Here is a 111,414-nt window from a genome sequence, read left to right as displayed (position 1 = left end):
TGGGCCAAGATTGGCCGGTCCTTCAAGCCCCATCGATCTACTCCCTTTGAGCTAGGCCGCCTGCGCCCTGGCGCGAGACGACCTTCTCCCCGCTATGGCTGGGTGCGGGCTGAGGGGAAGGATTGTTCCGGCGCCAAATCACCAGTGTCATTATGCAATCGAAATTCATGTGCCTGGACTGCGCGACCTACCCATTGGTAGTCCAAGTTCCCTCGGAAAATGAATCGCCAATGACCGAACTCTCTCTTCCTTCCGTTGAGGAAAGCCGCCACCTACTACTGTGGCCAGGGCTCGCGGCGCTCCTCGTTCATCGGCTTCTCTTACGCCAACCAGGAAGCAAACGTCATGCTTCTGCTTTCCGGCGAACGTTGATTTCGGATCTGATGCTTCTGCCCTGCACCTTGATGGGCGGACCGAGAATATGCGCGGCCAAAGATCAGGCACTGTTCGGCGTCATGGCGGCGTTTCTTTATTTCGGAGGTCTGGCTCGCCATGGAGCAGAACGTTCCCGCCGGGCTGGTCACACTGATTGCAGACCCTGAACTACAAAGAGCGAGCAATTCCGCAGCGCGTCGCCGAGAACAATCTGCCTCCCAAAACGTTGATGAGTAACCTGCCCTGAGCAGGGCGCTTCCCAACCGTTCATGGAGGACATATGAACACCGGTACACTTTCGGGAAAGGTCGCACTGGTCACCGGTGCAAGCTCGGGGATCGGCCGTGCGTCGGCGGTGGCGTTAGCCGAGCAAGGCGCACGTGTCGGTCTTCTCGGCAGGAGCCTTGAAGAACTGGAAAAAACCGCTTCCGAGATCGCCTCCATTCCCGGTTCGGCGGTTTCGCTGGTTGCCGATATCTCAAATGACGTACAAGTCGAGTCGGCAGTAGTAGATCTCATTGCTCGTTTCGGACGCCTCGATATCCTCGTCGCGAATGCAGGGATTAACGGGGTGTGGGCACCAATCGACGATCTCGCCCCGAACGAGTGGGACAAGACACTGGCGGTCAACCTCCGAGGAACATACTTGTGCATTCATTTCGCCGTGCCGCACATGAAAGCAAACGGCGGCTCCATCGTGATCGTGTCATCGATAAACGGCACCACAACCTTCACCAGTCCCGGGGCGACTGCCTATGCGGTGTCAAAAGCTGGGCAGCTAGCGATGACCAAGCAACTAGCCCTGGAACTGGCTCGTCATCGCATCCGCATCAACGCAATATGTCCCGGCGAAATTGAAACCAACATTGACGCGAGCACGCGCGTACGCGGCGAGAAAGAGACCGCCATTCCGGTTGTCTGGCCCGAAGGGCAGGTACCAATTACGGGCGGAAAACCAGGCAAAGCGGCGGATGTCGCCGACGCGGTTATCTTTCTCGCCTCTGATCGGTCCAGACACATAACCGGCTCACCGCTGTGGGTGGATGGAGGGCAGGGATTGCTCAGGTAGACGCGGCTAGGTGGATCGGGCCGGTCGCTTGCCCGAGCCATTGGACGCACCCGGCAACCTCACCGGAGTTTGTGCAACCGTACACCGGTGCACTGCACGTTAAAGCTGCACTGGCCTTATTGTGGCCACCGAGACGTCTCCCAGTATTACACCCCTTTGCACATCTGTTCGTCCTCGCTCAATTTCGACGACTGAATAGAGCTTCTCAGAGCGAAAGGCGCTTGCTGAGGTGGTCGTTACATCTTCCGCAGGTGCAGCATCGACTTCCATAAAGTCCAGTTCGCGTCCAGCGGCTACGATCCTGGCATCGCCAGCCGTTCGTGCCGCCACAACAACCTCACCTTGAAAAGGGGAATTCTGCCACCGGGGATCGTCCATTTGCGCTGTCGGAACGAGCCTGTAGATATTGAGCGGCTCGCCAAAGTCGGCAGAACCAATGATCTGGGCATCCGTTCTTTGCCCTTTGCTCTCCACCGAGGTTCCGAACGTGGTCCCGCTCGTACCCGTGTCGTCAGATTCGATTTCAATTCCCGATTCATTTGACATCCGACATTCTCCTTAGGGCTTCTGCAACAATAATTGTCTCGGCTCGCTGTAGTTCCAATTTGCTTCAGCGTTCGTATCGTCGGCCCGTCTTAGGCCCTAGGACGCTTTCTGGTGCCAGAACCCTGCCGGGGTGAGGCAAGACGCCTGTCTCTCAATGTCCGGTGTCTCTTGGAACTCTGCGCCACGGCAGCCGTTTTCGATGCATTCAACACGCAAATCGCTCTGGAAGGCAGAACTATGCTCACAGCCAAGTGGCTTCACTTATGCGTGGACGTACAGCGCATGTTTGCCGAAAACACACCGTGGCGGGTTTCTTGGATGCCCAAAGCGCTGGACGGAATTCTCGAGGTCGCATCGCGCTTTCCCGAACGGACCGTGTTCACCCGCTTTATTCCACCGCCTTCGTCGGCCGATGCACCTGGGATGTGGTCAACCTACTATGAGAAATGGCCGATGATGACCCGCACGCGACTGGAGCCAGCCCTCGTGGATCTCGTTTCCGACTTGCAGCGTCTGGTGCCGCCGGCGCGCATTTTCGACAAGGCCACTTACTCACCTTGGACCAACGGACGCCTGCATAGCATCTTGTCCCAGCAAGGTATCGGCACAATCGTGCTCACGGGCGGTGAAACCGATGTCTGCGTTCTAGCCGCCGCGCTGGGAGCGATTGACCTCGGATACAAGGTGATTTTGCTGAAAGATGCAGTATGCAGCACGGCCGATCACACGCACGACGCTGCCGTAGAGCTTTTGGGGGGACGATTTTCCGTGCAGGTCGAAATCATGCTAGTCGAGCAATGGTTATCGTCTGTGCAACGCTCCTAGAGTGCGAGGGGCAAGCTTTCGCGCCAGCGACCCCCCACAGGGCGCGTCTCAGGCGTCGGACAGATATTTTGGCAGACATGTGCATCGATGCGCCATGCCGTAACGCAAAATGCCGGCGGTATTCGCCGCCGGCAAGTTGTCCTCATACTTGCCGATCGGGGCCGATCAGCCGAGCGAGAACCTTGTGATGGGACGTTTGTTCCGCAGGCGGCGGGAGGTCAGACTTTGGTCTGGCGAAATGTCGACAAAGGTCCCTCTGAGGAACCCCAACCCGGGATCAGGCTTTATCTGGGTGGAAAGGAGTTGCCCAATGATGAAGACGATTGCGCTATCTGCGGCTCTGTTTGCCGCTGTTTATTCTCTCCCCGCCGTTGCAGATGATGACAATGACGGTGCCGTTACCGGCGCGGCCGGAGGTGCCGTTACGGGAGCGATTGTTGGTGGACCAGCTGGGGCGGCCGTCGGTGGAGCGGTGGGGGCGGTCGCGGGCGCCGTCCTTGACCCACCTCCGCCCAAGGTGGTGACCTACGTCGAGCAACAGCCGGTGCCGGCTAACCCGGTTATTATCGAGGAGGTCGTGGAAGTCGGTCGGCCCTTGCCGAAGTCAGTGGTGCTTACGCCTGTTCCCGAGGATCCGACCTACGCGTATGCCGTGGTTAACGAGAGACGGGTCATTGTCGATCCGAAGACTTATACGGTCGTTCAGGTCCTCAATTGACCCGCGTGCGCCTGCCCCTGCCGGCAACGGGGCAGGCGCGTGAGGGAACCAAAATGCAGACCCGGCGTTTGTCCATCAAACAAATTCCCCGTCGCGGACGCGGGAGGAACGTGTGCTGTCAGGCGCGGATCTGCACGACAACTACTTCTCCCGGCAAAAGGTGGTGCCACCTGTAGATGACCGGGGCTACACGCTGGCTGGCCGATTTTTCATCGTGGGCAGCATATTTTCGCTCTGCGCAATGGTGCTTGTCGGCGTTTTGGTGACGAAACTGATTGAAGAAATTGTCACGCGTAATGCCGCTTCTTCCACCGCGCTTTATGTAGACAGCATCATTGCCCCCCTGCTTCCCGACATGGCAAAAGCTGAAAAGCTTGACGAGGTCAGCTCGCGCGCGCTCGACGAAACCCTGTCCCAGGGCGCCCTTCGAAGGCGGCTCCTTGCCTTTCGCATTTGGGGAAGCGACGGCAAGATCCTTTACTCGAACGACAATGGCCGCGTCGCGCGGCAGCATGTCGCGCCAGGCGATGGCCTGAAAGCAGCGCTTGCCGGGCACCTTGTCGCGCAATTTGAGCCCGAGATGTCGTTTTTCAGCCAGCATCAAAGTGACCTTCCGCTCCTCGAAATCTACAGTCCGGTGCTGCAACCCTGGTCCGGCGAGGTCGTTGCAGTTACCGAGTTCTATGAGCGCGCCGAAGACCTACAGAGTGATCTCTTTCGGGCAAGATTGCAGAGCCTTACCGCCGTGGCTGGCGTAACGGTGTTGTTCTTTCTCGGCTTGTCCACGATTGTCGTTCGAGGAAGCCGCACGATAACCCAGCAGAGTGTCGAGTTACGCCGGCGCATCGATGAACTTTCGCTTCTGCTCGCTCAGAACACTGCGCTGAAGGCGCGAATCCAGCGAGCTTCGGCGGCCACGACGACGCTCAACGAGAGATACATGCGCCAGCTGGGTGCGGATCTTCATGATGGGCCCGCCCAACTCATCGCATTGGCGGCGCTTCGTCTCGACGGCGGCGCCCTTTTCGATCCCAACACGTCGGCCCAACGCCGAAACAAGGAACTGAACATTATCACGAGCAGCCTCGACGAAGCATTGCGCGAAATTCGTGACATCTGCACGGGCCATGTGCTGCCCCATGTTGAAGCCGCGGGCATGACAGAAATCCTGCTGGATCTGGTAAGTTCTTATAAAGAGCGAACCGGCCACCCTGTCGAACTTCGCTGCATGGCCGGACCCGAGGGGCTGCCCACCGCAGCAAAGATCTGCATCTACCGCTTCGTTCAGGAAGCATTGAACAACGGATTGAAACATGCCGGGGGCAAAGGCCAATGGCTCAGCGTTAACGGCGATGCATCATTCGTAAGTGTGAGGGTAGGGGATGAAGGATCCGGTATATCACCGGAGGCGGCCCGCGACAAAGGTATCGGCCTCAGAGGCATGAGAGACCGGGTGGAAAGCTTGGGTGGCAGGTTCTCCGTGGCGTCAGACAGCACTGGAACTGTCGTTACGATGACATTGTACCTTGAGGAGATGGAGAAGTATGAATGACCTACATTCGCGTTGCGATCGTGGACGATCATCCAATTTTCCGGGAAGGCGTGGCAAGATGCCTTGGTGAGATCGGCGGCTTTGCGATCGTCGGCGAAGGCAATTGTCACAACGACGCTGTCTTACTTGCCGAACGGGTGGCGCCCGACATCATGCTGATAGACATCTCGATGCCAGGCGGTGGCCTTGATGCTGTAGCCACGATATTGACACGGCGACCAGAGCAGAAGATTGTCTTGCTCACTGTGTCTGAATGCAGAGCCAACCTGGCGCTAGCACTTAAGTATGGCGCCAAGGGCTACATCCTTAAGGGTGTCGGGGCCCGAACGCTCGCGGGAGCTCTCAGGGTGGTACAGGCGGGAGAAATATACCTTTCGCCCAGCCTTTCCGCGCGCATGGTCACAAGTCTGCTGCTCGGCGAGAATGGGGCCACACCTCGAATCCAGAAGCTGAGCAAACGCGAGCAGGAGGTTCTGAGACTTGTGGCCGACGGTCTCAGCAACAAACACATCGGCCGAAAATTGGGCCTACACGAAAAGACTGTTAAGCACCATATGACGCGAATCTTCGCCAAACTGGAAGTCCGCAATCGGACAGAGGCGGCGATGGTTCTGCGTGATACGATTCAAGCCGCCTAGCTCTTTGTCAGTGTGTTACCTGCTTCAACCAGAGACGGAGGCGATCGAGTCCCGTGGCGGGACGATCAATAATAGTACGGCCCTTGGCATCCTTCATGGTAAATCGACCCCTTTCTACCTGCTCTAGGAAGCCGTTTTCGTACCGGACCTGCACAGAATCGTCTTTTACCTCCTTGGCCACGACGGAATCTCCTGGCTTTTCGGCAGCTGGGCGGCGACCATCCCCAACGCCATTCTGCGGCCCACCGGTCTTGCCCTTTCCCTGGTTCCCGGGGTTATTATTGCCGACGTGGTCGCTCTTTCCGGGACTATCACCACCGCTCCCGACACCTTTACCGCCGCCCTGATTTCCTCCGCCATTGTTATTGCCGTTGTTTGCGTTCTTGGCTTGGGCAAAATCAAGAGACAGCAAGGGAGCCGAAACCCGCACCGGGGCTGCCGCGGCAAAAAGGGCGATCAGAAAAAGTGTCGCGGGTTTCCCACTTTCCATGGCTCTACTCGCAGACTTTGAACCAGGACTATAACGCGCACCGAGCGGTTTGTGTTCGATCATCGGGACTTTAGTCCCATCCCGCAGGAAATCTGGGCAGCCGAGCGTCGCGGCGGCAGTTCCGAGAGACTGCAATTCGTGAGCCGTCACGATGACATCTCTCCGTGACAAGAGCGATTTGTCTTCGAACCAGAGCGAGGCCACTTTCGTGTACGCAATTGCCCGGAGAACGCTCCGGACCGCCAACGGATCAATGACCGGACCGTTTGGTTGCGCCATCTTATTCCTCGAGCGCACGGCCGCCAAATCACGAAGCTAAGTGAACACTCAAGCCCATAGGCGGCACGCCAACGTTGAGCGGCGTGCGATGCGGGTTTCGGCTCTGACCAAGGTATTAGGGATCCAACCTGGCAAAACACAGGGTTGTTATAGGGTTGCCCTGCGCTATTCAATCCGCTGCCAGCGGGATCGATTGGGCCTCCTCCCGCTGGCAGCGCGGGCTACGTGCCATTGCCCACTGCGACACATCAAAAACGGGTGTCGCATTACCGGGTCGGCCGATGGGGGTCGCCGCTCCGGCAGACTTCTAACGAGTTAAAGCGTCGGAGGTTCCCTCAAAATGCAAACATTTCTGCTCCGCATATGGGGCTGCTTTTGTGCGCAGACTACCCCTTGCGCCGTTACGGCACCGTTCCGCACCCGGTCAGGAACTTACGATCGCCCCAAGGATTAAGGTGATTGAAGTTGGAGGAACCCTCATGCCTGAACATACCGACATCTCACCGGCGGTCCAGTCGTTGACACGAGAAAGGGCACGCCCCGCGTCCGAAAAGGACGAACTTGAACGAGGGTTGGAAGATACCTTCCCGGCCTCGGATCCCGTCTCAATAACTTTGCCGACCCCCAACGAAAAAGATGCGTACAGGACGGAGGAAAATGCGGCTGTGAACGAACATTCGCATGCCATCAGTCTTAGCGACGAAATAGCTGCGATGCGCCGAGAATTGGACCAGTTGAAAGAAGTTATGTCCCATCTCGGACCGACGTCCGTTCGGATCGCGAAGTCCGGCGCCTCCGATATTGCAGATAAGGCGCGATCGACAGTGCGACTGAGGCCACTTTGCTCGATCGCCATCTCTGCTGTCATTGGATATTTGTGGGCATTGAAGCGTGCTCGCAGCTGACCCCGCCGAGGGCCAACAAAAGGCACGACGCTGGGTCCAACCCCGAAAGGGCCTAGCGAAGACGAAATTATATGGTTCCGTGGTCACTCAAGTTTCTACGCCGCGGAACTAAGCCCTTTTCTGGCTTTCGTCCGGGTTTGGCAATGGCGTCTCATCCGGAGATCCGGTGGGACCGGCTCTTTAACGGGCTTAGGGTCGAACGGAGGTGGCGCGGGATGAAGGGGAGGTCATCTCCAGGATTCACGGTTAGGCTCATCGGGAAACTCCTTCTGAAAAAAAATCACGTAGCCGTTCAGATCTTCCCCAAAGCGTTCTAATGAAAGAATGTCTTGCGGGCTCCCGCAAAACTCCACGATCACTGCCGTGGGCGTAACGTCAGAGCCGCCGCACAAGGCTATCGTGCGTCGCCGAACAGCCCCTGTTCGGCTGTGCCGGCCATGGCGAGGAGCTTTTCACCATCTCTGATACCTTCTTGATAAAGGCTGATCAGTCTGCCAGCAAGCGCATGTGCCGGCTCAGTATCTGCCTCGATTTGGCGTTGTCGACATATTTCGTCAAAGACGTGCCCCAATATCGAAAGGCCAGCAGGATCGACGAAACTTTCCCTTGGAAGGTGACGATGGATCATGACGGTTCTCCACATCGGACGCGCCTACCCGTTGCGCTCCGGCAAACGGTGCTAAGATGAGAAAAGACCGTTCGGATTTCAAGATCTTCCCAGTTCACGGCCTGCACGACCATTTGGCGGTTAAAGCAAACACCCGTCGCGCATAACTGCATGCGTCAATATGGGCAGGCAGCGGTGTTCCGATTGCGGCAGGACCAGGAGTTGACGCTGTCGAGCTCATTCTGCCCGGATTAAGATTCCAAGTGCCCCCTGGCCCTATGGAAAACGTACTTCGATGATCTAATTCATTTCGAAGGGACGTAGCCGTTGCACAAGCGGGCGGTCTGCGAAGGATACAAGCGTAGATGTCATTGAATGACCCGTACAGAATTTTCGAAGGCAGCCACATCGAGGCTCGAGGGGTGGTCAACCCCATCAACCAGCCGGTCGTTGTTCTCGACGACAATCTCTGTGTCACGACCGCGTGGATCCGGGATACGATCGAGGGCGGCCGACGTGGTCTGCATTGTGAATGGCAAGACGAACCGGGACGACCGCATCGCCGCCATAGCAAGCAGGTTGAGGAACCGCGCGAATTGAAAGAGCCTCCGTCCATCCGGAGGAAAAGAACCAGAGCATCACGGGCGCGCTGATCTCAGAGCGACAACGTAAACCCCGGTAGCAGCATGACTGGACCACCTGGAGCATCCTTGCAGAGTAGTTTCAATGTCCTCGTTGTTGAGGATGAGTTCTTCCTCGCGCTGGAGATGGAACATGCACTCGTCCAGGCGGGCTATCGCGTTCTCGGACCGGTCTCCACGATTGGAAATGCCCTTGATCTGCTCGGCCGTGAGCTCCCCGACGCCGCAGTACTTGATGTCCGCCTTGGGAGCGAGAGGGTCACACCGGTTGCTATTCAACTGAAGGCGCTGGGTATCCCGTTTTTTCTTGCCAGTGCCAGTAGCGATGCCGAATTGGCCGCCGATAACATCCTTGCCGAGGTCGTCAATTTCGGAAAACCTACGGACTTGAAGCGTCTTATCGGCGCAATAGACGCTCTTCGAAGCGGATAGACGGGATACGCCAGCCACTGTCGACGGCGCGCCAATCTGCTGGGGATTGTCGCACCCGCTGTCCGAAGCTCCGTACCTGAACCAGCCGCGCCGCGACTACGACGTCGCCCTAACACTCAACCATCAGCAAGCAATTCTCGCCAGATGTGCGCGACGTTTGTGCCCACGTGTTCATTGCGATCGCAGTTCGCCTTCGCCCGGAGATAGGCGTGTCAGCCCGCCGACAGTGAGAACTCCAGGTTCGATGGTTGCAGGCTGGATGCAGCCAAGGCGTGCACTCGCAGTCGAATCTGCTCGCCGGTTCCATCGGCATCTCGGCGCGTAGCGCCTCGGCTCGTGAGTGTCAAAGTCAGTTAAAGTGGAGAGCATTCCGGAGAGAATGCAAGAACAAATCCGTGCGGTGCAAGCAGGACGGAATCGTAATTCCACTCCTGCAAATTACAAGCATGCAAAGGCGCGCCCGATCGGATTGGTTGCTTGCTGACGCTGTCCTCGAAATTTGCACGCATCTGCAAAACGCCTTCGTCGAGTGGCCAATCCACTGCAATTACACCATCATTCTCGAATGGAACTGTGCCTCTTCCCAAATTCTTCAAAAGTGGCACAATTCTATCATGTCTGAGTGCGATCAAATCTCTAATCTTGTGCCAAAGCGAGTTTTTTGTCGGAAAGCCCAGCTTAGACCTGTAGAACGTCAAAGGATCATTCGCATCGGGCATATCGGCCATCGATTTGCCCGGCGGAAAGCCGCCGAAGTTACTTGCCTCCCTCTTACGTCCCACACCGATCGCCTTTGCGCGATCTTCGGTCGTGTCCACAAAAAAATGAAAAGGTCGGTTTTCGCCATAGTCGTCACCTTGAAACAAAAGCGGAATTTGCGGAGATAACAATAGTACCTGAAGCCATAGACTATAGGTGTCCTCTCCAATCAGACTGATCAGTCTTTCGCCAAACGCCCTATTGCCCGTCTGATCATGATTTTGCAGATAGTGGACGAAAGCAGTTGGCGGGGGAGGGGCGAGCGGAGTAGGCATTCGCAACAGGGGGCGTCCAGGCAACACATAGCCTTCTGCGAGCGCTTTATTTACGTGCCGCCAAGGCGACTCGGAGAACGGCTGATAGTGCCCCGCCGTTTCCCCGGTTGCAGCTACATGCATCGCATGGTGAAAATCATCGTTCCAATCTGCATCGAACAGCGGGCTATGAGACCGGCTTAGCAGTTCTATGCTATTCGCCGGGTTCTCAGTAATGAGGTACCGCGAAGGCCCAGCGACCCGCCGGACAGCCTCAGAAAGTTCTTCCAGGATGTGAAAAGCGCCATCATCCTTCATTTGATCCACCGCATCCAATCTCAGCCCGTCCAGGTGGAATTCAGTGAGCCAGTACTTCGCGTTCTCAACGAAGTAGCTTCGCACCTCGGGGCGCCGGAAATCCATCGCGGCTCCCCACGGTGTGCTGTCCTTGCAAAAGAACTCAGGCGTATAAGATTGAAGATGATTTCCCTCCGGGCCAAAGTGGTTGTAGACAACGTCGAGTATCACCATCAGGCCCAGCGCGTGGGCCTCATCCACTAGAGCTTTGAGGTCGTCCGGTGTCCCGTATCGCCGATGCGGTGCATACTGCAGAACCCCGTCATATCCCCAGCCACGAGCGCCGGAAAACTCTGCGACGGGCATGATTTCAAGCGCCGTTATTCCTAATTCAGCAAGTTGCTTGAGGCGCCTGCTGGCAGCGTGGAACGTACCTTCCTCTGTGAAAGTACCTATGTGAACCTCGTAAATGACGGCTTCCTCCCAGGCCCGCCCTTCCCAGCCGGAGTCTTGCCAAGGATACATCTCTCTTGCCGGCACCAATGACAGGCTGTCGACCCCTCCTGCTTGTCCTCTTGATGCCGGGTCCGGAACGATCCTCCCGCCGTCCAGCTGAAAACCATAGGGGTCGCCTGGCTCCGCAGTGGCTACAAGCCAATGCCACCCCCCTGATCCATCTACCATTGGATGACTTGTCCCCTTAAGGTGAAGCCAAATTCTCTCCTGTGAGGGAGCCCATAGCTGGAACATAATTCGTCCATCGGGCTGCCAAGCGGGTCCCCAATGTCCCTCGTGACTATTTATCATTGTTATTCACCTGTGCCAGGCCCTTCACTGCAGCGGCCGCCGCCGGGCCTAAACGACGCAAATCCCGGATGGTTCCTGGCGTCAGATTTGGCTGGCCTTGTTGAGCGAGCTGGCTCCCCCCGCAACTCACAGTGATGCAGCCCTGCCTCCCGCCACATCACCGGCATACACTGATATGGACCACCGGTGGCAGGGCTGCTGCGCTGGCTCGATGGACCGCGTCATGGTCCCGGGCGAGCCAGGCTGAAGGCAACAAATGGTGTTGACGTCAACGAGCGTGTCTCTGCGGCCCGACGAGCTGATTTCACGAAAAAAGGCGGAACTCGAAGGCTTCGCCGTTGTTAATGTTCCAAGAGGAGCCTACTGATGGCAAAATGGAAACGTCCAGTTGAGATCACAGTTGATGGTGCCGGGCGCCAGACAATTCACGGCCCCTATGCGGCAGCAATGTCGCTTATGATAGGTTGGCCGACACAGGGGCCCGAAAGGGACAAGGCGCAGCAGATCTGCCTTGATGCGGCCCAGAGCCGCAGTCCCTCCGAGAATGCCCGAGACGCCTTTTTGTCCGCAGTGGAAGAAGCGGGTCTTACCATTGTCAGTGAGGAAAAGACACCATTTGCGGCGTAGCCGATGCCCGTATGCGGGTGTTCGCCGTGTTTAGGCCGGGCGACGATGGCTAGGGCTCGGCGCAGAGTAGGCCAAGTTACAGCGACCGCGGGGTAAGTTTACCGAGTGACGGCACAGTGCGCGGCACGCATCGCGGACATTGGATGGCCAGCACCAAGGGAGGTTACCAGCCGTGTTCAAAATCCTGGGCGTCCCTACGCACTGTTTGCGCGACATGGGAGACAGGTATGACTGAGGACGAGATTCCAACGGGTACCGAACCGTCTCCCGACGCGCCGCTTACAAAGCGACGAAGGCTTATAGCCGACCGGCGAGGTGACAGCTGAGCTTCGTTGAGATTGGCCTGACCGTCGACCGGAACGGCCGTCTTATCGAAATCCAAAGAATGCAAGCACGGCGAGCACAATGACGACCAACCCTACAATGTAGATGATCTGGTTCATTTTCATCTCCACTTCTGTTTTTTGACGGAATGACAACAATACAGCGGGCTATTAGTTCCGGCCCGGCGCCTGTTGACCTGATGATGGCAGGCATGCGTCCGTCCGCTGAACGTTCTCTGGAGGAAAACCAGGGCAGATCAGATATTACAGTCACTCAATTGTTCGAGGCGGCTCGGGTGTAGTCTGCCTTTCCACAAAAAACGCTAGGACAAAGTTATGAACCGCGGTTCATTATGGCTGCGCTTCTCAGCGCTATGCGATCCCATTGTGAATTGGCCCCCAAAGGCTCGGCGGCGGGTTAAGTGCAGAGTTTCTGCGCGTCAACCTTCGACGTGGACGTGTGCCTCTTTGGCAGCCCTGATGAACGACTTGCGTCCCTTTTCTGCGGACCGCTTGCCTTCCAGAACCTTGAGGCAAATCTTGCGAGCTTTGGCAAGCCTCCTGCCACGGCTGAGCGGCCAACGGTTCTGAAGGATCAAAATTGCTTCAGCAGCGCTATCCACCACCCGCCATTCGCCAGTGAGGGCGCTCTCATAGCAAAGTGGTTTATTCCAGAACTTCGGATCCATCGCGTTTTCCTCAGGTTCCTCGGCTAGCGTAACACGAGCTTGCATTGGTCCGCCGCGCTTACGAAAGCCTCACGCGCTTCGCCGGGGGTGAGCCGGCCCGCAAGTGCTGCTTTGCAAGCAATCTTGGCGCGCGTGTACTCGGCGTCCGTCCGTTTCGGCCAGATATCCTCAAGGCAGATCAGCGCCTCAAAGGCGCTGGTTACCGTACGGTTTCCGCCGAGGCCAAATCTAAGTTCGACGGGAGGGGACCAAATTCCTCTTTCCATCGCAGTCTCCCTGTATCAGGTTGTCGAGGTCGTCCATTAAACCGCGAGCGTGGCCACGAGTTCCCTCCCAAAAGACTGCGGTGTTCAAAAAGACGCGTGCTCGGATTTCCGTCAGCCTTGTGACGCGGCGCCTCTTGCACGATTAAACATGTTCTGGCGTCGGCTCCTGATCAACTTGGGTAGCAGGAGACGTACTGACGATCTTTGCGTAGGTGGGACGGGAGGTATCCATCGGGCAATAGTCACTTTTGACTTCGCCCATAGGCGGGGGACGGCGGTAGGTGCCGATGCCTCGTGCTTTCGCGTAGATCCGCATGACTTGGATCTTGTCCATCTTATCGCTTCCTTTCAGGGTTCTAAAACTTGAACGATTGCAAAGCGGCAAGGTTCCTCGTTACCGGCCAACTGAGGGTCGCCTCGGCTCGTTGCACGGCTGCATGCGACCGGGGCAGGAGCGGGCGGGGATCTTCTCGGCTCTAAGGGCCGGTTCAGCCGGAAGATAGAAACGCTGGCCCCTTTCGGTCGCGCGGCGAAGCAGCAGGCCCTTGCAAGACAGCGCAATTTTATTTTCATTTTTCGAGCCGCGAGCGCATAATTCCCAATCATCGGCAAACTGAGCGGGCGCCGGCGACAGGGAGTTGGCTTCTTCCGCCCCAATGGAAGGAGATCGTAGTGGACTCCCAAACCCATCTAGTCGTTGATCCCCAAGAACGAGACGCAGTTCTTGCGGGTCTTGTGGATGAAATCGCTTCGCATTCCTGGTTTGGATCCGAACCCTCGGAAAGACTTTGGCTGCGCCAATATCTCAAAAACCTCTATGATCGGGGGCTCGTCTACGGTGACAAGTTGGCGAGCGTGGGAATGGCAGCCGCCAAACATCGGAGGCGAGCGACACCGTTTGACGACAGTAGGCGCCGCCAAGGCACCTTCATGCCTGATGATATCAGCGTGATGCGCTCTGTCTTTGACCTTGCCAATCAAACCCCGCGGTATCACCGGGACAGTGAAGAAGCCCGCGCATTGGCGCGCCGAATTATCCATCTGTTCAGAAACGGTTGCGATGATCCGGCAAAAGCGCTCGCGATCATTGCGGCAATGCGGATAAACCCCGCCGATCTCGTCGAAGGGCAGAGGCGCGGAAGGCGGCACCAGGAGAGGGGATGACACGGGTCGGCTTTACGTTTGCGACCGCAGCGTCAAGCGGATAGTAGGTGGGTCACGGCAGAACGGTAACGCCCGACCGCCACGCCCCAAGCAACAACATGACGCCCCCGGCGGCAATCATCGCGAACCCAGGCCAGTTTCGCGCGAGCCCCAGGAATCGCAGGGCCTGACCTTTTGGTTCAAGCGTCGGCTCTCTCGCTGACGGTGAAGGGCTTCGTAGATCGCTTAGCGGCCGTCGCCGGATTGCTCCCCGAAACAAGAACAGAACCCCACAGAAGACAAGGGCTGCACCGAGCAAGATCGTTGACACAACAATTCCTCCTGACAAAGTGGCGCGAGGCTCCTCATCAACTCCGTGCCGCCCCCCCGGGAGCGACATTGGGAAAATAGGGCGCGGCAGCAAGTTGAACAGGTGCTCTGCCGTTGCCCGAAAGGTTCGCCGGCAAGCCCGATGGTCGTTTCGTTGAAAGTCGAGGCCCTGAACTGTCGCGTTCAGGAAGAAACCGGTAGCATTCCATGTCTGCCAGCGCTATCCCCATGAGTGCAGCGCTGTAGAGATAAGAGAATTATCGGCTTATCCGGCCTTCTTCAGACGGATCAACTTGAAAAAGCCAGCGGGAGCAAATGAATGGATCTCGGCGACCTCTATGTCGCAACGGGAGTTCGCCCAGTCGATGATCGTGGAAATCTGAAATGCTGAACTCAGGCCGAGACAGTGCGCCAGCGGCTCTATTGCTTTTGCGATCCTGGCCTGAGGCCCCAGACCGCTGCTCAGCCTGCTTGCAATGACAATCTGACCGCCTGGGCGAAGGACGCGCGCGCACTCGTTGAGCGCGAGCTCCGGATCGGCAAGGAGAGTGAGCACAAATGGAAGGGTGACTGCATCAAACGAGTGGTCAGGAAACCCCAGTTCGTGTGCGTCCATGATTTTCAGACTTCGAACCTGCCTTATGTCTTTTCGTGTAACTTTTTCCCGTGCTTTGGTGATCATTTCGGCGGAGACATCAATTCCATCAATTTTGCAATGGGCTGCATAGTGGGGTAGGACAAGGCCAGTTCCCACACCGATTTCCAGGATATCGCGGCCGGCATCGGAGGAAGAGGCTGCAATCGCCCGATGCGCGGCCCTCAAAAGCCGAGCGTAAAGGACGTCGTAAACCGGCGCCCAACGTCGATAGATCTTCTCTTGCCGCACAGCGGTGTCTGTGATGCTCAACATGATCACTTCCGAAACAAGAGCTACACTCTAAAGTCGGCGACCATTTCCGGAAGGAACCCGTCGATGCCTTTGCCAAGGCCATGGAGCTTGCCGCGCGACCAGTGCTCGGCCGAAGTTTTATCTAAAGGTGACGGGTTCCGATGTCCGACAGCACTACATTGCGCTTGGTGCCGAACATTCCACCAAACCAGGCAGCCACAGCGCCAAGCACAAGAGACACGAAGCCCAGGAATGCACCGGTCGAAACTGCGGCTGTCGCCGTTTCTGCAGCTTCGGCGGCCCGCTGCTTGGCAGCCTCCAGATTATCACGATAGGTCTGTTCGTACTGCTCAACCTGCGTGCGCGCCTGATCGAGAGGAATTCCCTGCGCCTTTGCAAGGGCGTCCGCAGCCCGGCCACGAGCTTCTTCTGCCTGGGCTTCGTCGCCGCTCACGAGAGCCTGGAACGAAGCAACGGCCGCGCTCTGAAGCGCCTGCGGGTCGCTGCCGGTAGACGAGCGGATCTGCTGTTCAATTCCCGCCATCGGGTTGGCCGAATTTGCGAGCGCTGGGGCAGCCGTCGCAGCAGCCGTCGCAGCGGTCTGGCCGATACCGCTGACTACGCTGGTCAATCCACTGAAGGCCCCGCCTATGAGCGTGCCGACGGACGTGGTAAGCAGGTAAACTACAATAAGGGTGGCGACCGCCCACGTAGTCAGCCCATGATAGCCACCGGTGGAATTACTCGGGCGGCCGGATAGGCGGCTGGCGACGTATCCGCCGATAAACGATGCAACAACACCGGAGGCTACGAACCAAATGCCCCCGCTGATGGAAAATGTACTGGCTTCCGGATTATCGTAACCGGACGGATCCAGCACGGCGGCTCCGATGCCGACGCCCAGGAGATTCAGTAGGACCTGGGCAGCCAGAGCGATGGCAACGCCGGCGAAGACTGCTCCCCAGGAGACTTTGTTCAGAGTAGCCGTGTCGGAGACCGCGACCGTGGCGGTGCTTTCGTGGGGAAGGGTGGAAGAAGCGGGCGTAGTCATGGCAGATCCTTCCATTTGCAGGTGCCTGTGATGGTCTTGAACTGTTTTCCGCCACACTTGTTCCAAGATGCAGGTCTGCTTGGAATACTACATCGCCTACCGAAGCGGCTCACTTGCGGATGAACCGGGCACGACCGGCCGCCAAGTCGCCGCATTGCCTCCAACTTAATGCGTGCCGCCCGGCATATGCGCGCTCAAGGCAGACATTCTGAAACCAGAGGTGCGCGAGACCTGGGAGACCGGCGGAGATGATGACTGTTGGGGGGGGTGCCCGGCGCAATGAGTAACACGCAGAGCCGAACGGCACTGGCAAAACGCGGCTGATGATCCCATTCCATCTGCACGGAGATGGAATGGGATCCATTTGCTTAGGCTATTGGCCTGCGCCAGCGCGCGCGCTCTGCGTCGACTTCATCCGGAGAATATGGATCGAGTGATGCATCGAACCCGGTCCAGCCTTCCTGCGCATAGGCAGATCGACGGCGATCGACATCGACACGGTTGGCTGCACGCATTATGCCCTCTGCTTCATTCACTCGGCTCTCGTCGACCCGGGCCACCACCATGGTGCCGCCCCGTCGCACACCCTCGGCATAAAAGTGTGCGTCTTCTTCAGAGACACCCGAATCGATCATCGCCCCGATGATGCCACCCGCCGCTCCGCCGGCCACGGCTCCTGCAGCCGCACCCGCCGCCATGGCTGCCAGCCAGCCAGCTGCGACAACTGGTCCGACCCCGGGAATGGCGAGCATGCCGAGCCCGGCGAGAAGCCCGCCTGTGCCGCCTGCAACCGCACCCAGCCCCGCACCGGTACCAGCACCTTCCGCTGCTTTGGTATCATGCTCTGGCTGGCGGCTGCGCTCATGCGATACAATGCTGATGTCATTTGACGGAATGCCGCTTGATTCCAGCTGGTCAACTGCGCGGCTTGCATCATCGTAGTTATCGAACAATCCTGTTACCGTTCTCATCATTTTGTCCTTCCTGCGTTAGTTGGCGACAACATTGCCCTGGAAATCGAGCGCGACGGCTACCGACTTGCCCTCTTTCATGGCTGTGCCACGCCAGACACCGCTTTCATCCAGCTTGAGGGCGGACACTTCACGGTATCCGGCCTCAGCGATCCGTTCTCTCGCTTGTTCTTCGGTGAAACTGTTCTCGCCAGCCACCGGCGCCGCCGGATTCTGCTCTGCAGGAGTGGCCACGGCCGGCGTGTCGCCTGAAGTTGCCGGTGGGGTTTCCTGAGCAAGCGCAACTGTGGACGCGAGCGCAATGGCGATGCCGCCCAAAATAACCTGTCTTTTCATCGGTGTTCCTCACTTTCATGCCCTTGTTGGGCACCGAGAAAGGAAGCATCGAAGCGCCCAATTGTTCCGTAATCGGAACACGAGAGAGTTGTTTGAGGCGCAAGTCATCCCGAACCCACCATATCGGCACCGTCAAGGTCGAAAGCCCGTACTTCTACTAAAGCTTTGGCGAAGGGGAGGGACGTTTGCCTCTCCTTGAGCGCTCAGGAACTGGGCTGATCGGACCGTAGCGTGAGGAAATGATGAGGAGCCATCGCGACCGACGACCCCCGTCACCATTTCAGATTCCGCAATAAAATCGAAACTGTTGGCGCAATTGTTAGCGCCATATGCTTGCGGCACTATCAGCCCGTCAGACGAACTCAGTGTCGCGTCGACGAAGAAGCCGCAGGTAGAAAAAAATGACGCAGACCTTTTCTTCCATGACATGCAGGAGCGCACTTCGTTCCGCCGGTGGCGCCATCGCAGCCATGGCGATTTCACCGTCTCTCAGTCTGGCAGCCGAGACTGCATCAGCATCCAGCTCAACCGAAGGAACCAACACAATGGCATATGTAACCTCCAAGGACGGCGTCGAAATTTTCTACAAGGACTGGGGTCCGAAGGACGCTCAGCCGATCGTGTTCCACCACGGTTGGCCGCTGTCGTCGGACGACTGGGATGCCCAGATGCTGTTCTTCCTGTCGAAAGGTTATCGCGTCGTTGCGCATGATCGCCGTGGTCACGGACGTTCCGCTCAGGTTTCCGACGGCCATGATATGGATCACTATGCCGCGGATGCCTTCGCCGTCGTCGAAGCGCTCGACCTTAAGAATGCCGTCCACCTCGGTCACTCCACCGGCGGCGGTGAAGTCGCTCGCTACGTCGCCAAGCACGGCCAGCCAGCCGGCCGCGTCGCCAAGGCGATTCTCGTTTCCGCAGTACCTCCACTGATGCTCAAGACTGAAGCGAATCCAGAAGGTCTGCCAATGGAAGTCTTCGACGGCTTTCGCTCGGCACTTGCCGCCAACCGCGCGCAGTTCTTCCGTGATGTTCCGGCTGGTCCGTTCTACGGTTTCAATCGGGATGGCGCGACGGTCCAGGAAGGCGTGATCGAGAATTGGTGGCGCCAGGGCATGATGGGCGGCGCGAAGGCGCATTACGACGGCATCAAGGCGTTCTCTGAAACTGACCAGACGGAAGATCTGAAGGCAATTGCCGTTCCAACCCTCATCCTGCATGGCGAAGACGACCAGATCGTGCCGATCGCAGATTCCGCACTGAAGTCTTCCAAGCTCTTGAAGAATGGCACGCTCAAGACCTATTCCGGCTTCTCGCACGGCATGCTGACCGTCAACGCCGATGTCCTGAATGCCGATCTCCTGGCCTTCGTGAAAGCCTGATCGATCCGACGGCGGGTGGGCCTCCCGCATCCGTCGCCACCATGAACACGCGTGCCTACCCGGCGCGCCATCATTCGATAGAGGGAACCTACGATGACGAACAGCAACCCGTCCAAGAAAGTGGAGAACCATGGCGTCGCCTGGGAGCGCGCCTTCGGATACGTTCAGGCCGTGCAGGTCAAGGATACGATCTATGTCTCGGGCCAGTTGAGCCATGATGGCAACGGCAAACTTGTCGCTCCGGCGGAACTCGATGAGAATAAGCGGCCTGCAGACTTCTCGCAGATGGAGAGCCAGATCCGCCAGACCTACGTCAATGCAAAGACTCTGCTCGCCAGATATGGTGCGACGCTAGACGATGTTGTCGAAGAGACACTGTACGTGCTTGATGTTCCCAGCGCGTTTGCAGCTGGATCCAAGGTGCGCAAGGAAATGTACGGTACGGATGTGCCTAAGTGCGCCAGCAACCTGATCGGGGTTTCGGCGCTGGCTTTCCCTGAGCAGATCGTCGAAATCACGTTCCGGGCAATCATATCCCGCTGATTGATCGGGCGGCAGCCACTCCATGAACCGCCGGAGACGATGGGCCTCGGGCGGCAAACCCGTTGAATCGGTTCACACCATGCCAAAAACACCGGCCGCCAAGGCGCCCGCGCCTGGTACCATGGAACTCACCCCCGACCTCGTCGCCACAACCATCAGAATTGTCGAAGACGAGGGACCGGAACCCAATTGGAATCCGATCTCGCCCGAGCAGCTCGACGATCTCGTCAGCAAGGTTGAGGAAGAGGCTGATGACGAGGAGATATGGGTGTTCGCGTACGGATCCTTGATGTGGAACCCGGGTTTCGAGGTGGCCGCCAGCGAAAAGGCGGTCGCTTACGGCTGGCACCGTGCGTTCTCGTTGAGGATCGAACGCCTCAGGGCAACCTCTGACGCGCCCGGTCTCATGCTTGCGCTTCGGCCAGGAGGAAGCTGTTCAGGTCTTGTCCAGAAGCTTCCGTGCACCACCAAGAGGGATCATCTGCGTACTCTTCTGGCGCGAGAGATTCGGTATGACGAAGTGTGCGACATGCTGCGTTGGGTTTCGGTGAAGACACCGACCGGTGTCCGGCGGGCACTCACGTTCTGGGCGAGTGGCAGGCAATCTCCGCTCACGGAGAAGATCCCCCTCGAAGAGGCGGCAAGGTTGATCGCCCAGGCATGTGGACCTGCCGGATCTTGCGCGGAATACCTGCATCGGACGGTTTCAGATCTGGCGGATCGCAAGATCTATGATCGAAACCTGTGGCAGCTCCAGCAACTAGTCGCAGCTAGGCTTCGAGCATTCCAAGCATGATCGAATTTGAAACGGGTGGGCGAGATCATGTGACGGGCATTTGCGTGCGTCAGTCCAACATGACCATCTTTGCCGCGACCTGCTCCTCGAAGAACTTGGAGAATGACGCAATCCTTGGCGGGAGGGCTTGGTAGGGCGGGTAGAACAGCGTCAGCCACAGGTCAGGAGGCGCCCATCCCTTGAAGACGTGGACAAGGCGACCGCTACTGATGTGATCGGCGATATTGAATCCTGGAAGCAGCGCGACACCCGCGCCATCGGCGGCCATGTCCGCCAGGACCTCTCCGCTGTTCGCGCTGAAGGCTCTGCCTGCCGAAATCGTGATGCTTGACCCACCGTCCGAGAGCACCCAGTTCTCACGCCGGCTTTCGCCGCTGTACGCGAGGCAGTCGTCGGGTTTCAGTTCGTTCGGGTGCTGCATGTCGGCGAAACTGGTGCCGGGAGCGGCGACCAGGATGCGCGGCACCACCCGGATCTTTCTCCAGATCGTGAACTTGTCCGAAGGCTGCGACGAGATGCGAATCGCCAGGTCGTAGTCGTCGTCGACGATGTTCACCAATCCATCCGACAGCGAGATCTCGAAGCTCATCTTTGGATAGCGTTCCTTGAACCCACACAGGATCGGCGGCAGCACCGTCTTGCCGAACCATGTCGGCGCACTGATACGCAGCCGACCCTCGTCCGCCTTGTGTGCGTTCATGACTTCGCGCCGCGCGTCTTCAAGCGTCTTCACCGCGGGCTGGATCTGCGCGGCAAAGATTGCGCCGTCGGTTGTCAGCGATACCTGTCTCGTCGTGCGAACGAAGAGCTGCACGCCAAGTTCGGCCTCGAGGGCGGCGATTGCCCGTGTGACGGCTGCTGGCGTCATGTCCAGTTCGCGGGCGACCTGGGCAAAGTTCCGCTTCTCAGCGGCGAGTAGAAAGGTTCGGAGAGCTTTGTAGTCGTTCATCTCATTATTTCGCAAAGCGCAATTCAATCAAAAGGAATATTGCAATTCCGAGCGGCGATCAACGGCTCTACATTCTTATCAACACCGAACCACAAAACGAGAGGCTTCAAGATGATCAAGGACATCAAGGGACTGCACCACGTGACATCCATGGCATCGGACGCGCGGCAGAACAACCGCTTCTTCACCGACACGCTTGGTCTTCGTCGTGTCAAGCAGACTGTCAACTTCGACGACCCGAGCGTCTATCACCTCTACTATGGTGACGAGACGGGCTCGGCCGGGACGGTGATGACCTACTTTCCGTTCCCGAACATGATGCGTGCCCGCCCCGGTGTCGGTGAAGTCGGCGAGACCCAGTTCGCCGTTCCCGAGGGATCGCTGAAGTTCTGGCAGGATCGCTTTACAACCCACGGCGTGGACGGTCTGGAACGCGATACTGTCTTCGGCGTCGAGCGACTCCGCTTCATGGGACCGGACGGCGACAGCTTTGCGCTTATCGAGTCCGCTGACGACAGGCGTGCTCCATGGCTCGCAGATGGAATTCCAGAAGATGCGGCCATCCGCGGTTTCGCGGGCGCACGCTTCAGCCTGCACGACACCGCTGCAACGGAGGAGCTTCTCGGCTTCATGGGCTACGAGCGGGCCGAGAAGGAGGACGATGTTGTACGCTTCATTATACCCAACGGCAACGGAGCGGACACGATCGATCTACTGGCATTGCCAAAGACGCCGTTTGCGCGACAGGGTGCAGGTTCGGTGCACCATATCGCATTCGCCGTCGACACCCGCGAGAAGCAGCTCGAGGTGCGCAAGGCGCTGATGGACACCGGCTATCAGGTCACCCCCGTCATCGACCGCGATTACTTCTGGGCGATCTACTTCCGCACGCCGGGCGGCATCCTCTTCGAGGTCGCCACAAACGAGCCCGGATTCAACCGCGACGAGGATACAGCCCATCTCGGAGAAGCGCTCAAGCTACCGGGCCGATATGAAGCTTTCCGCGATCAGATCCAGGCGAATCTCGAGCCATTGGCTGCCTGAAAAGACCACTCAGAACTGATGGCATTTCGAATTTTGGACGTCTCACACATAATTCTCGATGGAGAGATGGCAATGGATCAATTGGGAGCGATCAGAGCCTTTGTTCGTGTCGTCGAGGCGGGATCCTTTGCAAAGGCTGCAGACACGATGGGTGCGCCACGCTCGACCGTGAGTAAGCTTGTCCAGGATCTTGAGGCAAGCTTGAGCCTCAAACTGATCGAACGCACGACACGTTCAGTCAACGTGACACCTGAGGGAGTTGCTTATTACGAGCGCGCCATTCGCCTGATCGCCGATTTCGACGATATGAACAATGAGGCGACCCGTGGGCGCCTAGCCACCAGGGGAAAACTTCGGGTTGACGTAGGAGGAACCTTCGCGAATTCGATTTTGATCCCTCGGCTCCCGGAGTTTTACGCGCTCTATCCAGAGATCGAGTTGCATCTTGGTGTAACAGAACGTCAGGCCGACATCGTCGAAGAGGGCATAGACTGCGTTATCCGTGCCGGCGATCTGCCCAGCGCATCTCTCGTTGCGAGGAAATTATGCAGCGTTGAGATAGTGACCTGCGCAACACCGCTGTACCTCGAAAAACACGGCGTGCCTTCTTCGCCATCGGATCTGCAGCGTGACCATATTGTCGTGCAGTACTTTTTTGCACGTAGTCTGAAGGCTGCACCCGTCCGACTGATGAATGGCGATCAGAAAATAGAAATCTACAGCCCCATTAAGCTCTCCACCAGTGATGCGACGGCGCATTTGCATGGAATTTTAGCAGGACTGGGTATCGGGCAGACGTTTGAATTCTTGGCACGGCCCCATATCGCTCGTGGCGCCCTGGTACCAATCTTGAGAGATTGGGCGCCGCCACGTTACCCTGTCCACATTGCAAGACCAGCGGGTCGGTTTCCGAGTGTCAAGTATCAGGTCTTTGCAGACTGGGTTGCGGGTGTTTTTTCTGCCTACGACGATGAGACCGGCACACGCTAGTGGCTTTATCCATATGCATGGATAGTCACTCTACAATGACGGGCTTCTCCGATCTCTCATTTGTCCTGTATGGGAGTGTGCAGTGACATGGCGCCCGTTTCCTGGTTCGGCATAGATCGAACCATGAATTTGGAGCAACGGGTGTTGAGAGCATGCAGAAGACAAAGTGATCGCGACATGGAACCCCCGCGCTTACAGAGTGCTCACCATCTAGTCGCGTCAATGCTCAATGGCAGGCTGCCACGCATTTCGCGGCTCATATGCCGCTCTCCTGTTGTCCATGGGCTGTCTCGCCTTAGCGCAGTCAGCCAAATCGCTCCACGCCGAATATGCGTGAACAGCGACACTGCAAACTACCTCAGGGCCGCCTGTTCGAATGGAATTTTCTTGAGCAAATTTTGGACTGAATGGTCGCGTTGCGTAGCCTCGTGTGACGTCCGCAGGTCAACCGAACTTCAGAGTAATTATTGCAATAAAGGCAACTCATTCGCAATTAATATTGCCATTTTGCACAAGCGCAAATCAGACTACGTTTCCTTTCAGAAGCCGTGGCAACGAGGGAATGAAAGCATCGGTTTCGACCTACACAGGGCCTTATAAGCCCTGTTCCAGGACGTTCGTCCGACAGGCCCTGCCCAATTTAACCCGCCGCATTCGCGGTCCAAACAACCGAAGAGGAAAATCTCATGTCCAAGCTCGAAGTTCTCACTCCCGCCAACAGCCAGCTCATCTTCATCGACCAGCAACCGCAGATGGCCTTCGGCGTGCAGTCGATCGACCGCCAGACGCTAAAGAACAATGTCGTCGGCCTCGCCAAGGCCGCCAAGATCTTCAATATTCCGACCACGATCACTACGGTCGAGACGCAATCCTTCTCTGGTAACACGTATCCCGAGCTGCTTGCTGTCTTCCCGGAGAACGACATTCTCGAACGCACGTCGATGAACTCCTGGGACGACCAGAACGTGCGCGATGCGCTCGCGAAGAACGCTGCCAACGGTCGCAAGAAGATTGTCGTCTCCGGCCTCTGGACCGAGGTCTGCAACACGACGTTCGCCCTCTCCGCTCTCCATGACGTTCCGGATTACGAGATCTATATGGTCGCGGATGCTTCCGGCGGCACCTCTTCGGATGCACACAAATACGCGATGGATCGCATGGTGCAGGCGGGGGTGATCCCGGTCACCTGGCAGCAGGTTCTGCTCGAATGGCAGCGCGACTGGGCACGGAAGGAAACCTACGATGCGGTCACCACGCTTGTGAAGGAGCATTCCGGCGCGTACGGCATGGGCGTCGACTACGCCTACACGATGGTTCACGGCGCAGAGGAACGTGTCAAGCACGGCAAGCGCATCGGCCCGAACCCCGCAAAGTAAGAGCCCGATCAGGCCGCTCCGATAACCCCGTCGGTGCGGCCTTTCGCTAACCGTGGAGGACATCCCGTGAAAATCTATCTTCTTTCTCTCGGTGCAGGCCTGCTTGTGGGCATCGTCTACAGCCTCCTGAACGTCCGCTCGCCGGCTCCGCCTGTCATTGCCCTGGTCGGCCTTCTCGGCATCCTGGTCGGCGAGCAGATCCTCCCGCTCGCGAAGTCGCTTTGGGCAAAGGAGCCGGCGGCCATTTCGTGGATTTATCAGATTAAACCGCACGTATTCGGCCACATGCCGAAGGGCGGCGATCTTATCGACCTTGCCGATCAGGCGAAGGCGAATGTGGAGGAGCGGAGCTGATGACGACGCGGCGATCCTTTCTTGGAGGCGCGTCGGGCCTGGCGTTCTCGAAGCTCTTCTCCTCCGCAAAAGCCGCCGATCCCAACCAGACCGGAGTAGACACCATGCATCCCGACCTGATCCTCCACAACGGCCGCGTAACGACCCTTGACCGGACCAATCCGAATGCGACGGCGATCGCCATCAAGGATGGCCTGTTTCTCGAAGTCGGATCCGACAGCGAAATTTTGGCGCTGGCTGGTTCTGGCACTAAGATCGTTGACCTTAGGGGCAAGCGTGTTCTGCCCGGATTGATCGATAACCATACCCACGTCGTTCGCGGTGGCCTGAACTACAACATGGAACTGCGCTGGGATGGTGTTCGCTCGCTAGCGGACGCGATGGACATGCTGAAGCGCCAGGTGGCGATCACGCCCGCCCCGCAGTGGGTGCGCGTCGTCGGCGGCTTCACCGAACATCAGTTCGCGGAAAAGCGTCTGCCGACCATCGAGGAGATCAACGCTGTCGCGCCCGATACGCCCGTGTTCCTTCTGCACCTTTATGATCGTGCGCTGCTCAACGGCGCCGCTCTGCGCGCAGTCGGCTACACCCGTGACACGCCGAACCCGCCCGGCGGCGAGATCATGCGCGATGCCAGCGGAAACCCCACGGGCATGCTTCTCGCCAAGCCGAATGCAGGCATTCTCTACTCGACACTTGCGAAGGGTCCGAAGCTTCCTCTCGACTATCAGGTCAACTCCACTCGCCACTTCATGCGCGAACTGAACCGCCTTGGAGTGACAGGCGTAATCGACGCGGGTGGTGGTTTCCAGAACTATCCGGACGACTACGAGGTCATCCAGAAGCTGTCTGACGACAACCAGATGACGGTCCGGCTGGCTTACAACCTCTTCACCCAGAAACCGAAGGAAGAGAAGCAGGACTTCCTCAACTGGACGCAATCGGTCAAATACAAGCAGGGCAACGATTACTTCCGCCACAACGGTGCCGGCGAGATGCTTGTCTTCTCCGCAGCCGACTTTGAAGACTTCCGGCAGCCTCGTCCGGAGATGGCCCCGGAGATGGAAGGCGAGCTTGAAGAGGTCGTCCGCGTCTTGGCGGAAAACCGTTGGCCATGGCGTCTGCATGCTACCTATGATGAGACGATCTCTCGCGCCCTCGACGTATTCGAGAAGGTCAACAAGGACATTCCGCTCGAAGGACTGAACTGGTTCTTCGACCATGCCGAAACCATCTCGGATCGCTCGATCGACCGTATCGCCGCACTCGGTGGTGGCATCGCCACGCAGCACCGCATGGCCTACCAGGGCGAATACTTCGTTGAGCGGTACGGTCACGGCGTGGCTGAGGCTACCCCACCGATCCGTCGCATGCTCGACAAGGGCGTGAACGTATCGGCCGGCACCGATGCCACCCGCGTTGCTTCTTACAATCCGTGGGTTTCGCTGTCGTGGATGATCACCGGCAAGACGGTCGGCGGAATGCAACTCTATCCGCGAGCCAACTGCCTCGACAGGGAGACTGCGCTGCGCATGTGGACTGAGAAGGTCACGTGGTTCTCCAATGAAGAGGGCAAGAAGGGCCGCATCGAGAAGGGTCAGTTCGCCGATCTGGTGGTGCCGGACAGGGACTTCTTCTCCTGCGCCGAGGACGAGATTTCGTTCCTCACCTCGGAACTGACCATGGTCGGCGGCAAGATCGTCTATGGTGCAGGCGATTTTAAGACGCTCGACGAGAACGACATCCCACCCGCGATGCCCGACTGGTCTCCCGTACGCAGGTTTGGCGGCTACGCGGCCTGGGGCGAACCGGAGGGCGCGGGCGCTCGATCCTTGCGCCGCACCGCCATCTCCACATGCGGATGCGCCAGCGATTGCGGCGTGCACGGCCACGACCATGCCGGAGCCTGGACATCCAAGCTTCCGATCGCCGACCTCAAGGGGTTCTTCGGCGCACTTGGTTGCTCCTGCTGGGCCGTCTGACGAGCCTGAGCTCGGGTGACTGGATGCCACCCGAGCATCACCTCATAATTGTGCATTTTGCAATTGAATCGAAACTATTGCTGCAATTGTTGGCATGGCGGTTACCGGCCAATATCGCTCCATCAAAAGCAGCCGGTCGCGGCGAACATGCAGGAGCTGAAATGACCTACCACTCTCATACGTCAAATCCGATCCGGAGCAATCTGGCACGCGTCATCGGCTCTCCGGTCACTCGGACGGTGTCACTGTTGGCTCTTTGCGCAGCCTACGTCCAAGGCCCACTCACCAAAATCTTCGACTTCAATGGTGCCCTGGCCGAAATGGATCACTTCGGTCTCCACCCGGCCCCTTTCTTTGCAGTCTCTGTCATCGTCTTTGAACTGACGGCCTCCGCCATGGTGATCTCGGGCTTGTTTCGCTGGATCGGAGCGCTGGCGCTCGCTGGCTTTACGCTCATGGCAACGCTCATCGCCCTCCGTTTCTGGGAGATAGCTCCCGGCATGGACCGCACGATGGCGACCAATGCCTTCTTTGAACATGTTGGCCTCGCTGGGGCATTTCTCTTCGTCGCCGCATTCGACCTCACCAAGGGAGCAGGCAAATGAGCGCTGCAAAAGCATCCGGCGGAACCTTCGCGCCACTCGCACAGCCTGTGTTTGCGGTTCTCTGGAGCGCCACCGTCCTTGGCAATACCGGAAGCTTCATGCGGGACGTCGCAAGCTCCTGGCTGATGACGGATCTTTCGGCATCACCGGCCGCGGTCGCAATGGTTCAGGCGGCCGGAACCCTGCCGATCTTCCTGCTTGCTATTCCCGCGGGAGTTCTCACCGACATCCTCGATCGCCGCAAGTTCCTGATCGCTGTCCAGGTGCTGCTGGCCTTCGTCAGTATCTCCCTGATGGTCCTCTCGCAGACGGGAATGCTCTCGGTCAGCGCGCTGATCGGCCTGACCTTCCTTGGCGGGATCGGTGCGGCGCTCATGGGGCCGACCTGGCAGGCAATCGTTCCGGAACTGGTGAAGCGCGAGGACGTGAAGAGCGCAGTCGCTCTCAATTCGCTCGGCATCAATATCGCCCGATCCATCGGGCCTGCCGCGGGCGGTCTCCTTCTTGCCGCCTTCGGAGCCGGGATCACCTATGGGGCGGACGTTGCCAGCTACATCGTGGTCATTGCTGCTCTCGTCTGGTGGCCTCGTGCGAAGAATGCCAATGACGCGCTTCAGGAGAATTTCTTCGGTGCCTTCCGCGCAGGACTTCGCTACACCCGCTCCAGCACGCCGCTGCACGTGGTCCTCCTGCGCGCCGCGATCTTCTTCGCCTTCGCCAGCGCCGTGTGGGCGCTCTTGCCGCTCGTTGCCCGCCAATTGCTCGGTGGTGATGCCGGCTTCTACGGGATACTCCTTGGTGCTGTCGGAGCAGGCGCAATCGGCGGTGCGCTGGTCATGCCGAAACTGCGCGAACGCCTGAGTTCCGACGGTCTTCTTCTTGGTGCGGCGGTGATCACTTCCATCGTCATGAGTGTCCTATCGCTTGCTCCGCCGAAATTTGTCGCGCTCATAGCACTTCTTTTCCTCGGAGCCGCATGGATCACCGCCCTGACGACACTCAATGGCGCCGCCCAATCCGTCCTTCCCAACTGGGTGCGCGGCCGCGGTCTTGCCGTCTACCTGACCGTCTTCAACGGTGCGATGTCGGCCGGAAGCCTCGGCTGGGGTGCGGTCGGCGAGGCTGTCGGCATCCAGTCCGCCTTGGTCATCGGGGCCATCGGCCTGCTCATCGCCGGGGTCCTCATGCATCGCGTGAAACTGCCGACCGGCGACGCCGACCTCGTGCCTTCGAACCACTGGCCTGAGCCTCTTGTCGCCGAACCCGTCGCACATGACCGTGGTCCGGTTCTGATCCTGATCGAGTACAAGGTCGAGAAGCAGCACCGCAGCGCATTCCTCCACGCCATCGATCATCTTTCCAACGAGCGCCGGCGCGATGGTGCCTATGGCTGGGGTGTCACCGAGGACTCGGCTGATCCGGAGAAGATGGTCGAATGGTTCATGGTGGAATCCTGGGCCGAACATCTTCGTCAGCACAAGCGGGTCTCCAATGCCGACGCCGACCTGCAGCGCAAGGTGCTGGCCTACCATGTCGGTCCCAAGAAACCTGTTGTCCGTCACTTCCTGACGATTAATCGGCCTGGTGCCGCATAGCGAAGACTTGAGCAGGCGGCGGCTTCAGCCGCCGCCCTTTATGCCGCCACGCGCGTTGCTCTCTTCGTCAGCACGTCAGGTGCCGAACCCGATTGACACAAACTGGGAGTCAGAACTTTTCAGTTTTTTACAGAGGATACTGAAATGGACATTGGTAGTGAAGCGAGCGGTCTCGCCAACCTGATCGCTCCCGTGTTGAAACCGCTTGCAACCGGGCTCGAATTTTTCGGAGTCGGCGTAATCCTGATCGGCGTGGCCGTGGCAACGGCCGGTTACATCCGGGATCTGCTCTTGTCCGGACAACGCGATGCCTATGAGCGCTATCGCGCCAATCTCGGGCGGGGGATATTGCTTGGGCTCGAAATCCTGATAGGGGCCGATATCATCGCCACTATCATTGCTCCTCTGACGTGGGAAAGCGTCGGCCTTCTCGGGCTCATCGTCCTCATTCGAACTTTCCTGAGCTTTTCGCTCGAGGCCGAGATCGATGGTCAGTGGCCGTGGTCGAGGAATGCCCGGCGTGGGAGCGGACGATTGCCTCCGTGACTGATTCCTAGTAGCGGCGGGCTGCGAACAAGTTGCTCACGTTGAACACTTTCATCGGCATTGCTGATGAGCGCTGAAATTCGCTGCTTTGGCCCCGAATTTTCTGGCACTGGTGAATTGGCGATGGTCAGGTCTAGTCTTCCTCGGTCGTAGACGTATCTGCCCTGATCGACTGCCGAACAGGTCACTTCAGCAGCACAGTGCCGTACGGCTCGTGGCGGCTTTCCTGGCAATGTACCGCCGGTCGACTGAGGAGGGCGCATCGCGGTCTTCGTGCAATGCTGGAGAGCCACTTTCGGGGCGGCGGCGTCGGTTGTCGCAACCGAATCACGGCCTACATCAGGCGCAGCACCATGATCACCTCCTCGTTCTCGCGACCATGGCCCAGGAAGCCATTTGGGATACGGCCAGTCTCGACGAACCCATGCCGTTGATAGAAGCCAATCGCCCTCGCGTTCTCAGAATTCACCGCCAGTTCCAGCTGCAGAACGCCACGGTTTCGCGCATGCTCTGTAACCTCGTGCAAGAGGCGGGCCGCTACCCCGGTCCCGCGCGCGCCCTTCCGCACATAGACGCTCACAAGTTTTGCACGATGGGCCAGTTTCCTTGCATGCTCAAACCTGAGCCCCATCATGCCGACGGGCACCCCGCTCAAAAACGCGACAAACACAGGTTGGGCCAGGGTTTGGCGCCATTCCCGGTCGGTGAGGCGGACCCAATCGCCAAAGACACTCGCAAAGGAGAGTGGTTCGTGCGACAGCGCCTCCAGGCGCATGTGGCGAAGCACGTCTACGTCTTTGCTTGATAGGCGCCTGACCGTCACCTTCTCTTCGACAGCCACATCGATCTCCACCAGTGTACGCAGGTCAGTTTGAACACGCCAACTCGCGGGAAGCCAGCAATGGCTGCCGAAGCACTCCGGCCAACACCGCGCAGCTTCCCGGATCGCTCAAGAACCAGACAATTGCCACTCGACGGCCTCAAGGGCGATATCGCCACTGGCAATGCGCCTCGACAGATCCGCCCACATGGGATCCCTGGTGAAACTGCCAAGATCTCCGCCCGCCCGTACCAGGGGCATCCGCGCATATTTTGAAAGGGTAACAGCAGCACCACGGTCGATCTCCCGCAGCGGATAGCCGTTGGCAGGCTTCAAGACACGATGGCCCCAGACCCCGGGCCGGTCGTCTTGCCGAAGTTCCGTCAGCAGGCCGTTTTCGTCCGATTGCTGAAGGCCAACCGCTGTGAGGTGGCGCATCAGCGGATAGTAGATGGTCTGCCGACATCCACCGAGCGCTCTCACACCGGGCAAAATGGAAATCACCAGGAATGCGATGTACAGGCTGGGCACGATCACGCGCGCGCGTAGCGCGGCTGCGATGGTGTCGGGACGGAGCTTCACTTCGAAGGCCGGCAAGTTGCCAGCCCTTAGGAACTCGCCCTGAAGGTGGAGCGGAACAATTCTGCCTTTTTGCAATCCCCAGAAAAGGTCGGTCGTTCGGCGGACCCACCCTTGCCAGGGGCCTGTATTCAGACGATCGATCGCCTGCAAGCGGTTCCGTGCAACGCTGCCGTCTGCGAAGAAGTGAGCCGACAACCAGGATGCTGCCTCGTCGAGATGGGCGGCGACAAGGTCGGCGATGTCGAAGTCATCCAGTTGAAGCAGCCTGATGGGGCAGGGCATCTTACGACGCCACAGCACTTGATTGGCCGCCCTGATAGCTTCGGCGGCTGAGGCATATTCCTGCCCGGAAAGGGCATCGAGGAGACCGGCGGCTGATTTGTTTGGCGGGCGTTTTCCCGTCGCATTGGTGAAAGCGAAGCGATACGGACCATTCAGGCCGCATATGCTGAACGAATCCATCCGGCTTCGCGCAAGGCCGAAGACATTGAGAGGCTCGCCTTCGAGCCAGAGCCAGCCGGGACCCTTCTTAGCCTTCTCCGCGAAGCTGACCGTTGAAGCGTGATAGGTGATGTGCCATTCCAAGCCATGCGCCTTCAGACCTAACAGGCTGAACAGATGCGTGTAGTATGCGTCTGGCTCGATCAGCAGCAGGCAATGCGGGCCCGTCTGAAGCGCCGGTGATGCCGTCAATTGACGGCTCGCGCTCCTCGCTTCCTCCTGTCGATAGCCGGATCGACACGCAGCGCCCTCGATGCACGAGCAAAGAAGGTCCATGGCATGACGACGCACCGGGTTATCGGAACGGAAACGCTCGACATTGTAAACAGCCGACGCATAGTCCGAAAGCGGCCGGCGCCAGTACGGAGCAAGATACGGCATCAATGCTGAGAGCGCACTTTGCACCTCGGTTGGGCTGCAATGTTCGATGGCTTTCGGAGGCACCGACATCTCATGCAGCCAGACGCTTGGGCGCAACCAGCATCATGGTCGTCGGGCAACGCCACGCCAGACTCGGCGCCAAGGGGTGAGCATCGGTGTCGATGACGACGGTCGGCAATTGCGCATAGCAATAGCCAGGGGGAATAGCCGGTTTCAGCATCATCGAGGTCAGTTCCAGCACGGACGCCCGGGAATTGGACGACACGAACGTGTAAAAGTTCCCGCTGTTCCAGGTCAGCACGGAGTACCGGAAGAATGATCTCAGAGCGGCTACTGTGGCCGACAGATCGACCTGAAGCTCCGCCATCGTGTCGAGGACTTCATCCTTCTTCTCCGATATGTGCCCTGCGGAGAAGTACCTGGACTTGAAAATCTCGTTCTTCTGCCGCTCGCGCTCGTGGTAGATCTGGGGGTCAGGATGAGAGAGCTTTTGTACTTGGACGAGGAGACCGCCCGGCCGGATCCGGGGACAGATGAACTCAAGCTGGGCGCGCCGGTCGCGGTCGTACATCTGAAACGTCGTGTCCTCGAAAAGCACATCAAATCCACCCTGGAAGGGCCGTAGATCCTGGTCGGTGGCGTAACGCCCGTCATCCAATTCGAAGAACGGCCCCTGGAAGAAGTGTGCATGATCGCTCCCCCGTTTCGCGAAGAACGATGTCCGGTTGGCTGCCGTTGGGCTGCAGCACAGGGCCTCGATGCGACCATTGCCAAGCGCGGCAAGCGTTCGCGCAAGGCATCCAGTGCCAGTGCCCAGGGTGTAAATGGTCGACGGGGAGCCGCTGCGTGCCCAGGTCCTCAAGCAGAAGGAATATATCGCAGCCCCCAGCCGGCATTCCTCTTCGAGCCGGTAGGGAATGCTTGCAAAGTAATGGCCGTCAAAGGGGCCCCAGAGGCGTCGGTGCGTATCCGCGAGAACAGCACCCTCGAGATCGAAATCGAGCAGTCCCATATCCGGTTGTGGGTCGGCAAGATCCGGTGCTCCACCCTGTCCGCTTGCAGTCCTTTCAAAGAACGCGGCGAAGGATGTGAGCCTTGGAGCGTTTCGCCACCGTTCAATCACCTCACGATCCACCATAGCAATCTCCCAATATCCTCACAGATGGCGCTTGTCCGACATTCCCTCGAGACAATTGCCTGCCGCTAGTGCGGACGGCTCATTAGATTCAGGTCTTCATCTGTGAACCCGTAGGAGGCGACAGCCAACCTGCCGAATTCGGCAAGTTGACTTTCCAGGGCCGAGGGGGCCGTCTCACCTGGAGAGCGAGCGCCATCAAAATGCGATCAGTTCGAGCAGGCTTGCCTTGGCAACCGCGTGATGGCTTGTAGAAGCGCCAAGTTTGAGCCGCGCCGATCGAAGGTACAATTTGACGGCGGTTTCGGAGATGCCCAGATCCGCTGCGATCTGTTTGTGAATCCGGCCTTTAGCAAGCAGGTCAAGGCACTGATATTCGCGCCTGGAGAGGCCTCGATAACCGTCATCCTGTCGCAGACCCGTCGCCGCCAGCACTGCTTCATGGAGATGGTGGGCGAGAATATGAAGCTCATGCATGCTTGAGGCAAGCAGACGCGACCAATCACGTTTGGGCAAGTTCGACACCGCCGAAACCAGACTGCGCTCGCCCTTCGGGCCTCTGACAGGGATGGTCAAGCCATGAGGGCCGATGTTGTAGGACCGTGCTTCCTTAAACAACCGCCAGACCTGTGCGGACTGCCGATCCAACGAAGACCAGTCCACCGGCAGAAACGCCCATCGCATGACCCCGATAACCGGGTCGATTTCGAAGTACCGATTATGGGCATAAGTTTTCAACCAGGCGTCGGGATAGGTCGTGCAGTAATAGGGGTACCGGTCTGCTCTGCCTCCACTGCGAACAACAAGGAGTGTCATGTGCGACAGCCCGTATCGTGCGCAAAGTTCGTGCAGCGTGAGATTCACCGCCTCGTTACTTTTTGCCGCCTGCAGGGTCCGCAGGGACGCCGCCAGTCTACGGTGGTCGAAGATCGGAGGAATGTTACGGTTCGCTGCCACGTCGCCGGATCCTGATAGGTCCATTCCGCGACCCGAACTCTAGCGGCAGCGTGCGGACGAGCACATTGTAGGAAATACCACAGCCGGCTCTCGCCTTTGGTCCTTGTCGATACACGGCGTCATACGCTCATTGTAGGAGATTCAGAACTCCCAACACAAGAAACGCGAGTGTACCGACAACCAATATCGTTTCGATGAACTTTGCGCTACCCATGACCGTTCCTCGATCGACATCAACAACGATTCTTGCTTTCAAATGTTCCAAGCTTGCCGCAGAGCAGCAACGCTGCTGATCAGGTCACAGCGACGGTTCACTTGCGTTGTGCTGCCGTGCTGACCCTCTATCCGCAATCAGCTGTCGTCGGCGACCGGAACTTTTACTGTCCAGGCCGGGCTGTCATCTCTGGGCCGTTGCGGACTATGGCCCCGCCGATGTCGACGACTCGACACGCCTTACCGAGAAGGCCCGATTGGCGGCATGGACGTGTTCTGGAACGACGGTGTCTGCGATAGGATTTCCACCCATGACGGCGGCTTGACGCATCGAAGCGAGCTGCGCCCGTCAGATCCGATCTCGGACGTAACCTCCGTGCGTGGTCAGCTCTCGAGTTCTCGGTGACGCACGGCGGCGGAACTCGCACCTCGGGCGATCAGCAGTAACACACATGCGGCGTTCGACATGGACTGGCGGCCAGAACGTGCCTGCGTGCCGGCATCGTCTCCGAACTTGTTCTCCGTCAGCGGCGGCCATGCGTTTGCGATGTGAATTATTGCAGGCACGAACGAACACTACCAGCATCTTGATCAACACGCGCACAGCGCGTCGGCGCGATCACCGCCCATCCGAAACACGAAGGGCTCCGAACCTCATACCTTCGGAGCCCTTCTATGTCCGTTGCCATTCCTGCACTCTTCTAGGGCGGGAGTGGCAATGGGCCTACAACCCAATTACACCGAAAATCAGAGCGGGTTTCAAGACCAGCAGGCTACCCATTTCGGATGAACGCTAGCGTTCCTAGTCAGAAGCGACCAGCCAATGTGCCCGGCGCCACTCGCCAGCCATGGTAGCCTCCATTCGCGTCCGGCGTCGCGGCTTGCTACACCTCGATCCCTTGCAGCCGCATCGCGTTGGAGCGACGACCCGCTAGCTGAAACGCGCGTAAAACGTCCGTCCCAGCCACTGGACTACTTGAAGGTTCAGTGCGGCATCGTTAGCGCCCTGAGCGACATGCAGGCAGTGGCGTCAAATGTCACCGATCATCAGCTCGACCTGTCGACCTCGTTAGACATAAGCCTATCCTCAAGCCTGTGCTTGAGCCTTCCGGCTTGTGCTGAGTGCCCGGTCGGAAGTGGGGCAATTCAAAGTGTCTGGTCGAAAGTGGGGGCAGTTCAGACGGAAAGGCTGGTGACCGGATCAATCTTTCGAAGATCGACGCGATCTCGGAGACGGCGAACAACGTCGCCTTCACCTTTATCGGCACAGAGAAGTTGTCCAAGAAGGCGGGAGAATTGCGCGACAGCAAGAGATTGTCGGACACCCATTTCTATGGGATATCAATGGCGACGGCCAAGCTGGCCTCGCCGTCCACCTCGACCATCCAACGACGCTTGCGATCAACTGCTTGGTGCTCTAGATCAATCCAGACGTTATGTACTGGGCCACTCCCGGGTGAGCCCCAGCATGCTTGGCGAGACAAACCTTATGCATCTTTCGGTAGAACCTTGAAACGCTATGCTAGGTATCGGAAACGAGCACAATTTCTCTGCGTCGTAGCGTCTTCAATTTGGCTTCCACCTCATCCGACAAGAGCCGGTAGATTTGCCGAAGTGCATCAGCGGCTTCCAGATATGGCTGTGCCACGCCATCATCTCGCATTCGTCGACTGATATCCTCGATATTCTGAGCCCCCTTCTGGACAATACGCCCAAGGAGAAGTGCCTGGTCTAAAGTCAGTTCCCGGCGCCCGAGAATATGTTGAGCCTGGGCATGGAGGTGCTGAGCTGTCTCTCCTTGTTTCTGCAGTACCTGCATCCATTCATTGCTCATGTGTTACTCTCCGCCACTTGTTGAGGGTGACACCGCAGAAGCAAAGTCAGGAGAGATCGGCGATCAAATCGAGGTCCCAGATGAGACTTGCCACCACCAGTAGTGCACCGGCAATCAGCACGGCGTAGAGCCACCACGGATCACGCAAGACACCCTCTCGGCCGTTCGCATTTCGGGACTTCGGCCGATGCTCCATACAGAACCAGTCAATCGCTCCCTGGCCTCGACCGTAGCCGTAGGGGGCCCACTTCTTGCAACCCGGGTGCTGGCACCAGTGTTGTTTGTGGTCGCTGGTTGACTTCCCGCCGTTTGTCCTTTTGTCGCTCATCGTGTGATCAATCCACGGTCTCGCCCGCCAGATCATCGGTAAGAGGAGGTCGGCGGCCTCCTGCGTTGCGCTGCCGCTATGATGTCGAGCGCCTTTAGCGGGTCCTCGCAACCGTTTCGGAATACAAACATTACGCGGCGAGCCAATGCCCGTGCCTCTTTGCTGTCCACCGGATGCCGTGCGCCCTTATTCGCAAGACTAAACAAACTTCGCATCACGCTGATATCCTCCGACGTGAAGACACCTATGCGACGTCTGCTGTTCCCAGCCGGTGCCGCGCGCTTTCGGTGCTTCGCGGCCGCCAAGCCGACGCTCGCCAGTTGGTCTCCGTAGACGAGCCCTCGATCATAGAGGTCGTTGAGATAATGGCGCAGCCAAAGGCGCTCGGATGGTAAAAGATCCAAACCAGGCCTGTGAGGCAATTTCGTGCACGAGAACCGCAAGAACGGAATCTCGATCGCGTGCATCAATGATGAGATGAGTTTGGGAGTGCATTACGATCTCCTCCCGTGGGCGGAAGAAGCCACCTCCCTGTCGTCGACGCCCCTATAGTTTGCCGACGATATCCGTACTATGCGCTCACGCCCGGAAAACACAACGAAATAAAACTGTGATGACGGGAGCGTTGTCAACGTGGCATTTTCCTCGCCAGAAACGGCTCTTCCGCCGAGACGTGCGCCGGGCGCTTTTCCGCTGCAGTCTTGACGTGCAGAACGCCTTTGACCTTCTGCATGTCTCTATCAGCACTCCGCCTTCGGGGTACCAAACTTCGGCGCAGTTTGCTATCGCCACACGTGACCAGCGGAGGCCCGGTGTTGGTCCTCCGCTGGCTTCGCGGGCATCACGCCTGCGCCGACGCCAAGGGCGCCGGTGGGCCGGATGGGGGCATCGGGCCCAAAGCGTGAAACTTTTCTCTGACACAGATGTTCCGCCACAGAAAAAATGTGTGGCCTGGCTTCTCGGCAATCGCCGCACCGAATTGAACTGCGGAATGCTGGTACATTGCTTGCTCCGGAAGCGCTGGCAGTTTGCACGTTGAGTGGCCTGCGCATGGCGGGGTGTCGGTGCTTTGAAAACCGTGGGACAGCGGTCTTGGCTGGGTTGCTGCCCTAACACACGTGTGTACAATTTCCGCCATGGCGAATCTCAACGCGAGAATTTCAGACATCGGCCTGAGACCCGGTCTCGTGGCGGAGCTTAATCAAAGAGGTTTCGATCGTGTTGCTGACATGATCGACATGCCCAACTATGAAATCCTTCGTATCCCCAACATGGGAGGGACCTGTTATCGTCGTCTCTGCGCTGCCATGGGACGCGAGCCACATTCGAAAAAGTGAGTTGCCGTCGCAGCAAGCGGTGGTCAAGCGAAGATTTCGGCACTCAGCGCTCAATGCTTCCAGAGAACGTCCACGGGGCTCCTGAAACCGCGAAGCCCGACGTTGTCATGGCCCAAGCCCTTACATTGGGTATAGCGTTTCGGCGAGGTTCACGACCTGTGGCCGGAGACGGCTTCGACATTCGGAAAGTTCCGCAGAGCTCGAACAGCCGGGGCACTCGATCGTGTGGAAGGCCGTGGCAGTGCAGGGTCTTTGATGTCGAGCAAGAGGCAGGAAAGTCCCGGGCGAGAACGCGGCTATGCTCGGCAACGAGATTGGCGCACTTCATACGCGTGATTTCATCCTAACGCCTGGTCGAGAAGGTCCGACGACGCGACGCATGGGCAGCGCGTTCGGGTGGCGCGTCTCGCGATCGTCATAATGCAGCATCGGCGCGTCGAGCTCTTCGACGGTCGGGCGCCCGTCGCATTGCGTCCATCAGGATGTTAACCCAAGACGCTTCAGCAATACCGTGGCGTCAGCCATGGCGGTGCGATCAAGATCCAGGTCCAAGCGGGTTGCGATCGCGATCGCACTTGCGAGATAGTTGCCCATCGTCCTGGGGGTCCGACGCGAACTTGCGTAACTTGCAAGGCCCCATCCTGGTTCTCAATTCTATAGCCGTGTCCGAATACGGCAGCCGTAGAGCTTACCGCAACGGGCCGAAGACGAAGCTGGGGGTCGCACCAGAAGACACGGATCGCTTCGCCCGATGGCGAGAAACTTGAATTCCCATGGCTGCGGTTGCACCGCCTCGATGAGAGATCCGACTTTCATGCCATACCTTCGGCCCTAATGTATGCGATTCAGTATTCAGTCCGCCTTATTGACCGGGGGAAGTGTCCAGGAGCCGTTGATGATGGACGGATCATTCTCATCGGGCCAATAGAGGCGCATCATCAGGTAGAACTTGCCCTTGGGTGCCGGGAGCCAGTTTGCCTCCTTGCCCGCGCCAGGCGACTTGTGCTGGATGAGGATGTCGACGGAACCGTCGGCATTGGCCTTGAGGTCCTGGCGCGCGCTGATCGAGTAGCGATTGATGGGATTGTCGACGAAGAAGTAGTTCTCGTCGTACATGGTGATCGACCAGAAGCCCTTGACCGGCGGGAGCTGCCCTTTCTTGAAAGTCACGATGTAGGCGCTTGTGCCATTGTAGCTGCGAGCGAAGACGCCGTCGCCGTCCCTTCGAGACGTCGGATAGACGGCGTCCTGCGGCCGATTGGCGCCAAGTCCGATGGCGGTAACGAGCGCGCGCTGAATATAGTTCGTGCCGTAGACGCCGGTCTTGGTCGTAAATCCCCAGCCGTTGGTGTTCTGGACATCCCCACCGCTCATTTTGAAGTGCAGCATGATGCGCGCGAAGCCGATCTCCGGGACACGTCTTTCGAAGGCGGGATCGAACTTGGATTTGTTGAAAGGCTGGCCGGCGACGAGACCGATCGCCGCGAACCTTTCGAGAGCTGGTGCGTCGACCTCGGCCGGTTGATTTCGCGTCATGAGTTCGCTGAGCAGGGTGAAATACTCGATGGCGGTCATGCGATTGACCTGATCCCGGACCGCCGTTTTCATGTCTACGGACGGATCGACCTTTCCCGCAGGCGGAGTGTAGTTCGTACCCCAGGTCGACAGCGGCTGTAGCTTGCAGGCGTCTTGGATCTTATGTACGGCGGCATAGTCATCGGGCGTGCCGGTGCAATAGATGCGACCAAGGAGCCAGACGATAGCGGTCGGTGACTTGTATTCCGTGACACCTTCCGGAAGGGAGCCGGACCAGCCTGGTCCGGTGATGGCGAAGGTTTGTGCCGTCCCACCCGTGGTTCTCGAACCCGGCACTTGGAATACATTGGTCCAGCCGTCGAGCATCGGGAAAAGGAAGTACCGATCGCCCATGTCCGGGAACGAAAAGACCCAAGGCTCGTCGCCGACGTCGATGAATGTCGTCGTATAGAGCGTATCAGCATTGGGGGCCGTGACGTCCCGGAAGGACGCATTCGGGTATTCGCGGAGCTTGATGAGATGTCCCATCGGTCCGCGCGTCCCCTTGACCTCGGCGACATTCGTTATGACGCGTCGCGTCATTTCCATGGTCACCAGCGGATAACCATAGACATAGGCGTCGACAGCCGTCCAGAAGTCCTCGGAACCTGTGACCAGATCTGTGAGCGGCCCGTCAAAGGCATTTGCTGGGCGAACGGCCGTGGATGCGAGAAGGCTGGTGCCGCCGACGATCGCGGCGCGGCGTGTGATATTCATAGCTGATCTCCCTCATTCGTTGGCTAGTAGGGCAAAAGGGGCAGGTAGTTTGGGTCGGGCGGCGCCCGCAAAGGACACCGGCGTACATGGCAACTCAATGATGTCGATGAAGACAAAGGTCTGCCCGTCCGCATTAGCCGGAATTTCGCCTTCGAGTACAGCGACATCGAAGTTGATGCGACCGTCGGCGGCGTTGGCGACCTCAGCATCACCACCTCGTCCTTCACGCTCGGGCCGTCCTTTGCGAACGTCGCGACGACTGCGTTCGGTTGATTCTTTAAAGAACTGTCGGACCCCTCGTCCCGCTGCTCCAGTAGATGCGCGGTCAGCGCGTGGCCTGCCGCTGGAACCGGCCGATCGGCCAAGATGATTGCGTTGGGCGCGGCGCCGTCCAGGATCAACTTGCCGGCTTGCAGTTTCGCGCCGGTTGCGTTCATCACGATGAGCGAAGGCTCCATCTGGGGCTTGCGAGCACCGGTCGTCTTCTGAGACGGAGCCAAAATCCCATCCTGTGCGAGCGCCGGTGCCGCAGAGAGGACGCCTAGAAGCACTTTGCGCGGCAGGAGCTCGTCGCACACGTACAGAACCGCTCGCGGACCTCGGCGAGCGTCTCAATGTCCCCTGTCCTGTCCGGAAAGTGCGGATCGCTGCCCGCATCCATCAGCCTTAATGCTTGCCACGACCAACTCCGACCTCAGTGCCACCGTTGGCTGGTTTTATAGGGTGACAGCTCGCAACTTCTGCGTAACATTACGCAAAGTTTGGGGTAACATCGCCATGAGCAGTTATTTGGGAAGCGTACGGAGCGTTCGTGGGTCACGCGTGCCGCTCGTTGGTCTCGCCGGGACGACGAGTGGGGAACAGACGGCGGCGAAGGATACCACGTCCTTTGGACGTTCGGCTCAGGAGGCGCTCGATCGCATCCTGCAGAGCCCGGACTTCCATGCTACGCCGCGATCTCGCCGCTTCCTTACCTATGTGGTCGAAGAGACCCTTGCCGGCCGTGCCGAGCGCATCAAGTCGTTCTCAATCGCCACGGACGTGTTTGGCCGCGGCTCTGATTTCGACGCCCACTCCGACCCCATTGTTCGCCTTGAGGCCGGCCGGCTGCGCCGTGCGCTCGAACAGTACTACCTCAAGGCGGGGCGCGAAGACCCGCTCATCATATCGATTCCCAAAGGGGGGTATGTCCCGCTTATTCTGCCCCGCATCAAGGTGGAAACAGGTGCGCGGCGTGCCTTGGCCAAGCCCAGGCCCATCTTCCTCGGGGCCGTGGCGGCGCTCGGCCTGGCAAGCGCGGTATCCGTGGTCATGTCGCCGCCCTGGCGCAGTGATCCCACTGTACCTGCCGTGCCGCGCCTCCTCGTCCGGCCGTTCGAGGATCTGTCTCGGTCGGGCAACTCGGCCGCCTTCACTGCAGGTCTGACGCACGAGATCATCGGTCAGGTGGCGAAATTCAAGGACATCGTTACCGTCGAGGGCCGGGAAGCCACCAGTTCCGCGGGCGATAAGGCGCGCTATGAGCTTTCGGGAAATGTCAGCCTGGGCGAGGATACAGTCCGTTTGCAGGCGCGCGTCTTGAAAACAGAAGATTCCAGTGTTCTCTGGGCGCAGTCTTACGAGGCGGACTTCGAGCCTTCACAGCTGATCGCGATAGAAAAGGAGATCGCGAACCAAATTGCCACAGCGCTCGGACAGCCCTACGGGGTGATATTCAGGGCCGATGCGGAGCGCGTGGTGGCACATGCACCCGACGACTGGGCTGCCTATTCGTGCACACTGTCATACTACGCCTACCGTGCCAACATCGATGCCAGGACCCATCCCGCCGTCCGCCAATGTCTCGAAGATGCAGTTGCGCGCTTTCCGAGCTATGCGACCGCCTGGGCACTTCTGTCGCAGACCTATATCGACGAGATCCGGTTCGGCTACCCCGTTGGTTCGTCGATGTCACCCACATCTCTTGATCGTGCATTGGCCGCTGCGCGTCGTGCCATGGAGATCGACCCACAAAATGTGCGCGCCCTAGAAGCCGAAATGTTCGCACTCTACTTCAGCGGACAGGTTGACGCGAGCCTGTCTCTGGGCAAACACGCCCTCGCGACCAATCCGAACGACACAGAACTGATGGGAGAGTACGGTTCGCGCCTCGCCGTGTCGGGACAATGGGACGAAGGTTGCAGCCTCATCGCTGAAGCGCGCGGCCGCAATCCGGGCCCGCTCGGCTACTATGAGGCTATCCTGTCGGTTTGCGCCTATTTTCGCAACGACTACAAGACTGCCGCGATGTGGATATGAAAGTCGGGCGCCATTGACAATCCCGCCTATCACCTGATTGCGGCTGCCGTCCTCGCGGAAGCCGATCCCACAGGAAAAGCGGCAGAATGGGAGCGGGACTGGCTGATGGCCAACGCTCGCGGCCTTGTCGAGAATATCTGGACATGGACGGCCCTTCGTTACGCAAGGACGGAAGATCGGGAGCGCTTTGTCGGGTCGCTGCGCAAGGCTGGTCTTCCAATTCCCACTCGACCGGCCGTGCCACGCTGATCTGGCCGGCGTGTTCGACGCCGGGCCTTGTGGCTGGACAGCTCTAGTCTACTGTTCCGAACTTCCGCAACAGACCCGCAATTGCTGAAAACACTACAATCAACGCGCAGTAGCCCAGCGTTGTCAGGGTCAGGCCAACAGCACCGACCATCACCCCTGCCAACAGGGTCGGCAATCCGAAAGCGAGATAGCTGAGCGTGAATAGCGAAGCGAACAGCTCGCCACGCTCATCCGGGCGCACCAGCGGAACGATCGAGCGCAGCACGCCATAGAAGCATGTTCCAAAGCCCGTTCCGGCGATCATCAGTGCTGCCAGATATGCGGGCAGGGACGGCCAGACGATTGCAGCAAGCGTCAACGCTGTGCCGATCGAGAGCGCCAAGGTGCCGTAAAGTGTCACCCGCCGCGAGGAATGGCCCCGCGCGGCATGGCAGGCGGTGGCACCTGAGGCGCAAAGCAATACGATCACGCTTGCCTGGGTGAGGTGATCCTCCGCATTGAAGATGTGCCGGACAATCGGTGCTCCGAGCGACAGATAGAGACCGCCCGTTGACCAACCCGCGATTACGGCCGGTGCGCTGCGCCAGAATGCCCTGGCTGCCGTCGCCGGTACGCCGATCCTCGGGCGAAGGGAGGCCCACACACCCTCATGTCGCGGCGCGGTCTCAGGAATGAACCAGATCACGATGGTAAACAATGCATAGGTTGCCACCAGCGTGCCAAATACGTCGGCTTCCGCCAACTCGGTGACGTCCATCAGCATGCCCGCCACAAGAGCACCCATCGCAAGACCGCTCAAGGGAACGACAGAATTCCATACCGAAGCGCTGCCTGGTCTGTCCTTAGGCTCGAAATCGACCACTGCCGCCGAGAGCGCGGAGAGCGTTAGCCCGACCGCCACACCTTGCAATGTACGCGCGGCGAGCAAGCCTGCCACGCCATCTGCTTGCCAGAAAAGCAGCATGCTCAATGCCAGCAACCCAAAGCCTGCCGATATGACTGGGCGCCTGCCGACATGGTCCGACAAAGATCCCGTAACAAGCAGCGACGCAAGTAGCGCTACCGTATAGACGGCAAAGATGCTTGTCAGGGTCGCCGCGGAAAAGCCGATCTGCTGCTGAAGAATGGGATAAAAAGGCGAGGGTGCGCTAGCACCGGCCATCATCACGGCCATGCCGGCGAGTGTGACGCGAAAGCCCGCGAGGCCGCTGAGCGGTAGGGGGAGCGTCGTGTAAGACATGGTTCACCTGATTGTTCGAATATTTTCGAACCAATTAGTACTACCCTTTCTCTAAGAGTTCAACTAAATTCGAACCATGGCGTCTGAGGTTGCAGAACTCCCACATCCCGCTCGCAGCGAGCTTAAGCTGACCGACGTGCTCTTTGCGTTGAGCGACCCCGAGCGACTGGCGATCGTACGCCAACTGGCGGGTGGTCCGCTGGAAATGGCACAGTGCCACCTATCAGACCCTTCGATGCCGAAGTCGACAAAGTCGCATCTCATGAAGGTGCTGCGAGAAGCTGGTGTTATCCGCAACGAGCCCCTGGGGCGTGGTCGCCGCCTTACGCTCCGTCGCGAGGATTTGGAGACCCGTTTCCCAGGCTTGATTGGTTCGGTGTTGTCCACCTTTGGTGAGAGATAACTCAGTCGAAGCCTGTGATAGGTTTTTGCGCGACCCGGCCTCGCCAAGATAGTAAGCTGGGCAGCAGGCTACCCTGTTCCTTCAGCGTCCCCGCGAGACAGGGGACGTACGCAATTTGTCGCGGCAGGGAGGATGTTGTGGAGCCCACATTTCAATCGATGGAGCTCGGCGCTGGGACTGTTCCACTCTATATCGATACGCCGGGCCAGCTGAGAAAAATGGGCGTCTCTCCTCCTCTCGGCCTGTGGGAGGCGAAAATCAAGTTACGGAACTTTCCTGCGGAGCCGAAAATGGGACTTCAGTCGGTCGTGTTCACCTAATATTCAGAGCTTGGGCGCATATTTGGTTGGGCGCCGGCCTGTCACTACGTACGCTCACCTTCTGCATGGGCTCGCTTCGGCGGGCCATTTTTGTGAGATGGGGAGCCCCAGAGATACTATTTACGCCAACGCAGCCATGGAGACGCTGCGTGCGGATTACCGTCACCTCCGGCAGCAGCGCTTGAGCCGCGCGCATCATGAGCCCCGGTATGTTGTCCGGACCGTCGCCCAGCTGCGAGCGCGACGATGCCTATGAGGCATGTGAGGACTTGTTCATCCCAAGATACATACCATGTGCAACCATTGCTGAGTTCCGTCCGGTCGACATCCCGCATTTTGGTTGGCGATATCACCTTGTTGGACCTAAGGACGGTTCGGGTTTCGGTTCCCGAGTAGCAAGTGCGCAGGCAAAGCCGGTACGGATATCAAGATTGTGCTGTCGCCCGCTGCGGAATAGGTCCCAATGACTGTTGTGTACCCGCTGGGATCGACAAGCGGCGATGAGATTGATGTGTCAAAGTTAATTGCGCAATTCCAGGAGGGGCGCACATTCGACTGGGAGGAACTGAAAATGCACTCTTTCTTTCGGAATGATGCTACCCTTACGCATGCTGACCTGGCCGCACTCGATGAGGTCTTCGATGCTCTCTGCAAGCAGGAACGTCTGGCGCGACGCTCTGCGGCAGCCGATGAAATTGCCAGGCGCATCATGCAGCTCTACAAGTTCGGTGTGCGCGAAAGGGCAATACTTATGACGGTTGTACAAAGCAGTGTGAGGCGACTACACTGACCCGAGCGGTTGCAATGGCTGCCGCCCAGGGCTTGATCCAGCCCGACCTGTCATCCTCAGGAATGCGAAGAGCCTGAAAACACCTGTCGATTTGTGGGCAGAGCCCGTCAGAGGGTGCGATAGAGGGCGACCATATGATGGTCGATGTCTTCAAATCGATCATAGCATGATAGCCATGTATGCTCAGAGAAAACGTCTCTTTGGGCGCGGGATTCCATGACGAACGCCATGCGCAGGGGGCTGCCCGCCCGGTCGGCGCGGGCCTTGTGCAGCACGGTGTTCAAGATCGGCGCTTCAAACGGGTTGAAAAAATATAGAACGGAACTATCCGAATAGTCGAATTCCTCCGCTGGCGAATGGTAAGCGTCCGGTGAAGCTGCCTTTGAGATTTTCCGCGAACCCCTGAAGTTACGTCACTAATTCCGTCATTAGAGACGTCATCAGGGATGAACTATGGGCCGTATGGAGATTTTGACCGGTGTCGAGCGTCGGCGCGACTGGTCCGACGAGGAGAAGCTTTCGATACTGCAAGAGGCTGCTGACCCGGATGCCAGGATTTCCGACGTCGCTCGTCGGTACGATATCAAGCCACAGCAGATTTATACCTGGCGGCGGAAGTTCTCGGCGGGGCAGGCTGAGCCGTTGGTTTCTTTTCTACCCGTCGCACTGATCGCTACGGGAACGAGTGACGAAGCCGAGCAACCAACACCATTGGACAAGCCTGCAGCAAAGCGGGCGACACGCCCCATGCGGATCGAGATCGGCTGCAAGGGCGGCCGTGTGTTGAAGGTCGAGGCCAACATTGCGCCTGATGTCTTGAAAGCACTGATCCGCTCGGTTGAAGAGGCATGATCGCGCCGGGCGCAAATGTGCGGGTCTATCTCGCCTGCGGTGTGACGGACATGCGCAAGGGGATCGACGGCCTGATGGCGCTGGTGCAGTCGTCGCTTCGCCAGAAGCCGGCGTCTGGTTCGGTCTTCGCATTCCGGGGCCGTCGTGGTGATCGCATAAAGCTGCTGTTCTGGGATGGCCAGGGATTTTGCCTCTACTACAAGGTCCTGGAGAAAGGCTGTTTTCCCTGGCCATCCGCGACCGACGGCACTGCCCGGCTGACGGCGGCGCAGTTGTCGATGCTATGGGAAGGTATTGACTGGCGGCGACCCGCCTGGACATCTGCGCCGACACGAGTTGCGTAAGGCAGATGCCAATCTTTACAGATAGATAGGTGGTATTCTGACGCCAAATCGGGTATAGATTTTGGCATGGAAGAAGGCCATTCGAACCTGCCGGATGACGTCGATGCATTGCGAGCCATTATCGCTGCGCAGACCGATCAACTGGCTGAACAGGCTCGAAGGCTTCAATCCCGCGACACCCTGATCGACAAACTGAAGGCGCAGCTTGCGGTTCTCAAGCGGGCACGGTTCGGCTCGTCCTCCGAGAAGATGGACCGCGCCATCGAACAGCTCGAACTGGCGTTGGAAGATATCGAGGCGGCCGAGGCGGAAGCCATGGCCCCGACATCGTCGTCGACTGCCGGTCCGGCAAAGGCCAAGCCGAGCCGCCAGCCATTGCCCGATCATCTGCCACGCCATGACGTGACGCACCAGGCAACTTGCGCATGCCCGGTCTGTGGCGGCTCCGACTTCATCCGTGCAGGCGAAAGCGTTAGCGAGGTTCTCGACTATGTCCCGGCCTCGTTTCGTGTCGTGCGCCATATCCAGCCCCGCTTCACCTGCAAGGGCTGCGATACGCAGGTTAAGGTCGAGATGCCGTCGCTGCCCATAGAACGCGGCAAGCCGGGGCCGGGTCTGGTCGCCCATGTGCTGATCGCCAAATATTGCGATCACCTGCCTCTCTATCGCCAATCCGAGATTTACGCGCGAGAAGGCGTCGATCTTTCCCGCTCGACTATGGCCGACTGGATCGGCAAGGCCAGCACATTACTGGAGCCGCTGCTGGTGAAGATCAAAGACCATGTGTTCGTTGGCCATCGACTTCATGGTGACGATACGCCCGTTCCGGTTCTGGAGCCAGGCAAGGGCAAGACCAGGACCGGGCGGTTGTGGACTTATGTTCGCGACGGCCGTCCCTATGGTGACACGATCCCACCTGCAGTCTGCTACTTCTTCAGTCCGGATCGTAGAGGACTGCATCCCCGGCAGCATCTGGCCACCTTCTCCGGCGTGCTGCATGCCGACGGCTATGCAGGCTTCCGTGACCTCTACGAACCACACAAGCCAGGCGGCCCACCGACCATCCTGGAAGCCGCCTGCTGGGCGCATGCGAGACGCAAGTTCTTCGATCTGACGACTTCAGGAAAAGCGCCGATTGCGGAGGAAGCGCTGCGTCGGATCGGCGAACTCTACGACATCGAAAAGGCCATTCGTGGTGAGCCGCCAGATGTGCGGAAAGCTGCGCGGCAACATAGCAGCACTCCCAAGGTCGAAGCCTTGCGGCTATGGCTGGATGGCAATCTCAAACGCCTGCCACAAAAATCCGGGACAGCGGAAGCGATCCGATACGCACTTTCCCGCTGGAAATCGCTTTGCCGCTTCCTTGAAGACGGCACCATCGAGATCGACAACAATGCGGCTGAACGAGCGATCCGGCCGATTGCGCTCGGCCGTTAGAACTGGCTGTTTGCGGGATCAGACAAGGGCGGCGAACGCGCCGCTGCAATCCTGTCGTTGATCGAGACCGCAAGGCTCAACCGCCTCGATCCGGAAGCCTACCTGCGGGAGGTCCTCACCCGCATCGCCGATCATCCCATCAACCGGATCGACGAACTCCTGCCGTGGAACCTGCAAGGTCCGTCAGAAATGGCCTGACCGGACGCTTACGGCGAATGGGCGATTGTGACAGGAGATCTTTTTCCTCGCAATTTCAGTGCATTTCGCCTCGCGTCGTTTACCAAGGCTTGTGAATACTCAATTCCGGTAACCATAGAAACACACTGCCGTGCCGCGAGGCAAACCACACGTCCCTTTCCACATCCAACGTCCACAAATCTATCATTTGGCGATAGCTGCAATCTATCCAAAAGCGCTTGGATGCAGCGGTAGCTTATTGTGGCGTAATATACATGGCCATCGGATTCGGCGGGCGCCGTTCCCGCGGTCGAGATGTTCAGCCGCATGTCATTTACGCGACCTCTGATGCTGCGCGCCAAGCCATGCAGAAACATCGATATCAACCCTTTCAGTTGTCGTCATTTCCATCGACAAACGTTACTAAGCTAATATGTCATGGTTTTCTTCAGTGACTGACTACGACCTTGGGTGAAATTTGCCGCCTGAAAGGTGGCTTTCGCCACGTTGGCGTGTGAACAGGTAGTAAACTGCAAGCAGCGATCTACAACGCGTCGGGGGCCTGGGATGGAGCTAGAGGAAAGCGACGCAGGCAGGGGGCTGGCGTTCCGCAGGGGAAAGGAGTCGCCCAGTGGGGGAACCACCGCGCTCGCCCTAAGTTATCTCCTCTAACAGGAGGAAACAACATGCCGGCAAAATCGAAAGCTCAGCAAAAGGCAGCAGGTGCGGCTCTTTCTGCGAAGCGTGGAGACACGCCCAAGAGCAAGCTAAGGGGCGCCTCCAAGCAGATGGCCGAATCCATGACCGAGAAAGAATTGGAGGAGTTTGCCTCGACCAAGCGGAAGGGCAAACCGGAACACGTATCGGACTGAGCGGGCACGTTCAGGCTTGAGATCAACTGGAGCAACGATGCGCGGTGCCTTGGCGGGTGCACGGATGGGCGGCCGTACGATTTGCAAGCTTCCGAGTCCGCCCGGGCGCGGGGAGCCGCCTTCGGCAGCTGCCGCCCTCGCGACGCTGTCAGGCGTGAGCTCGGCGGCCGAAGCCGACGTGGACGGTGGGTCGTTTTTTATTGCCCAGCCAGATTTTGGGAGACCGGAGCCAAGGAGCCGCACGCCGCCCACACGCTCACTGGGGGTTATGGCCACCATCAAAGGCGATAAGGCTAGCACTCGCGCACTAAGGCACGGGCTTGCCAATGTGATCCGCCACAAACGCACCACGATCACCCAAGGGCAGTGGCTGCCCAGTGGTTGAATCGCACACCGTCTGGTGTTCAAGTTCCGCATTCAGTTCCGCGCCTACCAGTATGATCAAGACTGAGAGCCACATCCAGATCAAAACGCCCACAAGGCCTCCGAGGGCACCATATGTGGCTTCGTAGTCGGCGACGTTGTCGAGGTACCAGGAAAAGCCCAATGTCATCACAAGCCAAGCGAAGGTGGATAGAGCGGCACCCCAAGTCAGCCATCTAACTTTGGCTGGCTCCCGGCTCGGCCCTAATCGGTAGATCGCCGTCGACGCCGCGAACATCAGCAGCAAGAGGAAGGGCCATCTTGCAAAGAGCGCTAAGTTCTCCTTCAGGGGATCGAGCCAAACGTACGACAAGGCGATTGGCAAGATCCCAAGGGCAGCAATCACAGCGAGTGCAGCCAGCATTGCGCCAAAGGTGAACGCAAGCGCAATCACGTTCAGCCGAACGAACCCGCGCTTCTCTACTTCGTCATAGGCTACGTTCATTGCATCGAACATCGCCAACGTGCCATTGTGGGCACTCCACAGGGCCACAACCAGTCCGACGAAGAAGGCTGCTCCTAAGGCGCTTTGACGGCTTTGAATGAGCAAATGCAGTTGATCCGAAAAAACCCCGTATGCCTCCCCCGGCAATACGCTGGCCATTGCCTGTACGTGCTGGCTGATGTCGGTCGGATCTGCAAGCAAGCCGTACAGCGAAACGGTGGCGGCTAGCCCGGGAAAAAAGGCGAGGAGCAGGTAGAAGGTAACGCCTGCCGCGACGAGTGTAACCCGGTCGGTCGATAGCGAATCTATGACCCTCCAGAATACATCCCGCAGTCCTCGCGGAGGAATCTCTGCTGGTCTCTGGGCCAACCGTCCGCGGTCTTTGACCTTGCCGGCATCAAGTTTGGCAACACCCGTCCGAGAACGCCCGGCAAGGGCGCGGCCCGAAATGAGCGCGCCCGCCAGGACGGAAAGCCCGATCAAGGCCAAGGTTGCACGATCGCGTGAGCCATTCTGTCTGCGCGACATGCTTGCCTCCATCTCCTCCAAAGGCGTGATGCTCGACCTTTAAAAATGATGCAGTTCGGCAGAAGAGGCGTCCGGCGGCGGCCGAGCCACCGCAATCTCCCGCCGGCTGCCGTGTTGTCGTATCGGCTTGGTCCCGATCCCATCGTCGGCCCCATCGAGGCAGGCCACCTTTTGCGGCGGCAACGCGGTAGAAACGAGTCGACCTCGACCTCCTTCCGAGCGCTTTTCCAACGGTTGTTTTTGCCGCGACCATCTATGGCAACTCGCGAGGTATTGAGGGGACACGCGGGCTTCGTTCTGAGGACGAGGTGGGCACGTCTGTAATTTCTGACCTCGCCAAGAGCGTTCGTAACCCTACTATCCCCCCGCGGCGTACTCCAGCCGATAGCAGGTCTACTGCGATCATGGGATGCCGCTTCACAAGGCGCATGATGACCCGTGCAATTGCTGCAGTCACTGCTCGACTTTTCACGGTCTTGCTGAGACGGCTGACGATGAACGTCTCAAGCCAACTTGTTTGGATAGCGGGCGACGCCGTAGTTAATGTACGACGGCGCCGTGGCGAGGGCCCGTTTTTTTTCGGAGCTCCTTGCGTCGCTCATTCGCCGCTTTTCTCATCTTTTTTGGTAGTGCATCGTTTGCGCTATTGCGCACCACGTCGCTCACCGCATGTGCTGCGCTTCGCATCGCCTCTCCGGCCAATCCTGCCACCTTCACGCTCTTTCGAGCACCTTTTCCGGCGGCGTCGGCAATCTCGTCACGTTCACTTAGGAGAACTGCAGCTGCGGCTCCTGCGCCTGCAGTGAGTGCATTCGCCAAAATCCCGCGCCCAATATCACTCTTGAGCAAAGCATTCAGGATCGATGATTTTCGAATGACCTTTGGCACCTTGTACCCACCGACTTTTTTAGGAATCTTGTTCTTCGCCATGACGAATCCTCCTGTCGGACGGGAAACGCAGGAAACTATGAGCTGTTCCCGTTGCAACGAACGTCATCGCTATAAAGCCACCGTGTCGGGAAAAATTTCTATCAAGGGCTGGAACAGGTACAGACGTTAACCGTTCGCATCATGGGTCCGCAAAAGACCTCAAACAACCCCTTGCGGAAGGAAACGGCTATGGCAAACGATTATTATCGTCGTCAGGAACAACGTGAAGCAGGGCGATTTGGCCGAGACCAGGATGACGACCGCGGTCGACGGCACTCGCGGTGGATGCCGTCCGAGGATGACGACAGAGAACGTCGCAGATTTAGCGCCGATTGGGACGATGACAGCAGGTCAGGGCGCGAATTTGGAGGGAGGGAACGCGAAGAAGGGGGGTATCGTGGCACCTCGTTCGGTGAGCGCGTCGGCGGCGGTTTCGGCGGACAGTATCCCGGCCGCGGCTATGGTGAATTTGAGAGTGACACAACGCGTGGAAGCTACGGTGAGCGTCGGTTCGGTGGCGAGGGACGCGACCGCGGCCGAGACATGAGTTGGAACGAAAGTGGTCGGAAAGGCGGCTATAGTGGGCAGGCACGCGGACAATTTCAGGGCCGCGGTCCTAAGGGCTATGAACGGTCCGACAGCCGCATTCGCGAAGATGTATGCGATCGTCTGTGTGACGACGCGAGTATCGACGCCACCGAGATTGAGGTGAGTGTCGAAAAAGGCGAAATCACACTGAGTGGCACTGTGGAAAGCAGGGATCAGAAACGACGTGCGGAGGACTGCATCGAAGACGTCTCTGGCGTAAAGAACGTGCAGAACAACCTTCGTGTCGCGCCGCAGTCGTCGTCCGGTGCCAGCAATAAAACGAGCACCTCGGCGTCGTCAATGTCTGAAGGACGGAGTGAGCCGGGGATGGGAGGCGAAGCCACCAAACCGCATTGACTCACTGGATTTGCATGCCTGTGAAGGGGCAGAGCCCCTTCACAGGGTGCTTCTGCATACACCCGGGTAGTCGGGCTTCGCCCTCACCACACCCCAAATGTGCGCAATAGGGGTTCCACTACAAAGAAAGCAATTAATCCCGCGCACCCGAGCACCAACGCGATCGCAGTGAATGAAACTTGCATAACGAACCTTACGGTGACAATTCCTGCGGGTAGAACAACTCCAGTCGCTCGTGAAAGGTTCCCCTCCCAAAAGGCCGCCATTCAGGCGGAGCCCGCAAAGTCTATTGCGCTGACAGTCATTGAACGAACCCTCACTGTCATACCCGTTTGAAGGAGGATGGCGTCCGCGGCATTCCAGTCGAATTCGGACGCCGAAAATCCGACAGCCTTCTCATGCACTTTGAAGTGCGATGGTGGAACACTTTCAAACAGAAGCTGCGCTCAAGCCGACATAAGGGGATCTGAAGCGGCGGCCTTAGGTTGGCACCTTAGCGCAAGGGGGACGCCGTTCTTCGCGCCGTCGGCAGGGGATCCGCCAGTTCAACCTCGTTCCCCAGCTGACGATCCTCCAGGACTGTACTCTCGCCCGCCTTGGGTAAGAAGATGCCACGCGAGCGGCGGTCGAAATCGCCATGCCTACCTGAACCCGGTGCGCATTCCGGAGCAGGTAAGTATCCAAGCCAGCTCTCCGGCGCTGTCTTGGCTTGAAGCGCTGGAAGCTGGGAACGAGAAAATTCCACCGAGCCTCGCCGCGGCGCTTGAAACGCTCGCGCTGGCACATGGGGCTTCGCCGCCACCGACCGCCTACCGCGGAAAGATATCCGAGTGACCGATCAGCCCATCTTGAACGAAGACGGCGATGACACGCCTCCTCTGAAAACTAACAGCGCGACTGTCTGCAATCCTGAAGTATTATACCGAATGCAACGGGACCGGAGGGACAGCAGCATGAATGACAAGACCCGCGCCAATCAAATTGATGTCGCCGTCGGTGCAAATCTGCGCCGAGTTCGGAGCCTTCGGCAGATGAGTCAAGAAGCGCTGGCGACGCAGCTGGGCATAACGTTTCAGCAGGTTCAGAAATATGAAAAGGGCGTCAACCGCATTTCGGCGAGCAAGCTGGTTCTGATTGCCGAGGCGCTTGATTGCGACCTGTCGTCCCTGTTTGCCGGTATAGCCGATGAAAGGCACGACGAGCCAATCCCCGTCTTGAGCGCGCGAGCCGTCAGACTGGCTGCCCTATATGATCGCCTGCCTGACGAGACTGCTCGAGATGCGATTTTTAAGCTGGCTCTGACCATGGGGAGCGGGGAGACGGAGGGGACGGACCAGTAGCCGGAGAAGCGTCAAGGCGAACCGCGCTTGGCGAAAGCGGGCCCACTCTTACCGGGCAACAAGCACTTCGCCCTTGTCGCATCGGTCTGGCCGACGTGGCTCCTTCTGACGCCACGGCAAGTTGCGGATACAGCGGCAGGATGCGTGCCGGTGATCCTTCGAGATTGGCTGATCGGCCCCCCGCGTACTCGGGGTCCACGTCCTAACGAGGACAGCAATACGAAAGGGACGACTTGGTCTCCCGCGACATAAGGCGACGAGTGATCCTAACCGTCCCATCGATAGATCCGGGCCGCGAGTGTCTTCCTCGCGGCCGGACAGGGTCACAGCAAGAAGTCGCTGCTGTCCAGATTCGAAAGCGATGTGAGCTTGAATGTGAGCGTGTCACCGTTGCCGAACTCAATCGTAGCCCGTTCATCGACAACCTTGGTGAGGGCGAGGACATCATCGATCGAGGGAAAGCCAAACGCGGTCAAGTCGATCTTGTCCATCCCATCTCTGAAATCCTTCACGCGGTCGCGCCCGGCGGCTGCTGCGAAGAGGAAGACGTCAGACCCCGCGCCGCCCTTTAGTTCGTCGTTCCCCTCGCCGCCGAAGAGCGTGTCGTCACCCTTGCCCCCGTCCAGACGATCGTCGCCGGCTCCGCCCACAAGGACATCGTCACCAGCCTCACCCGCGAGCTTGTCGTCTCCGGCTCCTCCATCGAGCGCGTCTGCTCCCTTTCCACCGAAGAGCTTGTCATTGCCATCATCACCCTTCAGCAGATCATCGCCGACCCCGCCGTTCAGCAAGTCCTTCCCTGCACCACCGGAAAGCGTGTCGTTCCCAAAGGCGCCATAGAGCTTGTCGTTGCCGATGTTCCCGACGAGTGCATCGTCGCCTGCGCCACCACGGAGTACGTCGTGGCCCGCACCTCCTGCAATGTCGTCGTCGCGGTCGCCCCCCTTGAGCTTGTCACTACCCTTCTCTCCACGCAGGTGCGTTCCATCCTTGCCGTCCTCGTCGCTGTCGTCATGTCCCTTCTTTCGCTTCTCCAGCTTGGTAAGAAACCTGCTTTCAAGCGAGGATTCGATCAGATCAATGGAGTTCCTTCTCATGGCGCTTCCTCAGTTCGCGTTGTGCCGTATGCAAAGTCTGGGCCGGCGAACATTTGGGCATGATTTGTGAATCCTTACGGCAGCAACCCGTTAAATCTTTAGGGATCTGCACATTAGCTGAAAAAGCTGAGGAGCTTCTGCAATCAGCACGATACGTGCTCCGCCAGACACCAACGCGCGATATTCCCACGTGATCTGCTGAGTGGTTTGGAGGAACCCGGAGATGACATCAGCCGATCTACCAGGGGTGCTCAGAGGATGAAGTCGCCCTTAAGCAGATGCAACTTATCGTCTAGTCGCAGGGAAAAGTCGGCTTGGCTATCTCCATTGCGATCGACATAGACGAAGGTGTCACCGGAGCGGATTTCATAGCGAAGCTCGCCAGCCTTGTTATGGAAATCAGCGTTTCCGATGAATTTGAATGTCTGGTTTCCGGACGCGTTGGTATTGGCATCGATGTAGGACACATCAATTCTGTCGCCACCATCGAGGCTGAAATCATAGATCGTGTCTCGTCCAGAGGAGGCGACTGTCGATTCACCAACGGACTTGAATATGAACTTGTCGGCGCCGCCACCCCCGTAGAGCTTGTCTTGGCCGAGATCTCCACGAAGCCTGTCGTCCCCCTCGCCACCGCTCAGCCGGTCCTTTCCTCGACCGCCCCGCAATTCGTCAGCACCGTCGGACCCATAAAGGAAATCGTCGCCGCGATCGCCCTCCAGCCGGTCAGAACCGCCGGCACCGTATAGCGTATCTGCATCGTCACCGCCCTGCAGCCGGTCGGCACTCCCGCCGCCATAGAGGAAGTCGTTCCCATCCCCTCCCTGAAGCCTGTCTCTGCCATCAAAACCGAATAGCTTGTCATTTCCTCCCCGTCCCTCGAGACGATCTTCGCCTCCCGTCCCTTTGAGCGTTTCGCTTGCAGAAGTGCCGATCTTTCGAACCATGTCACTATCCTCCCGTGAAGAGACGGAGGAGAAATTAGGGCGCCATTCAGTTTGCCTCAATCGATACTATTTCGCTCCGCACTACCACCAATGTCGGACTTGCGGACGACGTGCGCGGCTCGGAATCGGCTGCACGGGGATCTGGGCGCGGATCAGGCCAGCGAAGCCGGATGGGAATGGAGAGCTGCCAGAGCAGTAGCCAACAGGCACCGCCGTTCCAGATTGTTCGGCTGCTCCATACTTCTCCGGGTTGGATGAGACCATGGCGGAAATACGCTCGCCTCGAATGCCGATCGTATGGACCGCCTACGCGAATGCGATGCGGCGGTAGAAACGCGACTGCAGGACCTCATCTGGCGCAGTGAACGCAGGATGGATGAGGTGGAGGTCTGTACGGCGATTGCTATCCTGGCCGATCACCATATCCTTGCCGTCTTGGCGAAAACTGATCGAACAGCCAAGCATGCACGGACGAAGGGATGACAACCGACCAGATCGCGATCCTCCAGGCCACACGTGCCATGATCGACAGCCTGGGCAACCTTGAGTTCGCAGGGATCTGGGTGTCGCAATGGGAAAGCGTCCGGAAGGTCAAAGAAGGATTGGTCACGACCGATCTGTTCGGCTTCCTGACAGCGGATCCGAACGGGATCGTCGGCCCCATCCACTATAAGGCGATGCCAGTCGTATTGCGGCCCGGAGACGAGGTCGAAATCTGGCTGTCAGCGCCGTGGGAAGAAGCCAAGCATTTGCAGCGCCCGCTGCCCGATGCCGAACTTACCGTGCTGACGATGTGCCGGCAGGGTAGTCTCCGCGCGCGATCGTCGATGAAGCCCGCAAGCAATACCGATCCTAATCGGGACAAAGAGAAAGCCCCGCCTTGGGGAAAGAGCGGGGCTCAGTCTCGCCGACCGTAGCACATGGCTTTGTCCCTAGTAGTCGGCGTTTAAGAATAATACTCTAACAGATGCCCCACAGCTACGTCCTCCTGGTTGCCGAATAGCGCCCCGCGAGACTTGAGACGCGAGCCGGACTGGCGGATGGTTCATAAAAGAGCCAGTCCAAAATGCGGAAAATCGATGCCTCGTCCGCTTCGTCCCCGGGGCCTTTGAACGATGTATGACGTAGCATCCTATCATTGTTCCAGGCGCGAACCTCTACCTCGGCGAGGAGCACCGGCTTTCCAAACCTTTTCGCTATCCGAGATCAATGGCAGGTTTCGGAATCGCAACCACCTCCAACTGGCGGCGTAACACGGCACTGTTCGAGCGGTGTATCGGGTTTCCGAAGCCGCCGACACAGACGAATTCTTTGCTCGAGCGGGCATCGGGTCATGGCCGAGTACATCGTGAGAACTAAGGTCCACCATGCCCAATGGCATTTGGCACGGCAGTTTTGTTCTGCACCGGAACATCGATCGCAACCGATCGTTTTTCGCCGAAGGGCCGTGACTTTTAAGGACATATCATGGAATGGAAAAGCACAACTTGCCCCATAAGCGGCCATTCCGCCACGGAGTTCTTCCCATCCATTCTACCTGGCACACGTGAGTTTGCCTGTCCCGCCTGCGGTCGCTACCGCATAATGCAAGCCGCGTTGGGGCACTCCGATCACCTTTCCCTTTCAAACAGGCACGAGGCTCTTCACGTGGCTCGAGCACGATCGAGGCATGATGGCAGCATTCCGACCATTACTATGTCGGACTTCGATGTTGCCGCGTTGTCGCAGACTGGTTCCACTCCGGCAACAAAATAGGCCTTAGACGGTTCGCGATGACGGACTCAAGCTATATCCCGACCGCCACTTGGCGTGGTACCGCCACCTCTCGGGCCGTGAAAGAGGCCTACGATGAGTGCCAGAGCAGGAAGTCGGCATTTGGACTTGCGGATCATCTCCGTCAATCAGTCAGTTCACAGTGCGCTTCAGGCGAGGAGGAAGCTCGTGAAATATGCAAGTCAGATCTGGATAGAAGAGCGCAAAGAGCGACTTTCCATTCGAGCCGGCAGAAATCGAGTTAGTCCATGCCACGAAATGGCGCCAGCAATGATTGAAGCCCACCGCTGATGCGCGCCCCTTCGAGGAGCCCACCCTCCGGCACGACCGGAGACAGTTCTCCCGGCTCGGATCTCGCGGCTTGGAGACCCCTGGCTAAACCGCTCATCAACCGGAACTTTAAGGCGCGGCCATTGTTCGGTCGGGACAACCGCGCGGAGGCGGTTAGGCGTGACCGATCCCACATATTGGACGAAATGCGTAGAGGTTGAGGCCGACGGCCCCGGCACCTATGGGCGCATACGGAGCACCAAACACGCAGAAGAATGCTTGATGGCGACGCTTTCGCCGAGGCTGTCACGCCGCGCTCACGAACGGAGCACGGCGGAGCGACGCACGTAAAGCATACCTGCAATGCTGCCGAGGAAGCCGGGATCCACATCCGAAGGCGATGATGTGCGGCCAGAAGACGTTTGCCAACGAGGAAAGCACCATGGAAGAAAAATCGCCTGCACAACGTATCGCCGAGCAACAGGCCTTAGAGGCCGGGCAAAGTGCTTTTCGAGACGGAAAATCGCTCGAAAAGGCGAATCCCTATCCGCCCGGTTCCCCTTTTCATGACCTGTGGGAACAGGGCTGGCAGGAAGAGCACGACCTTCATCTTAAGTGAAAATCGTCGCCCGCGGACGGCCATCACCCAGAGCAATCTAACCGGAGGTTCGCGAAATCACCCCTCCATCTTCGGCTCCTCGCCATCCGCGCCCCGTTTGCATATATCCTGCGAGGTCGTCCCGCCGCCGGCAAGCCGGGCGCCAGCGCAAATGCCGGCATCGTCCGCTCCGTCGCCGCTCACAATCGGCGTGTCAGCCGACGAGCTGCCGGGATCGCCGTCACCGCCGATTTCCGGCAGAGAGAATGCGAGCGCGAGTAAGCGCTCCTGGAGGTCCAGCACGACAGTGGACATAGTCGTGGCCCTAGTATGATGGAACTTGGGCCCGCGGTTGAGCGTTAATGCGCGCGATCAGATGGAGACGCCGCCATGGAAGATATCGGTATCTGGGTATTTTCAGCCCTGACGTTCCTGCTCACCGCTCTGCTGGTGGTGGGGCCCGTGACGCTTTAGAGGAATGCTGCGATGTTTGGCTGGTTTGTGGAACTGTCGACGATCGGAGCTGCGGTCTTTTTCGTGCTTATGTTGGTTCTGCTAGCTTGATGTGGCGACGGGTACGACATCGGCCCAATCGACGATTGCCGCGGCGCGTGCAGCGGAAGGTGAAATTGCGGCTTGCGCGACAGCCTTGGCTGAAAGGAGGTGCATCTCGATCGTGGCGGAAGCGATACGCCAGGCGGCTGCTTGAGCGAGTATATCGACCGCCTTCGCGACGCGCCTTACCCCGAAAGCGACGGCCACGGCGGTAACATGGGGGTTGGGCTGCGGTCCCCAGGCACGGCCTGCTGTCGCCGAAATCCGGAAATTTGACAGCACAATCCCCTGGACGCTCGGCAGATCAGGCAAGTCACTGCTTGCAGAGGCGGAAGAAGCAAAGTCTGCTGCCAGTAACCCGACCGGCGCTCTTATAGAAGGTGCAGGAGGCTTTTGGCTGCAGAGGTCGGCAAGCTTGAAGCTCAGCTCTGTGCCATGCTGTTCTTGAGCGGCAACTGCAGTCTCACAATCTGCGACTTCTTGATGAAGCTGTTTGAGCCGTTCGCGGGACGGGCAATCCAGCTCCCGCCTGTGGAGAAAGCAGACATCAAAAAATCCCATACCGCCTATTTAAGCGACCTCATCAGTTTTTGAGGTCCTCGAGCAGGTCGGCTGCGGTCGTCATCGCGTGTGCCACAAGCATATCGGGAGTAATCGAAGTGGAAGAAGCGACCAGACGGATTTCCTGCATCCGCGCGCGTTGCAACACTGACAAAGGTGTCCCCGATGCAGACTGGGCCCGTTCGATTGCGTCGAGCGCGCGCTCCAGAAGCGCGCGCCGTTCAATCTTAGGCAATCTCTGCGTTTCACGAGCCGCAAATCTCAGGTCCTGGATAATATCATCCGCGCGCATTGCTCACTGCCTATTCGCATGATCTACAAGTCCTCGGACCGCGGAAAGTTCCCTGAATGCCGGGCAGGCACGCAAAGCCAAAACGAGTCCCCGTGCGCCAGCTTGCGCGTCGCGAGCGATCGGCTGCTTTTGTCGGTCACCTCGATCAGCGAAGCTGTTCCCCAAGCTGGTGAACATCAGACCCGCTGCCAGTGAGATACTCCTGCTCAATCCTTTGGCCGCCACGGGAACCAAATACAGGCACTCGCATTCCCACTCTGACGCCCATTGACGGGTATCCCAGCAAATCGGGAGGGGCTCATGACAGTCCAGCACTCAGACCGCCATCATGCGGTAATCGAACACATGCCGGCACTGCACCGGTTTGCGCGTTCTCTCTGTCATGATCCTGCTGATGCCGAGGATCTCTTGCAAGAGACCCTTTTTAAGGCATTGAAATGCTGGCACCAATTCGAGCCTGGTACCAACCTCAGGAGTTGGCTTTTCACCATAATGAAAAATAGCTTCTGCACGGCTTGGATTCATGCACAGAGAGAAAGGACGGGAGACAGCGAAGACTGTGCCTCGCGTTCGATACCTGTCCCTCCCACCCAGGAGTGGCACGTGAGGGGACGGGAATTAGAGCAGGCCGTAGCTCGTCTACCTTCGCATGCCCGAACTATCTTCCAAGACGTAGTCTTGGAGGGTCGTTCGTATCAAGATGTTGCTCGGGAATTGGACTGCCCCCTCGGCACCATCAAAAGCCGTGTCAACAGGACGAAGCAGATACTCTCGAAGCAGCTGGACAGCGAGATTGAACCGCCCCGGCTTTGCCGGAGACAGTAGCCTCTATGACAAGCAAGACACGAACAAATCGTGAGGTCCGCGCCCGCGCCGTCCGAATGGTGACGGAGCATGAAGCCTAACATCCGTCGCAGCTGGCCGCAGTCTCTTCCATAGCCACCAAGATCGGCTGCTCGGCGCATACGCTCGTTCGACCCGCAGGCTCATGTTGACCGAGGCGGGCGAACGCTTGCTTCAGTCCATCGGCGGCAATTTCGACGCCCTTCAAACCGCCATAGCCGATGCTTCTTCGGGTGCATCCGAGCCGGCGGGCGTGCTGAAGGTCAGCCTCAGCCCGACCTTCGGTGTCACCCATATCCTGCCGCTGTTCTCCGAACTGCTACGGCGATACCCGCTGATCCGGCCTGAATGGCACTTCGAGACCCGTCCGGTCGACCTTGTCGAGGAAGGCTATGACGTGGCGATCGGCGGGGGCTTGGACTTTGCGCCGGGTATCGTTGCCCGGACGCTGGCGCCTGCTCATATGGTTGTCGTCGCATCGCCTGCGTCTTTGGCGGAACGCACGCCACCGTCCGACCCCGCAGGGCTGTCGCAGTACGACGGGACCGTCATGCGACCTCTCAGGAGCGGCCGCATCCGACATTGGGCAATGCGGAATGCAGCGGGAGCCGAGATGGCGGCGCCGTTGCGCGAGACAATTGTTGTCAATGACCCGACGGCGTCCGCGAAGCGACAAAGCTCGGCCTCGGCGTAGCGATGCTCGCCGTGCCCGACGTCCTGCCCGAACTGGCAGGTCTGCAAGAATGCCGTTAAGGTGATTGCGCATTGCGCCTGCCGCAGCTTCGGCGTCCCGGGCGTCGAGGGCCGAGATTATCGCTCCGAACACCTCCGAAACCGTGTAAGTTCCATAAATAGTATTATGTGATCTGTTATAACATAACACGATGGAGCCGATGAAGAGATTTCAGATTCCCAGCCTCCTCCCGAGGCAACTGGCTGCCGTCGACCAGGTCCCGGCGGCAGCCCTTTTTCTTGGGGCGTCGCCAACTCGCCTCCCACCGATGTTTCAATGGGGGCACTCGGTGCCACACCCTCCGCCGACCACGGCGCAACCAACCGCGATTTTTGTCATGAAGGAATGGATACTTTCGCCGCTTGAAAAGACCTCCATCCGATGGATTTCTCGAGGCAGAACCGTCGCCGAGATCGCATCCCTCGAGGGTAAGAGCGTTGTTGAAATCGAAAACTGCCTGCGAAGCGCTTTACGCACGCTGGAGGCAAAATCGATTGCGGAGGCGCTCCAGAAGGCGAACCTCCCTAACCCCGATTGAGGGGCAAATCACTCCCGACGCCCGCTCTTGACTTGAAAACGGAAGCGATCTTGTTGCCGAGAGCCGCGGGAAGCATCTGGCTCAAGTGCGAATGCCGTACCCAACAAAGCGTTTCCAGCTGGAGCAAACCAATCCCGCTCTTTTGGATGGCGTCCTGGCCCGGTGCCGGATCTTCCACGATCAACCCGCAGGGGGTCCGCTAGCAAGCTGCGGCCGCTCCGGCTTCGCTTCGCGGTGATCGCGCCCGTCCCCGGGCCTTGTGAGGAGCCATCGAGCGGGAATTGGCCCGCTCCCGATGGAGCCACTTCAAATGTCGCACGATCTTTCTCTCGCCCAGTCCCACGCCTTCCAGCTTTCCCGCGACCTGATGGTCCCAGTCACTCTGTTCACGGTCGACGGCGAATACGGCGTCCTTCCGTCCGACGAAATCGACGCCGACGACGATCTGGAGATCGTCCACGAATATGAGCCGTGGTGACTTATGGTCACCTCATGCTCGATCGCCCTGCTTTGCAGGGCATCTCGACTTTCAGCTGCACATAATCGGCTCGTTGCCCGTCAATCCTCAGCGTCGGGCACTGAAGCGAAGGCAACCTCGCAATCGCAACTAAGCCAGTCGCTCCCGGCTTGGCGTCCGGGAGCGCACCAGTTTGGGCGGCTCAACCACAGCACTTCGACGATGTGCTCACTGATCCGCAGTAGGACGATCTGGCCTGCACCTCCGCCAGCCAGCGATCCCGCGGCTTGCAGCTTGCTGGTCGAGCGGCAAGAGAGACCTCGAAAGTGCCGGCGACGAGCCGCGGTGCGGACGCGCAGTAGAGGGCCATCGGCCGCTCTCCGTCGCTAACCTCGAACGTGAGTTTTGTCGTCGGCTCAAGCTGCACATGGTCGGAGACTTTCCGGATGATCGCTGCGAACTTGCCGGCCGGCATGTGCGTCCGATCATCTTCGTCGATATCCCACAGTTGGACGAAGATCTCCGACCAGGCTTCCGGGTTGGCGCCGCAATCGACCGCCGCGAAATTGCCGGCCTTGACCTCGGTGACGTGATAGCCGGGCCGGACGGCATTACCATCATAGGTGAACACCAGCGGCGCATCCGGCGCTACTGCAAGCACATCGAGGAGATGGCCGAGACTGATGTCTGTCGAAATTGTCTTGTCGATCGCGTTCATGTGCGTTATCCATCTATCCAATAGTTCAAGGATTATTGAAATATGGATGAACGTCAAGCCCTTTCGTCATTTGCCGCGCTTTCCCAGGAGACGCGCCTTGCCATCGTTCGGGCACTGGTTGTCGCCGGACCTGAAGGACTGGCCGCAGGCGTGATCGCCGAACGCATGGGCGTCTCGGCAACAAACGTCTCGTTCCACTTAAAAGAGCTAGAACGGTCAGGATTGATCTCCCAGCGAAGGGAGTCCCGCTCGATCATCTACAGCGCCAGCTACGAGACACTTGCCGACCTCGTCAAATTCCTGATGGAGGACTGCTGCGCTGGCCACCCAACGATCAGAGAGAATGTTGAACGTCGCGACGATTGCTGCAGCCCAGCCGACACGGGTGACGTCATTGCCTAGCTCCAAAATCCATGCCGGCATTGTCTCGGCCCTCGGCCTGACGCAGATCATCGGTTACGGCACGCTCTATTACAGCTTCAGCATCCTGGCCCCCGGCATGGCGGCGGATCTCGGCTTGTCGATGGCAGAGGTGTTCGGCTTGTTCTCGGTGTCGTTGTTCATCGGTGGCCTGTCGGCGACCTATATCGGCAAGCAGATGGACCGGATCGGCGCCGCGACGATTATGACGATCGGCTCGGCTCTGGCCGCACTGACGCTCGCCCTCTGTGCTTGGTCGCCATCGGTTGCGATCTTCGCCATCGCAATCATCCTGCTCGAAGTGTCGTCCGGCATGGTCCAGTATCAGGCGGCATTCGCGGCGCTGGTCGAGAGCGATCCCCGTACGGCCTCCCGCAGCATCACCTATCTGACGCTCATCGGCGGCTTTGCCTCCACGATCTTCTGGCCGATCTCGGCGACGTTCACCGGCTATCTGTCCTGGCGTGAGATCTATCTCGTCTTTGCAGCGTTGAACCTATTCCTCTGCATGCCGCTGCACTTCTCGATCCGAAGCCGCGGACAGAAGGCCGGGACCGAGACGATCCGGACGCGGGAAGCGGTGATCGGCGCGATCCCGCCGCACGCACGCCGCCGTGCCATGGTCATTGTCTCATTTGCCTTCGCACTCCTGGGCTTCACGCTCGCCGCCATCCTCGCGCATATGGTGCCGATGCTGAGCTCGATCGGACTGGGTGCCGCGGCGGTCGTGATCGGCTCGCTGTTCGGTCCGGCGCAGGTTTTGAGCCGCCTGATCAACATGGTCTTCGGGAAGAACCTGTCGCCACCGGCACTGGCCGTCCTCTCGGCCGTACTGATCGTCTTTGGCGTCCTGATCCTGGTGATGACGGGAAGTTGGTTGCCGGGTGCAGCCGCCTTCGCCATTTGCCTCGGGCTCGGCTCCGGCATCAACAGCATCTCGCAGGGGAGCCTGCCTCTCTATCTGTTCGGATCGGACGGGTACGGAGCCATCACCGGCAAGATGGCGGCAGCCCGCCTGGCGGTCGGCGCTGGCGCGCCTTTCGTGTTCGCGGCGGTCATGGAGAATATCGGACCGAGCTTCGCTCTCGTCGCCAATGCATGCCTCGGGGCGATCAGCATCGCTGCATTCGTCGCGGTGGCAGCGTCCTGCCGGCAGCCTGCCACCGCGACGGCCTGATCCGTCAGATCGACTTGAGTGAGACCCGATTCTCCAGCTCGGCCGCCTCCTCCTTCCGCTCGCTGTAGCGGTCGGTTAGGTAGGCCGAGGCATCGCGGGTCATGATTGTGAACTTCACCAGTTCCTCGCACACGTCGACGACGCGGTCATAGTAGGAAGATGGCTTCATCCGGCCATCGGTGTCGAATTCCTGAAACGCCTTTGCCACGCTGCTCTGGTTGGGGATGGTGATCATCCGCATCCAGCGGCCTAGAACGCGCAACTGGTTAACGGCATTGAAGGACTGACTGCCGCCGGAGACCTCCATCACCGCCAGCGTCTTGCCCTGGGTGGGGCGGATGGAGCCGAGCGACAGCGGAATCCAATCGATCTGCGACTTCATGATCCCGGTCATAGCGCCGTGGCGCTCCGGGCTGATCCAGACCTGTCCTTCGGACCATTGGGAAAGCTCGCGCAGTTCCTGCACCTTGGGATGACTGACCGGAGCCTCGTCTGGAAGCGGCAACCCGGCTGGATCGAATATCCGTACCTCGCATCCGAGGCGTTCGAGCAGCCGACGGACTTCAAAGGCAAGGAGGCGGCTATACGAGACTTCTCGGAGCGATCCATACAGGATCAGGATTTTGGGCTTGTGGGTCGAGAACGCCGGCCGCAGGGATTCCGATGCGATCGTTTGAAAATGGGCATCGTGCAGTGCCGGGAATGTGTCAGACAATGCGCTTCCCTTCCTGGTCGAGAACCAGTTCGCCGTCTTCCTTGGTGAACGGTCCATTGAAGGCGTCGACCGGCAGGATGTCGAGCACGACCTCCGAGGGGCGGGCAAGCCTGGTGCCGAGTGGCGTGACAACGAGTGGCCGGTTGATTAGGATCGGGTTGGCGATCATAGAGTCCAGCAACTGATCATCGGTGAGGTCCGGATTGTCGAGGCTAAGTGCGGCATAGGGCGTGCCCTTCTCACGGATCACTTCGCGGACCGTCAGACCGGCATCTGCGATCATCTTCGAGAGCTGCTCGCGCGATGGCGGGTTCTGCAGGTACTCGATGACGGTGGGTTCGATCCCGGCGGCGCGGATCAGCGCCAGCGTATTGCGAGACGTGCCGCAGGCGGGATTGTGATAGATGGTGGCGTCCATGGTTAGGGCCTTTCGACGATGGTGTTGCGGGAAACGGCGGGCGATGCCTCGTACCAGCCCTTGGAGCGGTTCACGATCCAGACGACGGACAGCATCACCGGAACCTCGATCAGCACTCCGACGACGGTTGCGAGTGCCGCGCCAGACTGAAATCCGAACAGGCTGATGGCGGTAGCGACCGCGAGTTCGAAGAAGTTGCTGGCCCCGATGAGTGCCGAGGGGCCAGCGACGCAATGGCGCTCGCCTGCCACGCGATTGAGAAGGTAGGCCAGTCCTGAGTTCAGGTAGACCTGGATCAGGATCGGCACGGCCAGCAAGGCGATGATAGTCGGCTGGGCGATGATCTGCCCGCCCTGGAAGGCGAACAGAAGCACGAGGGTAGCGAGCAACGCGACAAGCGACATCGGCTGCAGCTTCGCGAGCAGGCTGTCGACCGCTCTCGTCGTGCCATCGGCCATCAGGCGGTTGCGCAGCATCTGGGCGATGATCATAGGCACGACGATATAGAGGGCGACCGATAGGGCAAGCGTCGCCCATGGCACTGCGATGGCAGAGAGACCGAGAAGCAGGCCGACGCTCGGCGCGAAGGCGACGACCATGATCGCGTCGTTCAGGGCCACCTGCGAGAGGGTGAACAGCGGCTCGCCCCGCGTCAGGTTCGACCAGACAAAAACCATGGCCGTGCAGGGTGCGGCGGCAAGAATGATCAGGCCGGCGATATAGGACTCAATTTGGTCCGCAGGCAGATAGGGCCGGAAGAGCCAGCCGACGAACAACCATCCAAGCAGCGCCATCGAGAACGGCTTGACCGCCCAGTTGATGATCAGTGTGACGCCTATCCCCCGCCAGTAGGAGCCGACCTGCGCCAGCGACCGGAAATCGATCTTCAGCAGCATCGGGATGATCATCAGCCAAATCAGGATCGCGACGGGGATGTTGACCTTGGCGATCTCGGCGCCGCCGATGATCTGGAAGACGCCGGGCATCAGGTGACCGAGGGCAACGCCGGCGGCGATGCAGAGAAAGACCCAGACGGTCAGGTATCGCTCAAATGTCGACATCTTACTCGACCTTCGCGGACTTGACCGATGCGCCTTCGAGCGAACCGATCTGTCGAACGTGCTGTTCGAGGGCCAGGCGGTCGATCGAGGCGATGGGCAGGTTGATGAAGGCCGTGATCCGGTTCTTCAGAAACCGAGCGGCCTGGGCGAATGCGCGCTGAATCTCGACTTCAGTACCGACGATGGCCGCCGGATCCTCGACACCCCAGTGGGCGGTCATCGGATGGCCGATCCATGCCGGGCATGCTTCGCCGGCGGCGCTGTCGCATACCGTGAAGATGAAATCCATCTCCGGTGCCTCAGGCTCGGCGAATACGTCCCAGCTCTTCGACGAGAATCCCGTCGATGCATAGCCGAGCGCATCCAATTCCTTCAGCGCGTGCGGATTGACTTCGCCCTTCGGTTGGCTGCCGGCGGAATAGGCTTTGAACCGGCCGCGGCCCTCTTTGTTGAGGATGGCCTCGGCGAGAATAGAGCGAGCGGAATTGCCCGTGCAGAGGAACAGCACGTTGTAGGTCTTGTCAGTCATGGGTCGCGGTCCGTGGTTAGGTCGGAGGCCTGTTGAGCTTCATGATGGTCGCCGACGATGGGCAGATGGAGGAAAGCTGGCGGGTTGAGAGAACGGCCGCTGGCACTTGGGCCCGCGGAACCTCGGAAAAACCGATGGTTGAAAAGAACGGTGCGGCGCTTGTCGTCGCGAGGAAGACATCGCCACCGACGCCTCGCAGCGTTGCCTCGACGATCGCGCGGCCGAACCCATGGCCTCGGTGTGCCGGCATCACGACGACGGAACGCAGCAGGTAACCGCCGGCGCAGCCTTCGAGGCCGGCATATCCGATCGTTTGGCCGTCGCCTGAGACGGCTTCGAAGAAGGCGCAGCCATCGTCTTCAATGTCATCGATCGGGAGATCCGCGGCACGGAGCGCCTCGCGGAGACCAGTGTCTTTGCCAGACACTTTGTGCAATGCGATCCCGCTCAACATGGCTTCGCCCCCGGCGCGCAGCATGGCGTCAGTTCTGCGATCAGGGGAGCGCAGAGCTCCGTCGAACCGCCACAGCAGTCCTTCAGCAGGAAGAGGGTCAGCTCACGCACGCCGTCGAGGTCGGCCCGATAAATGATCGATCGGCTTTGGCGCTCGCTCTTGACCAACCCGGCACGGGACAGCGTCGCAAGATGCGCGGACATCGTATTCTGCGGGACATCGAGGAGCCGGGCGAGTTCTCCAGCCGGAATGCCATCCGGCTCATGCCGGACGAGCAACCGAAATGTCTCAAGGCGGGTGTTCTGTGCCAAGGCCGCAAGGGCTGCTATCGCGTTGTTGCTTTCCATATATCCAGAATAATGGATACATTGGAGAAGTCAACCGCCTCTGACCGGAGGCGGATTATGTGCAGCTGAAAGTCGAGGATCCCTGCAAAGCAGGGCGATCGAGCCTGAGGTGACCATAAGTCCCCACAGCTCATATTCATGGTTATGCGGAGGTGAGCATAAGCATGAATTTTCCCTTGGGCGGCTCATTGAGCCGCCGTTCCTGAGTGCCGCTTGCGAGCGGCAGGCCGCAAGGGAGGCTTCGCCGCGGCCGACCCGGGCATTGCATGATCCGACAATTGCCAGCCGCGCCCTGGCGGCCTTTGCTCTTCGCAGCTGGTGGAAGCGTGCTCGAGAAGAGACGGGCAAGGAAATGCGAGGAAGAAGAGGCATGGACAGAAGAGAAATAGAGGCGCTCCGCGAACGGGTGAAGTGTGCTGCCGTTCTCGAGCAGACGGGCTTCGCCATCGATATGAAGGAAAGCACGCGGCGGGCAGTGAAGTTTCGACGGGGGAGCGAGATCGTCATCGTCACCCATGAGGGGCGCGGATGGTTCGATCCGCTCAGCGATGCAAAGGGCGACGTGTTCGGTCTAGTCGCGCATCTTGACCATGTCGACTTTCTCGAATGCGCCGGACGTGTTGCCGCGCTCGTCGGTTTTTCGATCACGGAACCGGAATGGCGGTCTCCAAAGATAGAGCAAGACTACGACCTCTCTTTTTCCGAGCGATGGCAAACACGCCGCCGTCCATGGCCCGGTTCGCCGACCTGGGCTTATCTCGATGGTCAGCGTTTCCTGCCGGCATCTTTGCTTCGCGCCGCGATCCGGCAAGATCGTCTGCGCGAGGGGCCATATGCCAGCATGTGGGCAGCGCATACTGACAGCGCCGGAGCCGTCACCGGTTGGGAGGCGCGGGGTCCCGAGTATCGCGGTTTTGCCTCCGGAGGGACGAAGGTTCTCTTCCGACTGGGGCAGGACACGGCGTTGCGCCTGGCTGTCACGGAAGCTGCGATCGACGCCATGAGCCTCGCCGCCATCGAGGGGCTGCGGGATGGAACGCTCTATCTCAGCACCGGTGGCGGATGGTCGCCGTCGACGGAGGCGGCGCTGCGGCAGATGGCATCGCGGCCCGAGGCTCTGCTGGTTGCGGCGACAGACGCCAATCCGCAAGGCGAGATGTTTGCCGAGCGGTTACGGGCGCTCGCTGACGACGTCGGCTGCAACTGGTCTCGCCTTCGCCCGCCGGCGGACGACTGGAACGAGGCCCTGAAAATCAGGGGGAAAGAAAAGAGGGAAAGGAAGGAAGGCGGCGTGCCGCATGCGCGCCGCCCGCGTCAAGGGAGGCTTCGCCCGGCGGAGCCGGCCCTTGACACGCCCGGCCGCGATGCCGGCGGCCCGGGAGATGTCATGAAGGACTGAAGAGGATGGCAAGGTCGGAAGGACAGTGCCGCGCTTCGGCCCGGGACCACTCCGAAGGAGCCGCAGATGAACCCCTCTTCCGCAATCCGCAAGGTCTTCCAGGGCGTCGCCTCACGCCAGCAAATGTTCCGGATGTTCGATCGCCACGCCCAGCGTCCGAACCGCTGGGACGATGACGCTGGCCCGCTCTATGCCGGCGAATGGTTCGAGATCGCCGAGACCGAGCATGACTATATGTTCGAAATCCTGCCGCCGCTCTGGATCCGCGGATCGATATTCGCGATGCGCGAGTATCTGACAGGATCGGTGACATCGGTGTTCTTTGCGCTGCGGATCGACGGTGTCATCCGGCATTTCCATGGCTATTGCGATCTTTCCGACCGCCAGGCCGTTGAACGCATGCGGGTCGAAATCATCGAGCGCGAGAGCCGGCCGGTGCGCGCCATGTCGCGCGAGCAACGGCTTGAGCATATCTGGAGTATGACGGCGGACGACTATCGCGGCTATGCAGGCGATCGCTGGCCGGAGGAGTCGCGCGGCAAGCGCACGATCATGCTTTACGGCGGCCAGACGGGCAGCACCCTGAAGCTGCTGGACGATCTCTCTGACGATGAAATCGCAGCCAAGCTCCCGGTACAGCTGCGCCACCTCCCCTCGCCGATCGCTGCGTGACGGAGGCCAGACCATGCTTTCCTTCCCCCTCTCATCCGTCCGCGCGGTGATTGCCCGCGGTCTAACCGACGCGGAGGCCAATGGTGGCTTTCGTGATCCCTATTACGGCCTGCGCCCTGGCAAGGACGAAAAGCCGGGCCTCTGGCTCGTCGGCGATCACGGCGTTTATCTGATGTCCAACGGAAAGCTGCTCGATGGCGCCAAGCCCTTGGTCGTCTATGCCGAGGGGTGCGATCCCCGCACCAATGACGATTGGTTCGACGTCAAACGCCGGACATTCGGCGGCGACGATGGCGTCGATTTCATCGACGCGGAACAGCTGGAACCGATGATGGCGGCGGCTCCGGAGGCGACGCACCTTCGCATCGCATTTCATCTGGATTCGATGCAGCTCACCCTGATCGCGAAGTCCTGAACACTGCGACCACCGACCCCGTCCGGCCACCAATCCCTGAGCCCTGAGCGCACCTCGAGCCCGCAAGGTTTCCCGCGGGGGTGATGACGCTCGCCGTTCCCTAGGAGAACTCAATGAGCAACGATCCCTTCACTCTCGACATGTTCGGCAGCAGCGCGCTGTCGTCCGGGCTTGGCCTCGGCATCACAGCGTTTGGCGGTTTCGATGCCGTCGCGGCCAATGACGACGACCCCGAACCGACACCGCCCTCTTCTGCCCCGGCCTTGCCGGTCGTGACGGAAAAGCGTCCGGCGCCCCGGCGACAGGGCAGCCGGTCCAACTTCTACCTCGATGATGCCGATCGCGATCTTGCGGCGACGTGGAAGGACCGGGCGCGCATCAACGTCGCCGCAATCCTGATCGCAAACAACATCGAGAAGCAGGACCGGCCGGCCACCCGCGAAGAGCAGCAGCGGTTGATCCGCTTCACAGGCTTCGGCGCCTCGGAGCTCGCGAACACGATGTTCCGCCGCCCTGGCGAGCCCGACTTCCGCGCCGGCTGGAGCGAACTCGGCAGCTCGCTCGAGAGTGCGGTTTCGGAGGCAGACTACGCGTCCCTTGCCCGATGCACCCAGTATGCGCATTTCACACCGGAGTTCATCATCCGCGCCATCTGGGCGAGCTTGCAGCGCCTTGGCTGGCGTGGCGGCCGCGTGCTCGAGCCTGGCATCGGTACCGGCCTGTTCCCCGCGCTGATGCCCAAAGCATTGCGCGAGCAGAGCTTCTTCACAGGCGTCGAGCTTGACCCTGTCACTGTACGCATTGTGAGGTTGCTGCAGCCGAAGGCGCGGATCATCAGCGGCGACTTTGCGCGCACCGACCTGGCACCAACCTTCGATCTCGCCATCGGCAATCCGCCCTTCTCCGACCGGACCGTCCGATCCGACCGGGCCTATCGCTCGCTTGGTCTTCGCCTACACGACTATTTCATCGCCCGTTCGATCGACCTCTTGAAGCCCGGTGGGCTCGCCGCCTTCGTCACCAGTTCCGGCACGATGGACAAGGCGGATGCGACGGCGCGCGAGCACATCGCCAAGACGGCCGACCTGCTCGCCGCGATCCGCCTGCCGGAAGGCAGCTTCCGCCGCGATGCCGGTACGGACGTCGTGATCGACCTGCTCTTCTTCCGCAAGCGCAAGACCGGGGAGGCCGAGGGAGACCTCTCCTGGCTGGAAGTCGAGGAGGTGCGGCCGGCGACGCAGGACGAAGGCGCGATTCTGGTGAACCGCTGGTTTGCGCGGCATCCTGATTTCGTCCTCGGCGATCATGCCCTGACCTCCGGCCCCTTTGGTGAGACCTACACCTGCCGACCACGTGTTGGCGAGGAGCTTGAGGCAGCTCTGCAGCGGCTCATCCTCCTGCTTCCGGAAGGTCGCTATGACGGCGAGCCCACCGAGATCGACATCGACCTCGAGACCGAGCTCATTGAGAGCGTCGATCTTCGCCCCGACAGTCGACAGGTTCGGGAGGGTAGCTTCTTCATCGATACGAGGCGCGGCCTGATGCAGATGGTCGACGGCGCGCCGGTCGAAGTCCAGGTGCGCAAGAGCCGCACCGGTGACGGCATGCCGGAAAAGCACGCCCGGATCATCAAGAAGTTGATCCCGATCCGCGACGCGGTGCGCGATGTTCTGAAGGCCCAGGAACAGGATCGGCCGTGGCGCGACGTGCAGGTCCGCTTGCGCATCGCCTGGTCGAGCTTCGTGCGCGATTTTGGCCCGATCAATCGCACCACGGTGGCGATCAGCAAGGACGAGGAATCCGGTGAGGTGCGCGAAACGCATCGCCGCCCGAACCTGCAGCCCTTCCTGGACGACCCCGATTGCTGGCTGGTCGCCTCGATCGAGGACTACGATCTCGACACCAACACGGCCAAGCCCGGTCCGATCTTTTCCGAACGAGTCATCTCACCCCCTGCCCCGCCCGAAATCACCAGCGCGGCGGACGCACTGGCCGTCGTGCTCAGCGAGCGCGGCCACGTCGATATCGACCATATCGCCGAGCTGCTGCACAAACACGCCGATGGCGTCATCGACGAACTTGGCGATGCGATCTTCCGGGATCCTGCCGACGGGTCCTGGCAGACGGCCGATGCCTACCTCGCCGGCCCGGTCCGTACCAAGCTCGCCGTTGCCGAAGCGGCCGCAGGACTGGATCCAGCCTATGAGCGCAACGTTCGTGCGCTTCAGGCCGTGCAGCCCGCCGACCTTCGCCCCTCCGACATTACCGCGCGTCTCGGTGCGCCTTGGATTCCGGCCAGCGACGTCGTCGCCTTCGTCAAGGAGATGATGGGCGCCGACATCAAGATTCACCATATGCCGGAGCTCGGGAGCTGGACCGTGGAGGCACGGCAGCTTGGCTATAGTGCAGCCGGCACATCCGAATGGGGTACCAGCCGCCGCGATGCCGGAGAGCTGCTCGCCGATGCGCTGAACAGCCGCGTTCCACAGATCTTCGATGTCTTCAAGGACGCCGGCGGCGAGCGGCGCGTGCTCAACGTCGTCGACACTGAAGCCGCGCGCGACAAGCTGCAGAAGATCAAGCAGGCCTTCCAGAACTGGGTCTGGACCGATCACGATCGCACCGACCGGCTGGCGCGCGTCTATAACGATCGCTTCAACAACCTCGCGCCGCGTAAGTTCGACGGCTCTCATCTGAAACTTCCGGGCGCCTCAGGCGCCTTCGTTCTTTATGGGCACCAGAAACGCGGCATCTGGCGGATTATCTCGTCCGGCTCGACCTATCTTGCGCACGCCGTCGGCGCCGGCAAGACGATGACCATGGCGGCCGCCATCATGGAGCAACGCCGGCTCGGGCTGATCGCCAAGGCAATGCTGGTCGTCCCCGGCCATTGCCTGGCGCAGGCGGCGCGTGAGTTCCTCGCACTCTATCCCAATGCCCGCATCCTGGTGGCGGACGAGACCAACTTCACCAAGGACAAGCGGGCGCGGTTCTTGAGCCGGGCGGCGACTGCCACGTGGGATGCGATCATCATCACGCATTCGGCCTTCAGGTTCATCGCCGTGCCGTCGGCCTTCGAACAGCAGATGATCCAGGACGAGCTTGAACTCTACGAGGATCTGTTGACGAAGGTCGACAGCGAGGATCGTGTCTCGCGCAAGCGCCTCGAACGGCTGAAAGAAGGTCTGCAGGAACGGTTGGAAGGTCTTGCGACCCGCAAGGACGATCTGCTCACCATTTCCGAGATCGGTGTAGACCAGATCATCGTCGACGAGGCGCAGGAGTTCCGGAAGCTTTCCTTTGCCACCAACATGTCGACGCTGAAGGGCATCGATCCGAACGGCTCGCAGCGCGCCTGGGACCTCTACGTCAAGTCCCGCTACATCGAAACCAGAAATCCCGGCCGGGCCCTGGTGCTCGCCTCCGGCACGCCCATCACCAACACACTCGGCGAGATGTTCTCGATTCAGCGGCTGCTCGGGCACGCAGCGCTAGCCGAACGTGGCCTGCACGAGTTCGATGCCTGGGCATCGTGCTTCGGCGACACGACCACCGAACTCGAAATCCAACCCTCCGGCAAATACAAACCCGTCAGCCGCTTCGCCAGTTTCGTCAATGTGCCGGAACTGATCGCGATGTTCCGGGCCTTTGCCGACGTCGTCATGCCGGAGGATCTCCGCGATTTCGTCAAGGTGCCTGATATCTCCACCGGCCGGCGGCAGATCCTCACCGCCAAACCGACGCCGGCCTTCAAGGCCTATCAGGAGATCCTCGATGCCCGCATCAAGGCCATCGAAATGCGCGAGGGTCCAGCACAGCCCGGCGACGATATCCTGCTCTCGGTCATCACTGACGGCCGCCATGCGGCAATTGATCTCCGCCTCGTCATGCCGGCCAACGACAACGAGGAGGACAACAAGCTCAACCTTCTCGTCCGCAACGCCTTCCGGATCTGGCAGGAGACGAGCGAGGCGACATATCGTCGCCCGGACGGCAAGGCTTACGAGCTGCCAGGTGCGGCGCAGATGATCTTTTCCGATCTCGGCACCATCAATGTCGAGAAGACCCGCGGCTTTTCCGCTTACCGTTGGATTCGCGACGAGCTGGTCAGGCTCGGAGTTCCCCCGTCCGAAATCGCCTTCATGCAGGACTTCAAGAAAACCGAGGCCAAGCAGCGGCTGTTCGCCGACGTGCGCGCCGGCCGGGTCCGTTTCCTGATCGGCAGCTCCGAGACGATGGGAACGGGCGTCAATGCGCAGCTCCGGCTGAAAGCACTGCATCATCTCGATGTGCCGTGGCTGCCGTCGCAGATCGAGCAACGCGAGGGCCGCATTGTCCGGCAGGGCAATCAGCATGATGTGGTCGATATCTTCGCCTATGCCACAGAAGGGTCACTCGACGCCTCCATGTGGCAGAACAACGAGCGCAAGGCCCGCTTCATCGCGGCAGCGCTCAGCGGGGATACATCCATCCGCCGGCTCGAGGATCTCGGTGAAGGGCAGGCCAACCAGTTCGCCATGGCCAAGGCCATCGCTTCCGGTGACGAACGGCTGATGCAGAAAGCGGGATTGGAGGCCGATATCGCCAGGTTGGAAAGGCTGCGCGCCGCCCATGACGACGACCAATATGCGGTCCGCCGGCAGATGCGCGATGCGGAGCGCGACATCGAAGTGTCGACCCGTCGCATCGCGGAGATCGGCCGGGATATCGACCGGCTGGTTCCGACGGCGGGCGACGCGTTCGCGATGACCGTTCTCGGCAAAGCCTACCAGGAGCGCAAGGATGCCGGCCGCACGCTGATGAAGGAAATCCTGACACTCCTCCAGCTGCAGCAGGAGGGTGAGGTTCATCTGGCGAGCATTGGGGGCTTCGATCTTGTCTATGAGGGCGAGCGCTTCGGAAAGGGTGATGGCTATGGTTACACCACCACGCTGCAGCGCACCGGCGCCGACTACGAGATCGATCTTACGGTGACGGTGACGCCGCTTGGCGCCGTGTCCCGCCTCGAGCACGCACTCGACGGATTCGACGAGGAGCGCGAACGGCATCGTCACCGCTTGGAGGAAGCGCACCGGCGGCTTGCCTCCTATCGCTCGCGTCAGGGCGGCGCTTTCGCTTTTGCCGACGAACTTGCCGAGAAGCGCAGACAGCTCCGCGACATCGATCAGACCCTCGCCGATGATGCGAGGCGTACGGACGAAGCCGCGGCTGTTGCCGCTTAGCTTGCCTGTTGCCGCAACTCTTCGATGAGTTCCGGATGCCGGTCGAGAAGGCGCAGCAATTGGCTGGTCGGGCCGCTTGGCTCGACCAAGCCGCGCTCGTATTTGTCGAACGCGCTTTCACCAACCTTCAGGATGCCGCCTGCTTCACGTTGCGACAGTTTTAGTTTTTTTCGCACTCTGCGGATTGTCGACGGAGAGGGAATGCCTTCGACTTCTTCCTTCAACGCCCGCAAGGCCGCGTCCGTTGCCTCCATGTCGTTGCCGACATGAACACCTTCGTCGCCGTTATCGGGATAATATCCCGGCAGGTCGACCGTTTTGCTCTTGCCCTTGTAGGTCACGACAAACGGTCGGACGTCCCGGCGCAGCGTCTCTCCGGTTTCCGGTGAGATCATCGTTTCGGGCAGGATATTTGCTGCAACCGCCATTATCATCTCTCCTTGAATGACATGACCCGGAATTCCGTGATCACATCCGCCTGGAATTTCACATAAAGCACCATGCCGTGCTCGGGGACCGGCACATGATAAACATCTTGCCATACCCGATGGTCTGCGTTCGTTGTCATCGACTTGTAGAACATACGGCGCTCGATGGTGTCGATGGTCGCGACGATGCCGGCGCGGTCGTAGCCCAATGAGGCGGCATCCCGCAGCGCCGTCGTCGTGATGGCAAGCGTCGAAATCGACCCCAAAACAGCTTTAACGGCCTCGAGATCGTATGTCGGGCGCCTTTTCTCCATGACTTTATATGACACCTTAATGGTGTCAAATCAAGCTTGTCGTTGTGGGGAAAAGATAGAGGAAAATCCGGGAGGAGAACCGGTCGCAGATCGGTCGTCCCGTCGCCGCTTGCGCTCAACCGCCGCCTCCGCATCCCGGCCACTCGTCCCGCGCAGGGCGCGAGGCACCCCGCTTGTCCTTCGCAGCAGGGACGCTCGGCCGCAGTTGCGCCGGTCCGTCCGTCCTGCGGTTCGGAAAGTGTCTTCGGAAAGAGATGAAGACAGGAAGGACCGGCAAGAGGCCGCGTCCCCGCATCCCGGAAGAGGAAAATCCCATGCAAATCATGAAGGTCGATCCGCGCTCGTTGAAGGACAATCCGGACAATACCCGGCAATCCAAATCCACCCCGCAGGCCGATGCGTTGCTGCTCGCCACCATCAAGGCCGTCGGCATCATCCAGCCGCCCGTCATTTTTCCCGAAGTTGGTGGTGGGAACGGCTACGTCATTGAAGCCGGTCATCGTCGCACCCGCATGGCCATCGCCGCAGGCCTCGAGGAAATCGAGGTGCTCGTCGTCGATGCCGCAAACGACAATGGCGCCATGCGGTCGATGGTCGAGAACATTGCGCGCGAACCGCTGAACCCGGTCGACCAGTGGCGCGGCATCGAACGCCTGGTCGCACTCGACTGGACCGAGGAAGCAATTGCGGTGGCACTCGCCCTGCCCGTCCGGCAAATCCGCAAGCTGCGCCTGCTCGCCAACGTCCTACCGGCGATGCTCGACCAGATGGCGTTCGGCGACATGCCGAATGAGCAGCAGCTCCGCACGATCGCGGCAGCACACCTCGATGAGCAGAAGGAGGTCTGGAAGGCGCAGAAGCCGAAGAAAGGCCAGCCCGCCGCATGGTGGCAGATTGCCAACGCGCTGAGCAAGACCCGCATGTATGCCAAGGATGCGAGCTTCGGTGACGATCTCAGAGAAGCCTACGGCATCGAATGGATCGAGGATCTGTTCGCTCCCGCGGACGAGGACAGCCGCTACACCACCAATGTCGAAGCCTATCTCGGCGCCCAGCAGGAGTGGATGACGAACAATCTGCCCAAGAAGGGAATGATCGCCGAGGTTTCTCAATGGGGCGAGGTGAAGCTGCCGCAGAAGGCAAGCCGCGTCTATGGCAAGCCCGGCAAGGGCGACCACACCGCCATGTATCTGGATCGGAACGGCAAGGTGCAGACCGTGCACTACCGGATGCCCGAGGAGAAGAAAACCAGAGGCAAGGGAGCGGTCGTCGAAGGTGGCGCCACCGGTGGCGAGGATGTGATCGACGCACCGAAGCAGCGTCCTGATGTCACGCAAAAGGGCCACGACATGATCGGTGACCTCAGGACCGATGCACTCCACGAGGCGCTCGCCCGCGCACCGATCGAAGACGACACGCTGACGGCCCTCCTTGTCCTCGCCTTTGCCGGCATGAATGTCCGGGTCGACTCCGGGGCGAACGACCACGTCTTCGGCGCGAAGCGGTTCGCCCGCCATGTGGCTCGGTTGCTCGACGCTGACGGCAAGCTCGCCTTCGACCGCGACACCTTGCGGATTGCCGCCCGCTCGATGCTGGTCGATGTGCTGTCGTGCCGCCGCGGCATGTCGAACAGCGGTATCGTCTCGCGCATAGCCGGCGATGCCATCGGTGCGGACGGATATCTCCCGAACATGGGCACGGAGGATTTCCTGCCTTGCCTGTCGCGGCAGGCGCTTGAAGCCTCGTGCAAAGGCACCTCGGTTCTCCCGCGCCCGAAGGTCCGCGAGACCCGTGCCGCACTGGTCGAGCACTTCAAGGACGGGCACTTCGTCCATGCGGCGGCCCTGTTCGCCCCCGATCCGAGGGATCTCGCCGAGCTGATCAAGGAAGGCGAGGCGGTGGAGGATGACGCCGCTGCCGCCCCTGGGGAAACAGCAGATGGTCTTGAAGGCGAGCTTGCCGATGGCAGCCTCGCCGACGAGGCGCCCGATCTTGATGTCGCCGATCCGGAGGCCGATGACCGCGCCGCCGACCAGGACGAAACCGCATACGGCATCGCGGCAGAATAGCCGCCGCTCTTCCAACTTTTCCGATCGACCCCCGCCGCCGGCCATCACCGGCGGCGGTTTCGTTTCCATGAACCGCAGAATTTCGAGGAGATGTCCAATGTCTGCGTCCCTGATCTACGACCTCGCCCCGATCGGCTCCATCGTTGCCTGGTCCGACGGCACACCCCGCCCGCCCGAGCGCTTCAAGAAGAAGCTCGCGGCCTGGCAGACGCGCAATAGCAAGGGCCGGCTGATCCGCAAGGAGGGTCCGCGCCAATCCCGAAACTACACCTCGCCGGGATATTTCACACTGCATGAGGCGGATTTCGGCGGGAAAAACACCATCGTCATGCGCATTCATCGAACCTTCGGCCTCGACTCCGATCTCACCTTCAAGGTGCTCGAGCGTGCCGCCCTCGGTTCGATCCGCGTCTTCGATCGCGCGGGTTCGAACGCGGAACTTGTCCATTTCGCGGACAATCGCGAGGCGGCTGCGGTCTGGCTGCAAGAACACGGCCATCCGAACGCCGTGCTCGAAGAGGTGACCGCCGACGAGGTTGCGGCTGCTCAGGTCGAAGGTAGGGCCGCCGCATGAGGACCTCAGAACTTCAGCATGAGCCGATATCGGCTTTAGAGGATTTGGGCGTGGAATTCGGCGTCAGCGCCGACGGATTTCCGGTCGCCCGGATCGGCGATACGCATCTGGCAATGGTGCCGGCGCGCGATGGCGCGAGCTTCCTCGCGAGCGCCTGGCGGCTTAACCGTCCGCTTTCCGAGCTGACGCGCGCAGATTTCTACGATCACGATGGCCGCCTCGAGGATGAGGCGGCTTTTCGCGCCCGTGTCTTCGAGACCGCCCAGCACAAGCGCGAGTTATCCGCCCTGAGGCGGATCCAGACCCGTATGACGGCCAGTACGCCCTGGGGACCGTCGCAGCTTGCGACCGTCTACGCGGAGGGGATCGTGTCCCATATGACGGCTGGCCATGGCGGGTTTCATCTGTCGGCCGAACGGAATCTTCGCGTCTCCCCGTTGCTGCGAAAGTCCTCGCACTGGTACGAGGAGGATGCCGAATGGGCCATCGTCGCCCTCTCCTTCCCGGAACTCTTCACCTCATACGAGCGCAAATGTGCGGACAAGACATTCCGCAACAGCTGGCCGACCGCATGGGAAGAGATCCACGGGCGCGAACTCGAGTCCGGCCAATCCTGGGCGAAGGACCGGCAAGCCTTCGAGCGCAGGCATGCCGGCGACTGGGTCGTCGTCTCGGCGATCTATTCCAGCCACCATGCCGATATGACGGAGGTGGTCGCCACGCGCGGCGTCGTGCGGGACCAACGTGCCGACGAGCGGCGCTTTCTTGTTCCGAGTGCCGAATATGCAACCCGTGGGCCGTTCGGCTTCGTCATCGATGAACAACGTCACGCCGTCTATGACGGTCCTTCGGACTTCATCGGCTGGCGGCGGCGGAGGACCGGGACATGAAACCGATCAGTCCGTGGGTGCTCCTTGCCCGCATGGAGGTGGCGCGGCGCGAAACGCGCCATCACCTCGATCTCATCCATCGGCAGATTGCCACACGCGCTGAGCGCCTGGCTGTGACCGAAAAGGCGAAAGCCAGAAACCGCACGCACAAGCGCTCCGGCTCACGATGGACCCGTTCCGATGAGATGCTGTTTCAAGATCACGTCGATCGCCTGTCATTCGAGCGGCGTAGCGAACTCGAGGCGCTCACCCGAAAGCTGGGGCGTCAGGACCGCGCCATCACAACGTTACGGCTGAAACTCGGCGATTCTGCTTGGCGAGAGGCTGCGTGAGAGGCGGTCGGCGGTAACGCATTGGCGGAGTGCGCCCGCGTGTTCGATGAGGGGCTTTGCGAGGATGGCCATCGTTTCCCAAATTCGGCCTCGGGGAGAGTTCAGCCCCGTGCCCGCCTGCCCTTCGTGTTCGTTGCGGTCTGAACCGGCGGCCGGTCGTTTCAAGGCCGCTGTCGCGCCGCGGGGCGGCCGAAACAGCCTCGCTGCGCAAAGCGAACCCGCGTCCCGCGCAGGGTGCCCCCGCTTGGTCGCAAGCCCGCTCCGCTCACTCAGCCGCTCCGGACCTCTGAAATCGCCCGTCCCTCGCCGGTTCCTTTTGACCGCACCGAAGGGCAGACCGGCACGGGGCCGGAACCGCTTCGGAGGAAACCGAAAAGGAAACCGTTATGGCCAAGCCCGCGACCCCCAACCGCTCTTCCGCCCGCGTCGTGCAACTCCGCAAGGGGGTGACCCTCGAAATGGTCCGCCTCACCTGCCCCGATAGCGCCCAGGCGCTCAAGATCGCCGAAAGCTTCGGAACCGCGCTGGTCGACAGCGACGGCATCCGCGGCCTACATGAGCGACTGATCGTCGAAACCGCCGACAGCCTGGCTGAAGGTCTCGGCGAACGGGCGATGCAGATCCATCTCCAGCGTGTCGTCGGCGCCTATGTCGGATCGGCGCATGGCGCCGGGCAGTTTTATAGCCGCGCCGTCACCGAGGCCCGCGACGCCACGGCCAAGGCATCCAACGATGCTCGCGACGAGGATCTCGATGGTCCCGTTGGCTACGACAGCGCCGCCCAGCGCAAGCGTGAGTTCGCGGCCGACATGGGCATCCAGGCTCATGCGCTCAGGATGGCGGCCGAGGGCGCCGTCGCGGCCTACGAGCAAGTCGTCGGCGAGACCTGGAAGCCCTTCGATCGCCCGGTCGAAAACCCCGGCGCCAATCTCGACCGCAAGGCGGCCGAGGCGCAAATGGCCGCCCTCGGGTAAAGCGGCCCGGGCGGCGCCCACGTGCCGCCCTACCCTCATCTTTCCAGTTTCCATCGGCCGGCTCCCAAGAGGGGCCGGCCTTTCCGCATGTCGCGCCGCCCCGGGGAAAAACAGGCAAGGAAATAAGGAACCGGCCTATCGCGGCCCGTCCCCGTCGGTAGTCCTGCAGGAGCCGGCTTGTGAGGTACAACGGCTTTGCCGTCCTCCACGCTGTTTCGGCCGTTCCGGTGTCCTCCAAGCCATTCCGCTCCTGCCCTCGGACCTCCGCGACGGGCCGCGATAGGCGCGGCTCCGAATAGGAGGTTTGAGACGTGAGCAGGAAAACCGAGGGCGAGCGCGCCGACATCTACACGAGGATCACCGACCGGATCGTTGCCGATCTGGAAAAAGGGGTTCGTCCCTGGATGAAGCCGTGGAACGCAGCCAACACTCAAGGCCGGATTACGCGGCCGCTACGGCACAACGGGCAGCCCTATTCGGGCATGAACGTTCTCCTTCTATGGTCCGAGGGGATGGCGAGAGGTTTCGTCTCTCCGATGTGGATGACCTTTAAGCAGACGCGGGAACTCGGAGCCGCGGTTCGCAAGGGCGAGACCGGCTCGACTGTGGTGTTTGCGAGCCGCTTCACCAAGTCGGAGGTCGACGGCAACGGCAACGAGGTCGACCGGGAAATTCCCTTCCTGAAGGCTTATTCGGTATTCAATGTAGACCAAATCGACGGTCTGCCCGACCACTACTATCATCGCCCGGAACCGGCTGTCGATCCGGTCGAGCGGATCGAGAATGCCGATCGCTTCTTCCGCAATACTGGCGCCGTCATCCGGCATGGTGGGTCGCAAGCCTATTACTCGCCGGTGACCGACCACATCCAGATGCCGCCGTTCGAGACCTTCCGCGATGCGGCTTCCTACACGGCAACGCTGAGTCATGAGGCAACGCACTGGACCGCGAACCCGCGGCGCGTGGGCCGCGATCTCAGCCGTTATGCCAAGGACAAGAGTGAGCGCGCCCGCGAGGAACTCATTGCCGAGCTCGGCAGTTGCTTCCTATGCGCCGACCTTGGAATCGTACCGGAGCTCGAGCCACGGCCCGATCACGCATCGTACCTTGCCTCATGGCTCGCGGTACTTTCCGAAGACAGGCGGGCGATTTTTCAGGCGGCCGCTCATGCGCAGCGGGCAGTCACCTTCCTGCATGATCTGCAGCCTGATGCAGCTGAGGAGAAAGTCGTGGCTTAGAAATCAGCGTCGGTCGTTGTCGCCGCCAACGGCCGACACCTCTCTCGGCTCTCTCTGCTTGAGCGCGCCCTGATCTGGTGTCAGGTCCAGCTTGCCCCAGATCGAGGTTTTGCGGTCGGTCGGTTTGAGCTTTCGGGATTGCTTGATTTCGACGGTAAACGGCTTTGTCTGCTGACGCATGTATCCTCCAGGCGACGAATCGCGAGCACACGATACCGGGTTGATTACTGGAGGCAACTCCCAGGCCGGCCGGTCCGTCGCCACTGAATTGCGGCTCTGGCATTGCGACAGAGAAACGGTTCGACCGCAGCAATGTTCCGCTGGGTGAGGCGGTGGCAGGTTGCCGTCAGCGTGTTCCTTTTGACCCGTCGGCATAGGCCACGTCCTTTGCGGGCTCGATGAGGCATGTCTGATCGGGGAGCGGCTTCGCCTCGATCGTCTTCCCGCAACGGCCATCGAAACTTTCTTCCCCTGAGCGCTGAGGCGCTCATTCCTCGCGAACAACAAAGTTTCTCCCGGCCGCCCTCCATTCCATTCCGGCCTTATCAGGTGCGGTCCGATCGTCCCCGATCCTTGCGACAGCCATCGAGGCCGCGAAGGGCGCGGCCCGAAACCAACGAAAGGAACTTGGACATGGCTACCATCGGCACCTTCACCTCCACCGAAAACGGCTTCTCCGGCTCGATCCGCACGCTGGCCCTCAACGTCAAGGCCCGCATCGCCCGCATCGAGAACCCCTCCGACAAGGGCCCGCACTTCCGCATCTACGCCGGCAACGTCGAGCTCGGTGCTGCCTGGCAGAAGACCTCCGAACAGGGCCGCGACTACCTCTCGGTCAAGCTGGACGATCCGAGCTTCCCCGCTCCGATCTACGCAACGCTCTCCGAAGTCGAAGTCGAAGGCGAAGACGGCCTCCAGCTCATCTGGTCCCGCCCCAACCGCGACTGAGGTCCTCGAGGCTCCGCCCGCCGGGCGGGGCCTCTCCCGACAACAGGGCGGCCTCCTTCGTGCCGCGGCTTTTTCCCGTTCGTTCTTTCATATTGGATGAAAATGGATGGAAAAATGGATCTCGCTATGTCATACCCCATTTGGATGGAAACGGATGGGATAATGGATGACGGCGCTCGATCTCTCCAAATTGCGTATCACGCCTGAGATCCTGTCGTTGATCGCCGAGATTGACGAATTCAAAGGCGCCTGGCGAGCGCTTGGTCGCATCGCACCCGATCGGCTGTCCAGCTTGCGGCGGGTTGCGACGATCGAAAGCATCGGATCGTCGACACGTATCGAGGGCGCGAAATTAAGCGACCGCGAGGTCGAAAGGCTGCTCTCGAACCTCCGTATCGGCTCGTTCTCCAGCCGAGACGAACAGGAGGTTGCCGGCTATGCCGAGGTGATGGAGACGATCTTCTCTGCCTTCGACGCAATCCCGCTTAACGAAAACCACATCCGCCAACTGCATCGGGATCTGCTCGCGCACTCGGTCAAAGATGAACGACATAGGGGAAACTGGAAAACCCTTGCCAACAACGTCGAAGCCTTCGACGAGGATGGACGAAGTCTGGGCGTCGTCTTCGCGACAGCCTCCCCTTTCGATACGCCGGGCCGAATGTCGGAACTGGTGGCCTGGCAACAAGCTCAGGAGAAGGATGGCACGTTTCACCCTCTGCTCGTCGTCGCTGTCTTCGTCGTCGTCTTTCTGGAAATCCATCCTTTCCAGGATGGCAATGGCCGACTGTCTCGCGCTCTGACCACTTTGCTGCTTCTTCGGGCGGGTTATTCCTATGTGCCGTACAGCTCACTGGAAAGTGTTATCGAGCAGAACAAGGAAGCCTATTATCTCGCGCTTCGCCGAACGCAGGGCACGATACGAACGGACCAACAGGATTGGAATCCGTGGGTCGAGTTTTTCCTGCGGAGCCTGCAACGCCAGAAGCAGCGTCTCGAGCGCAAGATCGAGCGTGAGCGCATTCTCCTCGGCGACCTGCCGGAGTTGTCCGTCGCGATCCTCGAACTGGCGCGTGAACGCGGGCGCGTCACGGTGATGGATGTGGCCAAAGCGACAGGCGCGAGCCGCAACACCGTCAAGGATCATCTTCGGGCGCTGACCGAGCAGGGACATCTGACCCTCCACGGAGCCGGTCGTGGGACCTGGTACGGCTTAAGCTGACGCCGGAGCGAAGCGTCCGCCGATCAGCCGAAATCGGAGCTATGGTCCAATTGTGCGCAGCCGCCATTGCCACGTGCCTTTGCCTGATATAGCGGGGCTCCATTCGCGGGCTCGATGAGGCATGTCTGACCGGAGACCGGCTTCGCCTCGATCGTCCTCCCGCAACGGCCATCCGAAACTTTCTTCCCCTGCGAACGCAACCCCACTCGACAGGCCGAGCGGGGACCCCGGCGTGCCGCATTCCTCGCGCAGCAACAAAGTTCCTCCCGGCCGCCCTCCATTTCATTGCGGCCCGGTAAGCCACCCCATGGCGCGATGCGCAATGGGGACCCCGGGGGTGCGGTCCGATCGTCCCCGGTCCTTTCGACAGCCATCGAGGCCGCGAAGGGCGCGGCCCGAAACCAACGAAAGGAACACCACAATGGCAACGATCGGCACCTTCACCTCCACCGAAACCGGCTTCAACGGCTCGATCCGCACGCTTGCCCTCAACGTCAAGGCCCGCATCGCCCGCATCGAAAACCCCTCCGACAAGGGCCCGCATTACCGCATCTACGCCGGCAACGTCGAGCTCGGTGCGGCCTGGCAGAAGCGCTCCGAGCAGGACCGCGACTACCTCTCGGTCAAGCTGGACGACCCGAGCTTCCCCGCTCCGATCTACGCAACCCTCACCGAAGTCGAAGGCGAGGACGGCTACCAGCTGATCTGGTCCCGCCCCAACCGGGACTGAGATCCGGACGAGGCCCCGCTCGCCAAGGCGGGGCCAAGCGGCCGAATAGAGAAGCCGGGAGCGGGTATCGAGCCCGCTTCCGGCTTTCCTGGTGCCATGCGGAACCGGAAATGTCTGCTCATATCGCTCCAGTTTGCCGTGCCGGCATGGCGGCCTCAAGGACGAGCGGTCAACCCCCAATTTTGCCTCCGCTCCGGTTCCCGCCGCTCCAACAAAATCGGCTCCCCCACTCGCCGCCGCTGGCGGTCGCGTTCGCGATCCCTGACCCCGCCATCCCGTCCCGCCCCGCGTCGTCGTCTTTCACGAACTCAAGGAGATGAGACGATGACGATCGAACAGCACATCGAGGAACTGCGGACCGAACTGAGGAACGCATGGGACGCGGCCGAGCGGCGTCAAATCGAGGCGGAGCTCCAACTCGCCGAGGCCGATCTAGCCGTCATGCTTGCCGAACAGGAGGGCGCCGTCGAAGCCGAGCCGCCATTCTGAGGCGGCTCGTTCCTCCTGTTATTTGAGCCGGTCCGCCGGCCTCCCGGCTGTCAGGGATTTCACCCCTCAACGCTCCCCCCGGCTCCCGCCGAATACGGTCGCGTCCCCTACGGGTCCGCGGGTCTCTTCTCTCTATTACCTCCCATTCTACTCCAGCAAATCAGGCGTCAAGGACGGCGCGGTCTCCCCCAATTTTTCCGTCGCTGGGCTCTGGAAAAATCGGTTCCCCCGCTTGCGAGCCGCGTCCCGCGGTCCTTGACCCCTCTTTGCAACAGAGTGGCCGATCTCCGTCATCAACGAAGGAGATCACATTATGACAGCCAATCAGAGCCTCACGCTTTACACCAAGCTCGCCGGCTTCCGGCTCGTCGTCCTCGCAAACCGCTTCGGCTGCGACAGCGAATTCTCGCGAGCTCTCCACGATCGCCTGCTCGAAGGACTGGAGGCAGCAATCGGGCGCGTGCGGACCATCATGGCGCTGGAGCGGAGCGCTCTCACGGGCGACGACGAGTTCGCCGACCATCAGTTGGAGGGGGAGGCCGAGATATTCGGGCGCTTTACTATCAACATGCTGGACGATCTCGAATTCGATTTCGACACGCATGAATATCGCATCAACGGCGGCGATTGGGCCATCGCTTTGACTGCGGACTATACCGGCGTTGATATCGACTATCCGGAGCTGATCGCGCTCACTGACGACGAACTCGGCTCACTTGCGCCGATCATCACGGCGATCACGCGGGAAACCGGCATCCCGGTAAATGCGTCCCATATCAGCTACGACGCTCGCGCAGGATCGTAATCAATCTTGCGGTACAGTTTCATCCGAGAGACGGCGAGAGCTGCCTCTCAATAGGGATGTCGAGGAGGCATCGCGATCGTAGCGATGGCGACCAGTTGAGCCTCTTCCTTTCGATCCTGCTGTCATCTCTCATCGGGGATGTTGCAGCCCGTTCGTCACGATGCAACCTGCCGCCGCCAGAATTTTCCCCACAGCACTGCTGCTCCTCACGGATCAAAATTCAGTCGCCGGCAAGTCCTCCACATTCGTTTCGGCCCTACGCGCCACCCCATTGCGCTCACGCAACGGGGACCCCGGGGTGCGTCCCTCCTTTCCGATCTGCCGACTATCCCCGCGATCATCGCAATTCGAAAGGAGAAACAACATGCAACAGCTCGCTCAATTCCTCGCCGCCACCGGCCGTCGGCTCCGTACTCTCTGCAAGGTGATCAGCCACTTCTTCCGCAAAGCTCGTGATCAAGATCCCCTTCTTCGTCGAGATCGAAGTGTCCCTCGAGACCGACTGGGACCGGCGTCGATAAAGCGCCCTCTTGGCCCGCTTCGGCGGGCCTTTCCCAACTTGCCACAGAGGCGCGCGGGCGGTAACCGCGTTTGCGCTTTTGTCGAAGCAGATCGAGAAACAGTTCGACAGCTTCCTCTTCCCGCCCGAAATGATGGATCATCATTTGCCCCTTCGCGCCAATGCGGCCCCACTTCCTGAGCAGGCAAACATCGCCAAAGAGGTTCGGTTCGATCGACATGGCGTAGTAGCGTGCCATGTTCTTCGCCACGTCCGTGCGTTCGACATAGAGATGGTAGGGTTGCGCGATCATGAGACCAGAATCGCCGATCGCGGGAATCGCGTCCAACGACACTTATGAATCGGCCGGGGTGGATCGATTCACATCGGTGATGATATCGGAATGTCATGACAGGCTGGGGCGAGACGCCTTCGGCGCACGGCTCTCGCGGTGCTCACGGAGCCCGCACACGGTCTCCGCCCATCGGTGACGATCCTCTCGCGGCTCTCAGTCGCACCATCCGTGTCGAGCGCCGTCCCAGCGCCGGGCGAGGCCCTCGTTGACGAGCGTGTCGCCGAGTGAGTGCCCTGCCCGCGTCACGGTACGGAGCTTGCGGCCATACTTGTCTTCGTCGCGCAACCCGGCCGAAAGCGAAAACTTGCCGGCATTCAGCAGCGCCAGCAGGCGTACTTTCGCGGCCTCGCCCTTGATCCTTTCCGCCTCGCAGCGCGGCGGGCTGAGCTCCGGTGTGTCGATATCCGCGATGCGGATTTTCTCGCCCTCGAACCAGAACGTATCGCCGTCGACGATGCAGTTCACATGGCGATCTGCACCGCAGAATGAAAATGCCGCTGACGATGAATCCCCTGTCGGTGTCCTGGCCGCAGCCACAAGCCCTGAAAGATTATTAATACCTCCGAAGGCAAGCCAGCCTCCCGCAGCAATGATCATGGCGTAGAGGATCGCGATCAGGGGTTTGCGCGGGCGGCTCGGTCCCGATCGGGGTGACTTCCCCTGCCAGCGATGTCGATCGTTCCTGCTGCCGGACTTCCGCGGCTTTCTGAACGGAACCACATTCGATTTCGTCACCTCGGTCCTCTCCTGTTTGCCCCAACCTATCTCGGCTTCGGTTTCATCCGCGTTTATGGGCAAGCGCGTTATCAGACGGTGTGCGGTAGCGAGGCACAGTCGATCCCGCCTCCCCTTCGGGCCACTTTGTTGAGGCTCCTGCGGCTGCGCTATTTCCCGCACCTCGCACGACGAGAATTCCCGAAATCCCGCCTTTTCGTGCGCCGCTCGCGCTGATTTCTCCGATACTCTTCATTTTTCTGGATCGACCTTGCTCACTGCGCTGCGGGCCGGCTCGATCAGAGAGGTTTAGGGTGGGCTTCCAAGCTTGCGAAACCTGTTCGTGCCAACACAAGCTTTCATGTCGTCGCGCCGAAACCAGATCGCGCGGCCGCATCGAAGCGGCGCGTTCCCCGCCGTGAAGACGATCTGGTCGTCAGCGCGCATGCGAAGGACTTCGTGCGGCTGGATCAACGGTCGTGCGGCCAACTGCTTCGACCGCGTCCGCGACGATCCTTTCATCTGCGAACTTCGGCTGACCTGGTCGATCTCGACCGTCGTCATGCCGCAGCGACGCGAGATGTAATCCGCTGTTTCCGGATCGTTGATCGCCGCGAAACTGATCCAGCTCGCGCTCTCGAACCACTTGCTCGCGGCATCGCGGCCGCCGTAGGTTTCCCGCATCTGGCCGATCGACTGGTAGATCATGAGAAGCGTGATGCCATACTTCCGGCCGGCGTCGCGCGCGGTCTCCAGGATCCGCATGTAGCCAAGGCGGGCAACCTCATCGAGGAGGAACAGTGCTCTGCCCTTCATCGAACCATCGCGGTTATAAATCGCATTGAGGAACGAGCCGATGATGACGCGTGCCAGGCCCGCATGCGTCTCCAGGGTCTTGAGATGGATGTTGATGAAGACGTCGGCGTTTCCCGCTGCAAGGTCGCTTGTCGAAAACGTCTTGCCCGAAACCAGCGCGGCGTAGTTCGGATAGGACAGCCAGTGGGTTTCCTTGATCGCATTGGCATAGACGCCGGAGAAGGTCTCCGGGGTCATATTGACGAAGGCCGCGACATTTTCCTTCACGAAATCCGAGTTCGAATTGTCGTAGATCTCCTGCAGGCGCTGACGCAATTGCGGTTCCGGCTCGGAGAGATTGGCGCGCACCTGGCGAAGCGTCTGGCTCTCCTTCTCCGTATGGCCGGACAGGCAAACGTCCGCGATCATCGCGGTGAGCAATTGCAATGCCGAGGCGCGGAAGAAGTCGTCGCGGACGCCACGTGTCCCGCCGCTGTCACTCATGATCCAGGACGCAACGGATGCGATATCCTCCTCCTTGGTGCCGCCGAATTGCCCGATCCAGTCCAGCGCGTTGAAGCCGGTCTCCGGTTTTTTGGGATCGAGGACGAAGACGTCGCGGTCCGCGCCGGTACGATGGGCAGTGACCATCGGCGCCACCTCGTTCGACGGATCGAGCACGATCAGCGAGCTGCCCCATTTCAAAGCGGTCGGGATTGTCACCGACGTCGTCTTGAAACCGCCGGAACCGGCGAACACGATACCATGCGACGAACCGAACGAGCCGTCGAAGCAGAGCAACGGCGGCTTGCCGCCGGCGCCCCATGTTTCGGGATTGTCGGCTCGAAACGAGCGTTCCGCAACGGTGTCCCTATCGACACGGTATTGTTCGCCGAGCACGATACCGCCGGCGTCCGAAAACAGCTTTTCGGCATCGGCAAGCTTCATCCAATCCGCCTCGCCGTACAGCGCTCGCTTGCCACGAACACGCCTTGGCTCGGCACTGGCGAACGCGGCGTTGCCGACGAGCGCAACGCGTTGCGCAAAGCAGGTCGCCATTGCCGCAACCCCCGCTCCGATCAACGTGGCGGGATCGACATAGGCGATAGTGGACTTGCCCACTGGCACCTGGTCCGTGAGTGCCGACAACCGGATCGTTTCGCGAAACGCGGCAATCAGGATCGTCGCCACGCCGCCGGCGACGACGCCCCACCCTGCGGTCTTGACCCTGATCGCGCCGGCGCTCGCGAACAGGAAGACGATGCCGATGAGCGCTGCGGTCAGATAGGGCACAGCGATGCCGGTTCGGCCGAGCGCCTGTCGTGCCGCCTCCGTCTTCCCGAAGGCAGACAGCCAGTGTTCGACCCCCGTGATGGCGACGGCGGCCAGGATCATCAATGCGACGGGCGCGATGAAGAGCATGATCCTATTCATCGCTTTTCCCGAAGGCCTCCGCGCCGATCGCAAGCAGCCGCGATCTTTCCGTGTCGTCGCTTTTCAGGCGCCGGCTCACATCGATGAGGGCGCCCAGCAAAAGCGCCCGCTTCTCGTAGCGAAGACCTGCTTTGACGATCAGGCCGCCGAGTTCGATCTTTTCCCGCGTGTCCTTTTTGCGGGCGTCGGATGTCATCGTGCGCGCCATCCGCTCAAGCCTCAGCAGTCCCGCTCGCAGCCGCGCCAGCCGCGTTCTGCGCGGACGGTGCGCTGCTTTCACCGGCGTTACCTCCCTTGTTCCCTCCGGTCGTAGCCGCCTTTCCTCCGCGAAACCGTTTTGCCAGGTCCTCGAAGGCCGCCTGCAGCTCTGCCTCGTCGACTTCGATCTCGCCGAGACCTGCCTTGAGAGCGATACGGCCGATGCGCTCGGCCTCACGGGTCTCGGCGGCCTTGAGCTGCTCCTGGAGTTTGGCGATTTCGTCGCGGATCTTGGAGGATGGTTTCTTCATTCCGTTTGTCTCCCCCGGGTGAGAAAGCTTGTCTTTCGAACTCAGTTTCAGGGAGGTGAGTGCGGAACGCACTACTGTGAATCCTGCAATCGCCAAAGCGCAAGCTTTGATGAATGATCCCGTCCGTTCCGAAGGGGCGGATCCGAAGGGCGCAATTATACGTCGCTGATGCGACGCTCTTGCTTGAGGCCCTTAGGCCGAGCCTGCCGCTCCCGACGAACCTGTTGATTTCGTTCGCAACCGGGAAAGAATTCCGCCGTGGCCGTCCCCCATTTCTCCGTCAGCGTTGTCGCCCGCGGCTCCGGCCGCAGCGCCGTCCTGTCGGCGGCCTACCGGCATTGCGCGAAGATGGCGTTCGAGCGTGAGGCACGGACCATCGACTATCGCGCCAAACAGGGCCTCCTGCATGAGGAATTCGTGATCCCTGCCGATGCGCCGGAGTGGCTCCGCAGTATGATCGCCGATCGTTCGGTCGCCGGCGCGTCGGAAGCCTTCTGGAACAAGGTGGAGGCATTCGAGAAACGATCCGATGCGCAACTCGCCAAGGATGTGACGATCGCCTTGCCGCTCGAGCTGACTGACCAGCAGAACATCGCGCTGATGCGGGATTTCGTCGAGCAGCACATCAGGTCGAAGGGCATGGTGGCAGACTGGGTCTATCACGACGCGCCCGGCAATCCGCACGTTCATCTGATGACGACGTTGCGGCCGCTGACCGAGGACGGTTTCGGTGCCAAGAAGGTTGCGGTGGTCGGGCCGGACGGCAATGCCGTTCGCAATGATGCCGGCAAGATCGTCTATGAACTCTGGGCCGGCAGCACCGACGACTTCAACAGTTTCCGCGATGGTTGGTTTGCCTGCCAGAACCGGCACCTGGCGCTGGCCGGTCTCGATATCCGAGTGGATGGCCGCTCCTTCGAAAAACAGGGGATCGATCTCAAACCGACTATTCACCTTGGCGTCGGGACCAAAGCGGTCGAGCGCAAAGCCGATAGCGCCTCCAAGCCGTTGGAACTCGAGCGCCTCGAACTGCAGGACGCTCGCAGGGCCGAGAACGCGAGACGAATCGAACGTAATCCGAAGCTCGTGCTCGACCTCATCACGCGTGAGAAGAGCGTCTTCGACGAGCGTGATGTCGCCAAGATCCTGTACCGCTACATCGACGATCCCGCCCTGTTCCAAAGCCTCATGGTCCGGATCATCCTGTACCCCGATACGCTTCGCCTTGAGCGTGAGCGGATCGAATTTGCGTCCGGTTCCCGAATGCCGGCCAAATATACGACCCGCGACATGATCCGCCTCGAAGCCGAGATGGCCAATCGCGTCATCTGGCTGTCTCAGCGTTCGTCGCACGGCGTGCGGGACGCGGTACTCGCCGCAACGTTCAAGCGCCACGACCGGCTGTCGGATGAGCAGAGCACCGCGATCGAGTATGTAGTGGGAGCCGGACGGATCGCTGCCGTTGTCGGCCGCGCCGGCGCTGGTAAGACGACGATGATGAGGGCAGCGCGCGAAGCCTGGGAAGCGGCTGGCTATCGTGTTGTCGGTGGTGCACTTGCCGGCAAGGCGGCCGAGGGTCTGGGGAAGGAAGCCGGGATCGTCTCTCGGACACTCTCGTCCTGGGAGCTCCGTTGGAACCAAGGCCGCGATCAGCTCGACAGCAAGACGGTGTTTGTCCTGGATGAAGCCGGCATGGTGTCGTCGCGGCAGATGGCCCTATTCGTGGAAGCGGTGACGAAGGCCGGCGCCAAGCTCGTTCTCATCGGCGATCCCGAACAGCTTCAACCGATCGAAGCCGGCGCCGCCTTCCGCGCCATTGCAGACCGCATCGGCTATGCGGAACTCGAAACCATCTATCGCCAGCGCGAGCAATGGATGCGCGATGCCTCGCTTGATTTGGCGCGCGGCAAGGTCGGCAAGGCGGTCGACGCCTACCGTGCCAATGGCAAGGTGACCGGCTGGGATTTGAAGGCCGACGCCGTCGACAATCTCATCGCCGCCTGGGACCGCGATTACGATCCGACGAAGACGTCGCTGATCCTTGCCCATTTGCGTCGGGACGTTCACATGCTGAACCAGATGGCGCGCATCAAGCTGATCGAACGCGGGGTTCTCGACAAAGGAACCATGTTCAAGACGGCGGATGGCGATCGCAACTTCGCTGTCGGCGACCAGATCGTATTCCTCAAGAACGAAGGGTCGCTCGGCGTCAAGAACGGCATGCTCGCCAAGGTCGTCGAGACGGCAGCGGGACGCATCACCGCGCAGGTCGGCGATGGCGAGCATGCCCGCCAGGTGCTGGTCGAGCAATGCTTCTACAACAACCTCGACTACGGCTATGCGACCACCATTCACAAGAGCCAGGGCGCGACCGTCGATCGGGTCAAGGTCCTGGCATCGCTGTCGCTTGATCGGCATCTGACCTATGTTGCCATGACGCGTCATCGTGAGGACCTGGCCGTTTACTATGGCCGCAGATCCTTCGCCAAGAACGGTGGTCTGTTCCAGATCCTGTCGCGACGCAATGCGAAGGAAACGACGCTCGACTATGAGAAGGGCGTCTTCTACCGCCAGGCACTTCGCTTTGCCGAGGCGCGCGGTCTCAACATCGTCAGCGTCGCCCGCACGCTGCTTCGCGATCGCCTGGAATGGACCGTCAGACAGAAGGACAAGCTCGCCAATCTTGGTGCGCGCCTTGCCGCCATTGCCGGCAAGCTCGGTCTCGTCCGTGGCGTCTCGCAATCCTCAACCCAAAACACCACCAAGGAGGCAAAGCCCATGGTCTCGGGCGTCACGACTTTCGCCAAATCGTTTGAGCAAGCGGTCGAGGACAAGGTCGTCGCCGATCCGGGGTTGAAGAAGCAGTGGGATGAGGTCTCGACCCGCTTCCACCTCGTCTACGCGCAGCCGGAGAGCGCCTTCAAGGCAATCAACGTCGAAGCGATGCTGAAGGACGAGACTGTCGCGAGATCCACGCTGGCGACGATCGGATCGAACCCTGACCACTTCGGTGGGCTGAAGGGCAAGACCGGGATGTTTGCAAGCCGCGCCGACAAGCAGGAGCGCGAGAAGGCTGAGACCAATGCGCCTGCGCTTGCGCGTAATCTCGAGCGCTATCTGCGGCAGCGGGCTGACGCGGAACGCAAATATGAGTTCGAGGAACGTGCCGTCCGTCTGAAGGTGTCGATCGATATTCCGGCGCTCTCGGTCAACGCAAAACACACTTTCGAACGAGTGCGTGATGCGATCGACCGCAACGACCTGCAAGCCGGTCTCGAATATGCGCTGACCGATAAGAAAGTGAAGCTGGAACTGGACGGATTTGCGCGAGCCGTAGCGGAGCGTTTCGGCGAGCGAACCTTCCTGCCTTTGGCCGCCAAGGACGCCAATGGACAGACGTTCAGCACTGTCACCGGAGGAATGACAGCCGCACAGAAGGCCGAGGTGCAATCGGCATGGAATGCGATGCGGACGATACAGCAGCTGGCTGCGCATGAGCGGACCACCGAGGCGTTGAAACAGGCGGAAACCCTGCGTCAGACGAAGAGCCAGGGGCTCTCTCTCAAATGACGGCGCAAGTCTCTGTACGTTGGTTGGGAAGTGCGCAACGATCGAATGCCGTCGCGCTCTTGCTGGGGGCGGCATCCGTCTTTGGGGGCGGTGTTGCTGCGGCCATCATCGGCGGCTATCGTATCAACCTGACGCCAAGCGAACCCCTCGGCCTCTGGCGTTTCTTTGCGCTCGATCGTCCGGTATCAGCCGGCGATCTCGTCTTCATTTGTCCGCCTGAGACGCCTGTCATGCGAGAGGCGCGAGAGCGTGGCTATCTCCGGGCCGGCATCTGCCCGAGTGGGGTCGCGCCGCTCATCAAGACGGTTGTCGCAGTTGCCGGGCAGCATGTCGAAATCGGCGCCGGCGTGACGATCGATGGGCGCCCGCTCCCGTTTTCCGATTTGGTCGAGCGGGACGGCAGGGGGCGGCCGATGGCCCCCTATTCAGGCGGTGTCGTGCCGGCAGAAAGCGTCTTCCTCCATTCATCGTTCAGGGGCTCCTATGACTCCCGCTATTTCGGTCCCCTGCCCGTGTCCGGCATTCTCGGCCTGGCGCAACCGGTGCTAACCTATGCGCCGTGAATACCTTCGACCGGCATTGTTGATTGCAGCTTCCATCATCGCCGGAACGGTCGCGTGGACTGGCCACGTCCTTCTTCTTCCGACCGCGTTGTCGTTTCCGATCCTCTGGGCGCTTGCGCGATCGAGACTGACGGCGGCGTTTGTTTCGGCCGGTTACTTCCTCGCTGCGTCGCGCGGTCTGCCGCAGGGCGTTGCAACTTTCTATTCGTCGGATCTGTGGCCGGGGTTGCTGCTCTGGCTCAGCGCATCGCTCGGGTTTGTCGGCGTTCACGCGATGCTCTGGACACGATGCGAACCGACGCGACCGTTTCGCTATTTCGCGGCAGTCCTGCTCATGGCCATTCCGCCCTTCGGTATCACCGGTTGGGCACATCCGATCACGGCCGCGGGCGTGCTGTTTCCGGGATGGGGATGGTGGGGATTGCTTGCGGCGACAGCCGGCCTCATGGGCCTCGTAACCCTCATGCGGCCGGCTGTCGCCATTGTCCTGGCAGGCTTTTGGATCTGGTCCGCCGCAACCTGGGACGAACCGAAACTACCGGATTCCTGGCAGGGGATCGACCTCGAAATGGGCGCTTCGCTGGGGCGCGACCCCAGCATTGAGCGCCACCGTGATCTGATTGCCACGGTGAAGGATCGAGCATCCGGCGGCGCCCTGACCATTGTTCTTCCCGAGAGCGCGCTGGGCTTCTTGACGCCGACGGTCGAGCGGCTCTGGGTGCGATCCCTGCAGGGAACTGACACCACCGTCATCGCCGGCGCTGCGGTCGTCGATGCAGGCGGATACGACAATGTGCTGGTCGCCATCTCGGCCGCGGGCGCCCAAATCCTTTATCGCGAGCGGATGCCGGTCCCAGGTTCCATGTGGCAGCCGTGGCGTCCCTTACTTGGGGCAAGCGGCGGCGCGAGGGCGCACTTCTTCGAAAGCCCGGTCGCGACCGTCGCCGACGATCAGATCGCACCGCTGATCTGCTACGAGCAGCTGATCGTCTGGCCCGTTCTCCAATCCATGCTGCGGGGGCCGGACATCATTGTCGCCGTCGGTAACGGCTGGTGGACCAAGGGTACATCCATCGTCGCCATCCAACGCGCCAGTGCGGAAGCCTGGGCGCGTTTGTTCGATAAGCCCCTCCTGATTTCCTTCAACACCTGAATGCCAAGGAGCCCGCGATGCTCGATGCTGCCCTCATCCAACAATGCGCCGCCCCCTCATTGAAGCCGGCGATCGTCGAACAGTTCGTGACCGCCGCGGGCTCGAACGATCCGCTTGCCGTCGCGGTCAAATCGGGTGGTAGATTGATCCTCGTCCCGAAAGCGACGACGCCGGACGAGGCAATGGCAATCGTCCGCCAGTATGTCGGCCAGGCGGTGGTTCGCGTTGGCCTGACGCAGTTCCCGGCGGGTGTCGGCGTCAAGGACGCGTCCGAACTGAAACCTGACCTCGTCGATCCTTGCGAAAACCTCCGCAAGGGAACGACCATGTTTGCCAAGATCCTGCGGATCGTCGCCAAGTGGTACGGCAATCCGAAGAGCGACGATGTCTTCCCGCAGATTTTCGAGGATGCGGTGTATGCCTGGAAGACCGGCGAGTTCGAGGGCGTGAATGTTTTCCAGGCGGACGATCCCGGAAAAAGCGTCATGACCGACAACGTGTTGCTGGCAGACCAGGACAAGGCCGGCGTGGACATACCGCCTGCGGATACAGACGCTGAAAGCGTCGAGAAAAGCGAAAACGTTGGATCGGCCGGGATGCGGATTGACCTGTCGAGGATTGGAGGAAAATGACCCCCTTGGGAAGGCGCTATGCCTCCGGAAGCGAATAGCGCGTGAGAACAGCGTCTTCGCCATCGAGGGTCACTTCGATGACTTCGTTGACCATCCTGCGTGTCTGCCAAATCCTGCAGTATGAGGGCAAACAATTCTCGTTGCTGAGCGGGAAGCACCTGCGGGACAATGATCACCAGGCCCGCATGCAATTCCTCTTTCGCGTACAGCTTCCGGAAGTCGCGGGCATTGTTCGTCACGAAGGTGAAATCCTCCTCGATGATCCGAGGCATAAGGTCCCAGTCGGTTTCGCCGCTCAGTCCCAGCCAGTTCACACGGAAACAATCGTGGCCGCGCGCTTGAGCCACGGCCACGAGAGACGTGTGAAGGCATTCATCGATAAGAAACTTCACGAGGTCGAGCCAGACGGTTTGGAGACGTTCTCGTTCCGAAGGCTCAGGTGCTTCACGGATTTCACCTTCAGGCCCTGCTCCGAAAGCTTCCTCGGGCGTCCTCTGGCGGGATGGGCGGCAACCCAGATCTCGGCAAGTTCCACCATCCGCTCGGTGAGCGAAGGATAGCCCTCGACGATTTCCGCTGTACTTGCGCCTTGGGTCTTCATCGCGGCAATCGTTCGCACGGGGACACGGGTTCCCTTGAAAACCGGCTCGCCCCCCACGACCCCTTTCACGCTTTCAATCATTCGTTCGGCTTCTCGAAGCGCCTCGGCCCGCGCGGCCAGTTGTTTTCGTGCCCGCGCAACGTCGATAATGAGATAATCGTCTGCCCTCACAGTTTCGGCATCAGGGTTCTGATCGATCGTATCGAACAAGCGCTTGCGCCGCTCCGCAGACAAGATCGATCCGACGCCATACCAGAGCTTCAACCGAAGCAGATCCTCATCGGTGAGGGCTCGCCCCCTACTACCAACGAGATGAGTCTCGATGATGCGCTTGTCGATCGCATTGTGCACCGCCTTCACAGCGATCTCGCTGACAGCCGCCGCCTCGGCGCGTCAGCAAGGCGGTTCATTTCTCTGGTGGCCATTTCAGCAGTTCAGACGCCTCTACTTCTAGAACCACTGCCAAGCGATCCACGACGTCGATGCTCGCATTGTAAACGCTGCGCTCCAGAGAACTGATGTAAGTGCGATCGATGCCTGCTCGAAAAGCAAGCTCTTCTTGCGACAGGCCTCTGGCCAGACGCGCGGCTTTCAGATTTCGCGCAAATACCTCTCGAATCTCCATGACCGAGAGACCATCGGCTTGCAGAGTATTTCACCACGGAGTATACTCGACAAATCAATTCTGTGCGTAGAATCAACGTGATGCTGTATCGGCAAATGCTCCTGTTCGTGCGAGGGGTGAAGGGCTCTGAGGCCTCAACTCCCTTCAGGCATCGAACCTAGTATCCAATTGGAAGCGCGTATGAAGCAGACTAAGCCTCAATTCTTGGCGACCGATAAAAAGAAATTGGAGGAGATACGCATGGATGGTGAAAGTTCATCTGAGGCCGAAAGACGGGAAAACCCGTCTCGCTACGATTACATGCAAAAATCGGAGCTGGTGGCACTAGCTGTTTCCGCGATCCACGAACATCGGCAGCTACTTGAAGCCGATCAATCCGTTTATGAGGAGTGGTTGCGCGTGAGCGAAGATCCATCGATCTCGAGTTCGGTTCTGCACACGCTCCAGAATGAGTATCTCAGGCGGCAAAAAAGATCTGAGGAGCAACAAGAGCAGCTTTCGGATATGATTGACGCTCTTGGTTTCGTGCCCGATGTGCCCTACGAGGATCACAACTAAATCTCAGATCAGGCCGCGGTCTTTGGCAATGGCAACGAGTTGCGGCAAAGATTGCGCACCAAGCTTTGCACGCGCTCTATCGAGATAGTGCTGCACGGTCCTTGTGTTGATCCCTGTCAGCGTCGCCGTTTCGAACGCAGTCTTTCCTCTCGTAGCCCAGGTCAGGCAAAGCACTTCCCGCGGCGACAGCACCTGCTTGGGATTGACCGCAGTCTTTGCCCCAATCATCGTCAACCGGTAGTGGACCGTCATTACGATTTGGACCGCCTTTTTGGGGTCCAGCGCGTCCGAGATATCAATGCTTCGCTTTGACGATGCGAAAGTCAACATCATCGCGGATCCATAACTTCCCTCAACGGGGATGGTGACTCCGCAGCGAATGCCGTGATCGATCGCCTCGTCGCGAAACCTCCGAAGAGGTGTAGATCCCCGCGCAGGCCAATCGTCGGCCTTCCAGAAAAATGCGTTCCATCTGCGTTTTGCTTCCGTGACAACCGGATCAATAATGGAATAGTCGCTGCCGAGATAAATGCCTTCCCATGTCCCGGGATATGAGTTGAAGGTTTTCACCTGGAATGCTTCTTTTTGCAGATAGGCGAACCAGTCATATCCACTGGAATGGGCGAAGCTCCTGAGCGCACATTTGACCGTCTGCACGTCGTTTGCTGCTTCCAGCATGTCGATGAGTGAGCGAACTTTTAGATCCACGGCCTCTCTCCTTACCTCGCGATCTGGGGGCGTTTCCTGAGTGAACGATCCACCCACATGCATCCGCATCCCGCGCGGAGGCTGGGGAGCCTGACCCGATCCGGAAATAAAACTCTCAGTACCGCCACATGCAACGCTCACCTTGAACCGCGACATGCTAGGCGCGGTTCTACCCGCTCAGCTGGCCTAAGCTGACCTTTGCCGGGAGTTTATATTTGCAGGTTGCAATGTCAAACCGAAATCAACCTGTGGAAAGAGGGTAGCCCATGCCTGGATCCTTTCTTAGTCGCGATAGGTGGACGGAAAGATGATGTCCTGATCCACAAGAACACTGAATTTATAGCCTGGTCGAATGCGCATCGTCGGCTGCACGCTCAGGTTTTTCGAGATCGTCTCTTCGGCGACGCGTCCAAAGATCTCGGCAAAATTGCGCCTGGCGGCGTCGGAGGCGGTCTCCTGTGTCGCGAGCGTCGAACTCTCCGGCAGGGACATATCGATCCCGGATCCAATCATCGCGATGAGCGCCGCCGATCCGAAGGTTCGCCACAGATGGCGGTCCACCTTGTCCGCGAAGCCCCCATACCCTTCGGCATCTAAACCCGCCATGCCACCGATCTGCAACGTTGAACCGTTTGGAAAAATGAGGTCGGTCCAGACGAGCAGCACCCGGTCCTGACCGAATGTCACCCTCGAATCGTACCGGCCGAACAGCTTGGCGCCTTGCGGAATGAGGAGCCGATGTCCCGTCGCACTGTCATAGACGTTCTGGCTGACCTGCGCGATAACGCGTCCAGGCAGGTCTGAGTTGAGACCGGTGATCAATGTCGCGGGAATGATCGAGCCGCGCTTCAATTCGTAAGGTAACATCTGTGGCACGACCTGGTTCGAAAGGTACCCGAGATGCTTAATATCCTGGTTGAAGAACTCCTCCTTGGAGACCTGACCGTTCTGGTCGGTATCTTGCCCCATGAGCCCGGATCCCATGGCGGCCGCGTACAGGTCCGTAGCGCTGTTTGTGGTCGCCGCCGCGTTCTGTCGGTCGGAACCCACGGCAGTCGGCGTCTCCTCTATGTCCGAGACGTCAACTTTCAGCGGTGAATCGAGCGCCGTCGCGCGGGCCTGAAGGCGCGCCATCCGCTGGCGTTGGGCCTCTCGGATATACTGCTCGTCCTGCTCGCGCTTCAGTCGGGCTTTCCATTCCTCCTCGGATTCGAGACTCGGCCGTCGTTCCTCCCGTTCGGCGGGGCGGCGCTCGACAGCCGGCTCCTGTTTTTCGACCTTCTGCTCAGAGATCGGCGTCGGCTGGAAAACTTCCCGTTCGACTGGCTCGCCAATAATTCCGTCCGTCACACCGCGTTTGAGTTGATCGCCGAAACTGGTGGCGGGCGTATTTGAAGCGCTTTCGATATCAGTGCTGCGGTTGAGATGAAGCCCCCGCCATGACAGGCCGATCACGACGATGCCGATGAAGAGAACGATGACGATGATGGCGACGACGCTCGGCAGGCGATTGACGCGACGCATGCCCTTCTGATCGTCGGTCTGGTTCGGCGCGCCGAGCTGCAGCGACGGGACCATGCTTCTCCTCCGGTCAGTTGCGCTGCATGACCGAAAGAGGGCTTGCCGGCGTGGCGCCGGCAGGCGTCGCCCTGTAGGCTCGGCCAAGGGCAATCGACGGAGTGGAAAGCCGTGCAAACACCTGGCCGTCCAAACGGTCGATCGAGTAGGCAAGTTCGATCGGCTTGGCCTCTTTGCCGACTTTCCCGTCGGTGATGACCGCATAGCCCCAGCCCTTCAACGCCGCCTCGAGCGCGATCCCGAATTCTGACTTGTCCTGCTCCATCTTGATGGTTCTCATTCCGACGGGACCGACCTGTTCGGCAAGGCGGCTTGCCATATCGCCGGCAATGGCGCTTGCAACAGGTCCGGTGACGGAGACAGGAGTGGGGGCGTTCAATGGATCATCAGCCGTCTGGCAGCCGGAAAGAACCGCCGTGGCGAGAATGAAGGGGAGGAGCTTCCGCATTATTCAATCTCCCCTCCGGATAGTGATCTTCTGCTGGCGCCAGCCCACACCCGAAACGAGGATCGCTTTGTCGAGCGCATAGTCGACGATCATCATGTCGTTTTTCATGCGATAGTTGACGATGCGGTTCTGGCCGCCGGAGGTCAGAGCGACCGTCGCGATCCCGCGGAACCGGCGCGTTCCGGTTTCCTTGCCCTTGCGATCCCGCTCATATTCGGTCCAGTCGATTTGGTAGGTCTGGTTCGAGAGTGCCACGATGTTGTTGACCTGGATGGCGACCGTTGCGGTTTTCGCTTTCTCGAAAGGTGAGTTGGTGCGGAACCAGGTATTGATCTTTTCTGTCGACGGATCGGAGGTGCGAAGAAGTGCGTAAGTCCGGTCGATATATTGCTTCTGCACTACAGCGTCGGGCGTAATCGAACGGAAGCTCGTCACGAAATTGCCGAGCGTTGCCCGAACCACCCGCACATCTGCATACTCAATCTGCTCGGGGAAGCCGGCCGAAACGGCCGTTCCGAGCTTGTCGACCTCGACGAGGTAGGGCACGAGCTTGACCTGCGTGCTCAGATACATCGCATAACCGAAGCCGATCACGGCCATGGTCAGGCCCAATATGCCCACGATCCGCCATGCGGCGGCCGCCTGCACATAGGACCCGTATCGTTCCGTCCATTCCTGCCGCGCGGCAAGATATGGGTTCTCGGGGGCGCGGTTCGCTGCCATTGTCCATCACTCTCTGATTGCTGTTAGTGTTTGCGTTCGGGAAGTGGCTTTTGCGCGCTGCGACTGCCCCGGCTCCCATCGAGCTTGGCGTTGGCGAGGCCGAGGATAGACCCGGCATAGGCGCCGGGAGAGCCGATCGCCTTCTCCTTCGCCGCGGATCCAGCCGCACTGCTGGCGGCTCCAATCCCCGCGCCGAAGCCCCGCAGCGCAGCGCCCGCGAGTGATGAACCCGCCGCTCGTGCGGACTGACTGGCGGCAAGGCCCGTTCGCGCGGCGCCACTCGCAAGGAACCCCGCGCCCGCGGCGATGGATGCTGCCTGTCCGCCATGACGGATCGACTCCATTCCTCCGGAAACCGCGGCGCCCTGAACCACACCCTGGATAATACTCGGTACGTACATGGCGATAAGAAAGACCACGACCGAGATGCCCGCGATCGCCAGCGTCGTGACAAACTGTTCCGAGGAAGCGGTCGGAGCCTTCGCAAGCCCCAGGAGGATCTGCGATCCAATCGTCGCGATCATCACCAGCGCCATCAGTTTCATGCCGACGCCGAAAGCGTAGACGAGATAACGGACAGCGAAATCCTTGGTGAAGGACGCGCCGCCTAGCCCGAGCATGATCATGCCGGCGAGCAGGCCGACATACATCTCCACCATGACCGACACGAAAATCGCTGCGACCAGCGAGAAGCAAATGACGACCACGACCATTGCCAGCACCGCGGCGATCGCCTGGGCATTGTCTTCAAAGAGGCCGAATTGTGCCTGCTGCGACATTTGCGAGGCGACCTGAATCCCTGCGTCGAAGATTTCGGCGGGAGACGCCGAGCCGCCGCCTGCAGCGATCTGGAAAAGGCTGTCGACCACCGCGCGCGCAAAGCTCGGACCATGGTCAAGAACGAATGCGAAGAAACCAATGAACATGATTCGCCGGACCAACTCGGCAAACCAGCTATCCAGCGACGCAGCCCGGATTGCAAGCCAGACGGCGGCAATGCCAATCTCTATCGTCGCGAGGGTCCAGAAAAGGGATGTCGCAGCATCCATGATGGTGGTCTCCCACCCCTTGGCCGCGGAGGAGACCTGGTTTTCCAATTCCGTAAGGACCTGCCCTGCCTGTGCGAAGGCGGAGCCGGCACACGTGAGGCAAAGGAGGCCCACAATCAGAACCGCCCGTTCTACAGCAGCCTTCGCCATGGCGGCCGCATCTCCTGGCCGTCCTTTGTCGGCGGCAACTCCCTGTTTGGGCCAGAGAACTCTTTCCCGGACATCATGTTTGCCCGTGACGCTGGAATTGATGATCAGTACTGTTGCGGCGGACGATGCAGCCGCGACAGCGAGAAGCACGGCAATGTGGGCGGCACGGTTCACCAGCGGGGCTCCATTTTCTGACCTTCCGGAATGCCCTTGACCTCGGCGTTGAAGAACTTTTCCCGCCTCGCCTGTGCGAGGTCCTTTTCAGTCTGTTCCGCCTGCAGCCAGGTTCCCAACATAGCCATCTGCTGCGAGACCAGGCCGCGAAGCTTCTGCATCTGCGCAACCTGCTGAGCGGCGAGCTGGTGTCCCACCTGCAGTGCCTTCATCTGGCCGTCCGCAGTGTCCGACAGGCTTCGAAGCGAGGACATGGTCGTCGCCTCACTGTCGAATTGTTCCGCAGTCAGGCTGGCAGCCTTCAGGGTGCTCGCAATCGTGGCGCGGTTCGTGTCGGACCAGGACTGATAGGTGGTCGAGAACGTCTGATTGCTCGGCAGGTTAGTCCGGAGATCGGCATAGCTCCGGAAGCGCTGATGGAGCACGTCGTCGGCGTTGCCCATTGAAAAAGCGATACCCTGACCCTGATCGACGATGCTGCGAAGCTGGTTGAGATCGTTCTCGACCTCACCCCACATGTGCATTGGGAGGGTCGCGGTGTTCTGGAGCAGGTTCTGGTAAATGCTCAGCTGCGTCTCAATCTGCTGGGCGAGCTGGCTGATCTGGGTAAGCTGGTTCTGGATCTGCTCGCCGGACTGGCCGACGAGGGATACCAGTTCGCCGTTGTTGAGCACCTGCGTCCATTCGGTTGCTGCCCCAGTCGAGGTACCGGCGTGTGCAGTTGCGACTGGAGCGACGATCATTGCCGTCGCCGTCAGGCAGGCGAGCCAATTAGACCTTGAGCAGCGTTGCGGCATCGTGAACTCCTCTCGTTTGAAGCCAATGGATCGGCCAGTCACGGCCATGCTCCAAATTCAGCGCGCGAATCCGTTTCAAGTCTGCCGTGCCGGAAGCTCCCACGAAGCTCAGGGCAACCGGCCCAAGCGACATGTCGAATAGACGCCGGCCTTCCGGCGTGGCGACGTAGTATTCGCGCTTCGGGATCGCGGTTGAGACGATCTCGATCTGACGGTCGTTGAAGCCAATCCGCTCGTAGAATTCTCGTATCCCTGGCTCTCGAGCGGCGCCATTCGGAAGGCAAATCTTGGTCGGGCAGGACTCCTTCAGGACGTCGATGATTCCGGACCGCTCGGCATCCGAGATCGACTGGGTTGCAAGCACGACAGCGCAATTTGCCTTGCGCAGCACCTTGAGCCACTCCCGGATCTTGCTGCGGAAAACGGGATGGCCGAGCATCAGCCAGGCCTCGTCGAGTAAGATCAGGCTCGGGGATCCGTCGAGGCGCTTTTCGATGCGCCGAAACAGATAGGTCAGCACCGGGACGAGGTTCCGCTCGCCCATGTTCATGAGATGCTCGATTTCGAAGGTCTGGAAGGCACCGAGGGTGAGGCCGTCCTGCTCGGCGTCGAGAAGCTGACCCATCGGGCCATCAACTGTGTAGTGAAGCAGCGCGTCCTTGATCTCGCGCATCTGTACGCCGCTTACGAAATCTGACAGCGACCGGCCGGCCGCGCTGGCCATCAGGCCGATCTGGCGGGAGATGGCGTTGCGATGATTGGGCGTGATGGTGACACCCTGCAGCGCGACGAGCATCTCTACCCATTCTGTCGCCCAGGCCCGGTCTGCCTCACTTTCGAGGGCGGCAAGCGGGCAGAACGCGAGAGCAGGTTCCGGCTCAGGCCCCTCCCCGCCGATCTCGTAGTGATCGCCTTGCGCGGCGAGCGTCAGCGGCAACAACGAGCTTCCCTTGTCGAAGGCGAAGATCTGGGCATGTTCATATCGCCGGAACTGGGCCGCGATCAGGGCGAGCAGTGTCGACTTGCCCGAGCCTGTCGGACCGAAGATCAGCGTGTGGCCGACGTCATCGACGTGCAGATTGAGCCGGAACGCCGTCGAGCCGCTTGCTACCTGGATCAGAGGCGGTGAATTGGGGGGATAAAAGGGGCAAGGTGCGACCGGGTTTCCCGACCAGACCGAATTCAGCGGCACCAGGTCCGCGAGGTTGCTGGTGTTGATCAACGGTTCGCGGATGTTGCAGTACCAGTTGCCCGGCAGGCTACCGAGATAGGCGTCGGTCGCGTTGAGTGTCTCGATCCTCGCACCAAATCCTTCGACCTGGATCAGCCGGCGGATCGCCTCGGCCTTTTCCTGCAATGCTTCGCGATCACCGTCGAAGAGGATGATCACGGGCGTGTAGTAGCCGTAGGCGACCAACTGCGATGATGCTTGGGCGATCGCATCCTCGGTCTCAGTGACCATCGTCATGGCGTCCTGATCGACCGAGCGGCTTTGCGTCTGGAATATCTGGTCGAAGAATGGCCGGACCTTCTGCTGCCACTTCTTGCGGGTTCGCTCCAGCCTCGCGCGCGCCTCTTCCGCATCGAGGAATATGAATCGAGACGACCAACGATAGGTGAGCGGCATCAGGTCGAGGCTGTTGAGGATCCCAGGCCAACTCTCAGCCGGCAGTCCGTCAATTGCCACGACACCGAGGAAGCGGTTTTCGACCTTCGGCGTCAGCCCGTGCTCGAGCTCCGCGGTCGCAATCCAGTCAAGATACATGGGGGCGTCCGGCAGCCGGATCGGGTGGTTCTCGCCGGTGATGCAGAAGCGGACGAACTGCAGTAGCTCGTCGTAGCGTGCGATGCGCTCACCTCCCCGCTCTGTAGTCTCGCGCGTTTCCATGCGCCGGATCGAGAGCGTGTTCGCGAAATATTGCTCGATCTCGCGAGTGGCGTTCTTGAAGACGAAGAGGACGGTGTCGGCATAGGTTTTCTTGCGGCTCTCCTCGTCCGAATAGATGTATTTGCTGAGCGCCGTCTTCTTGGATTCGAGCGGCCGGTAAGTGAGGATCAGCGCGTGCTTGCTCTCGAAATGTCCGCGCTCGCGCGCGAAATGCGCCCGCCGCTCCGCGTCGATCGCGCGCGTGACAGCATCGGGGAAGTGGCAACGGTCTTCCGAGGGATAATCGTATGTCGGGACACGGACGGCCTCGACCTGGATCATCCAGCCGCTTCCAAGGCGCGACAGGATCGCGTTGATCTGGCGCGACAATTCGTTGCGCTCGAGGTCGGTGGCGCTTTCGGAATCCGGCCCGGCAAAATACCAGCCGGCCATCAGGCTTCCGTCTTTCAACAGCAGGAACCCCGTTGTCGACCAGGCCCGCATAGGGGACAAGGTCCGCGAAGGATGGACCCGTGGCCCGGAAGTGTTTGAGTGCGACCATTCCAGCCTCCTCAATACCGCCGCCACGGCGAGGTGGTCGCCTTGTAGTAATGCTTGTAGGAAATGTGCCGCATGTAGACTTGCCGCATCAGCGGGTCCGACTTCGCCATCGTCCTGAGCAGTCCAACAATCACGACCCAGACGGCAGCTCCAAAAAGAGCGGAGTAGATGGTCAACACCACGAAAATCAGTATGACGGCGGCGAGACCCGTCAGCAGCACCAACTCCCGGTCGGCGCCCACCAGGAGGTTTGGACGAGAAAGTGCACGGTGGATGCGGTTGCGCTGCAGGCCGGACAGGGACTCAGCCATGCGGCCCCTCCCCTCCTGCTTTTTGCTCCTCCGACTTTTGCTCGTCGGGGAGGCCGATAGTGGCGCCGGTCGCCCCGAAAAGGCCGACGATGTTGGTGGCCCCGAGCAGGATGCCGGCGACGAGGGCAATATACACGAGCCGCCGCGCGAAATCGTTGAGCTCGCCGCCGAAGATCAGCATGCCGCCTGCGATTGCGACTGCGGCCAGCGCAATGGCGCCGGCCACGGGTCCGGTGATCGACTCCTGTATTTGCTGGAGCGGCCCCTCCCACGGGAGACCGCCACCGCCGGAACTCGCCAGCGCCGGCGCCACAGCGGAAAGGAAGCTGAACGCTGCGATGAGCGCGACAGTGATGATTGCAGCTTTGCGCGACATGGCGCGTCCCCTGTTCTTCCGTGAACTGGTCGGTTTCGATTGGTACACACCGTTCGCGAACCGATCGACCTGGATGATGTCGCGAACGCGCCGACCCCGCGGCGTCCGCTCGATGGACACAATGAGATCGACCGCTTCGCCGATCACTTCGTGCATGGGCTGCTGGCTAGCCTCGGCGGTCAGTTGCTCTAGGCGGCGCAGCGCCGATATTGCCGTGTTCGAATGAATGGTTGCCACGCCTCCGGGGTGGCCGGTGTTCCAAGCCTTCAGCAGGGTCAGGGCCGCGCCATCGCGGACCTCGCCGACTACGATCCGGTCCGGGCGCAGACGCATGGTGCTCTTCAGAAGGCGGGCCATGTCGACGTTATCACTGGTGTGCAGGACGATGGCGTTCTCGCCCACGCACTGGATTTCGGCAGTGTCTTCCAGGATGACGAGCCGCTCTTCTGGAGCGTTCTTGACGATCTCGTCGATGACAGCATTCGCGAGCGTCGTCTTGCCAGAGCCCGTTCCCCCGGAAATGATGACGTTCAGCCTGTAGGCGACTGCGCTGCGGATCGTTGAGGCCTGGTGCTCCGTCATCACGCCGGCGCGCACATAGTCGTCCAGCGGGATCAGACGCGAAGCCCGGCGGCGAATGGTGAAGGCAGGCTTGGCGACGACCGGCGGCAACAGCCCCTCGAACCGGTGGCCGCCGATCGGAAGCTCGCCGGAGATGATAGGCTGTTCCGTGTCGACTTCGGACTGAAGGGCATGCGCAACCGCGCCGATCACCACTTCGGCTGCTGCTGCAGACATCTCGCCGGCCGGCGCGACGCCATGCCCGAGCCGCTCGATGAAAAGCCTGCCGTCTGGATTGAGCATGATTTCAACAACGGTTGCGTCCTCGAGCGCCACGCAAAGCTGATCGCCGAGCGCCTCCTGAAGTTTTCGCACGAGCCGGGGATGAGAACGGGGCTGGTTCACGGATTTCTCCTTACGCCGCTTTGCAGGCAGAGGTGAATTCGGAGCAATAGTTGCGGGGGCGAAGCCTCTGGAATGTATCGGAGTCGGCGGGCAGAATGCCCGCTACGGCCATCGTCACGCCAATCTTCTTGGGCTCGCCCAATCGCTGCAGTGCCCAGCCGACACGAGCAAGTATCCGCTCGAAGCGAAGGTCCGTTACGGTGACAATCTCCGTGTATCCGTTGATCATGCACCACTCGATGATCCCAGCGAACATGGTGACGGTCACCTCATGCACTGCCCCTCCTCCCCGTGCTTCAGTAAGGGTCGTGTCTACGCAGAATCGGGAGCTTTCGATCATCGCTGAGTGCGCCTGCAACCGTCCACCTGGAAGGAGTGAGGGAAAGACGTCTGCCGCCATGGTTGGACCAAGCGCCGGAAGAAGCCTGGCGCAGCCTGCCACTTGTCCACTATTGGAAGTTGCCAGAATATAGGTCGGCCTCAACTCATCGAAGGAATCCGTCTCGCGGCCGTCGACAACGTTAACCTCCCAGCCCAGTCGATTGGCAAAGACGCGTGCCCGCAAACGATGATGTTGCTCAAGAAGTTGCTTTGTACGGCAATCCATGCATTCAGAAATCGCGACAGTTCGCATGCTTTTCTCCTGGCCAACATGATCGGCGGAGATGAGCACAGTTTACATCCCGCTGGCAGTTGTAGGATTCTACATGGTCACGGAGATGAAACGGACCTGACAGGTCAACAGGTGACTGGTACGGCAAAGCCACAAGGGTGACGATTGGAAAAAGTCTGAGAACCGTAAACGCCAATTTCTGTGCGCCATCTGAAGCGCAGTGCTCCGAGGCATGAAATGTCCATCCAAGGATGGGCGGACACCAAGTCATGGATGTAGGTGCCCCTGAACTGCAGGTGCGTCTTCTTGGCCGCAACGGCCGCCCTCGAAAGCAAGTCAGAGTGTCAAAACCACCGAAAGCGGCGGCTTTGATGCGGGAAAGGAGATCAAGGGCCGCAAGCGCGCTATCATCTTGGCCTGATGGTCGGCCTCAAGGTGCACGGGCTGATGTTCAGGATCCCTACGGAGCGCCCGATCTCTTGAAGTCCATTCCGTCACAGATGGCCTTGGGTGCTTTGCCGACGGTGACTACGCGGGCGAAAAGCTGAAGAGCCACCTGAAGAAAATCGGCAAGTGGACACTCGAGATCAGCAAGCGCTCCGATAAGACCAAGGCGTCTGAAATCCAATCCCGCTGGTGGGTTGTCGAGCGCACCTTCGCGAAGCAGGGCGATGCCGCAGGCTGGCTGTAGACATGGATTCATCGCTTCAGCTCACGCCACCCCCGCATACTCACTAGGCGGCTTGCAAGATATCGCTATCGTTGATCTCTTTTGGAGTCCGACTCTAAAAAGCGGACTGAGCGTCAACGGCAGGGGGCGGTATAGATGCGCCCCTGCGAATCCTGATAGCGGCATAAGTCGCCGTTGCGTGACCCCGTAGGCGTCGTTGCGGTCCCAACTGCTGCTCCCGCGAGCGCACCCACGCCTGCTCCCACGAGAGTGCTCTCGGTATTGCGGCCCACCGCCTGGCCCACCAGTGCACCACCAGCTGCTCCGACCAACGCTCCGGTTCCCGCTCGTCTCTCTTGCTCCGACGAAGCGCATGCGGCGACGAGTGCTGTTGCGACCAGTGCAATGCCAACTTTACGTATCATGGCGCTTCCTTCCTGGGGTTATCGGTGGATACATAGGCGGCCCTTTCCAGAAGGCAATTATTTCGTGTACGGGACCACCATGAAATTCAAAAGGGCATCGCGGAACCGGTCCTTTAAATTAGCGTTCTCTAACGTAAGGAGGGCCTCCACTCTCGTCGGAGGATCATGAGATGCATTGGTTGTTTAGTGCGGCCCTGGTCGCCGCTTTTGTCATCCTGCCCAATGGCGCCGAGGCCGGTCACGGCTGCGGCCGCGCTTCGTGGTATGCTTTGACTTCACAAACGGCATCCGGCGAACGGATGGATCCGGCGCAACTAACGGCCGCGCACAAATCAATGAGGCTGGGCACGAAGATTGAGGTCACCAACCCAGAGAACGGTCACAGCGTTGTCGTTCGCGTCAACGATCGTGGTCCATTCATCCGCGGCCGGGTGCTTGATCTTTCAAAGGCGGCCGCCAAGGAGATTGGCATGATTTCGGCAGGACACGCTCGCGTCTGTTTTGAAGAGGTCGAGGACGGTGGTTGGCATCCCTTGATGCGGCCGCCCGTGAGTATGAGGCCGGTCTGGTAGCAGACCGGCCGCGCGCCTGAGCCAGTCGCAGAAAGCTGGCCATCCGCAAGACCCGAATCCTGCGCGAAAACCTGCTGCCGGGATTATGGCCCGGCAACAAGTATTCGAGCGTACGCTCTAGCCGTGCGTAATCTTCGTTCCGAGCACATTCAGGCATTCTCGCATGAATGCGGCAAGGCCGGTCCAACCTTTGGCGGAGACCATATTGCCGTCGACGTAGGCTTCTGTCGGCTTGACGTC

General features: G+C 59.9%; 112 protein-coding genes and 10 pseudogenes (1 of these 122 running past the window's edge). 60 read left to right on the top strand and 62 right to left on the bottom strand.

The window, feature by feature from the left end:
* The first annotated feature begins 655 nt into the window (after positions 1-655).
* The gene (locus P0086_RS01665; protein ID WP_148179017.1) at positions 656-1,444 is read left to right on the top strand and encodes an SDR family NAD(P)-dependent oxidoreductase; all 789 of its coding nucleotides are present in this window, start codon (positions 656-658) and stop codon (positions 1,442-1,444) included.
* A 99-nt stretch (positions 1,445-1,543) separates the two neighbouring features.
* Here P0086_RS01665 and P0086_RS01660 read toward each other — a convergent pair whose 3' ends face one another.
* Positions 1,544-1,990 carry a hypothetical protein gene (locus tag P0086_RS01660; protein WP_148179018.1) on the bottom strand — a complete coding sequence of 149 codons (447 nt, stop codon included), beginning with the start codon at positions 1,988-1,990 and terminating at the stop codon, positions 1,544-1,546.
* Positions 1,991-2,227: 237 nt separating this feature from the next.
* Between P0086_RS01660 and P0086_RS01655 the strand changes: the two genes are divergently transcribed.
* The 4 genes from P0086_RS01655 (at position 2,228) to P0086_RS01640 (ending at position 5,723) form a co-directional block, all read left to right on the top strand.
* Positions 2,228-2,815 (top strand): isochorismatase family cysteine hydrolase, encoded by a 588-nt coding sequence (locus tag P0086_RS01655; RefSeq protein WP_148179019.1) that lies wholly within the window; start codon positions 2,228-2,230, stop codon positions 2,813-2,815.
* 310 nt (positions 2,816-3,125) lie between these two features.
* Positions 3,126-3,533, top strand: a complete 408-nt coding sequence (locus P0086_RS01650) for a DUF1236 domain-containing protein (protein WP_112599743.1) — start codon at positions 3,126-3,128, stop codon at positions 3,531-3,533.
* Between the two features lie 112 nt (positions 3,534-3,645).
* Positions 3,646-5,085 (top strand): sensor histidine kinase, encoded by a 1,440-nt coding sequence (locus P0086_RS01645; protein ID WP_345799289.1) that lies wholly within the window; start codon positions 3,646-3,648, stop codon positions 5,083-5,085.
* The gene (locus P0086_RS01640; protein WP_112608078.1) at positions 5,082-5,723 is read left to right on the top strand and encodes a response regulator transcription factor; all 642 of its coding nucleotides are present in this window, start codon (positions 5,082-5,084) and stop codon (positions 5,721-5,723) included. The genes P0086_RS01645 and P0086_RS01640 overlap by 4 nt, the downstream gene beginning before the upstream one ends.
* Positions 5,724-5,730: 7 nt before the next feature.
* On the opposite strand, the gene P0086_RS01635 is transcribed toward P0086_RS01640, so the two are convergent.
* On the bottom strand, positions 5,731-6,492 hold the full coding sequence (locus tag P0086_RS01635) for a hypothetical protein (RefSeq protein ID WP_275782188.1): 762 nt from the start codon (positions 6,490-6,492) through the stop codon (positions 5,731-5,733).
* 479 nt (positions 6,493-6,971) lie between these two features.
* Between P0086_RS01635 and P0086_RS01630 the strand changes: the two genes are divergently transcribed.
* Positions 6,972-7,397 carry a hypothetical protein gene (locus tag P0086_RS01630; RefSeq protein WP_112608080.1) on the top strand — a complete coding sequence of 142 codons (426 nt, stop codon included), beginning with the start codon at positions 6,972-6,974 and terminating at the stop codon, positions 7,395-7,397.
* 394 nt (positions 7,398-7,791) lie between these two features.
* Here the strand turns inward: P0086_RS01630 and P0086_RS01625 are convergent, their stop codons facing one another.
* The gene (locus P0086_RS01625) at positions 7,792-8,025 is read right to left on the bottom strand and encodes a hypothetical protein (protein ID WP_112599746.1); all 234 of its coding nucleotides are present in this window, start codon (positions 8,023-8,025) and stop codon (positions 7,792-7,794) included.
* A gap of 344 nt (positions 8,026-8,369) precedes the next feature.
* On the opposite strand from P0086_RS01625, the gene P0086_RS01620 reads away from it, so the two are divergent.
* Both P0086_RS01620 and P0086_RS01615 read left to right on the top strand, forming a co-directional pair.
* Entirely contained in the window at positions 8,370-8,657 is a 288-nt protein-coding gene (locus P0086_RS01620) for a hypothetical protein (protein WP_275782187.1), read from the top strand.
* Between the two features lie 57 nt (positions 8,658-8,714).
* Complete coding sequence (locus P0086_RS01615; RefSeq protein ID WP_275782186.1) at positions 8,715-9,077, top strand: hypothetical protein; 363 nt, start codon at positions 8,715-8,717, stop codon at positions 9,075-9,077.
* A gap of 353 nt (positions 9,078-9,430) precedes the next feature.
* On the opposite strand, the gene treZ is transcribed toward P0086_RS01615, so the two are convergent.
* Entirely contained in the window at positions 9,431-11,137 is a 1,707-nt protein-coding gene (gene treZ / locus P0086_RS01610) for a malto-oligosyltrehalose trehalohydrolase (RefSeq protein ID WP_162714669.1), read from the bottom strand.
* Between the two features lie 423 nt (positions 11,138-11,560).
* Here treZ and P0086_RS01605 point away from each other — a divergent pair, with 423 nt between their 5' ends.
* Positions 11,561-11,821 carry a DUF982 domain-containing protein gene (locus tag P0086_RS01605; RefSeq protein ID WP_275782185.1) on the top strand — a complete coding sequence of 87 codons (261 nt, stop codon included), beginning with the start codon at positions 11,561-11,563 and terminating at the stop codon, positions 11,819-11,821.
* Between the two features lie 763 nt (positions 11,822-12,584).
* On the opposite strand, the gene P0086_RS01600 is transcribed toward P0086_RS01605, so the two are convergent.
* The 3 genes from P0086_RS01600 to P0086_RS01590 all read right to left on the bottom strand — a co-directional run bounded on the left by P0086_RS01600 (position 12,585) and on the right by P0086_RS01590 (position 13,433).
* Complete coding sequence (locus P0086_RS01600; RefSeq protein ID WP_275782184.1) at positions 12,585-12,833, bottom strand: DUF982 domain-containing protein; 249 nt, start codon at positions 12,831-12,833, stop codon at positions 12,585-12,587.
* Between the two features lie 23 nt (positions 12,834-12,856).
* Positions 12,857-13,099: a DUF982 domain-containing protein gene (locus P0086_RS01595; RefSeq protein ID WP_112599755.1), complete on the bottom strand. Its 243-nt coding sequence runs from the start codon at positions 13,097-13,099 to the stop codon at positions 12,857-12,859.
* Between the two features lie 142 nt (positions 13,100-13,241).
* Positions 13,242-13,433: a hypothetical protein gene (locus P0086_RS01590; RefSeq protein ID WP_148189498.1), complete on the bottom strand. Its 192-nt coding sequence runs from the start codon at positions 13,431-13,433 to the stop codon at positions 13,242-13,244.
* Positions 13,434-13,771: 338 nt separating this feature from the next.
* Between P0086_RS01590 and P0086_RS01585 the strand changes: the two genes are divergently transcribed.
* Positions 13,772-14,263: a hypothetical protein gene (locus tag P0086_RS01585; RefSeq protein WP_148179025.1), complete on the top strand. Its 492-nt coding sequence runs from the start codon at positions 13,772-13,774 to the stop codon at positions 14,261-14,263.
* 52 nt (positions 14,264-14,315) lie between these two features.
* Here P0086_RS01585 and P0086_RS25265 read toward each other — a convergent pair whose 3' ends face one another.
* The 5 genes from P0086_RS25265 to P0086_RS01565 form a co-directional block, all read right to left on the bottom strand.
* Positions 14,316-14,573: a hypothetical protein gene (locus P0086_RS25265; protein WP_148179026.1), complete on the bottom strand. Its 258-nt coding sequence runs from the start codon at positions 14,571-14,573 to the stop codon at positions 14,316-14,318.
* A gap of 264 nt (positions 14,574-14,837) precedes the next feature.
* Complete coding sequence (locus tag P0086_RS01580) at positions 14,838-15,482, bottom strand: class I SAM-dependent methyltransferase (protein ID WP_275782183.1); 645 nt, start codon at positions 15,480-15,482, stop codon at positions 14,838-14,840.
* Between the two features lie 121 nt (positions 15,483-15,603).
* Positions 15,604-16,512, bottom strand: coding sequence for a PhnA-like protein (locus P0086_RS01575; RefSeq protein WP_275782182.1), 909 nt, complete (start codon positions 16,510-16,512; stop codon positions 15,604-15,606).
* A gap of 368 nt (positions 16,513-16,880) precedes the next feature.
* Complete coding sequence (locus P0086_RS01570) at positions 16,881-17,483, bottom strand: general stress protein (RefSeq protein ID WP_112608364.1); 603 nt, start codon at positions 17,481-17,483, stop codon at positions 16,881-16,883.
* 18 nt (positions 17,484-17,501) lie between these two features.
* Positions 17,502-17,819: a PepSY domain-containing protein gene (locus P0086_RS01565; protein ID WP_112599761.1), complete on the bottom strand. Its 318-nt coding sequence runs from the start codon at positions 17,817-17,819 to the stop codon at positions 17,502-17,504.
* A 545-nt stretch (positions 17,820-18,364) separates the two neighbouring features.
* Between P0086_RS01565 and P0086_RS01560 the strand changes: the two genes are divergently transcribed.
* From P0086_RS01560 to P0086_RS01550, 3 genes are all read left to right on the top strand, one after another.
* Positions 18,365-19,201 (top strand): alpha/beta hydrolase, encoded by an 837-nt coding sequence (locus P0086_RS01560; RefSeq protein ID WP_345799288.1) that lies wholly within the window; start codon positions 18,365-18,367, stop codon positions 19,199-19,201.
* A gap of 93 nt (positions 19,202-19,294) precedes the next feature.
* Entirely contained in the window at positions 19,295-19,744 is a 450-nt protein-coding gene (locus tag P0086_RS01555) for a Rid family hydrolase (protein ID WP_275782180.1), read from the top strand.
* A gap of 121 nt (positions 19,745-19,865) precedes the next feature.
* Complete coding sequence (locus P0086_RS01550) at positions 19,866-20,540, top strand: gamma-glutamylcyclotransferase (protein ID WP_275782179.1); 675 nt, start codon at positions 19,866-19,868, stop codon at positions 20,538-20,540.
* A 49-nt stretch (positions 20,541-20,589) separates the two neighbouring features.
* Here the strand turns inward: P0086_RS01550 and P0086_RS01545 are convergent, their stop codons facing one another.
* Positions 20,590-21,489: a LysR family transcriptional regulator gene (locus P0086_RS01545; RefSeq protein WP_148179030.1), complete on the bottom strand. Its 900-nt coding sequence runs from the start codon at positions 21,487-21,489 to the stop codon at positions 20,590-20,592.
* A gap of 111 nt (positions 21,490-21,600) precedes the next feature.
* Between P0086_RS01545 and P0086_RS01540 the strand changes: the two genes are divergently transcribed.
* The 8 genes from P0086_RS01540 to P0086_RS01505 all read left to right on the top strand — a co-directional run bounded on the left by P0086_RS01540 (position 21,601) and on the right by P0086_RS01505 (position 29,981).
* Complete coding sequence (locus P0086_RS01540; protein WP_275782178.1) at positions 21,601-22,533, top strand: VOC family protein; 933 nt, start codon at positions 21,601-21,603, stop codon at positions 22,531-22,533.
* 72 nt (positions 22,534-22,605) lie between these two features.
* Complete coding sequence (locus tag P0086_RS01535; RefSeq protein ID WP_112608100.1) at positions 22,606-23,523, top strand: LysR family transcriptional regulator; 918 nt, start codon at positions 22,606-22,608, stop codon at positions 23,521-23,523.
* Between the two features lie 686 nt (positions 23,524-24,209).
* A complete protein-coding gene (locus P0086_RS01530) occupies positions 24,210-24,899 on the top strand; it encodes a hydrolase (RefSeq protein ID WP_148189504.1) in 690 nt (229 codons plus the stop codon).
* Positions 24,900-24,965: 66 nt separating this feature from the next.
* Complete coding sequence (locus P0086_RS01525; protein WP_112599769.1) at positions 24,966-25,253, top strand: XapX domain-containing protein; 288 nt, start codon at positions 24,966-24,968, stop codon at positions 25,251-25,253.
* A complete protein-coding gene (locus P0086_RS01520) occupies positions 25,253-27,235 on the top strand; it encodes an amidohydrolase (protein ID WP_148179032.1) in 1,983 nt (660 codons plus the stop codon). The genes P0086_RS01525 and P0086_RS01520 overlap by 1 nt, the downstream gene beginning before the upstream one ends.
* Before the next feature lie 161 nt (positions 27,236-27,396).
* On the top strand, positions 27,397-27,840 hold the full coding sequence (locus P0086_RS01515) for a DoxX family protein (protein WP_275782762.1): 444 nt from the start codon (positions 27,397-27,399) through the stop codon (positions 27,838-27,840).
* On the top strand, positions 27,837-29,435 hold the full coding sequence (locus P0086_RS01510) for an MFS transporter (RefSeq protein ID WP_275782177.1): 1,599 nt from the start codon (positions 27,837-27,839) through the stop codon (positions 29,433-29,435). Before P0086_RS01515 ends, P0086_RS01510 begins: the two co-directional genes overlap by 4 nt.
* A 144-nt stretch (positions 29,436-29,579) precedes the next feature.
* On the top strand, positions 29,580-29,981 hold the full coding sequence (locus P0086_RS01505; RefSeq protein ID WP_275782176.1) for a DUF1622 domain-containing protein: 402 nt from the start codon (positions 29,580-29,582) through the stop codon (positions 29,979-29,981).
* Between the two features lie 334 nt (positions 29,982-30,315).
* On the opposite strand, the gene P0086_RS01500 is transcribed toward P0086_RS01505, so the two are convergent.
* From P0086_RS01500 to P0086_RS01465, 8 genes are all read right to left on the bottom strand, one after another.
* Positions 30,316-30,756, bottom strand: coding sequence for a GNAT family N-acetyltransferase (locus P0086_RS01500; protein WP_345799295.1), 441 nt, complete (start codon positions 30,754-30,756; stop codon positions 30,316-30,318).
* A 174-nt stretch (positions 30,757-30,930) separates the two neighbouring features.
* Positions 30,931-32,334: a hypothetical protein gene (locus P0086_RS01495; RefSeq protein WP_275782174.1), complete on the bottom strand. Its 1,404-nt coding sequence runs from the start codon at positions 32,332-32,334 to the stop codon at positions 30,931-30,933.
* A 1-nt stretch (position 32,335) separates the two neighbouring features.
* Positions 32,336-33,403, bottom strand: a complete 1,068-nt coding sequence (locus tag P0086_RS01490; protein ID WP_275782173.1) for a class I SAM-dependent methyltransferase — start codon at positions 33,401-33,403, stop codon at positions 32,336-32,338.
* A gap of 195 nt (positions 33,404-33,598) precedes the next feature.
* Positions 33,599-34,330, bottom strand: a complete 732-nt coding sequence (locus tag P0086_RS01485; protein WP_275782759.1) for a LuxR family transcriptional regulator — start codon at positions 34,328-34,330, stop codon at positions 33,599-33,601.
* 1,762 nt (positions 34,331-36,092) lie between these two features.
* Positions 36,093-36,404, bottom strand: a complete 312-nt coding sequence (locus P0086_RS01480) for a hypothetical protein (RefSeq protein WP_275782172.1) — start codon at positions 36,402-36,404, stop codon at positions 36,093-36,095.
* A gap of 46 nt (positions 36,405-36,450) precedes the next feature.
* The gene (locus tag P0086_RS01475) at positions 36,451-36,732 is read right to left on the bottom strand and encodes a hypothetical protein (RefSeq protein WP_275782171.1); all 282 of its coding nucleotides are present in this window, start codon (positions 36,730-36,732) and stop codon (positions 36,451-36,453) included.
* Positions 36,733-38,921: 2,189 nt separating this feature from the next.
* Entirely contained in the window at positions 38,922-40,361 is a 1,440-nt protein-coding gene (locus P0086_RS01470) for a DUF1254 domain-containing protein (RefSeq protein WP_275782170.1), read from the bottom strand.
* 23 nt (positions 40,362-40,384) lie between these two features.
* Complete coding sequence (locus P0086_RS01465) at positions 40,385-40,819, bottom strand: hypothetical protein (protein ID WP_275782169.1); 435 nt, start codon at positions 40,817-40,819, stop codon at positions 40,385-40,387.
* Between the two features lie 319 nt (positions 40,820-41,138).
* On the opposite strand from P0086_RS01465, the gene P0086_RS01460 reads away from it, so the two are divergent.
* Positions 41,139-42,659 carry a hypothetical protein gene (locus P0086_RS01460; RefSeq protein ID WP_275782168.1) on the top strand — a complete coding sequence of 507 codons (1,521 nt, stop codon included), beginning with the start codon at positions 41,139-41,141 and terminating at the stop codon, positions 42,657-42,659.
* A 292-nt stretch (positions 42,660-42,951) separates the two neighbouring features.
* On the opposite strand, the gene P0086_RS01455 is transcribed toward P0086_RS01460, so the two are convergent.
* Entirely contained in the window at positions 42,952-44,148 is a 1,197-nt protein-coding gene (locus P0086_RS01455) for an MFS transporter (RefSeq protein WP_112599781.1), read from the bottom strand.
* A gap of 1,186 nt (positions 44,149-45,334) precedes the next feature.
* Here P0086_RS01455 and P0086_RS01450 point away from each other — a divergent pair.
* Positions 45,335-45,661, top strand: coding sequence for a hypothetical protein (locus P0086_RS01450; protein ID WP_275782167.1), 327 nt, complete (start codon positions 45,335-45,337; stop codon positions 45,659-45,661).
* A gap of 107 nt (positions 45,662-45,768) precedes the next feature.
* Here the strand turns inward: P0086_RS01450 and P0086_RS01445 are convergent, their stop codons facing one another.
* Positions 45,769-45,945: a hypothetical protein gene (locus P0086_RS01445; RefSeq protein ID WP_275782166.1), complete on the bottom strand. Its 177-nt coding sequence runs from the start codon at positions 45,943-45,945 to the stop codon at positions 45,769-45,771.
* Between the two features lie 169 nt (positions 45,946-46,114).
* Here P0086_RS01445 and P0086_RS01440 point away from each other — a divergent pair, with 169 nt between their 5' ends.
* The 4 genes and pseudogenes from P0086_RS01440 (at position 46,115) to P0086_RS01425 (ending at position 49,343) form a co-directional block, all read left to right on the top strand.
* On the top strand, positions 46,115-46,513 hold the full coding sequence (locus P0086_RS01440) for a transposase (protein ID WP_275782165.1): 399 nt from the start codon (positions 46,115-46,117) through the stop codon (positions 46,511-46,513).
* A complete protein-coding gene (gene tnpB, locus P0086_RS01435) occupies positions 46,510-46,857 on the top strand; it encodes an IS66 family insertion sequence element accessory protein TnpB (RefSeq protein ID WP_045016195.1) in 348 nt (115 codons plus the stop codon). Before P0086_RS01440 ends, tnpB begins: the two co-directional genes overlap by 4 nt.
* A gap of 66 nt (positions 46,858-46,923) precedes the next feature.
* Positions 46,924-48,492, top strand: a pseudogene (locus P0086_RS01430) (IS66 family transposase).
* Positions 48,493-49,157: 665 nt separating this feature from the next.
* Entirely contained in the window at positions 49,158-49,343 is a 186-nt protein-coding gene (locus P0086_RS01425; protein ID WP_112599784.1) for a DUF3008 family protein, read from the top strand.
* A gap of 307 nt (positions 49,344-49,650) precedes the next feature.
* On the opposite strand, the gene P0086_RS01420 is transcribed toward P0086_RS01425, so the two are convergent.
* Positions 49,651-50,739 (bottom strand): YihY/virulence factor BrkB family protein, encoded by a 1,089-nt coding sequence (locus P0086_RS01420; protein ID WP_275782164.1) that lies wholly within the window; start codon positions 50,737-50,739, stop codon positions 49,651-49,653.
* A gap of 540 nt (positions 50,740-51,279) precedes the next feature.
* Entirely contained in the window at positions 51,280-51,669 is a 390-nt protein-coding gene (locus P0086_RS01415) for a hypothetical protein (RefSeq protein ID WP_112608132.1), read from the bottom strand.
* 189 nt (positions 51,670-51,858) lie between these two features.
* Here P0086_RS01415 and P0086_RS01410 point away from each other — a divergent pair, with 189 nt between their 5' ends.
* Entirely contained in the window at positions 51,859-52,614 is a 756-nt protein-coding gene (locus tag P0086_RS01410; protein WP_275782163.1) for a BON domain-containing protein, read from the top strand.
* Positions 52,615-53,567: 953 nt separating this feature from the next.
* Positions 53,568-53,954 carry a helix-turn-helix transcriptional regulator gene (locus P0086_RS01405; protein ID WP_275782162.1) on the top strand — a complete coding sequence of 129 codons (387 nt, stop codon included), beginning with the start codon at positions 53,568-53,570 and terminating at the stop codon, positions 53,952-53,954.
* A gap of 323 nt (positions 53,955-54,277) precedes the next feature.
* Here the strand turns inward: P0086_RS01405 and P0086_RS01400 are convergent, their stop codons facing one another.
* Together P0086_RS01400 and P0086_RS01395 are read right to left on the bottom strand one after the other, a co-directional pair.
* Entirely contained in the window at positions 54,278-55,051 is a 774-nt protein-coding gene (locus P0086_RS01400) for a calcium-binding protein (protein WP_275782161.1), read from the bottom strand.
* A gap of 251 nt (positions 55,052-55,302) precedes the next feature.
* Complete coding sequence (locus P0086_RS01395) at positions 55,303-55,998, bottom strand: hypothetical protein (RefSeq protein WP_275782160.1); 696 nt, start codon at positions 55,996-55,998, stop codon at positions 55,303-55,305.
* A gap of 542 nt (positions 55,999-56,540) precedes the next feature.
* Between P0086_RS01395 and P0086_RS01390 the strand changes: the two are divergent.
* Both P0086_RS01390 and P0086_RS01385 read left to right on the top strand, forming a co-directional pair.
* Positions 56,541-56,789: pseudogene (locus P0086_RS01390) on the top strand (SOS response-associated peptidase); the annotation flags it as partial.
* A 1,694-nt stretch (positions 56,790-58,483) separates the two neighbouring features.
* Positions 58,484-58,660, top strand: a complete 177-nt coding sequence (locus P0086_RS01385) for a hypothetical protein (protein WP_275782159.1) — start codon at positions 58,484-58,486, stop codon at positions 58,658-58,660.
* A gap of 57 nt (positions 58,661-58,717) precedes the next feature.
* On the opposite strand, the gene P0086_RS01380 is transcribed toward P0086_RS01385, so the two are convergent.
* The 3 genes from P0086_RS01380 to P0086_RS01370 form a co-directional block, all read right to left on the bottom strand.
* Positions 58,718-58,954 (bottom strand): hypothetical protein, encoded by a 237-nt coding sequence (locus P0086_RS01380; protein WP_275782158.1) that lies wholly within the window; start codon positions 58,952-58,954, stop codon positions 58,718-58,720.
* 240 nt (positions 58,955-59,194) lie between these two features.
* Positions 59,195-59,755 (bottom strand): hypothetical protein, encoded by a 561-nt coding sequence (locus P0086_RS01375; protein ID WP_275782157.1) that lies wholly within the window; start codon positions 59,753-59,755, stop codon positions 59,195-59,197.
* A gap of 22 nt (positions 59,756-59,777) precedes the next feature.
* Complete coding sequence (locus P0086_RS01370; protein ID WP_275782156.1) at positions 59,778-60,047, bottom strand: hypothetical protein; 270 nt, start codon at positions 60,045-60,047, stop codon at positions 59,778-59,780.
* A 300-nt stretch (positions 60,048-60,347) separates the two neighbouring features.
* Here P0086_RS01370 and P0086_RS01365 point away from each other — a divergent pair, with 300 nt between their 5' ends.
* The 5 genes and pseudogenes from P0086_RS01365 to P0086_RS01345 all read left to right on the top strand — a co-directional run bounded on the left by P0086_RS01365 (position 60,348) and on the right by P0086_RS01345 (position 62,639).
* Positions 60,348-60,872, top strand: coding sequence for an RNA polymerase sigma factor (locus P0086_RS01365; RefSeq protein WP_148187963.1), 525 nt, complete (start codon positions 60,348-60,350; stop codon positions 60,870-60,872).
* Between the two features lie 5 nt (positions 60,873-60,877).
* Positions 60,878-61,018: pseudogene (locus tag P0086_RS01360) on the top strand (IS3 family transposase); the annotation flags it as partial.
* 17 nt (positions 61,019-61,035) lie between these two features.
* Positions 61,036-61,584, top strand: a complete 549-nt coding sequence (locus tag P0086_RS01355) for a LysR substrate-binding domain-containing protein (protein WP_275782155.1) — start codon at positions 61,036-61,038, stop codon at positions 61,582-61,584.
* A 199-nt stretch (positions 61,585-61,783) separates the two neighbouring features.
* Complete coding sequence (locus tag P0086_RS01350) at positions 61,784-62,161, top strand: hypothetical protein (protein ID WP_275782154.1); 378 nt, start codon at positions 61,784-61,786, stop codon at positions 62,159-62,161.
* 310 nt (positions 62,162-62,471) lie between these two features.
* Positions 62,472-62,639 (top strand): hypothetical protein, encoded by a 168-nt coding sequence (locus P0086_RS01345; RefSeq protein ID WP_275782153.1) that lies wholly within the window; start codon positions 62,472-62,474, stop codon positions 62,637-62,639.
* 181 nt (positions 62,640-62,820) lie between these two features.
* On the opposite strand, the gene P0086_RS01340 is transcribed toward P0086_RS01345, so the two are convergent.
* Positions 62,821-63,336, bottom strand: a complete 516-nt coding sequence (locus tag P0086_RS01340) for a DUF6428 family protein (RefSeq protein WP_275782152.1) — start codon at positions 63,334-63,336, stop codon at positions 62,821-62,823.
* Positions 63,337-63,378: 42 nt separating this feature from the next.
* Between P0086_RS01340 and P0086_RS01335 the strand changes: the two genes are divergently transcribed.
* Both P0086_RS01335 and arsK read left to right on the top strand, forming a co-directional pair.
* On the top strand, positions 63,379-63,738 hold the full coding sequence (locus tag P0086_RS01335; protein ID WP_275782151.1) for a metalloregulator ArsR/SmtB family transcription factor: 360 nt from the start codon (positions 63,379-63,381) through the stop codon (positions 63,736-63,738).
* A complete protein-coding gene (gene arsK / locus P0086_RS01330) occupies positions 63,680-64,933 on the top strand; it encodes an arsenite efflux MFS transporter ArsK (protein ID WP_275782150.1) in 1,254 nt (417 codons plus the stop codon). Before P0086_RS01335 ends, arsK begins: the two co-directional genes overlap by 59 nt.
* A 4-nt stretch (positions 64,934-64,937) precedes the next feature.
* Here arsK and arsH read toward each other — a convergent pair whose 3' ends face one another.
* From arsH to P0086_RS01300, 6 genes are read right to left on the bottom strand one after another with little or no spacing between them, the layout of a single operon-like run.
* Positions 64,938-65,705, bottom strand: a complete 768-nt coding sequence (gene arsH, locus P0086_RS01325; protein ID WP_275782149.1) for an arsenical resistance protein ArsH — start codon at positions 65,703-65,705, stop codon at positions 64,938-64,940.
* Positions 65,641-66,066: an arsenate reductase (glutaredoxin) gene (arsC, locus tag P0086_RS01320; protein WP_275782148.1), complete on the bottom strand. Its 426-nt coding sequence runs from the start codon at positions 66,064-66,066 to the stop codon at positions 65,641-65,643. Before arsC ends, arsH begins: the two co-directional genes overlap by 65 nt.
* 2 nt (positions 66,067-66,068) lie before the next feature.
* Entirely contained in the window at positions 66,069-67,127 is a 1,059-nt protein-coding gene (gene arsB, locus P0086_RS01315) for an ACR3 family arsenite efflux transporter (RefSeq protein WP_275782147.1), read from the bottom strand.
* A 1-nt stretch (position 67,128) separates the two neighbouring features.
* On the bottom strand, positions 67,129-67,656 hold the full coding sequence (locus P0086_RS01310; RefSeq protein WP_275782146.1) for an arsenate reductase ArsC: 528 nt from the start codon (positions 67,654-67,656) through the stop codon (positions 67,129-67,131).
* 16 nt (positions 67,657-67,672) lie between these two features.
* Positions 67,673-68,134 (bottom strand): arsenic resistance N-acetyltransferase ArsN2, encoded by a 462-nt coding sequence (arsN2, locus tag P0086_RS01305; RefSeq protein ID WP_275782145.1) that lies wholly within the window; start codon positions 68,132-68,134, stop codon positions 67,673-67,675.
* Complete coding sequence (locus P0086_RS01300) at positions 68,104-68,457, bottom strand: helix-turn-helix transcriptional regulator (protein WP_275782144.1); 354 nt, start codon at positions 68,455-68,457, stop codon at positions 68,104-68,106. Before P0086_RS01300 ends, arsN2 begins: the two co-directional genes overlap by 31 nt.
* A 370-nt stretch (positions 68,458-68,827) precedes the next feature.
* Between P0086_RS01300 and P0086_RS01295 the strand changes: the two genes are divergently transcribed.
* The 4 genes from P0086_RS01295 to P0086_RS01280 all read left to right on the top strand — a co-directional run bounded on the left by P0086_RS01295 (position 68,828) and on the right by P0086_RS01280 (position 76,165).
* Complete coding sequence (locus tag P0086_RS01295; RefSeq protein ID WP_275782143.1) at positions 68,828-69,856, top strand: DUF3991 and toprim domain-containing protein; 1,029 nt, start codon at positions 68,828-68,830, stop codon at positions 69,854-69,856.
* 66 nt (positions 69,857-69,922) lie between these two features.
* On the top strand, positions 69,923-70,528 hold the full coding sequence (locus P0086_RS01290) for a DUF1419 domain-containing protein (RefSeq protein WP_275782142.1): 606 nt from the start codon (positions 69,923-69,925) through the stop codon (positions 70,526-70,528).
* A gap of 13 nt (positions 70,529-70,541) precedes the next feature.
* On the top strand, positions 70,542-70,943 hold the full coding sequence (locus P0086_RS01285; protein ID WP_275782141.1) for a DUF3085 domain-containing protein: 402 nt from the start codon (positions 70,542-70,544) through the stop codon (positions 70,941-70,943).
* A gap of 113 nt (positions 70,944-71,056) precedes the next feature.
* Positions 71,057-76,165, top strand: a complete 5,109-nt coding sequence (locus P0086_RS01280; protein WP_275782140.1) for an N-6 DNA methylase — start codon at positions 71,057-71,059, stop codon at positions 76,163-76,165.
* Here the strand turns inward: P0086_RS01280 and P0086_RS01275 are convergent.
* Both P0086_RS01275 and P0086_RS01270 read right to left on the bottom strand, forming a co-directional pair.
* Positions 76,162-76,593: a type II toxin-antitoxin system MqsA family antitoxin gene (locus P0086_RS01275; RefSeq protein ID WP_275782139.1), complete on the bottom strand. Its 432-nt coding sequence runs from the start codon at positions 76,591-76,593 to the stop codon at positions 76,162-76,164. The two genes, P0086_RS01280 and P0086_RS01275, sit on opposite strands and share 4 nt — an antisense overlap.
* A 2-nt stretch (positions 76,594-76,595) precedes the next feature.
* Entirely contained in the window at positions 76,596-76,907 is a 312-nt protein-coding gene (locus tag P0086_RS01270) for a type II toxin-antitoxin system MqsR family toxin (RefSeq protein ID WP_275782138.1), read from the bottom strand.
* 314 nt (positions 76,908-77,221) lie between these two features.
* On the opposite strand from P0086_RS01270, the gene P0086_RS01265 reads away from it, so the two are divergent.
* From P0086_RS01265 to P0086_RS01240, 6 genes are all read left to right on the top strand, one after another.
* Entirely contained in the window at positions 77,222-78,976 is a 1,755-nt protein-coding gene (locus P0086_RS01265) for a ParB N-terminal domain-containing protein (RefSeq protein ID WP_275782137.1), read from the top strand.
* 97 nt (positions 78,977-79,073) lie between these two features.
* On the top strand, positions 79,074-79,550 hold the full coding sequence (locus P0086_RS01260) for a hypothetical protein (protein ID WP_275782756.1): 477 nt from the start codon (positions 79,074-79,076) through the stop codon (positions 79,548-79,550).
* A complete protein-coding gene (locus P0086_RS01255; RefSeq protein WP_112600528.1) occupies positions 79,547-80,440 on the top strand; it encodes a hypothetical protein in 894 nt (297 codons plus the stop codon). The genes P0086_RS01260 and P0086_RS01255 overlap by 4 nt, the downstream gene beginning before the upstream one ends.
* Positions 80,437-80,772 carry a hypothetical protein gene (locus tag P0086_RS01250; protein WP_275782136.1) on the top strand — a complete coding sequence of 112 codons (336 nt, stop codon included), beginning with the start codon at positions 80,437-80,439 and terminating at the stop codon, positions 80,770-80,772. The genes P0086_RS01255 and P0086_RS01250 overlap by 4 nt, the downstream gene beginning before the upstream one ends.
* A 386-nt stretch (positions 80,773-81,158) precedes the next feature.
* Entirely contained in the window at positions 81,159-81,746 is a 588-nt protein-coding gene (locus tag P0086_RS01245) for a hypothetical protein (protein WP_275782135.1), read from the top strand.
* A gap of 311 nt (positions 81,747-82,057) precedes the next feature.
* Positions 82,058-82,984, top strand: coding sequence for a zincin-like metallopeptidase domain-containing protein (locus P0086_RS01240; protein WP_275782134.1), 927 nt, complete (start codon positions 82,058-82,060; stop codon positions 82,982-82,984).
* A 3-nt stretch (positions 82,985-82,987) separates the two neighbouring features.
* Here P0086_RS01240 and P0086_RS01235 read toward each other — a convergent pair whose 3' ends face one another.
* Positions 82,988-83,164 (bottom strand): hypothetical protein, encoded by a 177-nt coding sequence (locus P0086_RS01235; protein ID WP_165823691.1) that lies wholly within the window; start codon positions 83,162-83,164, stop codon positions 82,988-82,990.
* A gap of 453 nt (positions 83,165-83,617) precedes the next feature.
* On the opposite strand from P0086_RS01235, the gene P0086_RS01230 reads away from it, so the two are divergent.
* The 5 genes from P0086_RS01230 to P0086_RS01210 all read left to right on the top strand — a co-directional run bounded on the left by P0086_RS01230 (position 83,618) and on the right by P0086_RS01210 (position 87,178).
* On the top strand, positions 83,618-83,932 hold the full coding sequence (locus P0086_RS01230; RefSeq protein ID WP_275782133.1) for a DUF736 domain-containing protein: 315 nt from the start codon (positions 83,618-83,620) through the stop codon (positions 83,930-83,932).
* 166 nt (positions 83,933-84,098) lie between these two features.
* Positions 84,099-85,154, top strand: coding sequence for a DUF977 family protein (locus tag P0086_RS01225; protein ID WP_109461990.1), 1,056 nt, complete (start codon positions 84,099-84,101; stop codon positions 85,152-85,154).
* A gap of 421 nt (positions 85,155-85,575) precedes the next feature.
* Positions 85,576-85,884 carry a DUF736 domain-containing protein gene (locus tag P0086_RS01220; RefSeq protein WP_011427435.1) on the top strand — a complete coding sequence of 103 codons (309 nt, stop codon included), beginning with the start codon at positions 85,576-85,578 and terminating at the stop codon, positions 85,882-85,884.
* A gap of 324 nt (positions 85,885-86,208) precedes the next feature.
* Positions 86,209-86,373: a hypothetical protein gene (locus P0086_RS01215; RefSeq protein WP_165225628.1), complete on the top strand. Its 165-nt coding sequence runs from the start codon at positions 86,209-86,211 to the stop codon at positions 86,371-86,373.
* 313 nt (positions 86,374-86,686) lie between these two features.
* Complete coding sequence (locus P0086_RS01210) at positions 86,687-87,178, top strand: hypothetical protein (protein ID WP_275782132.1); 492 nt, start codon at positions 86,687-86,689, stop codon at positions 87,176-87,178.
* Between the two features lie 557 nt (positions 87,179-87,735).
* On the opposite strand, the pseudogene P0086_RS01205 reads toward P0086_RS01210, so the two are convergent.
* The 5 genes and pseudogenes from P0086_RS01205 to traC form a co-directional block, all read right to left on the bottom strand.
* Positions 87,736-87,990 (bottom strand): annotated as a pseudogene (locus P0086_RS01205) (WGR domain-containing protein); the annotation flags it as partial.
* 195 nt (positions 87,991-88,185) lie between these two features.
* The gene (locus P0086_RS01200) at positions 88,186-88,767 is read right to left on the bottom strand and encodes a thermonuclease family protein (protein WP_112598190.1); all 582 of its coding nucleotides are present in this window, start codon (positions 88,765-88,767) and stop codon (positions 88,186-88,188) included.
* A 288-nt stretch (positions 88,768-89,055) separates the two neighbouring features.
* Complete coding sequence (gene traG / locus P0086_RS01195) at positions 89,056-90,975, bottom strand: Ti-type conjugative transfer system protein TraG (protein ID WP_112598107.1); 1,920 nt, start codon at positions 90,973-90,975, stop codon at positions 89,056-89,058.
* Complete coding sequence (locus tag P0086_RS01190) at positions 90,968-91,183, bottom strand: type IV conjugative transfer system coupling protein TraD (protein ID WP_112598109.1); 216 nt, start codon at positions 91,181-91,183, stop codon at positions 90,968-90,970. Before P0086_RS01190 ends, traG begins: the two co-directional genes overlap by 8 nt.
* Before the next feature lie 4 nt (positions 91,184-91,187).
* On the bottom strand, positions 91,188-91,484 hold the full coding sequence (gene traC / locus P0086_RS01185) for a conjugal transfer protein TraC (RefSeq protein WP_112598111.1): 297 nt from the start codon (positions 91,482-91,484) through the stop codon (positions 91,188-91,190).
* Positions 91,485-91,742: 258 nt separating this feature from the next.
* Between traC and traA the strand changes: the two genes are divergently transcribed.
* Genes traA through P0086_RS01165 form a run of 4 tightly spaced genes read left to right on the top strand, consistent with a single transcriptional unit; the run spans position 91,743 to position 97,402 of the window.
* The gene (gene traA, locus P0086_RS01180; protein WP_275782131.1) at positions 91,743-95,054 is read left to right on the top strand and encodes a Ti-type conjugative transfer relaxase TraA; all 3,312 of its coding nucleotides are present in this window, start codon (positions 91,743-91,745) and stop codon (positions 95,052-95,054) included.
* Positions 95,051-95,617 carry a conjugative transfer signal peptidase TraF gene (gene traF / locus P0086_RS01175; RefSeq protein ID WP_275782130.1) on the top strand — a complete coding sequence of 189 codons (567 nt, stop codon included), beginning with the start codon at positions 95,051-95,053 and terminating at the stop codon, positions 95,615-95,617. Before traA ends, traF begins: the two co-directional genes overlap by 4 nt.
* Positions 95,607-96,770 (top strand): conjugal transfer protein TraB, encoded by a 1,164-nt coding sequence (locus P0086_RS01170; protein ID WP_275782129.1) that lies wholly within the window; start codon positions 95,607-95,609, stop codon positions 96,768-96,770. The genes traF and P0086_RS01170 overlap by 11 nt, the downstream gene beginning before the upstream one ends.
* 17 nt (positions 96,771-96,787) lie before the next feature.
* Positions 96,788-97,402 carry a TraH family protein gene (locus P0086_RS01165; RefSeq protein ID WP_275782128.1) on the top strand — a complete coding sequence of 205 codons (615 nt, stop codon included), beginning with the start codon at positions 96,788-96,790 and terminating at the stop codon, positions 97,400-97,402.
* 16 nt (positions 97,403-97,418) lie between these two features.
* Here P0086_RS01165 and P0086_RS25260 read toward each other — a convergent pair.
* From P0086_RS25260 to P0086_RS01150, 3 genes and pseudogenes are all read right to left on the bottom strand, one after another.
* A pseudogene (locus P0086_RS25260) lies at positions 97,419-97,794 on the bottom strand (DUF5615 family PIN-like protein).
* Positions 97,791-98,363 (bottom strand): DUF433 domain-containing protein, encoded by a 573-nt coding sequence (locus tag P0086_RS01155; protein ID WP_275782127.1) that lies wholly within the window; start codon positions 98,361-98,363, stop codon positions 97,791-97,793. The pseudogene P0086_RS25260 and the gene P0086_RS01155 overlap by 4 nt, the downstream one beginning before the upstream one ends.
* A 46-nt stretch (positions 98,364-98,409) precedes the next feature.
* Entirely contained in the window at positions 98,410-98,628 is a 219-nt protein-coding gene (locus P0086_RS01150) for a helix-turn-helix transcriptional regulator (protein ID WP_112608256.1), read from the bottom strand.
* Between the two features lie 240 nt (positions 98,629-98,868).
* On the opposite strand from P0086_RS01150, the gene P0086_RS01145 reads away from it, so the two are divergent.
* On the top strand, positions 98,869-99,186 hold the full coding sequence (locus P0086_RS01145) for a transcriptional repressor TraM (RefSeq protein ID WP_275782749.1): 318 nt from the start codon (positions 98,869-98,871) through the stop codon (positions 99,184-99,186).
* A 3-nt stretch (positions 99,187-99,189) separates the two neighbouring features.
* On the opposite strand, the gene P0086_RS01140 is transcribed toward P0086_RS01145, so the two are convergent.
* The 12 genes and pseudogenes from P0086_RS01140 to P0086_RS01095 form a co-directional block, all read right to left on the bottom strand.
* On the bottom strand, positions 99,190-99,894 hold the full coding sequence (locus P0086_RS01140; protein ID WP_162702297.1) for an autoinducer binding domain-containing protein: 705 nt from the start codon (positions 99,892-99,894) through the stop codon (positions 99,190-99,192).
* A 282-nt stretch (positions 99,895-100,176) separates the two neighbouring features.
* Entirely contained in the window at positions 100,177-101,472 is a 1,296-nt protein-coding gene (gene trbI, locus P0086_RS01135) for an IncP-type conjugal transfer protein TrbI (RefSeq protein WP_275782126.1), read from the bottom strand.
* A gap of 13 nt (positions 101,473-101,485) precedes the next feature.
* Entirely contained in the window at positions 101,486-101,920 is a 435-nt protein-coding gene (trbH, locus tag P0086_RS01130) for a conjugal transfer protein TrbH (protein WP_275782125.1), read from the bottom strand.
* Between the two features lie 3 nt (positions 101,921-101,923).
* Positions 101,924-102,073: pseudogene (locus P0086_RS25255) on the bottom strand (P-type conjugative transfer protein TrbG); the annotation flags it as partial.
* Positions 102,050-102,643: pseudogene (gene trbF / locus P0086_RS01125) on the bottom strand (conjugal transfer protein TrbF); the annotation flags it as partial. The pseudogenes trbF and P0086_RS25255, both read right to left, overlap by 24 nt.
* A gap of 23 nt (positions 102,644-102,666) precedes the next feature.
* The gene (gene trbL / locus P0086_RS01120; RefSeq protein ID WP_275782746.1) at positions 102,667-103,842 is read right to left on the bottom strand and encodes a P-type conjugative transfer protein TrbL; all 1,176 of its coding nucleotides are present in this window, start codon (positions 103,840-103,842) and stop codon (positions 102,667-102,669) included.
* A 170-nt stretch (positions 103,843-104,012) separates the two neighbouring features.
* Complete coding sequence (trbJ, locus tag P0086_RS01115) at positions 104,013-104,813, bottom strand: P-type conjugative transfer protein TrbJ (RefSeq protein ID WP_275782123.1); 801 nt, start codon at positions 104,811-104,813, stop codon at positions 104,013-104,015.
* Positions 104,788-107,242, bottom strand: a pseudogene (locus P0086_RS01110) (conjugal transfer protein TrbE). Before P0086_RS01110 ends, trbJ begins: the two are co-directional and overlap by 26 nt.
* 10 nt (positions 107,243-107,252) lie before the next feature.
* Positions 107,253-107,552, bottom strand: coding sequence for a conjugal transfer protein TrbD (locus P0086_RS01105; RefSeq protein WP_275782122.1), 300 nt, complete (start codon positions 107,550-107,552; stop codon positions 107,253-107,255).
* Entirely contained in the window at positions 107,545-107,928 is a 384-nt protein-coding gene (locus P0086_RS25250; RefSeq protein ID WP_345799287.1) for a TrbC/VirB2 family protein, read from the bottom strand. Before P0086_RS25250 ends, P0086_RS01105 begins: the two co-directional genes overlap by 8 nt.
* A pseudogene (trbB, locus tag P0086_RS01100) lies at positions 107,921-108,894 on the bottom strand (P-type conjugative transfer ATPase TrbB); the annotation flags it as partial. The pseudogene trbB and the gene P0086_RS25250, both read right to left, overlap by 8 nt.
* A gap of 10 nt (positions 108,895-108,904) precedes the next feature.
* On the bottom strand, positions 108,905-109,528 hold the full coding sequence (locus P0086_RS01095; protein ID WP_275782120.1) for an acyl-homoserine-lactone synthase: 624 nt from the start codon (positions 109,526-109,528) through the stop codon (positions 108,905-108,907).
* A gap of 313 nt (positions 109,529-109,841) precedes the next feature.
* On the opposite strand from P0086_RS01095, the pseudogene P0086_RS01090 reads away from it, so the two are divergent.
* Positions 109,842-110,273, top strand: a pseudogene (locus P0086_RS01090) (transposase); the annotation flags it as partial.
* Positions 110,274-110,311: 38 nt separating this feature from the next.
* Here the strand turns inward: P0086_RS01090 and P0086_RS01085 are convergent.
* Positions 110,312-110,602, bottom strand: a complete 291-nt coding sequence (locus P0086_RS01085) for a YMGG-like glycine zipper-containing protein (RefSeq protein ID WP_148179118.1) — start codon at positions 110,600-110,602, stop codon at positions 110,312-110,314.
* Positions 110,603-110,772: 170 nt separating this feature from the next.
* Between P0086_RS01085 and P0086_RS01080 the strand changes: the two genes are divergently transcribed.
* The gene (locus tag P0086_RS01080; RefSeq protein WP_275782119.1) at positions 110,773-111,174 is read left to right on the top strand and encodes a septal ring lytic transglycosylase RlpA family protein; all 402 of its coding nucleotides are present in this window, start codon (positions 110,773-110,775) and stop codon (positions 111,172-111,174) included.
* Positions 111,175-111,291: 117 nt separating this feature from the next.
* Here P0086_RS01080 and P0086_RS01075 read toward each other — a convergent pair whose 3' ends face one another.
* On the bottom strand, positions 111,292-111,414 hold the final stretch of the coding sequence (locus P0086_RS01075; RefSeq protein WP_275782118.1) for a DJ-1/PfpI family protein. The gene runs 465 nt beyond the window's last position; the window shows 123 of its 588 coding nt (coding positions 466-588); its start codon lies off the right edge, out of view; the stop codon is at positions 111,292-111,294.

It is taken from the genome of Mycoplana sp. MJR14, from assembly GCF_029210525.1.
Lineage (GTDB): Bacteria > Pseudomonadota > Alphaproteobacteria > Rhizobiales > Rhizobiaceae > Mycoplana.
Note: the sequence above shows the minus strand (reverse complement) of the source record. Positions and strands in the feature narration are given on the sequence as shown.

Excerpts from the sequence above, each read along its gene's own strand:
- P0086_RS01335 (WP_275782151.1), top strand. The coding sequence starts at position 63,379 with ATGGATGAACGTCAAGCCCTTTCGTCATTTGCCGCGCTTTCCCAGGAG.
- trbH (WP_275782125.1), bottom strand. The coding sequence starts at position 101,920 with ATGCGGAAGCTCCTCCCCTTCATTCTCGCCACGGCGGTTCTTTCCGGC.
- arsB (WP_275782147.1), bottom strand. The coding sequence starts at position 67,127 with ATGTCGACATTTGAGCGATACCTGACCGTCTGGGTCTTTCTCTGCATC.
- P0086_RS01540 (WP_275782178.1), top strand. The coding sequence starts at position 21,601 with ATGATCAAGGACATCAAGGGACTGCACCACGTGACATCCATGGCATCG.
- P0086_RS01420 (WP_275782164.1), bottom strand. The coding sequence starts at position 50,739 with ATGTCGCGCAGACAGAATGGCTCACGCGATCGTGCAACCTTGGCCTTG.
- P0086_RS01440 (WP_275782165.1), top strand. The coding sequence starts at position 46,115 with ATGGGCCGTATGGAGATTTTGACCGGTGTCGAGCGTCGGCGCGACTGG.
- P0086_RS01285 (WP_275782141.1), top strand. The coding sequence starts at position 70,542 with ATGCTTTCCTTCCCCCTCTCATCCGTCCGCGCGGTGATTGCCCGCGGT.
- P0086_RS01575 (WP_275782182.1), bottom strand. The coding sequence starts at position 16,512 with ATGACTACGCCCGCTTCTTCCACCCTTCCCCACGAAAGCACCGCCACG.
- arsN2 (WP_275782145.1), bottom strand. The coding sequence starts at position 68,134 with ATGCTGCGCGCCGGGGGCGAAGCCATGTTGAGCGGGATCGCATTGCAC.
- P0086_RS01105 (WP_275782122.1), bottom strand. The coding sequence starts at position 107,552 with ATGGCTGAGTCCCTGTCCGGCCTGCAGCGCAACCGCATCCACCGTGCA.
- P0086_RS01605 (WP_275782185.1), top strand. The coding sequence starts at position 11,561 with ATGGCAAAATGGAAACGTCCAGTTGAGATCACAGTTGATGGTGCCGGG.
- P0086_RS01490 (WP_275782173.1), bottom strand. The coding sequence starts at position 33,403 with ATGGTGGATCGTGAGGTGATTGAACGGTGGCGAAACGCTCCAAGGCTC.
- trbI (WP_275782126.1), bottom strand. The coding sequence starts at position 101,472 with ATGGTCCCGTCGCTGCAGCTCGGCGCGCCGAACCAGACCGACGATCAG.
- P0086_RS01590 (WP_148189498.1), bottom strand. The coding sequence starts at position 13,433 with ATGGACAAGATCCAAGTCATGCGGATCTACGCGAAAGCACGAGGCATC.
- P0086_RS25250 (WP_345799287.1), bottom strand. The coding sequence starts at position 107,928 with ATGTCGCGCAAAGCTGCAATCATCACTGTCGCGCTCATCGCAGCGTTC.
- P0086_RS01500 (WP_345799295.1), bottom strand. The coding sequence starts at position 30,756 with ATGCGCCTGGAGGCGCTGTCGCACGAACCACTCTCCTTTGCGAGTGTC.
- P0086_RS01290 (WP_275782142.1), top strand. The coding sequence starts at position 69,923 with ATGAACCCCTCTTCCGCAATCCGCAAGGTCTTCCAGGGCGTCGCCTCA.
- P0086_RS01460 (WP_275782168.1), top strand. The coding sequence starts at position 41,139 with ATGAGCAGTTATTTGGGAAGCGTACGGAGCGTTCGTGGGTCACGCGTG.
- P0086_RS01270 (WP_275782138.1), bottom strand. The coding sequence starts at position 76,907 with ATGGAGAAAAGGCGCCCGACATACGATCTCGAGGCCGTTAAAGCTGTT.
- P0086_RS01450 (WP_275782167.1), top strand. The coding sequence starts at position 45,335 with ATGACTGTTGTGTACCCGCTGGGATCGACAAGCGGCGATGAGATTGAT.
- P0086_RS01515 (WP_275782762.1), top strand. The coding sequence starts at position 27,397 with ATGACCTACCACTCTCATACGTCAAATCCGATCCGGAGCAATCTGGCA.
- traC (WP_112598111.1), bottom strand. The coding sequence starts at position 91,484 with ATGAAGAAACCATCCTCCAAGATCCGCGACGAAATCGCCAAACTCCAG.
- arsH (WP_275782149.1), bottom strand. The coding sequence starts at position 65,705 with ATGGACCGTTCACCAAGGAAGACGGCGAACTGGTTCTCGACCAGGAAG.
- P0086_RS01560 (WP_345799288.1), top strand. The coding sequence starts at position 18,365 with ATGGCATATGTAACCTCCAAGGACGGCGTCGAAATTTTCTACAAGGAC.
- P0086_RS01620 (WP_275782187.1), top strand. The coding sequence starts at position 8,370 with ATGTCATTGAATGACCCGTACAGAATTTTCGAAGGCAGCCACATCGAG.
- P0086_RS01165 (WP_275782128.1), top strand. The coding sequence starts at position 96,788 with ATGCTCGATGCTGCCCTCATCCAACAATGCGCCGCCCCCTCATTGAAG.
- P0086_RS01235 (WP_165823691.1), bottom strand. The coding sequence starts at position 83,164 with ATGCGTCAGCAGACAAAGCCGTTTACCGTCGAAATCAAGCAATCCCGA.
- traF (WP_275782130.1), top strand. The coding sequence starts at position 95,051 with ATGACGGCGCAAGTCTCTGTACGTTGGTTGGGAAGTGCGCAACGATCG.
- P0086_RS01630 (WP_112608080.1), top strand. The coding sequence starts at position 6,972 with ATGCCTGAACATACCGACATCTCACCGGCGGTCCAGTCGTTGACACGA.
- P0086_RS01345 (WP_275782153.1), top strand. The coding sequence starts at position 62,472 with ATGTCGCACGATCTTTCTCTCGCCCAGTCCCACGCCTTCCAGCTTTCC.
- P0086_RS01265 (WP_275782137.1), top strand. The coding sequence starts at position 77,222 with ATGCAAATCATGAAGGTCGATCCGCGCTCGTTGAAGGACAATCCGGAC.
- P0086_RS01565 (WP_112599761.1), bottom strand. The coding sequence starts at position 17,819 with ATGAAAAGACAGGTTATTTTGGGCGGCATCGCCATTGCGCTCGCGTCC.
- P0086_RS01480 (WP_275782172.1), bottom strand. The coding sequence starts at position 36,404 with ATGAGCAATGAATGGATGCAGGTACTGCAGAAACAAGGAGAGACAGCT.
- P0086_RS01260 (WP_275782756.1), top strand. The coding sequence starts at position 79,074 with ATGTCTGCGTCCCTGATCTACGACCTCGCCCCGATCGGCTCCATCGTT.
- P0086_RS01215 (WP_165225628.1), top strand. The coding sequence starts at position 86,209 with ATGACGATCGAACAGCACATCGAGGAACTGCGGACCGAACTGAGGAAC.
- P0086_RS01210 (WP_275782132.1), top strand. The coding sequence starts at position 86,687 with ATGACAGCCAATCAGAGCCTCACGCTTTACACCAAGCTCGCCGGCTTC.
- P0086_RS01220 (WP_011427435.1), top strand. The coding sequence starts at position 85,576 with ATGGCAACGATCGGCACCTTCACCTCCACCGAAACCGGCTTCAACGGC.
- P0086_RS01295 (WP_275782143.1), top strand. The coding sequence starts at position 68,828 with ATGGACAGAAGAGAAATAGAGGCGCTCCGCGAACGGGTGAAGTGTGCT.
- P0086_RS01555 (WP_275782180.1), top strand. The coding sequence starts at position 19,295 with ATGACGAACAGCAACCCGTCCAAGAAAGTGGAGAACCATGGCGTCGCC.
- P0086_RS01395 (WP_275782160.1), bottom strand. The coding sequence starts at position 55,998 with ATGGTTCGAAAGATCGGCACTTCTGCAAGCGAAACGCTCAAAGGGACG.
- P0086_RS01145 (WP_275782749.1), top strand. The coding sequence starts at position 98,869 with ATGGATGGTGAAAGTTCATCTGAGGCCGAAAGACGGGAAAACCCGTCT.
- P0086_RS01255 (WP_112600528.1), top strand. The coding sequence starts at position 79,547 with ATGAGGACCTCAGAACTTCAGCATGAGCCGATATCGGCTTTAGAGGAT.
- P0086_RS01280 (WP_275782140.1), top strand. The coding sequence starts at position 71,057 with ATGAGCAACGATCCCTTCACTCTCGACATGTTCGGCAGCAGCGCGCTG.
- traG (WP_112598107.1), bottom strand. The coding sequence starts at position 90,975 with ATGAATAGGATCATGCTCTTCATCGCGCCCGTCGCATTGATGATCCTG.
- P0086_RS01085 (WP_148179118.1), bottom strand. The coding sequence starts at position 110,602 with ATGATACGTAAAGTTGGCATTGCACTGGTCGCAACAGCACTCGTCGCC.
- P0086_RS01535 (WP_112608100.1), top strand. The coding sequence starts at position 22,606 with ATGGATCAATTGGGAGCGATCAGAGCCTTTGTTCGTGTCGTCGAGGCG.
- P0086_RS01190 (WP_112598109.1), bottom strand. The coding sequence starts at position 91,183 with ATGGCGCGCACGATGACATCCGACGCCCGCAAAAAGGACACGCGGGAA.
- P0086_RS01510 (WP_275782177.1), top strand. The coding sequence starts at position 27,837 with ATGAGCGCTGCAAAAGCATCCGGCGGAACCTTCGCGCCACTCGCACAG.
- P0086_RS01355 (WP_275782155.1), top strand. The coding sequence starts at position 61,036 with ATGTTGACCGAGGCGGGCGAACGCTTGCTTCAGTCCATCGGCGGCAAT.
- P0086_RS01310 (WP_275782146.1), bottom strand. The coding sequence starts at position 67,656 with ATGACTGACAAGACCTACAACGTGCTGTTCCTCTGCACGGGCAATTCC.
- P0086_RS01665 (WP_148179017.1), top strand. The coding sequence starts at position 656 with ATGAACACCGGTACACTTTCGGGAAAGGTCGCACTGGTCACCGGTGCA.
- P0086_RS01635 (WP_275782188.1), bottom strand. The coding sequence starts at position 6,492 with ATGGCGCAACCAAACGGTCCGGTCATTGATCCGTTGGCGGTCCGGAGC.
- P0086_RS01520 (WP_148179032.1), top strand. The coding sequence starts at position 25,253 with ATGACGACGCGGCGATCCTTTCTTGGAGGCGCGTCGGGCCTGGCGTTC.
- P0086_RS01095 (WP_275782120.1), bottom strand. The coding sequence starts at position 109,528 with ATGCGAACTGTCGCGATTTCTGAATGCATGGATTGCCGTACAAAGCAA.
- P0086_RS01660 (WP_148179018.1), bottom strand. The coding sequence starts at position 1,990 with ATGTCAAATGAATCGGGAATTGAAATCGAATCTGACGACACGGGTACG.
- P0086_RS01625 (WP_112599746.1), bottom strand. The coding sequence starts at position 8,025 with ATGATCCATCGTCACCTTCCAAGGGAAAGTTTCGTCGATCCTGCTGGC.
- P0086_RS01400 (WP_275782161.1), bottom strand. The coding sequence starts at position 55,051 with ATGAGAAGGAACTCCATTGATCTGATCGAATCCTCGCTTGAAAGCAGG.
- trbJ (WP_275782123.1), bottom strand. The coding sequence starts at position 104,813 with ATGCCGCAACGCTGCTCAAGGTCTAATTGGCTCGCCTGCCTGACGGCG.
- P0086_RS01455 (WP_112599781.1), bottom strand. The coding sequence starts at position 44,148 with ATGTCTTACACGACGCTCCCCCTACCGCTCAGCGGCCTCGCGGGCTTT.
- P0086_RS01170 (WP_275782129.1), top strand. The coding sequence starts at position 95,607 with ATGCGCCGTGAATACCTTCGACCGGCATTGTTGATTGCAGCTTCCATC.
- P0086_RS01530 (WP_148189504.1), top strand. The coding sequence starts at position 24,210 with ATGTCCAAGCTCGAAGTTCTCACTCCCGCCAACAGCCAGCTCATCTTC.
- P0086_RS01505 (WP_275782176.1), top strand. The coding sequence starts at position 29,580 with ATGGACATTGGTAGTGAAGCGAGCGGTCTCGCCAACCTGATCGCTCCC.
- P0086_RS01495 (WP_275782174.1), bottom strand. The coding sequence starts at position 32,334 with ATGTCGGTGCCTCCGAAAGCCATCGAACATTGCAGCCCAACCGAGGTG.
- arsC (WP_275782148.1), bottom strand. The coding sequence starts at position 66,066 with ATGGACGCCACCATCTATCACAATCCCGCCTGCGGCACGTCTCGCAAT.
- P0086_RS01470 (WP_275782170.1), bottom strand. The coding sequence starts at position 40,361 with ATGAATATCACACGCCGCGCCGCGATCGTCGGCGGCACCAGCCTTCTC.
- P0086_RS01250 (WP_275782136.1), top strand. The coding sequence starts at position 80,437 with ATGAAACCGATCAGTCCGTGGGTGCTCCTTGCCCGCATGGAGGTGGCG.
- P0086_RS01370 (WP_275782156.1), bottom strand. The coding sequence starts at position 60,047 with ATGCGCGCGGATGATATTATCCAGGACCTGAGATTTGCGGCTCGTGAA.
- P0086_RS01465 (WP_275782169.1), bottom strand. The coding sequence starts at position 40,819 with ATGGAGCCTTCGCTCATCGTGATGAACGCAACCGGCGCGAAACTGCAA.
- P0086_RS01410 (WP_275782163.1), top strand. The coding sequence starts at position 51,859 with ATGGCAAACGATTATTATCGTCGTCAGGAACAACGTGAAGCAGGGCGA.
- P0086_RS01545 (WP_148179030.1), bottom strand. The coding sequence starts at position 21,489 with ATGAACGACTACAAAGCTCTCCGAACCTTTCTACTCGCCGCTGAGAAG.
- P0086_RS01595 (WP_112599755.1), bottom strand. The coding sequence starts at position 13,099 with ATGGAAAGAGGAATTTGGTCCCCTCCCGTCGAACTTAGATTTGGCCTC.
- P0086_RS01350 (WP_275782154.1), top strand. The coding sequence starts at position 61,784 with ATGAAGAGATTTCAGATTCCCAGCCTCCTCCCGAGGCAACTGGCTGCC.
- P0086_RS01655 (WP_148179019.1), top strand. The coding sequence starts at position 2,228 with ATGCTCACAGCCAAGTGGCTTCACTTATGCGTGGACGTACAGCGCATG.
- P0086_RS01300 (WP_275782144.1), bottom strand. The coding sequence starts at position 68,457 with ATGGAAAGCAACAACGCGATAGCAGCCCTTGCGGCCTTGGCACAGAAC.
- P0086_RS01150 (WP_112608256.1), bottom strand. The coding sequence starts at position 98,628 with ATGGAGATTCGAGAGGTATTTGCGCGAAATCTGAAAGCCGCGCGTCTG.
- P0086_RS01375 (WP_275782157.1), bottom strand. The coding sequence starts at position 59,755 with ATGGGATTTTTTGATGTCTGCTTTCTCCACAGGCGGGAGCTGGATTGC.
- tnpB (WP_045016195.1), top strand. The coding sequence starts at position 46,510 with ATGATCGCGCCGGGCGCAAATGTGCGGGTCTATCTCGCCTGCGGTGTG.
- P0086_RS01570 (WP_112608364.1), bottom strand. The coding sequence starts at position 17,483 with ATGAGAACGGTAACAGGATTGTTCGATAACTACGATGATGCAAGCCGC.
- P0086_RS01550 (WP_275782179.1), top strand. The coding sequence starts at position 19,866 with ATGGAACTCACCCCCGACCTCGTCGCCACAACCATCAGAATTGTCGAA.
- P0086_RS01640 (WP_112608078.1), top strand. The coding sequence starts at position 5,082 with ATGACCTACATTCGCGTTGCGATCGTGGACGATCATCCAATTTTCCGG.
- P0086_RS01380 (WP_275782158.1), bottom strand. The coding sequence starts at position 58,954 with ATGTCCACTGTCGTGCTGGACCTCCAGGAGCGCTTACTCGCGCTCGCA.
- P0086_RS01600 (WP_275782184.1), bottom strand. The coding sequence starts at position 12,833 with ATGGATCCGAAGTTCTGGAATAAACCACTTTGCTATGAGAGCGCCCTC.
- P0086_RS01245 (WP_275782135.1), top strand. The coding sequence starts at position 81,159 with ATGGCCAAGCCCGCGACCCCCAACCGCTCTTCCGCCCGCGTCGTGCAA.
- P0086_RS01385 (WP_275782159.1), top strand. The coding sequence starts at position 58,484 with ATGGAAGAAAAATCGCCTGCACAACGTATCGCCGAGCAACAGGCCTTA.
- P0086_RS01080 (WP_275782119.1), top strand. The coding sequence starts at position 110,773 with ATGCATTGGTTGTTTAGTGCGGCCCTGGTCGCCGCTTTTGTCATCCTG.
- arsK (WP_275782150.1), top strand. The coding sequence starts at position 63,680 with ATGTTGAACGTCGCGACGATTGCTGCAGCCCAGCCGACACGGGTGACG.
- treZ (WP_162714669.1), bottom strand. The coding sequence starts at position 11,137 with ATGTTCCAGCTATGGGCTCCCTCACAGGAGAGAATTTGGCTTCACCTT.
- trbL (WP_275782746.1), bottom strand. The coding sequence starts at position 103,842 with ATGGCGAAGGCTGCTGTAGAACGGGCGGTTCTGATTGTGGGCCTCCTT.
- P0086_RS01340 (WP_275782152.1), bottom strand. The coding sequence starts at position 63,336 with ATGAACGCGATCGACAAGACAATTTCGACAGACATCAGTCTCGGCCAT.
- P0086_RS01275 (WP_275782139.1), bottom strand. The coding sequence starts at position 76,593 with ATGGCGGTTGCAGCAAATATCCTGCCCGAAACGATGATCTCACCGGAA.
- P0086_RS01415 (WP_112608132.1), bottom strand. The coding sequence starts at position 51,669 with ATGGCGAAGAACAAGATTCCTAAAAAAGTCGGTGGGTACAAGGTGCCA.
- P0086_RS01405 (WP_275782162.1), top strand. The coding sequence starts at position 53,568 with ATGAATGACAAGACCCGCGCCAATCAAATTGATGTCGCCGTCGGTGCA.
- P0086_RS01580 (WP_275782183.1), bottom strand. The coding sequence starts at position 15,482 with ATGTTGAGCATCACAGACACCGCTGTGCGGCAAGAGAAGATCTATCGA.
- P0086_RS01650 (WP_112599743.1), top strand. The coding sequence starts at position 3,126 with ATGATGAAGACGATTGCGCTATCTGCGGCTCTGTTTGCCGCTGTTTAT.
- P0086_RS01475 (WP_275782171.1), bottom strand. The coding sequence starts at position 36,732 with ATGAGCGACAAAAGGACAAACGGCGGGAAGTCAACCAGCGACCACAAA.
- P0086_RS01225 (WP_109461990.1), top strand. The coding sequence starts at position 84,099 with ATGACGGCGCTCGATCTCTCCAAATTGCGTATCACGCCTGAGATCCTG.
- P0086_RS01365 (WP_148187963.1), top strand. The coding sequence starts at position 60,348 with ATGACAGTCCAGCACTCAGACCGCCATCATGCGGTAATCGAACACATG.
- P0086_RS01425 (WP_112599784.1), top strand. The coding sequence starts at position 49,158 with ATGCCGGCAAAATCGAAAGCTCAGCAAAAGGCAGCAGGTGCGGCTCTT.
- P0086_RS01230 (WP_275782133.1), top strand. The coding sequence starts at position 83,618 with ATGGCTACCATCGGCACCTTCACCTCCACCGAAAACGGCTTCTCCGGC.